General features: G+C 71.4%; 111 protein-coding genes (2 of these 111 only partly in view). 63 read left to right on the forward strand and 48 right to left on the reverse strand.

What is annotated here, in order from left to right; all coding sequences use genetic code 11:
- Nucleotides 1-464, reverse strand: partial view of a gluconokinase gene (locus ABZ780_RS25620; RefSeq protein WP_357487716.1) — the 5' end (the start) only. The gene continues 1090 nt to the left of window position 1, outside the view; the window shows 464 of its 1554 coding nt (coding positions 1-464); its start codon is at nt 462-464; its stop codon lies beyond the left edge, outside the window.
- A gap of 215 nt (nt 465-679) precedes the next feature.
- Between ABZ780_RS25620 and ABZ780_RS25625 the strand changes: the two genes are divergently transcribed.
- The 5 genes from ABZ780_RS25625 (at nt 680) to ABZ780_RS25645 (ending at nt 5639) form a co-directional block, all read left to right on the forward strand.
- On the forward strand, nt 680-1843 hold the full coding sequence (locus tag ABZ780_RS25625; RefSeq protein WP_357487717.1) for a hypothetical protein: 1164 nt from the start codon (nt 680-682) through the stop codon (nt 1841-1843).
- 45 nt (nt 1844-1888) lie between these two features.
- The gene (locus ABZ780_RS25630) at nt 1889-2422 is read left to right on the forward strand and encodes a hypothetical protein (RefSeq protein WP_357008612.1); all 534 of its coding nucleotides are present in this window, start codon (nt 1889-1891) and stop codon (nt 2420-2422) included.
- Nucleotides 2423-2471: 49 nt separating this feature from the next.
- Nucleotides 2472-3746, forward strand: a complete 1275-nt coding sequence (locus ABZ780_RS25635) for an RNA polymerase sigma factor (RefSeq protein WP_357487718.1) — start codon at nt 2472-2474, stop codon at nt 3744-3746.
- Nucleotides 3747-3861: 115 nt separating this feature from the next.
- A complete protein-coding gene (locus ABZ780_RS25640) occupies nt 3862-4245 on the forward strand; it encodes a YciI family protein (RefSeq protein WP_357487719.1) in 384 nt (127 codons plus the stop codon).
- Nucleotides 4246-4400: 155 nt separating this feature from the next.
- Nucleotides 4401-5639, forward strand: a complete 1239-nt coding sequence (locus tag ABZ780_RS25645; RefSeq protein WP_357487720.1) for a hypothetical protein — start codon at nt 4401-4403, stop codon at nt 5637-5639.
- 13 nt (nt 5640-5652) lie between these two features.
- Here the strand turns inward: ABZ780_RS25645 and ABZ780_RS25650 are convergent, their stop codons facing one another.
- Nucleotides 5653-6081: a VOC family protein gene (locus ABZ780_RS25650; RefSeq protein ID WP_357487721.1), complete on the reverse strand. Its 429-nt coding sequence runs from the start codon at nt 6079-6081 to the stop codon at nt 5653-5655.
- A gap of 192 nt (nt 6082-6273) precedes the next feature.
- On the opposite strand from ABZ780_RS25650, the gene ABZ780_RS25655 reads away from it, so the two are divergent.
- Both ABZ780_RS25655 and ABZ780_RS25660 read left to right on the forward strand, forming a co-directional pair.
- Entirely contained in the window at nt 6274-6627 is a 354-nt protein-coding gene (locus tag ABZ780_RS25655) for a type II toxin-antitoxin system RelE/ParE family toxin (RefSeq protein WP_357487722.1), read from the forward strand.
- Nucleotides 6624-6923 carry a helix-turn-helix transcriptional regulator gene (locus ABZ780_RS25660; RefSeq protein WP_357487723.1) on the forward strand — a complete coding sequence of 100 codons (300 nt, stop codon included), beginning with the start codon at nt 6624-6626 and terminating at the stop codon, nt 6921-6923. The genes ABZ780_RS25655 and ABZ780_RS25660 overlap by 4 nt, the downstream gene beginning before the upstream one ends.
- A 10-nt stretch (nt 6924-6933) precedes the next feature.
- Here the strand turns inward: ABZ780_RS25660 and ABZ780_RS25665 are convergent, their stop codons facing one another.
- A complete protein-coding gene (locus ABZ780_RS25665; RefSeq protein WP_357487724.1) occupies nt 6934-10020 on the reverse strand; it encodes a DUF3427 domain-containing protein in 3087 nt (1028 codons plus the stop codon).
- A 389-nt stretch (nt 10021-10409) separates the two neighbouring features.
- Here ABZ780_RS25665 and ABZ780_RS25670 point away from each other — a divergent pair, with 389 nt between their 5' ends.
- On the forward strand, nt 10410-12272 hold the full coding sequence (locus ABZ780_RS25670; RefSeq protein WP_357487725.1) for a DUF262 domain-containing protein: 1863 nt from the start codon (nt 10410-10412) through the stop codon (nt 12270-12272).
- Between the two features lie 34 nt (nt 12273-12306).
- Here ABZ780_RS25670 and ABZ780_RS25675 read toward each other — a convergent pair whose 3' ends face one another.
- The 3 genes from ABZ780_RS25675 to ABZ780_RS25685 form a co-directional block, all read right to left on the reverse strand.
- Nucleotides 12307-12504, reverse strand: a complete 198-nt coding sequence (locus tag ABZ780_RS25675; protein WP_357487726.1) for a hypothetical protein — start codon at nt 12502-12504, stop codon at nt 12307-12309.
- A gap of 288 nt (nt 12505-12792) precedes the next feature.
- The gene (locus tag ABZ780_RS25680; protein ID WP_357487727.1) at nt 12793-13332 is read right to left on the reverse strand and encodes an isochorismatase family cysteine hydrolase; all 540 of its coding nucleotides are present in this window, start codon (nt 13330-13332) and stop codon (nt 12793-12795) included.
- Nucleotides 13329-14489, reverse strand: a complete 1161-nt coding sequence (locus tag ABZ780_RS25685; RefSeq protein ID WP_357487728.1) for a helix-turn-helix transcriptional regulator — start codon at nt 14487-14489, stop codon at nt 13329-13331. The genes ABZ780_RS25680 and ABZ780_RS25685 overlap by 4 nt, the downstream gene beginning before the upstream one ends.
- A gap of 232 nt (nt 14490-14721) precedes the next feature.
- Here ABZ780_RS25685 and ABZ780_RS25690 point away from each other — a divergent pair, with 232 nt between their 5' ends.
- The 4 genes from ABZ780_RS25690 to ABZ780_RS25705 are packed head-to-tail and all read left to right on the forward strand — an operon-like array spanning nt 14722 to nt 16533.
- Nucleotides 14722-14949, forward strand: a complete 228-nt coding sequence (locus tag ABZ780_RS25690; RefSeq protein ID WP_357487729.1) for a hypothetical protein — start codon at nt 14722-14724, stop codon at nt 14947-14949.
- Nucleotides 14946-15236 carry a hypothetical protein gene (locus ABZ780_RS25695; RefSeq protein ID WP_357487730.1) on the forward strand — a complete coding sequence of 97 codons (291 nt, stop codon included), beginning with the start codon at nt 14946-14948 and terminating at the stop codon, nt 15234-15236. Before ABZ780_RS25690 ends, ABZ780_RS25695 begins: the two co-directional genes overlap by 4 nt.
- Nucleotides 15233-16288, forward strand: coding sequence for an FAD-binding oxidoreductase (locus ABZ780_RS25700; protein ID WP_357487731.1), 1056 nt, complete (start codon nt 15233-15235; stop codon nt 16286-16288). The genes ABZ780_RS25695 and ABZ780_RS25700 overlap by 4 nt, the downstream gene beginning before the upstream one ends.
- Nucleotides 16285-16533: a DivIVA domain-containing protein gene (locus ABZ780_RS25705; RefSeq protein ID WP_357487732.1), complete on the forward strand. Its 249-nt coding sequence runs from the start codon at nt 16285-16287 to the stop codon at nt 16531-16533. The genes ABZ780_RS25700 and ABZ780_RS25705 overlap by 4 nt, the downstream gene beginning before the upstream one ends.
- A gap of 164 nt (nt 16534-16697) precedes the next feature.
- Here the strand turns inward: ABZ780_RS25705 and ABZ780_RS25710 are convergent, their stop codons facing one another.
- Nucleotides 16698-17240, reverse strand: a complete 543-nt coding sequence (locus ABZ780_RS25710; protein ID WP_357487733.1) for a hypothetical protein — start codon at nt 17238-17240, stop codon at nt 16698-16700.
- Between the two features lie 47 nt (nt 17241-17287).
- Here ABZ780_RS25710 and ABZ780_RS25715 point away from each other — a divergent pair, with 47 nt between their 5' ends.
- Entirely contained in the window at nt 17288-17530 is a 243-nt protein-coding gene (locus ABZ780_RS25715) for a hypothetical protein (protein WP_357008580.1), read from the forward strand.
- Nucleotides 17531-17554: 24 nt separating this feature from the next.
- On the opposite strand, the gene ABZ780_RS25720 is transcribed toward ABZ780_RS25715, so the two are convergent.
- From ABZ780_RS25720 to ABZ780_RS25730, 3 genes are all read right to left on the reverse strand, one after another.
- A complete protein-coding gene (locus tag ABZ780_RS25720) occupies nt 17555-18436 on the reverse strand; it encodes a cellulose binding domain-containing protein (protein ID WP_357487734.1) in 882 nt (293 codons plus the stop codon).
- A gap of 103 nt (nt 18437-18539) precedes the next feature.
- Nucleotides 18540-19160, reverse strand: a complete 621-nt coding sequence (locus ABZ780_RS25725) for a hypothetical protein (RefSeq protein ID WP_357487735.1) — start codon at nt 19158-19160, stop codon at nt 18540-18542.
- A complete protein-coding gene (locus ABZ780_RS25730) occupies nt 19157-20245 on the reverse strand; it encodes a helix-turn-helix domain-containing protein (protein ID WP_357487736.1) in 1089 nt (362 codons plus the stop codon). Before ABZ780_RS25730 ends, ABZ780_RS25725 begins: the two co-directional genes overlap by 4 nt.
- Nucleotides 20246-20410: 165 nt before the next feature.
- Here ABZ780_RS25730 and ABZ780_RS25735 point away from each other — a divergent pair, with 165 nt between their 5' ends.
- The gene (locus tag ABZ780_RS25735; protein ID WP_357487737.1) at nt 20411-21046 is read left to right on the forward strand and encodes a hypothetical protein; all 636 of its coding nucleotides are present in this window, start codon (nt 20411-20413) and stop codon (nt 21044-21046) included.
- A gap of 23 nt (nt 21047-21069) precedes the next feature.
- Here ABZ780_RS25735 and ABZ780_RS25740 read toward each other — a convergent pair whose 3' ends face one another.
- From ABZ780_RS25740 to ABZ780_RS25755, 4 genes are all read right to left on the reverse strand, one after another.
- Complete coding sequence (locus ABZ780_RS25740; RefSeq protein ID WP_357008565.1) at nt 21070-21651, reverse strand: dihydrofolate reductase family protein; 582 nt, start codon at nt 21649-21651, stop codon at nt 21070-21072.
- Nucleotides 21652-21717: 66 nt separating this feature from the next.
- The gene (locus ABZ780_RS25745) at nt 21718-22557 is read right to left on the reverse strand and encodes a helix-turn-helix domain-containing protein (RefSeq protein WP_357487738.1); all 840 of its coding nucleotides are present in this window, start codon (nt 22555-22557) and stop codon (nt 21718-21720) included.
- A gap of 134 nt (nt 22558-22691) precedes the next feature.
- Nucleotides 22692-23060, reverse strand: a complete 369-nt coding sequence (locus ABZ780_RS25750; protein WP_355631636.1) for a DUF4180 domain-containing protein — start codon at nt 23058-23060, stop codon at nt 22692-22694.
- Complete coding sequence (locus ABZ780_RS25755) at nt 23053-23502, reverse strand: helix-turn-helix domain-containing protein (protein ID WP_357008559.1); 450 nt, start codon at nt 23500-23502, stop codon at nt 23053-23055. The genes ABZ780_RS25750 and ABZ780_RS25755 overlap by 8 nt, the downstream gene beginning before the upstream one ends.
- Nucleotides 23503-23682: 180 nt before the next feature.
- Here ABZ780_RS25755 and ABZ780_RS25760 point away from each other — a divergent pair, with 180 nt between their 5' ends.
- Nucleotides 23683-27027, forward strand: a complete 3345-nt coding sequence (locus ABZ780_RS25760) for an AAA family ATPase (RefSeq protein WP_357487739.1) — start codon at nt 23683-23685, stop codon at nt 27025-27027.
- Between the two features lie 27 nt (nt 27028-27054).
- Here ABZ780_RS25760 and ABZ780_RS25765 read toward each other — a convergent pair whose 3' ends face one another.
- Both ABZ780_RS25765 and ABZ780_RS25770 read right to left on the reverse strand, forming a co-directional pair.
- Complete coding sequence (locus ABZ780_RS25765) at nt 27055-28008, reverse strand: alpha/beta hydrolase (protein ID WP_357487740.1); 954 nt, start codon at nt 28006-28008, stop codon at nt 27055-27057.
- Nucleotides 28009-28058: 50 nt separating this feature from the next.
- Nucleotides 28059-28364: an antibiotic biosynthesis monooxygenase gene (locus ABZ780_RS25770; RefSeq protein ID WP_357487741.1), complete on the reverse strand. Its 306-nt coding sequence runs from the start codon at nt 28362-28364 to the stop codon at nt 28059-28061.
- 158 nt (nt 28365-28522) lie between these two features.
- Between ABZ780_RS25770 and ABZ780_RS25775 the strand changes: the two genes are divergently transcribed.
- A complete protein-coding gene (locus tag ABZ780_RS25775) occupies nt 28523-29428 on the forward strand; it encodes an AraC family transcriptional regulator (protein ID WP_357487742.1) in 906 nt (301 codons plus the stop codon).
- A gap of 69 nt (nt 29429-29497) precedes the next feature.
- On the opposite strand, the gene ABZ780_RS25780 is transcribed toward ABZ780_RS25775, so the two are convergent.
- From ABZ780_RS25780 to ABZ780_RS25790, 3 genes are read right to left on the reverse strand one after another with little or no spacing between them, the layout of a single operon-like run.
- Nucleotides 29498-30358, reverse strand: coding sequence for an ABC transporter permease (locus tag ABZ780_RS25780; protein ID WP_357487743.1), 861 nt, complete (start codon nt 30356-30358; stop codon nt 29498-29500).
- A complete protein-coding gene (locus ABZ780_RS25785; protein WP_357487744.1) occupies nt 30355-31368 on the reverse strand; it encodes an ATP-binding cassette domain-containing protein in 1014 nt (337 codons plus the stop codon). Before ABZ780_RS25785 ends, ABZ780_RS25780 begins: the two co-directional genes overlap by 4 nt.
- Nucleotides 31369-31393: 25 nt before the next feature.
- On the reverse strand, nt 31394-31948 hold the full coding sequence (locus ABZ780_RS25790) for an NAD(P)H-dependent oxidoreductase (protein ID WP_357008537.1): 555 nt from the start codon (nt 31946-31948) through the stop codon (nt 31394-31396).
- 132 nt (nt 31949-32080) lie between these two features.
- Between ABZ780_RS25790 and ABZ780_RS25795 the strand changes: the two genes are divergently transcribed.
- Complete coding sequence (locus ABZ780_RS25795; RefSeq protein WP_357008534.1) at nt 32081-32596, forward strand: GNAT family N-acetyltransferase; 516 nt, start codon at nt 32081-32083, stop codon at nt 32594-32596.
- 24 nt (nt 32597-32620) lie between these two features.
- Here the strand turns inward: ABZ780_RS25795 and ABZ780_RS25800 are convergent, their stop codons facing one another.
- Both ABZ780_RS25800 and ABZ780_RS25805 read right to left on the reverse strand, forming a co-directional pair.
- Nucleotides 32621-33472, reverse strand: a complete 852-nt coding sequence (locus tag ABZ780_RS25800; RefSeq protein WP_357008531.1) for an aldo/keto reductase — start codon at nt 33470-33472, stop codon at nt 32621-32623.
- 97 nt (nt 33473-33569) lie between these two features.
- Entirely contained in the window at nt 33570-34538 is a 969-nt protein-coding gene (locus ABZ780_RS25805; RefSeq protein ID WP_357487745.1) for a LysR family transcriptional regulator, read from the reverse strand.
- A 51-nt stretch (nt 34539-34589) separates the two neighbouring features.
- Here ABZ780_RS25805 and ABZ780_RS25810 point away from each other — a divergent pair, with 51 nt between their 5' ends.
- Nucleotides 34590-35504 carry a serine hydrolase gene (locus ABZ780_RS25810; RefSeq protein ID WP_357487746.1) on the forward strand — a complete coding sequence of 305 codons (915 nt, stop codon included), beginning with the start codon at nt 34590-34592 and terminating at the stop codon, nt 35502-35504.
- Nucleotides 35505-35658: 154 nt separating this feature from the next.
- Complete coding sequence (locus ABZ780_RS25815) at nt 35659-36636, forward strand: MBL fold metallo-hydrolase (RefSeq protein ID WP_357487747.1); 978 nt, start codon at nt 35659-35661, stop codon at nt 36634-36636.
- 35 nt (nt 36637-36671) lie between these two features.
- On the opposite strand, the gene ABZ780_RS25820 is transcribed toward ABZ780_RS25815, so the two are convergent.
- From ABZ780_RS25820 to ABZ780_RS25840, 5 genes are all read right to left on the reverse strand, one after another.
- Complete coding sequence (locus tag ABZ780_RS25820) at nt 36672-37211, reverse strand: DUF1697 domain-containing protein (RefSeq protein WP_357487748.1); 540 nt, start codon at nt 37209-37211, stop codon at nt 36672-36674.
- A 72-nt stretch (nt 37212-37283) separates the two neighbouring features.
- Nucleotides 37284-37847 carry a heme-binding protein gene (locus tag ABZ780_RS25825; RefSeq protein WP_357008515.1) on the reverse strand — a complete coding sequence of 188 codons (564 nt, stop codon included), beginning with the start codon at nt 37845-37847 and terminating at the stop codon, nt 37284-37286.
- A gap of 32 nt (nt 37848-37879) precedes the next feature.
- A complete protein-coding gene (locus ABZ780_RS25830) occupies nt 37880-38629 on the reverse strand; it encodes a hypothetical protein (RefSeq protein ID WP_357008512.1) in 750 nt (249 codons plus the stop codon).
- A 2-nt stretch (nt 38630-38631) separates the two neighbouring features.
- Nucleotides 38632-39426 (reverse strand): ABC transporter permease, encoded by a 795-nt coding sequence (locus tag ABZ780_RS25835; RefSeq protein WP_357008510.1) that lies wholly within the window; start codon nt 39424-39426, stop codon nt 38632-38634.
- Nucleotides 39423-40319 carry an ATP-binding cassette domain-containing protein gene (locus ABZ780_RS25840; RefSeq protein WP_357008507.1) on the reverse strand — a complete coding sequence of 299 codons (897 nt, stop codon included), beginning with the start codon at nt 40317-40319 and terminating at the stop codon, nt 39423-39425. Before ABZ780_RS25840 ends, ABZ780_RS25835 begins: the two co-directional genes overlap by 4 nt.
- Before the next feature lie 132 nt (nt 40320-40451).
- On the opposite strand from ABZ780_RS25840, the gene ABZ780_RS25845 reads away from it, so the two are divergent.
- From ABZ780_RS25845 to ABZ780_RS25860, 4 genes are all read left to right on the forward strand, one after another.
- On the forward strand, nt 40452-41699 hold the full coding sequence (locus tag ABZ780_RS25845; protein ID WP_357487749.1) for a histidine kinase: 1248 nt from the start codon (nt 40452-40454) through the stop codon (nt 41697-41699).
- Entirely contained in the window at nt 41678-42418 is a 741-nt protein-coding gene (locus tag ABZ780_RS25850) for a response regulator transcription factor (RefSeq protein WP_357487813.1), read from the forward strand. Before ABZ780_RS25845 ends, ABZ780_RS25850 begins: the two co-directional genes overlap by 22 nt.
- Before the next feature lie 76 nt (nt 42419-42494).
- The gene (locus tag ABZ780_RS25855; RefSeq protein WP_357487750.1) at nt 42495-43919 is read left to right on the forward strand and encodes a DUF234 domain-containing protein; all 1425 of its coding nucleotides are present in this window, start codon (nt 42495-42497) and stop codon (nt 43917-43919) included.
- Between the two features lie 145 nt (nt 43920-44064).
- Nucleotides 44065-44502, forward strand: coding sequence for a hypothetical protein (locus tag ABZ780_RS25860; RefSeq protein ID WP_357487751.1), 438 nt, complete (start codon nt 44065-44067; stop codon nt 44500-44502).
- Between the two features lie 99 nt (nt 44503-44601).
- Here ABZ780_RS25860 and ABZ780_RS25865 read toward each other — a convergent pair whose 3' ends face one another.
- Nucleotides 44602-45381: a D-Ala-D-Ala carboxypeptidase family metallohydrolase gene (locus tag ABZ780_RS25865; RefSeq protein ID WP_357487752.1), complete on the reverse strand. Its 780-nt coding sequence runs from the start codon at nt 45379-45381 to the stop codon at nt 44602-44604.
- A 304-nt stretch (nt 45382-45685) separates the two neighbouring features.
- On the opposite strand from ABZ780_RS25865, the gene ABZ780_RS25870 reads away from it, so the two are divergent.
- Together ABZ780_RS25870 and ABZ780_RS25875 are read left to right on the forward strand one after the other, a co-directional pair.
- Nucleotides 45686-46327: a hypothetical protein gene (locus ABZ780_RS25870; RefSeq protein WP_357008492.1), complete on the forward strand. Its 642-nt coding sequence runs from the start codon at nt 45686-45688 to the stop codon at nt 46325-46327.
- A gap of 44 nt (nt 46328-46371) precedes the next feature.
- On the forward strand, nt 46372-46836 hold the full coding sequence (locus ABZ780_RS25875; protein ID WP_357008489.1) for a PPOX class F420-dependent oxidoreductase: 465 nt from the start codon (nt 46372-46374) through the stop codon (nt 46834-46836).
- 12 nt (nt 46837-46848) lie between these two features.
- Here ABZ780_RS25875 and ABZ780_RS25880 read toward each other — a convergent pair whose 3' ends face one another.
- Nucleotides 46849-48081, reverse strand: coding sequence for a serine hydrolase domain-containing protein (locus tag ABZ780_RS25880; RefSeq protein ID WP_357487753.1), 1233 nt, complete (start codon nt 48079-48081; stop codon nt 46849-46851).
- 96 nt (nt 48082-48177) lie between these two features.
- Between ABZ780_RS25880 and ABZ780_RS25885 the strand changes: the two genes are divergently transcribed.
- The 3 genes from ABZ780_RS25885 to ABZ780_RS25895 all read left to right on the forward strand — a co-directional run bounded on the left by ABZ780_RS25885 (nt 48178) and on the right by ABZ780_RS25895 (nt 50382).
- The gene (locus tag ABZ780_RS25885; RefSeq protein ID WP_357008483.1) at nt 48178-48771 is read left to right on the forward strand and encodes a pentapeptide repeat-containing protein; all 594 of its coding nucleotides are present in this window, start codon (nt 48178-48180) and stop codon (nt 48769-48771) included.
- Between the two features lie 193 nt (nt 48772-48964).
- Nucleotides 48965-49936 (forward strand): hypothetical protein, encoded by a 972-nt coding sequence (locus ABZ780_RS25890; protein WP_357487754.1) that lies wholly within the window; start codon nt 48965-48967, stop codon nt 49934-49936.
- 116 nt (nt 49937-50052) lie between these two features.
- Entirely contained in the window at nt 50053-50382 is a 330-nt protein-coding gene (locus ABZ780_RS25895; RefSeq protein ID WP_357008476.1) for a hypothetical protein, read from the forward strand.
- Nucleotides 50383-50522: 140 nt separating this feature from the next.
- Here ABZ780_RS25895 and ABZ780_RS25900 read toward each other — a convergent pair whose 3' ends face one another.
- Complete coding sequence (locus ABZ780_RS25900; protein WP_357487755.1) at nt 50523-51254, reverse strand: aquaporin; 732 nt, start codon at nt 51252-51254, stop codon at nt 50523-50525.
- A 109-nt stretch (nt 51255-51363) separates the two neighbouring features.
- Between ABZ780_RS25900 and ABZ780_RS25905 the strand changes: the two genes are divergently transcribed.
- A complete protein-coding gene (locus ABZ780_RS25905) occupies nt 51364-52437 on the forward strand; it encodes an NAD(P)-binding domain-containing protein (RefSeq protein WP_357008470.1) in 1074 nt (357 codons plus the stop codon).
- Nucleotides 52438-52632: 195 nt separating this feature from the next.
- On the forward strand, nt 52633-52914 hold the full coding sequence (locus tag ABZ780_RS25910; RefSeq protein ID WP_357008467.1) for an adhesin: 282 nt from the start codon (nt 52633-52635) through the stop codon (nt 52912-52914).
- A 5-nt stretch (nt 52915-52919) separates the two neighbouring features.
- Here ABZ780_RS25910 and ABZ780_RS25915 read toward each other — a convergent pair whose 3' ends face one another.
- On the reverse strand, nt 52920-53990 hold the full coding sequence (locus ABZ780_RS25915; RefSeq protein WP_357487756.1) for a hypothetical protein: 1071 nt from the start codon (nt 53988-53990) through the stop codon (nt 52920-52922).
- A gap of 91 nt (nt 53991-54081) precedes the next feature.
- On the opposite strand from ABZ780_RS25915, the gene ABZ780_RS25920 reads away from it, so the two are divergent.
- The 4 genes from ABZ780_RS25920 to ABZ780_RS25935 all read left to right on the forward strand — a co-directional run bounded on the left by ABZ780_RS25920 (nt 54082) and on the right by ABZ780_RS25935 (nt 59116).
- Nucleotides 54082-54975: a sulfotransferase domain-containing protein gene (locus ABZ780_RS25920; protein WP_357008460.1), complete on the forward strand. Its 894-nt coding sequence runs from the start codon at nt 54082-54084 to the stop codon at nt 54973-54975.
- Between the two features lie 262 nt (nt 54976-55237).
- Nucleotides 55238-55630 (forward strand): cupin domain-containing protein, encoded by a 393-nt coding sequence (locus tag ABZ780_RS25925; protein WP_357008457.1) that lies wholly within the window; start codon nt 55238-55240, stop codon nt 55628-55630.
- A 42-nt stretch (nt 55631-55672) separates the two neighbouring features.
- Nucleotides 55673-57469 (forward strand): glycoside hydrolase family 15 protein, encoded by a 1797-nt coding sequence (locus ABZ780_RS25930; RefSeq protein WP_357487757.1) that lies wholly within the window; start codon nt 55673-55675, stop codon nt 57467-57469.
- Between the two features lie 270 nt (nt 57470-57739).
- The gene (locus ABZ780_RS25935; RefSeq protein ID WP_357487758.1) at nt 57740-59116 is read left to right on the forward strand and encodes a pectate lyase; all 1377 of its coding nucleotides are present in this window, start codon (nt 57740-57742) and stop codon (nt 59114-59116) included.
- Nucleotides 59117-59167: 51 nt separating this feature from the next.
- Here the strand turns inward: ABZ780_RS25935 and ABZ780_RS25940 are convergent, their stop codons facing one another.
- Together ABZ780_RS25940 and ABZ780_RS25945 are read right to left on the reverse strand one after the other, a co-directional pair.
- The gene (locus tag ABZ780_RS25940) at nt 59168-60358 is read right to left on the reverse strand and encodes a threonine synthase (RefSeq protein WP_357487759.1); all 1191 of its coding nucleotides are present in this window, start codon (nt 60356-60358) and stop codon (nt 59168-59170) included.
- Nucleotides 60359-60372: 14 nt separating this feature from the next.
- The gene (locus ABZ780_RS25945) at nt 60373-61422 is read right to left on the reverse strand and encodes a DNA polymerase ligase N-terminal domain-containing protein (protein WP_357487760.1); all 1050 of its coding nucleotides are present in this window, start codon (nt 61420-61422) and stop codon (nt 60373-60375) included.
- A gap of 95 nt (nt 61423-61517) precedes the next feature.
- Here ABZ780_RS25945 and ABZ780_RS25950 point away from each other — a divergent pair, with 95 nt between their 5' ends.
- The 4 genes from ABZ780_RS25950 to ABZ780_RS25965 all read left to right on the forward strand — a co-directional run bounded on the left by ABZ780_RS25950 (nt 61518) and on the right by ABZ780_RS25965 (nt 64228).
- Nucleotides 61518-62306, forward strand: coding sequence for an aldo/keto reductase (locus tag ABZ780_RS25950; protein WP_357487761.1), 789 nt, complete (start codon nt 61518-61520; stop codon nt 62304-62306).
- Nucleotides 62307-62431: 125 nt separating this feature from the next.
- Nucleotides 62432-62584 (forward strand): hypothetical protein, encoded by a 153-nt coding sequence (locus tag ABZ780_RS25955; RefSeq protein ID WP_357487762.1) that lies wholly within the window; start codon nt 62432-62434, stop codon nt 62582-62584.
- Complete coding sequence (locus ABZ780_RS25960) at nt 62584-63549, forward strand: N-acetylmuramoyl-L-alanine amidase (RefSeq protein WP_357008439.1); 966 nt, start codon at nt 62584-62586, stop codon at nt 63547-63549. Before ABZ780_RS25955 ends, ABZ780_RS25960 begins: the two co-directional genes overlap by 1 nt.
- Nucleotides 63550-63634: 85 nt before the next feature.
- Nucleotides 63635-64228, forward strand: coding sequence for a hypothetical protein (locus ABZ780_RS25965; RefSeq protein ID WP_357487763.1), 594 nt, complete (start codon nt 63635-63637; stop codon nt 64226-64228).
- A 42-nt stretch (nt 64229-64270) separates the two neighbouring features.
- Here ABZ780_RS25965 and ABZ780_RS25970 read toward each other — a convergent pair whose 3' ends face one another.
- Nucleotides 64271-65137 (reverse strand): aldo/keto reductase family oxidoreductase, encoded by an 867-nt coding sequence (locus tag ABZ780_RS25970; protein ID WP_357487764.1) that lies wholly within the window; start codon nt 65135-65137, stop codon nt 64271-64273.
- Nucleotides 65138-65273: 136 nt separating this feature from the next.
- Here ABZ780_RS25970 and ABZ780_RS25975 point away from each other — a divergent pair, with 136 nt between their 5' ends.
- The gene (locus ABZ780_RS25975; RefSeq protein WP_357487765.1) at nt 65274-65747 is read left to right on the forward strand and encodes a helix-turn-helix domain-containing protein; all 474 of its coding nucleotides are present in this window, start codon (nt 65274-65276) and stop codon (nt 65745-65747) included.
- A gap of 92 nt (nt 65748-65839) precedes the next feature.
- Here the strand turns inward: ABZ780_RS25975 and ABZ780_RS25980 are convergent, their stop codons facing one another.
- Complete coding sequence (locus ABZ780_RS25980) at nt 65840-66970, reverse strand: cellulose binding domain-containing protein (protein ID WP_357487766.1); 1131 nt, start codon at nt 66968-66970, stop codon at nt 65840-65842.
- Between the two features lie 300 nt (nt 66971-67270).
- Between ABZ780_RS25980 and ABZ780_RS25985 the strand changes: the two genes are divergently transcribed.
- Together ABZ780_RS25985 and ctaD are read left to right on the forward strand one after the other, a co-directional pair.
- Nucleotides 67271-68383 (forward strand): FAD-dependent monooxygenase, encoded by a 1113-nt coding sequence (locus ABZ780_RS25985; RefSeq protein WP_357008425.1) that lies wholly within the window; start codon nt 67271-67273, stop codon nt 68381-68383.
- 128 nt (nt 68384-68511) lie between these two features.
- Nucleotides 68512-70272 carry a cytochrome c oxidase subunit I gene (gene ctaD, locus ABZ780_RS25990; protein WP_357008422.1) on the forward strand — a complete coding sequence of 587 codons (1761 nt, stop codon included), beginning with the start codon at nt 68512-68514 and terminating at the stop codon, nt 70270-70272.
- 554 nt (nt 70273-70826) lie between these two features.
- Here the strand turns inward: ctaD and ABZ780_RS25995 are convergent.
- Genes ABZ780_RS25995 through ABZ780_RS26010 form a run of 4 tightly spaced genes read right to left on the reverse strand, consistent with a single transcriptional unit; the run spans nt 70827 to nt 76746 of the window.
- A complete protein-coding gene (locus tag ABZ780_RS25995; protein WP_357008419.1) occupies nt 70827-72092 on the reverse strand; it encodes an MFS transporter in 1266 nt (421 codons plus the stop codon).
- Between the two features lie 40 nt (nt 72093-72132).
- The gene (locus tag ABZ780_RS26000) at nt 72133-72714 is read right to left on the reverse strand and encodes an isochorismatase family protein (protein ID WP_357008416.1); all 582 of its coding nucleotides are present in this window, start codon (nt 72712-72714) and stop codon (nt 72133-72135) included.
- 50 nt (nt 72715-72764) lie between these two features.
- Entirely contained in the window at nt 72765-74051 is a 1287-nt protein-coding gene (locus ABZ780_RS26005; RefSeq protein ID WP_357008413.1) for a nicotinate phosphoribosyltransferase, read from the reverse strand.
- 16 nt (nt 74052-74067) lie between these two features.
- Complete coding sequence (locus ABZ780_RS26010; protein WP_357008410.1) at nt 74068-76746, reverse strand: LuxR C-terminal-related transcriptional regulator; 2679 nt, start codon at nt 76744-76746, stop codon at nt 74068-74070.
- 196 nt (nt 76747-76942) lie between these two features.
- Here ABZ780_RS26010 and ABZ780_RS26015 point away from each other — a divergent pair, with 196 nt between their 5' ends.
- The 9 genes from ABZ780_RS26015 (at nt 76943) to rdgB (ending at nt 83839) form a co-directional block, all read left to right on the forward strand.
- Nucleotides 76943-78490: a hypothetical protein gene (locus ABZ780_RS26015; RefSeq protein WP_357487767.1), complete on the forward strand. Its 1548-nt coding sequence runs from the start codon at nt 76943-76945 to the stop codon at nt 78488-78490.
- Nucleotides 78491-78638: 148 nt separating this feature from the next.
- Complete coding sequence (clpS, locus tag ABZ780_RS26020) at nt 78639-78929, forward strand: ATP-dependent Clp protease adapter ClpS (RefSeq protein WP_357487768.1); 291 nt, start codon at nt 78639-78641, stop codon at nt 78927-78929.
- A gap of 2 nt (nt 78930-78931) precedes the next feature.
- A complete protein-coding gene (locus tag ABZ780_RS26025; protein WP_357009528.1) occupies nt 78932-79426 on the forward strand; it encodes a DUF2017 domain-containing protein in 495 nt (164 codons plus the stop codon).
- 52 nt (nt 79427-79478) lie between these two features.
- Nucleotides 79479-79967, forward strand: a complete 489-nt coding sequence (locus ABZ780_RS26030) for a M67 family metallopeptidase (RefSeq protein ID WP_357487769.1) — start codon at nt 79479-79481, stop codon at nt 79965-79967.
- Nucleotides 79968-80035: 68 nt separating this feature from the next.
- A complete protein-coding gene (locus ABZ780_RS26035) occupies nt 80036-80419 on the forward strand; it encodes a MoaD/ThiS family protein (protein WP_357487770.1) in 384 nt (127 codons plus the stop codon).
- 11 nt (nt 80420-80430) lie between these two features.
- Entirely contained in the window at nt 80431-81396 is a 966-nt protein-coding gene (locus tag ABZ780_RS26040; protein ID WP_357487771.1) for a pyridoxal-phosphate dependent enzyme, read from the forward strand.
- Between the two features lie 226 nt (nt 81397-81622).
- Nucleotides 81623-82366, forward strand: coding sequence for an MBL fold metallo-hydrolase (locus ABZ780_RS26045; protein WP_357008393.1), 744 nt, complete (start codon nt 81623-81625; stop codon nt 82364-82366).
- Nucleotides 82367-82443: 77 nt separating this feature from the next.
- Nucleotides 82444-83169 (forward strand): ribonuclease PH, encoded by a 726-nt coding sequence (gene rph / locus ABZ780_RS26050; protein WP_357487772.1) that lies wholly within the window; start codon nt 82444-82446, stop codon nt 83167-83169.
- Between the two features lie 52 nt (nt 83170-83221).
- On the forward strand, nt 83222-83839 hold the full coding sequence (rdgB, locus tag ABZ780_RS26055) for an RdgB/HAM1 family non-canonical purine NTP pyrophosphatase (protein WP_357008387.1): 618 nt from the start codon (nt 83222-83224) through the stop codon (nt 83837-83839).
- Between the two features lie 30 nt (nt 83840-83869).
- Here the strand turns inward: rdgB and hutH are convergent, their stop codons facing one another.
- From hutH to ABZ780_RS26085, 6 genes are all read right to left on the reverse strand, one after another.
- Entirely contained in the window at nt 83870-85408 is a 1539-nt protein-coding gene (gene hutH, locus ABZ780_RS26060) for a histidine ammonia-lyase (protein WP_357487773.1), read from the reverse strand.
- Nucleotides 85405-86589 (reverse strand): imidazolonepropionase, encoded by a 1185-nt coding sequence (gene hutI / locus ABZ780_RS26065; RefSeq protein ID WP_357487774.1) that lies wholly within the window; start codon nt 86587-86589, stop codon nt 85405-85407. The genes hutH and hutI overlap by 4 nt, the downstream gene beginning before the upstream one ends.
- Complete coding sequence (locus tag ABZ780_RS26070; protein ID WP_357487775.1) at nt 86586-87947, reverse strand: formimidoylglutamate deiminase; 1362 nt, start codon at nt 87945-87947, stop codon at nt 86586-86588. The genes hutI and ABZ780_RS26070 overlap by 4 nt, the downstream gene beginning before the upstream one ends.
- A gap of 154 nt (nt 87948-88101) precedes the next feature.
- A complete protein-coding gene (locus ABZ780_RS26075) occupies nt 88102-89304 on the reverse strand; it encodes an allantoate amidohydrolase (protein ID WP_357487776.1) in 1203 nt (400 codons plus the stop codon).
- A gap of 53 nt (nt 89305-89357) precedes the next feature.
- Nucleotides 89358-91016 (reverse strand): urocanate hydratase, encoded by a 1659-nt coding sequence (gene hutU / locus ABZ780_RS26080; RefSeq protein ID WP_357008374.1) that lies wholly within the window; start codon nt 91014-91016, stop codon nt 89358-89360.
- Between the two features lie 16 nt (nt 91017-91032).
- On the reverse strand, nt 91033-91884 hold the full coding sequence (locus ABZ780_RS26085) for a MurR/RpiR family transcriptional regulator (RefSeq protein ID WP_357487777.1): 852 nt from the start codon (nt 91882-91884) through the stop codon (nt 91033-91035).
- A 145-nt stretch (nt 91885-92029) separates the two neighbouring features.
- On the opposite strand from ABZ780_RS26085, the gene ABZ780_RS26090 reads away from it, so the two are divergent.
- The 7 genes from ABZ780_RS26090 to ABZ780_RS26120 all read left to right on the forward strand — a co-directional run bounded on the left by ABZ780_RS26090 (nt 92030) and on the right by ABZ780_RS26120 (nt 100660).
- Entirely contained in the window at nt 92030-93400 is a 1371-nt protein-coding gene (locus tag ABZ780_RS26090) for a hypothetical protein (protein ID WP_357487778.1), read from the forward strand.
- A 14-nt stretch (nt 93401-93414) separates the two neighbouring features.
- Nucleotides 93415-94554, forward strand: coding sequence for a glycosyltransferase (locus tag ABZ780_RS26095; RefSeq protein WP_357487779.1), 1140 nt, complete (start codon nt 93415-93417; stop codon nt 94552-94554).
- Between the two features lie 15 nt (nt 94555-94569).
- Nucleotides 94570-95781 (forward strand): glycosyltransferase, encoded by a 1212-nt coding sequence (locus ABZ780_RS26100; RefSeq protein WP_357487780.1) that lies wholly within the window; start codon nt 94570-94572, stop codon nt 95779-95781.
- 66 nt (nt 95782-95847) lie between these two features.
- Nucleotides 95848-97002 (forward strand): glycosyltransferase, encoded by a 1155-nt coding sequence (locus ABZ780_RS26105; RefSeq protein ID WP_357487781.1) that lies wholly within the window; start codon nt 95848-95850, stop codon nt 97000-97002.
- Nucleotides 96999-98081 carry a glycosyltransferase gene (locus ABZ780_RS26110; RefSeq protein WP_357487782.1) on the forward strand — a complete coding sequence of 361 codons (1083 nt, stop codon included), beginning with the start codon at nt 96999-97001 and terminating at the stop codon, nt 98079-98081. Before ABZ780_RS26105 ends, ABZ780_RS26110 begins: the two co-directional genes overlap by 4 nt.
- Nucleotides 98082-98114: 33 nt before the next feature.
- On the forward strand, nt 98115-99167 hold the full coding sequence (locus ABZ780_RS26115) for a glycosyltransferase family 4 protein (protein WP_357008359.1): 1053 nt from the start codon (nt 98115-98117) through the stop codon (nt 99165-99167).
- On the forward strand, nt 99164-100660 hold the full coding sequence (locus tag ABZ780_RS26120) for a flippase (RefSeq protein WP_357487783.1): 1497 nt from the start codon (nt 99164-99166) through the stop codon (nt 100658-100660). The genes ABZ780_RS26115 and ABZ780_RS26120 overlap by 4 nt, the downstream gene beginning before the upstream one ends.
- 27 nt (nt 100661-100687) lie before the next feature.
- On the opposite strand, the gene ABZ780_RS26125 is transcribed toward ABZ780_RS26120, so the two are convergent.
- Entirely contained in the window at nt 100688-102394 is a 1707-nt protein-coding gene (locus ABZ780_RS26125; protein ID WP_357487784.1) for a hypothetical protein, read from the reverse strand.
- 427 nt (nt 102395-102821) lie between these two features.
- Between ABZ780_RS26125 and ABZ780_RS26130 the strand changes: the two genes are divergently transcribed.
- Both ABZ780_RS26130 and ABZ780_RS26135 read left to right on the forward strand, forming a co-directional pair.
- Nucleotides 102822-104651, forward strand: coding sequence for a hypothetical protein (locus ABZ780_RS26130; protein WP_357487785.1), 1830 nt, complete (start codon nt 102822-102824; stop codon nt 104649-104651).
- Between the two features lie 148 nt (nt 104652-104799).
- Nucleotides 104800-106116: a glycosyltransferase gene (locus tag ABZ780_RS26135; protein ID WP_357008350.1), complete on the forward strand. Its 1317-nt coding sequence runs from the start codon at nt 104800-104802 to the stop codon at nt 106114-106116.
- Nucleotides 106117-106148: 32 nt separating this feature from the next.
- Here the strand turns inward: ABZ780_RS26135 and ABZ780_RS26140 are convergent, their stop codons facing one another.
- Both ABZ780_RS26140 and ABZ780_RS26145 read right to left on the reverse strand, forming a co-directional pair.
- Nucleotides 106149-107666: a sugar transferase gene (locus tag ABZ780_RS26140; RefSeq protein ID WP_357008348.1), complete on the reverse strand. Its 1518-nt coding sequence runs from the start codon at nt 107664-107666 to the stop codon at nt 106149-106151.
- A gap of 125 nt (nt 107667-107791) precedes the next feature.
- A complete protein-coding gene (locus ABZ780_RS26145) occupies nt 107792-108883 on the reverse strand; it encodes an LCP family protein (protein WP_357487786.1) in 1092 nt (363 codons plus the stop codon).
- Nucleotides 108884-109012: 129 nt separating this feature from the next.
- Here ABZ780_RS26145 and ABZ780_RS26150 point away from each other — a divergent pair, with 129 nt between their 5' ends.
- The 4 genes from ABZ780_RS26150 (at nt 109013) to ABZ780_RS26165 (ending at nt 112137) form a co-directional block, all read left to right on the forward strand.
- Nucleotides 109013-109846 (forward strand): class I SAM-dependent methyltransferase, encoded by an 834-nt coding sequence (locus ABZ780_RS26150; RefSeq protein WP_357008342.1) that lies wholly within the window; start codon nt 109013-109015, stop codon nt 109844-109846.
- A 4-nt stretch (nt 109847-109850) separates the two neighbouring features.
- The gene (locus tag ABZ780_RS26155; RefSeq protein WP_357487787.1) at nt 109851-110669 is read left to right on the forward strand and encodes an MOSC N-terminal beta barrel domain-containing protein; all 819 of its coding nucleotides are present in this window, start codon (nt 109851-109853) and stop codon (nt 110667-110669) included.
- Nucleotides 110670-110731: 62 nt separating this feature from the next.
- Nucleotides 110732-111064: a hypothetical protein gene (locus tag ABZ780_RS26160; protein ID WP_357008337.1), complete on the forward strand. Its 333-nt coding sequence runs from the start codon at nt 110732-110734 to the stop codon at nt 111062-111064.
- A gap of 53 nt (nt 111065-111117) precedes the next feature.
- On the forward strand, nt 111118-112137 hold the full coding sequence (locus ABZ780_RS26165) for an expansin EXLX1 family cellulose-binding protein (protein ID WP_357487788.1): 1020 nt from the start codon (nt 111118-111120) through the stop codon (nt 112135-112137).
- A 4-nt stretch (nt 112138-112141) separates the two neighbouring features.
- Here ABZ780_RS26165 and ABZ780_RS26170 read toward each other — a convergent pair whose 3' ends face one another.
- On the reverse strand, nt 112142-112445 hold the 3' portion of the coding sequence (locus ABZ780_RS26170) for a GNAT family N-acetyltransferase (RefSeq protein ID WP_357008331.1). The gene runs 224 nt beyond the window's last position; only the last 304 of its 528 coding nucleotides appear in the window; its start codon lies off the right edge, out of view — the gene reads right to left on this strand; the stop codon is at nt 112142-112144.

The raw sequence follows: 112445 nt of genomic DNA on the forward strand, positions 1-112445 counted from the left end.
ACCCGCTCGAAGAGCTTCGGCTCCTGCTCGGCGTACCAGAGCAGCCTGGGCAGTGGCGACATCGGGTGCATCGGTGTCCCGGTGCGCCGGTGCAGAGCCAGCCCGGACGGCACCGCCCGCAACCGCTCGGCCTGCCGGGTGGCCCGCGCGTCGGCCCAGGTCACCGACGGGGTGAGGGGGTTGCCGTCCTGGTCCAGCCCGATGAGGCTGTGCATGGCGGAGCCGAAGGACAGCCCGGCTACCGGCGCGGCCAGTTCGGCCACCACCGCGCGGATCGACCCGACGACCGCGGCGAGGATCACCTCCGGGTTCTGCTCGGCGTACCCGGGCTGCGGGTCGTCCAGGGGATAGCCGGCCGTGTGGCTGGCGAGTAGCCGCCCGTCGGTGTCGTACGCGACGGCCTTGGTGCTGGTGGTGCCGAGGTCGACCCCGATCACTACTCCGGGCAGGGTGCCTGTCGGCATGACCTCACCCCTCCCGTCACGAACGCTGCGGTGGCGTGGTCGCCACCCGGCTGGCACACGCCGAACCGCATGAACCTCCGCAGCAGTATCGCCCTATCGTGTGGGTTACTCCGCCGATCGGATATTTCGCCCATTCTGGCGTGTCCGCTCCGCGCGGCGGGGCTGTTAACCCAGTGACACCCCAGATTGGTGGCCTGCGCGGCGAAGGAGTCGGCGTGGCAAAGACTGAATCGACGGGTTCCACGTGGCGGTACCGGTGGGCGCACCGGCAGAACGTGCGGCGGGTCAGCACGTTCCGTGGCGCCGAGGCGGCATGGCGGCGTCGCGACGACGAGTTACGGCGGCTCCGCGCCCTGGCCGCCGACTTCCACGGCTCTGCGGCGGCCGGTGCCGGCCTGCCACTGGAGTTGGCCGACGGCGAGGTGGTGCTGTGGGCCCTGCCCGCCGCGCAACTGGTCGAGGTGCGACACACGACCGTGCTGCCCGCGCCGGACCTCACGGTCGCCCCGCCGGCCGGGCCACTGCGCCAACGCCGCCCGGACGGCGTCCGCGTCGCCGACGCCGGCATGGCCGTGATCACGAGCCGTCGACTGGTGCTGCTCGGTGGGCGTGGCCGGCGCGACTGGGCGTACGGCCGGATGACCGGCCTGGCCCACGACCCGGCAGCGCCGGTCACCCTGATCCAGGTGTTGGACCGGCGGCGTACCTCCGGGTTGCTGCTGCCCGCCGACGCGGCGGCGGACTTCCGGTTCAAGCTCACGCTGGCCTTCGCCGACGCGATCGAGCAGCGTCCGGCGGTGCTCGCCCAACTCGACGAGCTGATCGCCGAGCACGACCAGCTCAAACCGTTCCGGCCAGCCGCGGCCACGCCCGCGCAGGCGCGGCTCCTGTCGTTCGTGCCCGGTGGTCGGCGCACGGTCGCGGTCGCGGCGGGCATCGCGTTGCTGGTGCCGGCGGCTCTGATCGACTCGAACCCGTCCGACCCGGCCGGCGGCGCGGAGGTCGCCGTCGCGGCCACCCCGGCGCCCAGCCCCAGCACGGTCCCCGCGCTGGTCCGCCCGGCGCTCCCGCCGCCCACCCAGAGCGCCAAGCCGAAGCCGTCGAAGTCGACGAAACCGACGTCGCCGCGCCCGTCGTCGACCGCGTCGCGCGATCCGCGCTGCGGTGCCCCGGAAAACCCGCTGGGGTACGACTTCTGCGGCGGCACCCGGATCCGCCGGCCGGCCGCCGAGGTGTGCGACTGGTTCGAGTGCGTGCCGCAGTTCTGGGCCGGTCGGGGTTATCTGGTGCAGTGCCGGGACGGCTCGGTCAGCCTGACCGGTGGTCGGTCGGATGCCTGCGCCGAGCATCGGGGCGTACGGCGGACCATCACCAAGTGACCGATTTAGGGGTTAAAGTCTGCTTCGGTCGGCCAGAATGATCGAGTGGAGATCCGGTCCGACGATGGCGCCCGGGTGCGGATCCGTCCGATCGGCTACCAGCCCGGCATCGACCCGCCCGACGACCCCGACCGGTCCGCGCCCGGTTGGCACGACTGGTTGCTCATCGAGGTGGATGCCCGCACCGCCGACGGTCAGATGTGGTCGCACCACTACCCGAGCCTGATGGCCGAGGAGGCCCGCGCGCTGGGCAGTTGGCTGCACGGCCAGGCGCGAGCCGCCGCCGAGCCGAACCCGCCACCGGCGACGGTCCGCTTCACCGAACCCAACCTGGCGCTGCGGACGCGGGTGCTCCGCCGCCGCCGGCTGGAGCTGATCGTGGAATTCTCCGCCGAGTCACTGCCCCCGTGGATGCGCCGCCCTACCACCGCGATCTACCCGCTGATCCTCACCGTCTCCGCCGACGCCCTCACTGTCGCCGCCGAACAGTGGGGCGGGCACTGCGAGGCGTACCCACCGCGTACCCGGTCGCGGTTTCCGGCCCGAGGCCCGCTGACCCACCCGCGCCGTGCCGACTGAACCGTGCGGTCCTTGTGGAGCCTGAGCCGCCCTGCTCTGATGTGCGGTCATGGAGGTTGAGCAGGTGCACCGCACGGTGGAGGCGGTGTGGCGAATCGAGGCCGGGCGGGTCGTCGCCGCCCTGGCCGGGCTGGTACGCGATGTCGGCTGGGCCGAGGAACTCGCCCAGGACGCCCTGGTCGCCGCGCTGGAGCAGTGGCCGCGGGACGGCGTACCGGCCAACCCGGGCGCGTGGCTCACCACGGTCGGCAAGCGGCGGGCGATCGACGCGCTACGCCGTCGCAAACTGCTGGAGCGCTCGGTAGCCGAACTCGGGCAGGATCTCGACGACGACGGGTTCACCCCGGACTTCGACGCGGCCTTCGAGGAGCGGATCGACGACGACCTGCTGCGGCTGGTCTTCACCGCCTGCCACCCCGTCCTCTCGCCGCAGGCGCGTGCGGCGCTGACCCTGCGCGTGCTGGGCGGGCTGAAGACCGAGGAGATCGCGCGGGCGTTCCTGGTGCCCGAGACCACCGTCGCGCAGCGGATCACCCGGGCCAAGAAGACCCTCGCCGAGGCGCGGGTGCCGTTCGAGGTGCCCGGCGTGGCGGCGCGTGCCGAACGGCTCGCCTCCGTGCTGGAAGTCATCTACCTGATCTTCAATGAGGGCTACTCCGCGACCGCCGGCGACGACTGGATGCGCCCGGCGCTCTGCGCGGACGCGCTGCGGCTGGCCCGCCTCCTCCAGGAGTTGATGCCCGAGGAGCCGGAGGTGCACGGGCTCGCCGCGTTGCTGGAGATCCAGGCGTCGCGTACCGCCGCCCGGGTCGACGCCGACGGCGAGCCCGTCCTGCTGCTGGAGCAGGACCGGGGGCGCTGGGACCGGCTGCTGATCCGCCGCGGCCTGGCCGCCCTGGACCGCGCGCGGGCGGCGAGTGGCCCGCCCGGCGCGTACACCCTCCAGGCGGAGATCGCCGCCTGCCACGCCCGCGCGGCTACCCCGCAGGACACCGACTGGGCGCGCATCGCCGCCGGCTACGCGGAACTGGCCCAGGTCGTACCGTCGCCGGTCGTGGAGCTGAACCGGGCCGTCGCGGTCTCCTTCGCGCACGGCCCGGCCGCCGGTCTGGAACTGGCCCGGGCGCTGGTCGAGGAGCCGGCGCTGGCCCACTATCACCTGCTGCCCAGCGTGCTCGGCGACCTGCTGGCCAAGCTGGGCCGCCACGACGAGGCGCGTGCCGAGTTCGAGCGGGCCGCCGAGCTGACCGGCAACGAACGCGAACGCGCGCTGCTGCGTGCCCGTGCCGCCGACTGCGCCCGGGGTGTCGCGCCGACCCGCTAAAAATTTCTTCGCCCGCCATGTCGTATCCCGGTCCGGCCGCTCGACGCGTCAGTGAAAGCCGGCCCGGCCGCGCTCTGCGGCCGACAGCGTTCGTCAACAACGAGAGGACCAACCGATGCGCTACATGATGATGCACAAGATCGATGAGAACCTGCCGGGGGCGTTCAACCCGAGCCCGGAGTTCATGGCCCGGATGGAGTCCTTCATGAAGGAGGCCGGGCAGTCCGGCATCCTGCTCGCCGCCGAGGGGCTCTGCAAGACCTCCAAGGCCGACGCCACCCGGATCACCGTGACCGGCGGCAAGACCACCGTCACCGACGGGCCGTTCACCGAGACCAAGGAACTGATCGCCGGGTTCGCGCTGGTGGACGTGCGCTCCCACGAGGAGGCCGTGGAGTGGGGGCGACGGTTCTCCGACGTCTTCGCCGAGACGATCGGTGAGGTGGAGGTGGACATCCGCCGGGTCTACGAGGGGCCTGAGCACGGCCAGTCGGCCTGACCAGGCCCGCGTCGCGCCGCCGTCCGGATCGCCTGGGCGGCGGCGCGAGCCGGAATATGCCGGCCCGTCAAATCTCTCCTTTCAGGACCAAAGGGAAGCATCGATCCTTGGTGCGTTCCCTGTCCCGCGCATGAGCGGTTGTACCGCGTGTGACCGTGACCTCACTGGCTCGTTCCCCCTGGCGAACCGCCTGGGTCGAGCGCGAGAACGAGCGGCGCCAGCACGCGTACCGCGCCGCGGTCGACACCTGGCGGCGACACGGCGAGCACCTGCGCCGGCTGCGAATCGAGGCAGCCGGCTTCCTCGGGTGTACGCAGCCGCGCACCGGCCTGCCGGTGGCCCTCGACGTCGACGAACTCGTCTTTCGGATCGTTCCCGCAGCCGAACTGGTCGAGGCCGAGGCGCGGCACATCCCCGGCCTACCCGCGCCCGGTCCACTCACCTGCGCCGCGCCGATCAGCGACACCCTGCCGGCGGGCCTGCGGGTCGTCGACGCCGGCATGGCCGTGGTGACCAGCCACCGGGTGGCCTTCGCCGGCAGCGAACGCCGGCGCGAATGGCGGTACGCCGACCTGGCCGACCCCGCGCACCATCCCGACGTCCCGGTCACGCTGCTGCCGGACCACGCTTCGCTGGGCGGGTTACGCGTACCGGCCAACGCCGCGGTGAACTTCCGCTTCTACCTGGCCCTCGCTGTCGCTGCCGCCGCCGGGGAACGCGCCACCGTCATCGCCCAACTCGACGCCCTGCTGGCCACCCACCGACGCGAACGGCCGACACCGCCACCGTCGGCTGAGCCGGACGAAGCGCCACTGCTCGCGGTACGCCCCGACCGCCGGGCGCTCGTCGCCGCAGCCGTCGCGACGGCGGTGGTCGCGACGCTCGGGCCCGCCGTCGAGCCACCGCAGGCCAGCCCGGAGCGGCGGGCGGCGTCCGCCGTCGTCACTGTCGGCCCCCCGCGTGCGGGCGGGCCGGTGGCATTTCAGACGGGTACGACCAGCCGGGAAACTCCGGCAACGCCGAGGCCGGGCACCGGTGCTGCCCCGGTCGGGCCGTCGAGTCCTTCTCAGCCCGTCCGGCCGGCGGTCCCGTCGCATGTCCCTGCTCCACCGGCCACCGCTGCTGATCCGGTTCTGTCAGCTGCTCCGGCCCCGACCGCTGTTCCGGAGCGGCCCACCGCTCCGGTCGCGTCCACCGCGCCGGCTCCGCCTACCGCTCCGGCCCCAACCGCCAGTTCGACGCCGACACCGGACCCGCCCACACCATCACCGTCGCCCACCGTGACGGGCGTGGCCACCACGCCGACGCCGGAGGACCCCACGCTGCTGACGGCCTGCCTGGGCCGGCTGTTGCCGCTGGTGGACCTGCTGCTCTGCCCGCCGGCCGAGTCGTGACCTGTTGCTCGCGTCAGCCCGTGGCGCCGAAGTCGGGGACGGTGAGGGTGCCGTCGGGGCCGAGCAGGAAGCCAGGGTTCCAGGCGATCTCCCAGATGTGGCCGTCCGGGTCGGCGAAGTAGCCGGCGTAGCCGCCGTAGAACGTCTCCCGCGCCGGCTTGGTCACCTTGCCACCGGCCTTGATCGCGGTGGCGATCACCTCTTCGACCTCCGCCCGGGAGCGGACATTCTGGGCCAGGGTCATCGCGCCGGTGCCCGGATTGGAGATGCCGGCGTCGGCGGCGAGCTTGTCGCGGCCCCACAGGACGAGGGCCAGGCCGCCGGCCTGGAAGAAGACCGTCTCCTCGACTTCCTGGCCACGCCAGCCGAGCTGCTCGTAGAAGGCCTTCGCGCGTGCCACGTCCGTGACTCCGAGAGTGACCAGACTGATCCGCTGTTCCATCGGTAGATCCAATCACTCAGAGGAGCGGCAGGTGGCCTGGACGCTGCCGCCGTGCTCGGGGACCGAGGTCACGCTAACGGTGGGGTGTGACGCGCGGCTTGCGTTCGTTCATCACCCGGTCCGACTCGACGTCATTGACGACACGCACTCAGGAAGCTCGCCGCCAGCCATCCAACCCATAGCATCGATGCTATGGGTTGGGGTAGCGTGGAGTTGGAACCGGAAGTCCGAGACTGGCTGGAGGAACTACCAACCGCCGACTTCGCCCGAGCGGCGTTCTACATCGATCTTCTGGCCAACCGAGGTGTGCTGCTCGGAGAGCCGCACAGCAGGCAACTCGACGGCAAATTGCGAGAGCTGCGGTTCTACCTAGAGCGCGACGCGGTACGAGTGACGTACTGGATAGCCTCCGACCGGAGGATCATCCTGCTCACGGTGTTCCGCAAAACGCGGATGCGGGAGGACCGGGAAGTCGAGCGGGCTCGCCGCGCATTCGAGCGGTGCGTGGCGGAGCGGCACATCGTGAACGAGGGGGCAGAGCGATGAGTGATCGCCTGGATTGGAATGACCTGCGCGAGCGCCGGATGGCAGAACCAGGAGCGGCCGAGACTTACGAGGCCACCCGGATCGCCTTCGAGCTTGGTCAGGAGGTGCGTCACCTGCGGGAGGGGCATGGTTGGAGTCAGAGCGAGCTCGCGCGGGCTGCCGGCATGACCCAGTCTGCGGTGGCCCGCTTCGAGGCCGGCGGCACCGTGCCGACCTTGCCGGTTCTGGAACGCCTCGCACGAGCCCTGGACCGGAGGCTGGACGTCAGGTTCGCACCAAACGCGGACGCCGCTTGACCGGGTGGGGCTATGCGGCGATCGTCCGGGCGGTGGCGTAGACGTCCGCGGGCAGGGCGTGGTGGAGCCGCCACAGGATGCGCATGGGCCGGTCGCCGGTGTGCGACTCGTACGTCATGGTGCCGGCGTAGAGGTACGGCGGCGCGCCCAGGTCGCGGTCGGCGATCCGGGTTTCCCGAACGAAGAGGTGCACGGCCGAGCCGCCCGAGGTATAGCGCTGCCCGGTCGCGGAGGCCGACGAGGTGGTGCTCTGCGACTCCCACTGAAACAGCGTGTCGGTGATGGCCCGGTCGGCGTACATGGTGGTGGGAGAGTAGTGCGCCTCGGACTTGACCAGGGTGACGAAGAACAGGTCGGCCTGCGCGTCGGGCAGCCACTTCACCCCCTCGCGGAGTGAGCCCGGGTTGGTCATGCCGAAGGCGGCGCACGCCTCGTTGCGGCTGTAGCGGGCGTGCGTCCGCAACGGCACTGCCCCAGGGGCGGCGGCCGGCGTGACCCGGTGGATGCGATCCCGCAGCACGTCGGCGACCTGCCGCAGCTCGGTGCAGCGCGCCGGTTCCTTCCACAGTCGCGCCAGCCGCTCGTCCCGTGCCGCCAGAGGCGCGTTCGGCCCCCAGAGGCTGAAGTGCAGCATGTCCAGCAGCCGGCCGTTGCCTGCGTACACCTGCTGACCTGGCGCGGGCGGTCCGGCCGCGACGTGGGTCAGCAGCTCCAGCCGGTCGGGGTCGTCGGTGTGCAGCATTCGGCCGATGGCCCGACCCAGCTCCTGGTCGTCAGGGCCGGGCGCGGACGTCTCGATGCCGGCGAGCCGACGCAGCCCGGTCCAGCCGCCGATGCTGGCCGACCGGTACACATCTTCGATCTCCAGGCCGGTCTCTCGCAGGAACGTCGCCAGGCTGACGTCGCCAAGTTGCCGCAGCTCAGCCACCAGGCCGGCCTTCGAGGTGGGCAGCGCCGACTTCAGGTTGGCGAGCACCACCTCCTTCGCCACCCGGTCCAGTTCGACGTGGCAGCCACTGGGCAAACTCGGGAAATCGTCGCGGACCGCTTCGGTGATGGCCCGCCGGGTCACCCCGGTCAGGGCACGCCAGCGCAGGTCGAAGCGGAAGTTGGCATTCTGCCCGCCGATGAAGTCGAGCACGGTCAGGCACGGCTTGTCGTCGTCGAGGCGCAGGCCACGGCCGAGCTGTTGCAGGAAGATCGTGGCGCTCTCGGTGGGCCGCAGCATCAGGATCGTGTCGACCATGGGTAGGTCGACACCCTCGTTGAACAGGTCCACGGTGAAGAGCACCCGCAGCTTGCCGGCCTTGAAGTCCCGCAACATCCCCGCCCGGCCGGCGCGGTCCGCCCGCGACGTCACCGCCGCCGCCGGTACGCCGTGCTGGTTGAACCAGTCGGCCATGAACTCCGCGTGCCCGATGCTCACGCAGAACCCGAGCGCCCGCATCCGCCCGACGTCCACCTTGTCGCGAACCGCCCGCAGCACCGACCGCGCCCGAGCGTGGTTGCCGGTGTAGAGGCCGTCCAGTTCCGTCGGGTCGTAGCCCTGCCCACGCTTCCAGGCGACCTGCGACAGGTCCACGTCGTCGTGCAGCCCGAAATACTGGAACGGCGCCAGCAACTGCCGCTCCAACGCGTCCCACAGATGCAGCTCAACGGCCGCCCGGCCGTCGAACCACCGGCGCACGTCGCCGCCGTCGGCCCGGTCGGGGGTCGCCGTCAGTCCCAGGAGTACGCGGGGACGCAGCCGCTCCAACAGCCGCGCGTACGTCGGCGCTTCCGCGTGGTGGAACTCGTCGACGATCACCATGTCGTACGCCTCGGGGTCGACCTCGCGGCGGTGTAGCGACTGGATGGAGGCGAAGACGTGCTTCCAGCCGTTCGGCTTCTCGCCCGCGACAAGCGTCTCGCCGAAACTGCCGTCCCCCATCACCTGCCGGAACGTCGACAGGCTCTGCCGCAGGATCTGCTCCTGATGGGCGACGAAGAGCAGCGAATCTGTTCGTCCTGCCTTGTGCAGCCGGCGGTAGTCGAGGGCAGCGACGACGGTCTTGCCGGTGCCGGTCGCCATCACCACGAGATTGCGCCAGCGCCCATGCACCAGCCGTTCGGCGTCCAGGTCGGCCAGGATCTCCGCCTGGTACGGGTAGGGGCGCACGTCCAGGTTCGAAATCTCGGTCGGCGCGCCGTCGCGGCGCTCCCCGCTCAAGGCGTGCCGCAGCCGCTCGGCGTCCCTGGCCGCGTCGTACGCCTCGAACGCCGGATCGTTCCAGTAGTCCTCGAACGTCGCCGTGAACGTGTCGATGACGTGCGGCTGCTCCATGTTCGAGATGCGGACGTTCCACTCCACGCCGTCCACCAGTGCGGTCTTCGACAGGTTCGACGAGCCGACGTACGCAGTGGTGGTGCCGTTGGACCGGCGGAACAGCCACGCCTTGGCGTGCAAACGAGTGGTCCTCGTTTCGTACGACACCTTGACCTCAGCGCCCAGCTCGGCGAGCCGATCGAGTGCCCGCTGATCGGTGGCACCGAGGTAGGTCGTGGTGATGACCCGGACTCGGCCGCCACGGGCGATCAGCTCGCGGAGGGCTGGCTCGACGATGCGCAGGCCGTACCACTTGATGAACGCGCACAGCAGGTCGACGCTCTCGGCGGAGGCCATCTCGTGGTTGACCTCGTGGCCGATGCGGGGCTGGTGACGGCCGTTGACCAGCAGTGCGCCGGTGGAGAGGGGAGTGGTGGGGCGCTGCGGAAAGGCTGGTAGCGCGGGAGGGGTTGGCGGGGCCGCGATGGCGTGGAGCAGGTGCTTGGCATCGGTGACCTGGTCCTGGTCCGTCGCCGCCTTTGGGCTCAGGGTGGCGATGGCATCGGCGATGCGATTCGCCATCTCGACCTGGTGGTAGAGCTTGTCGTCGCCGTTGGGGAGGGCTTGCAGGGCGCGGGCGGCCAGGACCGCGATGTGGCGGGCGAGGGCGTGGTGGGCGTCGGCGGGGTCGAGTTTGTGGTGCTGGATCAGGGCGGGGTCAACGTGTTGGAGGCGGGTGGCCAGGTCGCGGGTGATCAGGTGCTCGTAAACACCCCGCTCAAGATCCGTCATCCCAGGAATCTAGTCGATTAACGGCCCGGGCGGTCCGTATGAAGGGACGGCGGGCTCGGTCCGATGGGGCATCCATCCGAGGCGAACCAGAGACACCACACCGCCAAGGCTCATCGGGTGCGTGGCTTGCTCTCGGCAACTCCCCACAGGCATCTGGGCCGGTGTCACGACTTGGACCATTGACAGCGTAGAGCGGGTAGCGCGGACCGCCTAAAAGGGTGACATTCAGGGGGCCTGCCGATAGCCTACGACGCGTAAGGTTCCGATAGCTCCTCCGAAGACGCTCGTAGCTGTCGAGCCTACCTACCGCTAGCTGAGTCGGCCGTGGTATTGCGTGCGCATCCACTTGTCAGGACAGACCAACCAATCGTCGCGAAGGGCGCCCTGATATGCCATTCGAAAGTCCTGACTGGCCGCTCGCGGAGCTCTTGCGGGATATTCGTGTCGGGAAGGTGCAACTTCCGGACTTTCAGCGTGACTGGAAATGGGACGACGACCGTATCGTCAGCTTGCTGGCCACAATCACGCGCGGCTACCCGATAGGGGTCGTGATGACGTTGGAGGCGGGTGGTGACGGTACACGTTTCAAACCCAAGGCATTATCCGGTGTCCCTATTGCCGGGCTTCAGGATCCCGAACAGCTTTTGCTGGACGGCCAGCAGCGTCTGACCTCGCTGTTCCAGTCGCTCATGTCGGGCAAGGTGGTGGATACGACCGACGACCGCGGCAAGCGGCTGAAGCGCTGGTACTATATCAACATCGAGGCCGCGTTGCGTGACGAAGGTGACCGCGAGGAAGCGATCATTAGTGTCCCTGAGGACAGAACGGTCCGGGACAATTTTGGCCGGCGCGTCGTGGCCGATTACAGCACTATGGATAAAGAATGTGCCGCTGGCATGTTCCCCTTGCGCATTGCGCTCGACGGTGATGCCAAGCTCGACTGGTCTTTCGAGTTTATCGGCATGGATCTCGAGCGGCGTAAACAATGGAAACGGTTTCAGAGTTCGGTCCTGGACAACTTGACATCCTATCTCGTGCCGGTTATCAAGCTGACCAAGACGACGCCTAAGGAGGCGGTCTGCACCGTTTTCGAGAAGGTGAACACGGGTGGGGTTGCGCTAAACGTCTTCGAGTTGCTAACCGCCACCTACGCCGGGGATAAGGTGTACTTTGCCGAGCACGGTGCCGATTTTCGCCTCAACGACTACTGGCTGGACGTGCAGCGGCGTCTAGAGCGTCACCGGGTGCTCCGTTTCTTAGAGAACACCGATTTCTTGCAGGCGGTAACGCTGCTAGCCACTTGGGAGCGAAAGAGGGCGCACCAAGGTGACGCCTCCAAGGCCCCCGGAGTGGGCTGTAAGCGGCGCGACATGCTGAAGCTGAAATTGGCTGAGTTCCTCAATTGGGCTCCCAAAGTCACAGAGGCCCTTGAATGGGCGGCGGCGTTTCTCGCGGCAGAGCACATCTTCGATGCCCGCGACGTGCCTTATCGCACCCAACTCGTGCCTTTGGCCGCTATCCGGGCTGCTCTCGGCGAGGACGCTTCCTTGTGGGGGCATGACGCGAAACTGCGGCAGTGGTTCTGGTGTGGAGTGCTTGGTGAACTTTATGGCGGTGCCACTGAGACCCGTTTTGCTCGGGATTTGGAGCAAGTCATCTCATGGCTGACAGGTCGGGGTGAGCCCAGTACCGTCTCCGACGCCACTTTCCACGAGGATCGGCTTTATACTTTACGAACCCGTAACAGTGCCGCATATAAGGGAATTTATGCACTGTTGATGAGGCAAGGTGGACGTGACTGGCTCAAGGCCGAGGCGCTTGGGCAGGCGGCTTTTTACAACTATAAGGTCGACATACATCACATCTTCCCGAAAGTGTGGTGCGACAAGAATGGGATCGATCCCATTTGGCGAGAGAGTATCGTTAACAAGACGGCTCTTGCGCGGCACACCAACATTCGAATTGGCGGTCAGTCCCCCCGCGACTATCTGCCGAAGATTGAACGCGCAGCAGGGATTAAGCCGAAGGACCTTGACGTCATTCTAGAAACCCATGCCATCAATCCGAAATACCTTCGGCGGGCAGACTTTTACAAGTTCTTCGATGCTCGCGCAGAGGCGTTGCTGCAACTGGTAAGCGCGGCGATGGGGAAGCGAGCAGTGCGAAGCGGCGAGACCGAGGGCGACGAATCGCCGTCGGCATATGAGATGGAGCGTGAGGAGTCGGAGGATGACATGACGCTCGTCTCCTAGCCTTCATTCCATTGCCCCGGCCTGTGCTTTCCTGTTAGCGATGGCATGCCAGCGTCGCGTAGCACCGCTCGATGACCGGCGTGCGCTGGATGTGCGGCCAGCTCCGCTTGACATGCGGAACGGCAACGATCGGTAGGCCCGCGCCAAACGAATCGTTGCAAACGCCGAGCGCCAAAGTGTCGCTGATAGCCAGCGCGCACTTCGTCACCGTATTGAAGGTGAGCAGCGCCACCACCACCTCGGCCGGTGGGTCTGGGTCGCCGGGTATCCCGCCACTCCACGCGTACGAGATAGCCGGTCTTGCCTTCCAACGTCGCCTGGTCTAGCGACGGCGCGGCGGCCGAGCTGACGATCATGGACACACCCGCCGTTCGTCGGCGATCAGTTCCTGGATGCGGTCCGTCGGACCCGCCGGGCGGACGACCAGATACGGCACGGGGGTGTTCCGTTGTGAGCGCAGTCTGCCCGAGGCGGACGACGTGCAGTCGGGCGGATACGGATTGAGTCGCCGCCGCACTGCTCAGAATTTGATGCTCACGTCGCTGGCGTTGATGATCTGTCCGGCTCCAATAAACCGGCGCGCGACCAACAGGCCGGCCTCGTGCGCGGCTTGCCCTCCATGGCTGGCGGACGCGTCCGTTACGAGCCACGGCGTCAGGCCGCGTTCGAAAGCGTCAACTGCCGACTTGAGCACGCAACTCTCCGTCGCTATGCCACAAAACACCAGGTCGGTCCACCCCTCCTGTTCAGTCAAGGCAATCCCGGCAGAGGAGAAGTACGAGTAGATATTCTTGTTGATCACCGCTCGGGCCCGGCTGGCGTGTTGCGCCAGTTCCGGTACGATCTCTGTCTCCGGTGGGTGCTGCACCGACGACCAGTGGATCAACCGCTCGAACGGGCTGCCGGGGTAGTTGTGATAACGGGTGAACACCACCGGTCGCCCGGACGCCTCCCAGTTCTCCACAAGCTCGACGACTTTGGGGATGACGTCTCGGCTCTGATCGTTGATGAAGCCGTTTTGCATGTCGATCACGATCAGAGCGGCTCGTGTCTCACTCATAGGCTGACTCTGCCACTCAGTGCCGCAGTCTCACGAAGGGCGGTTTGGGCCTGTGTCAGACGTGCCGGGAGGCCACTCGTTGAGAGGGTAGCCTCGCGCATCATGCAGTGCTGCGCGGTCTCGCGTGCCCTGGCGGTCGTCAACCGGGAGTGTGCCGCACGGAGAAAGCGCCAGCCGAACTCAGCCGGCATGGCCGGATCTCGGCCGTCTTCGACCTGGGACTGGATGTGGCGGCAGTAGGCCCAGAGCATCTGCACGTCGACCTCGCAGGACACCAGGTCGTCGACCGTGAGCGCCCGCTCGGGGGCGAGAGCGTGGTACGCCACGCCGGCCCAACTGGCATAGCCCAGCGAGACTCCCTGGACGCCAAAGGGCTGAACTGAAGGTTGGTCGAACCCTTGGGTTAGCAACCGACGTTCGACGTGGTCGTCCACTGGTTTAGGACATGGCCGCGCGCGACGGTTCACCAGTACAGACGGCACGCTCATGAGGCGTAAGGCGTTCTCAAGCTCATCGCCGCTCCATGCCGACTCTTGCAGGACGTACATCGACAGGACGTATTCCGGCGCCACGTGATCGGTGGGTGGGGCAAACGAGAGAAGCCTCGTAACCTCGTCCGCTGCCCAGGGCACGTCCGCCTCATAGCTGGCGTATCGCCAAGCGGCCAGTGCGGCCAAAGTGCGAAAGTGAAGTTTTTCCTCGACGTGCAGCACCACGACGCCGCAGGCAAAGACATGGGCGGTGCATGTGCCTACCGGGTGCGGCACCTCCGTCACAGACACTTCCAGCCACTCGTGGGGCCGTCGATGGAAGGTGTCTTTGCCCGCTAGTTCTGCGGCTGCCCGCGCGTTCATGTAGGCCGGGATGAACTTGTGGGACTGGACCCGATAGCCACCCCCATCGGGGTTGTGCTGGAGGGAAGCCTCGCTGGTGGCAGCGACGAAACGGTCCGCCGCCTGACTGCTGGCCCTGCTCAGAACGGTGTCAAGCGCGGCCTGCATCTCCGGCCGAGGATGCACCGCGTCGCGGCCGGCCTCCCACTTGGAGACGGTGCGCTCACTCACCCCGAGGTTCTCGGCGAAGTCGCGAATGCTCATGCGGAGCGCGTGCCGCAGTGCACGGGTCTCGCGACCTGTCCACGCCTGGACCGTAGGCAAAGCTCTCGCCTCTCATCGCGTCGTAGCCGCTTCGGCCAGCTTAACGGCTCCGGATGCAGCTTAGGTACAGCGTAAATACAGGGTGTAGTCATATCGCGGTATCGATCGCTTGGCCAGTGTGGACGCATGGCCCGGGGCGGGTGCTGGCTCCGGGGTTGCGCCGACCCGAACGGCGCAGCTCCGCTCCCGCCCGCCCCGGCGCCGCTTCATCCGTCAACGTCTCGGAGCCGGCATGCCCACCCTGATCGACGACTTCCCGGTCCTCACGCCCGTCACCGACGAGGACCTGTGTACCGCGCTGCGGGCGGTCACCGTCCACGTCCCCGAGAGCTGGCCGCAGGGCGAGTTGTGCCGCAGTGAACGTGTCCCGTTCCCGTGCCGGCTCGCCCGCTGGGGCAGGGCGACCCTGGAAGCCGCCGGTCTCACCGAGGCGCAGCTCGGTCAGGGGCCGGCGGCATGACGTCGGGGGAGGCGGTCGGCCAGTGGCTGCGGCTGGTGGTGGCGGACGCGGAGCTGTCGCCGTACCTCATCGGGGTTGACCTGGGTCGACTCGCCGCGCACCTCACCGCGGGCCTGGCGAACGCGCTCGCCGGAGGAGCAACGCCGAGCGACGGCTGGCGCGGCCTGGGGTTGTCGGAGGCGCAGCATCGGAGGGTCGTCGACTACCTGGTGGGGGTGCTCTGGGCGGCCGATCTGCCGGATGACCAGATTGCCCAGGTACGGCGGACGTTCGAGGTGGACGCGTGAACCTCGCCGCAGCCTGGGCGTCGGTCGACGATCGGGCCGCCGGCGACTTCTGGTGCACCGTGGAGGACCGCCGACCCGGGTTGCTCCCCAACCGTGAGGCGCCGCTGCTCTTCCACGCGCTGGGTCAGCTCACGCTCGGCGGCGACGACCGGGCAGGCCGGGCAGCGCTGCTGACGGTGCTCGGCCGCGCGTACCGTCGCTATGACCTGCTCCCACACGCCCCCACCCTCGGTGACGCGCTGCTCGCGACGGTGGCCCGGCACGCGCATCCACCGTGGACGCCTTCGCTGACCCTCGCCGGTGAGCGCGCCATGGACCGCGCCACGCACGCCGTGCGTCGCGCCGCCGCCCGCGTCGGCGACGGCCCAGCCTGGTGGCCCGCCCAGGTGATCGGCCACGAACGGCCGTCGCCCAACATCGCCATCCTGACGGTACGTCCCTGGCGACGCCTACCCCACCAGCCTGGCCAGGCCGTCCCGGTCTGCACACCACGCCTGCCCGGACGTTGGCGTTGGCTCTGCCCGGCCAACGCCCCACGCGCCGACGGCACCGTCGAGCTGCACGTCCGCGCCGTACCCGCCGGCACTGTCTCCCACCACCTGACCCATGAGGTACGCCCCGGCGAGCTGATCTGGCTCGGCCCACCCGCCAACACCGGGCTGTGCCTGCGTGGCGGTGATCTGCTGCTCGTCGCCGGCGGCACCGGCCTGGCGCCGCTGCGCGCCCTGGTCGAACAGGTCGCCGCCGCACCCGACGGTCGGCGGGTGACTCTGGTCGTCGGGGCGCGCACCTTCACCGACCTGTACGACGCCATCACCCTCGACAAGCTGCAACACGCCCACGACTGGCTGACCGTCGTACCGGCGTTCTCGCACGACCCCAGCGCCGAGCCGCGCGAACAGGGCGACGCCCTCACCATCGCTCTCCAGCACCACACTGCCTCGCAGACCGTGTACGTCTGCGGGCCGCCGTTGATGCTCGCCGGTGCCCGGCTGCGCCTGCTCGCCGCCGGTGTGCCCGCCGACCGCATCCGCCTGCCCGTGATGCTGTGACGGTCTACCGCAGCCTCGGGGCGCTGGCCGGCCCTCTCACCCCGAGCTGCCTCCGCGACGTGACGCTTCCCCTTACCTGGTACGGGCAGCGGGGCTACCGGCCCGACGATGTGCACGCGCTCCTGGACCGGCTCGCCTTCGAGCTGGGAGAGCGGTCCCGTCAACTCGACCAGGCGCACGCCGAGAACGAGCGGATCAAAAATGCCCTACGCGCCTGGCAGACCGAGCGCGCCGCAGGCGGTTAGGCGGCCACCTGCCCCGAACGGATCAGCGACGGGCTCCCTCTCGATGGGCGCGTAGCTTCTCTTTGTCCGGCGAGTCAGTGTTCCCACAGCTCCGCCGGTAGCTCCCGGCCCTGCGAGGCGGCCGCCGGTTGGGCGGGTGGCACGTTGGGTGGCGGTGCTCAGTCTCAGTCTGCGGCCGGACGCGTGGTCGTCTTCCGCTCGGGCACGCGGATGACGTCCGTGTCGATACCCTCCCGCCGCAGGACGTAGAACCAGCCCTCCTCGGTGTCCGGGTCGTAGTGCAGGACAGCGTTCTCTCGGGCGAGGCGCCTGAGCCAAGCGTCTAGCTTTGCCTTCTCGTCATCGCGCAACTGCTTGCCAGAGCGACGGCGTGCCTCGGCACGAAGCATCTGGATCGGAAAGAGCCAGCGGTGCTCATCCTTGAGGAGCCACGGGATCAGCTCGTCGTTGCGGATGGTCCGCCGCTGAAGCCCTCGCCGTCGGCGGAAGTTTCCCCACAGCGACGGTACGGTTTCGACGCCGTACTTGCGGCGGTACTCCTCAACCATCCACTGGTAGGTCCGCCCCTCCTCGAACCACCGGATGGCCTCCTGCTCATTCTGGATCTTCTTTGCGGGCATCGGATCAGTTCGACCTTCCTCGCGGCTCGCGAGCCAGCCACTGCGACTCCCATGAGTGAACCTCCGGATGATCATCACGTCAACCACTGTCAGTAAGCTGCAACGCAGGGTCGGCGACGGGAACAGGAGCCGTTGTGAAGGTCAGCTTGACTGTGTGTGACGTGTGCCAGGACAGGCGGCGCGAAGCCAAGACGTACGGGGTTGTCTCGGAAGGGCGGACCGCGGAGACCGACCGCTGCGAGGAGCATGCGGCGCCGTTCGAGGCGCTGTTCGCGGTGAAAGAGCCGCGTCCCGCGCGCCGCCGGTATCAGGTCACGACGATGGAAGAAATCGAGGCGAGCAAGGCAAAGCAGGCCAATCCCCGCTCGCGGCCCTGATTGAGCGGCGCACTCACGGGCGCGTCAGGTGTTCAGGTCGCCGAATTCGCGTAGCCCGTCGACGTCGAGGGTGATCCGTCCGTTCTCGGTCCACTGCGCAGTGGCGGCGAGCCAGCTCGGGTCGTCGCGCTCGTTGATTTCGCTCCAACTGTGCCGGTGGTGGCGGAGCTGGATCGGCCCGGTCGACTCGCCCGGAGCGAGCGTCCCGCTGGCGAAGGTCAGCTCGACCCAGCCGATAGCTGGGGTGCCCGGGATCGGATACTGCGTCGGTGTCGGCGTAGCACCGGGCGACCCGCCCGGCGGTATGAAGACCTGCACCGTCTGCCGGATCCGGTCGCAGCCCAGCACGGCCCAGTCGCAGTTCGTCACAAGCGAGGTGTTGCCGCCCTCGAAGCGCAGGTGGTAGCGCACCCGCACGGCGGCGAGATCGAGCGGACCGCTGCCGGTATTGGTGACCTGGAGGCTGTATTGGATCTGGTTGTTCGTCGGAGCCCAGTCGAGGTTGAGATAGCTGAGCGTCGCGCGGCCGGTGGCGGTGCGGACGGCCGTGGGAGGCGAGCTGTCCGAGTAGCCGCCGAGTGCGCGGGCGGCGATCGCGATCCGGTACGTCGTGCTGGGCGCCAGGTCGGTCACCGTGATGGTGGTGTCGGTGGTGGTGCCCAGGAGGCGGTAGGTGTTGTGGGTCAGCGGCACCTGCACCTCGTAGCCGATCGGGCCGTCGCCGGCCGGCTCACCGACCCAGGCGGACGGCGTCCAGGTCAGGGTGAGCTGGTGTGGCTCGTTGGCCACCACGGTTGGGCTGCCGGGGGTGCTGATTGCCGGGCCGTCGGCACGGGCGGCGTGGACGGTGAGCAGGCTCGCCAACGCGGCGAGGGCGATGGTAGCGGTGACGCGGCGAGCACGCATGCTCCGAATGTTAGGGCCACCCCGCCGAATTCAATAGCTGACTGTCAATATCTGGGCTTGGCTTCGTGGAGCTGGTCCGCTACATGACGTAGCCGGCACGGTGCTAGTCATGAGCCTGGGCGGGCGTTCCAGTCGAGGGTCGAGTCGGGCTCGGTATCCGTGCAGGCGAGAGCTGGAGCAGCCCGGCCTTTCGTGCGTACGAGGGGAACTCGGCCCCGGTGCACGGCAGCCGATGCTGTGTCCCCCGCAGCGCGTCGATAATCGCACCCGCGTTGACCTCGGTGAGTCTGCCGGCCTGGCAGCTATCGGCGAGTAGCCAGATCGTGCCGTGAACCGCTAGGCCGTACTTACGGCCTACCTTCGTGGCTTTGCGGTCATCCGTGACTGCCGTACCTCCGTGAATCTCCGCCGCAGCGAAGACGCTCGCCTCGCCCAGGTCTCGTCTGCCGGCGCCGACGCGGCGGACCCAAGTCGAGAATCGATGGAGCTCGGCGATCGTGTCGAGTGCAATGACCTCGACCCACGCAAGGTTCAGCGCCGCGGTGAGCGCGGGCATCCCCTCGGCGCTGGTGCGAAGTTCGTCGAGCACGACGGCGGTGGTGGCCACCCGCCGCCCCGTAACCAGGTCGGCCAGCACGTCGAGCCGGTCGGCGAGCGCGAAATGGTGTAGCACGGTGGCGTCGAAGACGAGTAAGGGCTCGTGAGTCGAAGCTGCGACGGTCACGGTGCCAGATCTGTCTCGTCGCGCGCTGGTAGGTCGCCCAGGCTGATCTGGCCATGCAGGAGTTCGACGGCACGGGCATCCGTTATGAAGTCTCGGCGCCAGGCTTCCATGACGGCGTGCGAATAACCCGGTGGTACGCGAATCGCGTCGAGATCCGGCTGAGGGGCCCAGCCAACCGCGTCCATGATCTCCGCACGCGTGGGCGTGGTTCGGCTCCAGCGCGTCGATGATGCGTCCAGCCACCCGGCCTGTTCCGCCTGCCGTAGCGCCAACGACCACGACGTGCGGTAGTGCGCGGTGAGCCGGATCATCTCGTCGCGGGATGCTGTGCTGCGGCTGACGTCCCCAAACGCGGCGACCGGGAGGAGGAGTTCGGCCGCGAAGGCGTTGATCAGACTCTCCCGGCCAGAGCGCGACAGGTGCACCGCCAGGTCGCCGGAGTATTCGTCGCCCAGCACCAGATGGCCCAGTTCGTGGGCTGCGGTGGCTCGACGCCGACCCGGATCGCCCTCAATGCTCACCACCGACACCGCGACGTCTCCGTCCACCATCGACGCACCCTCGCCGGGCACGTCACTGACGAGGACGTACTGGCCGCTGCGTTCACAGAAGTCCATGAGGGTGGCGATGGGCTCTGTGCCGACACCATGAATGCTGCGCAGCCACCGGGCCGCCGCACGGGCGTCGTCTTCCGAGGCGAGATTGCCGTCGTACCGAACGGGGTTGACGAGAGTGAGTGCGCCGGCGTCGAGAAGCTGGCGGACGTCCCTGAGCCAGGAGGCGAGCGCGATCTCCAGTCGTTGAGATCGCCGCGCGACGTCCGTGTCGTTCTCGGCGAGGAGTTCCGAGCGGCGCGAGATCACCGTGGGTCTTGGTTCAAGCAAATGATCGATGGGTACGTCGAGCGCGGCCGCGAGCCGAATCAGCTCCAACGCGTCCACCCGTCGAACACCCGACTCGATCTTGGCGATCATGGTGCGATCGAGGCCGAGCTGAGCGCCCAGTTCAGCCTGGGAGAGGCCAGCCCCGAGGCGGGCCTGGCGTACCTGCTCGCCGACCGTCGTCCAGTCGCCGGTTTCGGTCATGGTGCGATAATCGCACGCCGTCGTGCCGAATGTCTCGACCAATGCCTATCAACCTGACTGGTGGCGCGTTCCCCTTCGATACCGCGATATGGCGTCAGCGGGCGATGGGTGGAAGCGCCTCGGCCGTAGCGTCCGGACAGAGGGAGCGATCTGAGGGGGCAAACCATGCAGGCAGTCGAGGATGGGGTGTTACCGGGTGAGCGGGCTCCGGTAACCGTCAACATCGACCGGTGGCGGGCGGGGCTACCGCGGGGCGCGTGGCCCGACAGCCTTCCGGCGAACGGCGAGATCTGGCGGCGTGACGTCTTCGCGGTGGCCGACGCGTACCGGGCCGGGTCCGCGGGTCCGCGGCAATTGCTGACCGCCGTGTTGGCCTGGGGTTACGGACCCATCGGGTACGGCCCGTGGCGCACCGCCAAGTCGCTCGCCGCCGACCCGGACGGCAAGCGCCTGGCGTACGCGCTGAAGGCGATGTCCGAGCCAGATCCGGACGAGGATGCGCTGCGCACGGCGTACCGCCGATTGTCCGACCCCGACCATGCACGCCTGCCGTGGTTGGGGCCGGGTTTGTTCACGAAGGTCCTCTACTTCGTCGGTTACCGGCGCGGCGTGGGCGGTGTGCAGCCGTTGATCCTCGACCGTGTCGTGGCCAGCCACCTTCCGGCCGAGGCCGGCGTCAGTCGCCACAACGGGTGGTCATCCGAGGAGTGGCTGGCCTATCTGCGGTGGGCAGGCGCGCAGGCCCAGGCAAGGGGGATCGAGCCGGAGGCGGTGACGATGGCGGTCGCGAACGACTGGTGAGGCGGTGGGGACGCTCAGATCGATCAGCGGCGCACCTGATAGCGCAGGTGAAGCACCCGGTTGCCCTGAATCACCACGTCAGGGTCCTCCAGCAGGTGCTGCGCGTCGACCGACCCGAAGTAGCGCTTGCCGGACCCGAACACGACGGGTACGACGTCCATGCGTACCTCGTCGATCAGGCCCGCGGCAAGCACCTGACCACCGACGTCGCCAGCGGCGACCTCGACTATGCGGTCACCCGCAAGCTCCTGCGCCTTGGCCACGGCTGCCTCGACGCCGTCGACGAAGTGAAACGGCGCCTTGGGGTCCCAGCCCTCGGGCTCGGGCCGGTGCGTCACGACGACCACGTGGTCGATCCCGCCTGGAGGCTTCCCGTCCCAGCCGTCCGTCATGTCGAAGACGTGGCGGCCGACGACTGTCACCCCGATCTGGTCCCAGTACGGGCGGGTGTAGTCGTAGGACGTCTGCGACACCTTCAGCGCGCCGCTCTCGTCCAACGGGACGTCACCGCTGGACAACCAGTCGAACAGCGGTCCGGGTTGGTCATTCTCGTCCGCGACGAAGCCGTCCGTCGACACCGAGCTGTACATGACCACCTTGCCCACGGGGCTCTCCTCTGCTCTGGGATGCCCCCAAATTAGCGTGCCGTGAGCTGCCGCTCTTGTAAGAAATCAATCCGCCGGCAGCGGCCAGCTGTCCAGCACGTGGCCGGGATGTTCGCGCAGGAACCGCCGCCGGACTTCGACGTACCGGGTCGGGGTGAGCCCGGTGAAGGCCCGGAACTCGTGGCCGAAGTGGGCCTGGTCGAAGTAGCCTGCGCCACCGGCGAGGTCGGCCCAGTCGATCGGTTCGGCGGGGTTGATCGCGAGCACGGTGGCGGTGAAGCGGTAGGTGCGGGCCAGGCGCTTCGGCGTGACGCCGATGAGTTCCTTGAATCGCTGTGCCAGATGAGTGCTGCTGACACCGGTCGCCACGCTCAGGTCGCCGATCGCCACCGCCCCGCTGGTCGCCGCGATGACCCTGCTCGTGTGGCGGACCAGCCCCAGGCCGGCGGTCTCGCACAGCCGTCGCATCAGCTCCTCCTCGAGCAGCGTCAGCATCTCGTGCGGTCCGTCCGCCGTGGCCAGCCGGTCTCGCAACTCAGCAACGGCGGGCCGGCCCCAAACCTGCTCTACCGTCACCGGCCGGTCACACAGCTCGGCCGCGGGCATCGGCAGGAACGGCGCCAGCCCCCACGGTTTGAAGTGCACGCCGACGGACCGCGTCGGGCGTGGGTAGCCGAACTCGAACGCGCGGGTGGGCGTGGTGACCACGCAGCCGTCGGCGTAGTCGGCCGTCTCGATGTCGGTGCCGGCGCGGATGCGGAACGGCGCCCCGAGATTGACGATGAGCAACGCCGCCGGACTTGCCGGCAGCGTCAGTCGGGCGTACGGCGGCGCACCCTCCAGGTAGTAGAGGTCGTCGATCAGCCCGTCCAGCGGCGGTCGCGACACTCTGGACACGTACTCCACGCTCACAGCATCGCCGATATCGCGCGCCGGGATGGTCCAGCCCGCGCTGCCGCCAGCATCGAGCCGGCACCGATCCCGGACGCCTCGCCATCCGCTCGCAGCCGCCGGGGGAATTACGTGAGCGCTGACAGCGGCTACGCCGCAGCGCGGAGACGGTCGTCGAGCGCGTCGAGGTCGGGGACGAACCAGACGTGCCCGCCCTGGTTCGACTCGTGCACCAGGGCACGCAGCGCCGAACTCTCCGCGAGCTGTGCGGAGATGTCGCCGACGACGACCAGTCGTAGCCGGTAGTTGACGAACTTCTGCATCACGTCACCGGCGAAGCGGGTGCCCAGCGAGAAGAAGCGCTCGTCGAGTCGGTTGGCGGGCACGGCGACCACCTGGGCGCCGACGAAGGCCGCTCCGATCAGGTCCAGCGCGTCCTGCTCGGTGGCGACCGGCGGGCCGGCCGGGTCGCAGACGAGCACCTGCACCCCGGCGCGTTCCTGGATCTGGTCAGGCATCGTGGACCTCCCGGTCGATCAGGCCGTTGTCGGCGTTGAGGACGGCGTCGAGCAGGTGCAGCAGCTCGGCGGTGGCGGCGGGGTCGCCCAGAATGATGATCTTCAAGCGGCGTCGCGCCTCGTCGTGCACGGTCTGCACCCGCAGTGGATTGGCCTGGTCATGGCCGGTGTTGGCGCTGGCGAGCACGAGCGTGCCGAGTCGGTCGGCGGAAGCCCGGTCGACGCCGTCGATCTGCACGATGCTCGACACCTCGGCCGGCCCGGGGGCCACAGCGGGCGGCGTCTGCCCGGTGAGCGCATCGAGGTCGGTGGCGGCGATCCGGTACTGCTTGCCGATCCGCACCGCCCTCAGCCGACCGGACCGGATGTAACCGCGCACTGTCCGCACGTGCAGCCCGAGTCGGTCGGCGACCTGCTCCACCGAGTACATGTCTTCCTTCATCACTCCCTAAACTACCTTAACCGAGGATGTTAGGGAGTGATGGGGTGCGGTGGCCACCGTGAATCGTTTACGACATCAGCTCCAAAGGGCCCGGGGACACCAGCGCCCCCAGCGGCGGTGTCACCCTGAGTAGATAAGTGGGCGACCGGTGTCGGACGGTTCCAGTACCGTCTGGAAACCATGGACGCGCGGCTCGGCGACGCCATCATCGGGCGGGATCATCCCGCGGCCCTTCTGCGCGCCGAGCTGGACCGGGCCGCCACCAGCCACGGCGGCCTCGCCCTCGTCACCGGCGAGCCGGGCATCGGCAAGACCACCCTGGTCACGGCGGCTGCCCGGGAGGCTCGGCAGCGCGGCGCGCTGGTGCTCGGCGCAGCCTGCTGGGATTCCGACAGCGCTCCCGGCTACTGGCCATGGGTGCAGGTGCTGCGCGGCCTGCGGCGCTCAGCCGACGACTGGGCGGCGGCGCGGCAGTCCGCCGAGCCAGCCCTCGCGGCTCTGCTCGGCGAGACCGGCGGCGAGGCCGACCAGGCCGGCCGCACCGCCAGTTGGGCCGGCGTCGACACGGGTGGCGACATCGCGGACCGTGAGGCGTTCGCCCTGTACGACGCGGTGACCGCCGCGCTGGTCGCCGTCTCCCAGCACCGGCCGGTCGTGGTCGTCCTCGACGATCTGCACTGGGCCGACCCTGCCTCGCTGCGGCTGCTGGAGTTCGCCGCCCAGCACACCTGGTTCGAACGGTTGTTGCTGATCGGCACCTACCGTGACGCCGAGGTCGAGTCGGGCGATCATCCGTTGCGCCCGCTGCTGATGCCGCTGGTCGCCAAGGCCACCACGATCACCCTCACCGGCCTGACCCGCGACGAGGTGGCCGCGCTGATCACACGCACCGCCGGGCGGGAGCCCGAAGCCGACCTGGTCGACGAGGTCCACCGGCGTACCGGCGGCAACCCGTTCTTCGTCGAGCAGACCGCGCGGCTGTGGCACGCCGACGGTGCGGCAGGCACCATCGCACCCGGGGTACGGGAAGCGGTCCGACGACGCCTGGCCCAGTTGCCCCCGGCCGTGGTCGAGGCGCTCACCGTCGCCGCCGTGCTGGGTCGCGAGTTCCACCGTCAGGTCCTCGCGGCCTGCGCGGCCGCCCCGGTGGCACAGGTCGACCGGCTCCTCGACCGGGCGGTCACCGCCCGGCTGGTGGTCGCCCGGGGCGGCGGCCGGTTCGCCTTCGCCCACGACCTGGTCCGGGAGACCCTCTACGACGGGCTGACCGACGACGACCGGCAGACACGGCACGGCGCGGTCGTGCGAGCGGTCGACGATCTTCGGGAGCTCACCGACCGGCTGATCCCGGCCGACCTCGCCCGGCACGCTTACCTCGCCGGCCCCGCGCTCGAACGGGCCCGGGTGGCCACGCTGCTGGTCGCCGCCGGGCGGGACGCGTTCGGCCGGCTGGCCGCCGACGAGGGGGCGGTGCACTTCCGCAGGGCGCTGGAGGTCGTCGACGACCGGGCGCAACGGGTGCGGATGCTCATCGAGTTCGGTGAGGCGCAATATCACCACGCAGGCCGGGACGAGGCCGCAACACTGCTCACCGAGGCCGGGGCGCTGGCCCGCACCCTCGACGACCCGGTGTTGCTGGCTCGCGTCGCCCTCATCGTCAACCGCTCCCGCCAGGTGGAGACCATCCACTCGGTCGAGGCGGCGGAGCTGGTGCGGGAGGCGTACCGACGGCTGATCGGCGAGCCGGACGCCACCGCGCCGGTCAGCGCGCTGGTCGCCGACCTGATCACCGCGACCGAGACGATCGCTCGTCGAGGGCAGGACGACGAGGCGCTCACCTTCAGCCTGTGGGCCCGCCATGACACCACCTGGGGTCTGGGCACGGCCGCGGCCCGGGCGGCGCTCACCGCCGAAATTCGGGACGTGGCACGCCGCTCGGGCGACCGGGAGACGGAGCTGTGGGCCACCTCGCTGCGCTGGGTGGCACTGCTGGAGTTGGGCAACCCCGGCTTCGTCGAGGAGTTCACCGCCTTCGTCAACGCGGACCGGCACGGCGACCTCACCCGGCACCAGATTTCGGCGATCGTCGACAGCGGGATCATCGCGGCTTTCCGGGGTGACTTCGCGGAGGCCGACGAGCGGTTCGTCTTTCTCGCCGACCTCTCCGACCCGGGCCACGCCCAGTTCGGATTCATGGGCCATCACCTGCGCTGGTCCCGGCTGGTGCTCCAGGGTCGGTTCGCCGAGGCCGAGACCCTGCTCGACGAGCTGGCACCGATCGACTACCCCTATCAGGAGTTGCTGCGGGCGATCACTGCCGCTGAGCGTGGCGACGGTGTGACGACGATCCGGCTGACCGCCGGCATCGAGGCCGCCAACATCCGGTACCCGCGTCCCGTGTCGCCGCTCTGGCTACGACTGCGTGCGCAGGCCGCCGCCGCGTCCCGCGACCCGCAGCGCTGCGACGACGTGCGGGCCGCGCTGACCCCCCATCGCGGAGAGTGGATGGTCGGGCTGTTCGGCTGCGACATCAGCGGTCCCGTCGACCACTGGCTCGCGGTGGTCGACGCCGCGCAGGAGCGCTGGGACGACGCCATCGACGGGTTCACGGCGGCCCGCGACTCCGCCGACCGACTGGGCTCCCGAACCTGGTCGCTCATCGCCCGCGCCGGGCTGGCGAACGCCCTGGCCGCCCGCGGCCACGCGAGCGACGCCGCGACCCTGGCCGAGCTACGCGCCACCACCACCCGCGACGCCACCGCCCTCGGCATGCTCCAGGTCCTGCACCGACTCGGCACCCCAGCGCCAGCCACCACCACCGCCCATCCCGCCAGCCCAAACCAGAGCGCCCTGCCGGGCCAGACCGCCGTGCCGGGCCAGACCGCCGTGCCGGGCCAGAGCGCCATGCCGGGCCAGACTGCCGTCTTAGGTCAGGTCGCCGTGCCGGGTCAGGCCGCGTCGGTCGTGGCGGCCGTTCAGGGGTACGAGTTTCGGCGCGACGGGCCCGTCTGGCAGCTCGCCTACGCGGGCGTCGTCGTCCAACTGCCCGACGCCAAGGGCCTGCACGACCTGCACCTGCTGCTGAGTCGGCCGGGCGGTGACGTGCCCGCCGTGGAGCTGCTCGACCCAGCCGCCGGGCCGGAACTGGTCGCGGCCCGTCGGATGGGCGGTGACCCGGTCCTGGACGACGAGGCTAAGGCCCGCTACCGACGGCATCTGGAGCGCCTCGACGAGGAGATCGACCGGGCCGCCGCACGCGACGACGACCGGAAGGTGGCCGCGCTGGACGCCGAGCGCGGCGCGCTGCTCGACGAGCTGCGCGCCGCGGCGGGGTTGGCTGGCCGGAGCCGCCGGCTGGGTGACGAGGCGGAACGGGCCCGCAAGACGGTGACCGCGCGGATCAGGGACACGTTGCGCAAACTCGACGAGCGGCATCCGGCGCTCGCCGGCCACCTGCGCGAAGCCGTCTCGACCGGCAACACCTGCCGCTACCTGCCGCCCGAGACGGTGCCCTGGCGGCTCTGAGCACCGCGACGCCGGCCGTCGGTCGGCTCAGTCCTTGAGCTCGGGGTTCAGGACTCGGGCGAGCCAGTCGGCCTGGGTACGCCGGGCTGCGGCTGAGACGCGGACCTGCGGGAACAGCGCCGAGAACCCGTGGAAGCCACCGGACCACAGATGCAGCTCCGCCTCTCCGCCAGCGGCCCAGATCCGGGTCGCGTAGCTGACGTCCTCGTCGCGGAACACCTCGGCCGTCCCGGCGTCGATGTAGGTCGTCGGCAGGCCGGACAGGTCGTCGGCCAGAGCGGGTGAGACGTACGCGGAGGGGGTCTGCTCGCCGAGGACGCTGCGCCAGCCGAACTCGTTCATCTCGCGGGTCCACACGCCGTCCGGGCCGCTGTACTGACGGCTGGACGTGGTGTCGTTGCGGTGGTCGAGCATGGGGCACGACAGCAACTGCGCGGCGATGAGCGGGGTGCCGCGGTCACGGGCCATGAGCGTCACCCCGGCGGCCAGGCCACCTCCGGCGCTGGCGCCAGCCACGACGATGCGGGTCGGGTCGATGCCCAGGTCCGCGGCGTTCTCGGCCACCCAGAGCAGGCCCTGGTAACAGTCGTCGACGAGGGTTTCGCCGGTTGCCTCCGGGGCCAGCCGGTAGTCCACGGTGATCACGACGGCACCGAACAGGTCGAGCCATTCCAGCGGAACGTCGATGTTGGAGAAGCGGTCACCCCACATCATTCCGCCGCCGTGGATCCAGTAGACGCAGGGCACCCCGGCGGCACGGTTGGTGGGGCTGAGGACGGACAGCGGGATCGGAGTTCCGTCAGAGGCGGGGACGGTGACCTCGCGCCGTTGCACCGAGCGACCCTCCAGGTGCGTCTCGATCGGCGGCTGGGGGAACTGGCGCAGCTGGTTGATCACCTCGGGACCGAGGGGCGGCAGGGACGGCAGGTCGGCCAGGGGCACGAGCAGTTCGGGGTCGATGGCCGGTCGAGGGATGTTCATCGGGGTCCTTCCGTTGGTGTCAGGTCGGGGTGCCGGGTGTGGTCGCCGGTTCAGAAGGTCGCCTTGCCGCCGACCGGCACCGCATCGGTGTACGCGGACTCGCCGGCCAGCAGCGGCTGAAGCTTCGCGACCAAGGCCTGCGCCTGCTCGCCGCCGAAGAACGCGCTGTGGGCCTCGGCGCTGGTCCAGCCCTCGATGACGTGCACGACGTCAGGGTTGGAGGCCGAGCGGGACACCAGGAAGACGAGGCAGTCGTCGTGGGGCAGCGACGGCGCGTCGAGCAGCAGCTCGATCAGCTCGTCGGCCTTTCCGGGCTGCGCGGTCATGGTGGCCTGGAAACCGTGGTGGACGGTCATCGGTGAGACTCCTCATCGTCGAGCTGTGCTGCGCTCTCGGGGAAACTGACACTCCAATGGAATCAGCTACACCAGCAGAAACGTTAGAAGAATGCTCGCTGGCACTTGCCTGATCCTCTCGTTGTGGCGAGGATCGGTCTCGTGCTTCAATCGAGGTCGTGAACCTTGACGAGCTGAGGGCGTTGCTGGCCCGCCACGCCCGGCCCGACATGAGCACCGCCATCGACGGGGTCCTGATCTCGAAGGTCGAGCAGCGGACCCCGCCCACCACGTCGATGTCGGGCACCGTGCTGGCGCTCATCGCCCAAGGCGCGAAGCAGATGGCGCTGGGCGACCGTGTGTACGAGTACCGCGCGGGGCAGTACCTTGTCGCGTCGGTCGATCTGCCGGTCACCGGCCGCTTCACCCAGGCCAGCGCGGACGCTCCGGCTCTGGGGTTCGGGCTGGTGCTACACCCGGCCATGGTGGCGGAGTTGCTGTTGCAGGCGGCACCGGGCGACCTACCGCCGCTGGCCGGGCCGTCGCCGTCGGGGATGGTGGTCAGTGACGCGCCCGACGAGCTCGGCGACGCGGTGATCCGACTGCTCCGGCTGCTGGACCGGCCCCGGGACGTCACGGTGCTCGCGCCCCTGATCAAGCGGGAGATTCTGTGGCTGTTGCTCACCGGTGAGCAGGGGGCGGCCGTGCGGCAACTCGGCTTGGCCGACAGCAGCCTCAGCCACGTCGCCCGGGCGGTCCGCTGGATCCGCGACCATTTCGCGCAGTCGTTCCGGGTGGAGGATCTGGCCCGGCTGTCCGGGATGAGCGTGTCGGCGTTCTACCGCAACTTCCAGGCCGTGACCGCGATGAGCCCGATCCAGTTCCAGAAGCAGATCCGGTTGCAGGAGGCGCGGCTCCTCCTCGCGACCCACCCCAACGACGTCACCGGGGTGAGCATCCGCGTCGGCTACGAGAGCCCGTCGCAGTTCAGCCGCGAATATCGTCGTCAGTTCGGCGCGCCGCCCAGCCAGGACGCCACCCGCCTGCGCGGCGTCAGTCGGGCCGAGGTGCCGGCGGTCGTCTGACCGTAGCCAGACAAGCGACGGGCGCCGCCACAGTCGTGGCGACGCCCGTCGGTCAGGGCCGAGGCAGGGTCAGCGGCGGTTGTACCTGTACATGGTCAGCGAGCCGAAGACCAGCACGAAGCCGGCGCTCCACACCAGCAGCCACATCGTGGCCGACGGGTCCGACTCGCCGCCCATCACTCCACGGATCGCGGCCACGAGCTGCGTCACCGGGTTGACCTTCACGAACGCCTGGAGCCAGCCGGGCATGGTGCTCGGCTCGACGAAGACGTTGCTCAGGAACGTCAGCGGGAACAGCACCATCATGCTGACCCCCATCACCGACTTCTCGCTGCGCAGGATCAGCCCGAAGAACGTCCACACCCAGGAGAACGCGAACGAGAAGATCACCAGCAGCCCGATCCCGGCGGCCACGCCGACCACCCCGCCAGCGGGCCGGAACCCGAGCACCAGCCCCAGGCTCAGGATCACCAGGGCGGCGAGGATGTAGCGCAGCACGTCGCCGAAGATCATGCCGACCAGGGCGGCTGGCCGCCAGACGGGCAGCGTCCGGAACCGGTCGAAGATGCCCTTCTCGATGTCGGTGTTCAGGCCGACACCGGTGTACATCGTGATCATCACGACGCTTGTCACCATGATGCCGGGCAGGAAGAACTGCAGATAGTCGCGCGGGCTGCCGGCGAGGGCGCCACCGAACAGGTACGTGAACATCAGCACCATGATGATCGGGAACGCTGTCACGTCGAAGAGCTGCTCCGGCACGTGCTTGATCTTCAGCAGGGCGCGCCAGCCGAAGGTGAGCGACGCCCCCAGCGCGGTGGGTCGGGGCGGTCGCGCCCCGGGCGCGAGGACGGTTGCCAGCGCGTCGGCGGACGGCACGTAGACCGTCGGCGCCCGTTCGGTCGTGGTGGTTGTGGTGGCGTCACTCATCGGGCTGCCTCCAGCTCGTCGTCGCGCTCGTCGGCGGGCACGGCGGGATGATCGGTCAGGGCCAGGAAGACCTCGTCCAGGCTGGGCTGGCCGAGGGAGAAGTTGTCGACGACGATGCCGGCGCGGGCCAGGTCGCTCAGCGCGCGGGCGGCCTGCGCGCTGGCGTCGAGGTCGGTGCCGGCCTCACCGACGCGGGCCGTCAACGCCACCGGGTCGGCGGCGAGCTGCACCGGCACGTTGAGCGCCTCCCGGAGCACCTTCTCCGCCTCGGGCCGCTGGGCGGGGTCGCGCAGTCGCAGGTGGACGGTGCCGGAGCCGATCGACGACTTCAGCTCGCCCGGGGTGCCCTCCGCGATCACCCGGCCGTGGTCGACGACCGCGATCCGCCCGGCGAGCTGGTCGGCCTCGTCCAGGTACTGCGTGGTCAGCAGCACCGTGGTGCCGTGCGACACCACCGCCCGCACGATCTCCCACACCTGGTTGCGGCTGCGCGGGTCGAGGCCGGTCGTCGGCTCGTCGAGGAAGAGCAGGTCCGGCGTGTTGAGGATGCTGGCGGCGATGTCGATGCGCCGCCGCATCCCGCCCGAGTACTTCTTCACCTGGCGGTCACTGGCCTCGGTGAGCCCGAACGCGGCCAGCAGGGCCGCCGCGCGCTCACGGGCTGCCGGCTTGCGCAGGCCGAGCAGCCGGGCGAGGAGCACCAGGTTCTCCGTACCGGTCAGGTCCTCGTCGACGGAGGCGTACTGGCCGGTCAGGCTGACCCGGCTGCGGACCGCGTCAGCCTCGGTGACCACGTCGTGCCCGAAGACCCGCGCTGAGCCGCCGTCGGGCCGCAGCAGTGTCGCGAGCACCCGGACCGCCGTGGTCTTGCCCGCCCCGTTGGGGCCGAGCAGGCCGTAGACGGTGCCGGCGGGCACCTGTAGGTCGATGCCGGCCAGCGCCTTGGTGTCCCCGAACGAGCGGGTGAGCCCTTCGGCCTCGATGGCCAGGCCGGTGGTGCGTCTACTCATGACGTAAACCTTTCGTCGAACGTGTTCAGGAGACGTAGGGCCGTGCCGCCCGGCCGTCACGCAGCGCCAGACCCCACCAGCGGAGCTGGTCGAGCAGAGCGCGGGTGTCGTGGCGCAGCTCGTCGGTGCAGAGCGGCGTCGGCTCACCGGCGAGCAGGTCGATCCCCACGACGTCGCGCACCGTCATGGCGTGCAACGCGGTGAAGACGGTGCGCAGTTGGTCGACGGCGTGCAGACCGGTGGACCGGCAGCCGTACGACACGAAGCCGACCGGCTTGGCCTGCCACTCGTCGTACGCATAGTCGATCGCCTGTTTCAGGGGGGCCGGGAAGCTGTGGTTGTACTCGGGGGTGACCACGACGAACGCGTCCGCCCGACCCACCTCGCGGACGAACGCCCGGATGGGGGCGGTCGGCTCCGCGGGGTAGCTGGCCGGAAAGTCGTACTCGTTGAGGTCAACGACCGTCACGGTGAGGTCGTCGTGCCGCGCGGTCTGATCGATGAACCAGCGGGCGACCCGGTCACCCGCCCGCCCTTCCCGGGTGCTGCCGATGATCACGGCGAGCGCTAACGGTGTCATTGTTACCCCCCTTCCATCCTCAAGGCGCGAGGCGACCACCGCGCGCCCGCTAGATCGGATCTAGCGGGCGGCGTTTCGGTGCGGGATGTCGGTGGGGTCGGCTTGACTGGGGCCGACGAACGGGGGAGTGCGATGGCACAGGTACGCATCCAGCCGTGGCAGGAGGACGACCTCGACCTGCTGCGGCAGCTCAACTCACCGGACACCCGCAGACACACCGGTGGCCCGGAGACCGACGAGCAGGTGCTCGCCCGGCACCACCGTTACGTGCACTTCGCCGAGGGCGGGCAGGGCTGCATGTTCACCCTGGTGCTGCCGGACGGCGCACGGGTGGGCAGTGTCGGTTACTGGGGTCGGGAGTGGCGCGACCAGCCGGTGTACGAGTTGGGCTGGGCGGTGCTGCCCGCGTACCGGGGGCAGGGGTTGGCGACCGTCGCGGTGCGCGCGGCGGTCGACGTGGTCCGCGCCCGGCGGGACCGGCGCCACGCGCACGCCTACCCCTCGGTCGACAACCCCGCCTCGAACGCGGTCTGCCGCAAGGCCGGCTTCACGCTGCTGGGCGAGACGGGCTTCGAATATCCGCCGGGGCGGATGATGCGCGCCAACGACTGGCGGCTCGACCTGACCACCCCGCCGACCGAGGGCTGAGGTCGGCGCGGCGGTCAGCTCGGCTCAGCGGGGGACGTAGGCGAAGGTGTCCGGGTTCGGGCCCTGCCGGCCGGCCTCGCCCTTGTCCAACTCGGTGATCCGCTCCATCGCCGCGTCATCAAGCTCGAAGTCGAAGATCCGGGTGTTCTCCTCGATCCGCTTCGGGGTGGTCGACTTCGGGAAGATGATGTCGCCGCGCTGCACGTGCCAGCGGAGCACCACCTGCGCCGGGGTCCGGCCGAACTGCTCGGCGATGTCGACGACCGTCGGATCGGCCAGCACCTTGCCCTGCGCGATCGGCGACCACGCCTCGGTGAGGATGTTGTGCTCGCGGTCGTACGCGCGGACCTCCTCGTTACCGAAGTACGGGTGCGCCTCGACCTGGTTGACCGCCGGCACCACGCTCGCCTCGGCGGCCAGTCGCTCCAGGTGCGGCACCTGGAAGTTCGACACCCCGACCGAGCGGGCCCGGCCGTCGTGCTGGAACTCCTCCAGCACCTTCCAGGTGGAGACGAAGTCGCCGTCGTAGAGCGTCGGCAGCGGCCAGTGGATCAGGAACAGGTCGACGTAGTCCATCTTCAGGGCGTCGAGCGTCGAGTCGAACGCCCTGCGGGCGTCGTCCGGGCGGTGGAACCCGTTGTTCAGCTTGCTGGTGACGTAGACCTCGGCGCGGTTCAGCCCGGACGTGCGCACCGCCTCGCCCACCTCGGCCTCGTTGCCGTACATCTCGGCGGTGTCGATGTGCCGGTAGCCCACCTCCAGCGCCTTGCTCACCGCCGCGGCGGTGTCCTTCGGCTCGATCTGGAACACCCCGAAGCCGAGCTGCGGAATGGTGTTGCCGTCGTTCAGGCTGATGTCGGGAATCGTGATGGCCACTGCGGCTCCTTCGCGTCTTCGTGTCGGTGCCCCCATACCCGGACGGGACGCCGATTCACCGTCCGGGGCGGGTGCGACGAGCGCAACGCCGATCCGATCACCCGGTCGTGTCGAACAACACCGGCCAGGGCCGCGCCGCCGGCACCGACGGCGGGTCGGCCGACGCGGGTGGTGCCGGCTCGGCGTCGGCCAGCACCTCGGCGGCGAGCTGCGCGAACATCGGCGCCGCCGGATGCGCGGACCGGTCCGGCCAGGCCGCCGAGGTGCGCTTCGCCAGCGGCGCGTCGGCGATCGGCCGCCAGGCGATCCGGGGCTCCCGCCGGGCCACCGTGGCCGGCTCCACGGCCACCCCGCCGCCGGCCAGCACCAACCCGAAGAGGAACTCCGGGTTGCGCGCCGGCCGGACCCGCGCCGGCCGCCAGCCGTACCGTCGGCACACCCCCAGCAGGTGGTCGTGCCAGCCGGGCGCGGTGGCCCGGGGTGCGGCCACCAGGTCCAGGTCGGCAAGCGACGCGAGCGGCACCTCCCGGCCGCGGGCCAGCGGCGAGGTCCGCGGCAGCAACACCCCCAGCGGTACGTCGACAGCGGCGCCGAAGCGCAACCCGTCCGCCTCGACCGGGTGGTGCACCAGCCCCACGTCGAGGTTGCGTTCGGTGAGCATCCGGGTCTGCTCGGCGGTGGTCAGTTCGTGCAGCTCCACGTCCAGGCCGGGTGCCCGGGTGGTGAGCCCGTCGAGCAGCGCGCGCAGGGTCACCGCGGGGGTTTCCGGCGGCACACCGGCCCGGAGTACGCCCAGCTCACCCGCGCGGACCTGCCCCATCAGGCTGCGCAGCCGGCCCTCACCCGCGAGCAGTTCCTCCGCCTCGCCGAGCAGCAGCTCACCGGCGGTGGTGAGGCGCACCTGACGGCGGGACCGGTCGAACAGCTCGACGGTCAGCTCCCGTTCCAGCCGCTGGATGGACTGGCTCAGCGGCGGCTGGGCCATCCCCAGCAGCTCGGCCGCCCGCCCGAAGTGCAGCTCGTGGGCGACCACCACGAAGTGCCGCAGGTGTCGGAGCAGGTCCACGGCCGGACCCTACGCCAGCGGCGGCGGGCCGCCGGTGGATACCGTGCGGGCGTGGACGTGGGGGAACGCATCGAGGCCATCTTCGCCGGCGCCGGGGTGACCGCCAGCCTGCACGCCGTCGACCTGGACGCCGTGGACCTGTCCCTCGACCGCGCGGCCGGCGCCGGGCCGGAGGTCGGGGTGCGGGCCGACGAGCAGGTGGTGATCGCCTCGATCTTCAAGATCCTGCTGGTGCTGGAGTTCGCCCGGCAGGTCGAGGCCGGTCAACTGGACCCGACCGAGCGGATCCTGGTCACCGCCGACGACCGGCTCGGCGGTTGGGGTGTGGCCGGCTGCACCGACGACGTCGAGGTGTCGCTGCGCGACCTCGCGTACTTCGCCATGTCGGTCAGCGACAACACGGCCGCCGACCTGCTGCTGCGGCGGGTCGGCCCGGACCTGCTGCCGATGCTCGCCGCCGAGCTGGGGCTGACCCGTACCCGCGTCCTCGGCGGTCCCCGGGAACTGGTCGAGGTGATGCTCGCCGACGTGGGCGCCCGGACCGAGGCGGAGTTCGCCCGGATCTTCCCCACCCTGCCGGACGACCGGGTCCGGGCCATGCGCGTCTTCGACCCGGCGCGAACGACCTCCAGCACGGCGCGGGAGATCACCCGGCTGCTCACGCTGATCTGGCGGGACGAGGCCGGGCCGGCGGCGGCCTGCGCGATGGTCCGCACCTGGATGGCCCGGCAGATCTTCTGGACCCGGCTGGCCGCCGGGTTCCCGCCCGGCGTCCGGGTGTCCGGCAAGACCGGCACCCTGCCCGGTCTGCACCTGGAGGCCGGTGTCGCCGAATACCCCGACGGCGGCCGGTACGCCATCGCCATCTTCGCCCGCGCCGACCAGCTGACCCCGCGCCGGATCGACGTGGACCTGGCGATGGGGGAGGCGGCCCGGACCGCCGTCGAGGCGCTGCGCGGCGGCTGACCTTCCGCCCCGTCCCAGCCGTGGAGCGCGGCCTCTGGCCAGGCCCGATATGCGGCGACGTATCGGAGCCGGCGGTGTTGGATCTTGGACCTGGGCCGGTGCGCGCTGGTTGGCTCGTGTCGACCAACCGCCCGACCACGGGGAGTAGATCCGTATGCCCAACCTCGACCGCCGCCGCTTCCTCCGCGATGCCGCAGCCACCACCGCCCTGGTCTCCGCCGGCGGCCTCGCCGCCACCTCCGCGACCCCGGCACAGGCCGCGCCCCCGGCCGCCGCCCCCGCGCCGACCACCCGCCGCAGCGGTGCGGTGAGCTTCCGCTGGTGGGGCACGGCCGGCTGGCGCGTCGACATCGGGAACCGGACCGTCCTGGTCGACCCGTACCTCAGCCGGATCGACACCGGCCTGTTCACCGGGCCGTTCAACCAGGCGGCCAAGCTGACCGTGCGCGCCGACGTGATCGACCCGCGCGTCGACCGGGCCACGACCGTGCTGGTCACCCACACGCACTGGGACCACTTCATGGACGTGCCGTACATCGCCGGTCGCACCGGCGCGCGGGTGTTCGGCACGCTTACCGCGTACCACCTGGGGTTGGCCTACGGGGTGCCCTCGGGGCAGCTCAACGCCGTCAGGGGCGGCGAGGTGCTGGACTTCGGCGACCACACCATCGAGGTGGTCGGCTCGCTGCACAGCCGCAACGCCTCGTACTCGGTGGCCTTCCCCGGGGTGCGGGTGAGCCCGCCGCCGCTGCCGGCGACCATCGCCGACCTGCCCGAGGGCGACACGCTGGGTTACCTGCTGCGTGTCGACGGTGGGCCGTCGGTCTACTTCACCGGGGCCAGTGACGTCGCCGAGCGCAACCTCACCGGCCTCGCGCCGGACGTCGCCATGGTGGCCATGCAGAGCGCCACCACCACCGGCGACTACCTGCCCCGGCTGCTCGCCGGCCTGGGCTACCCGAAGGTCGTGGTGCCGGTGCACTACGACAACTTCGAGACCCCGTTGCAGAACCCTCCGGTCGTCGCCCCCGCCGACCGGACCCGGTTGAACGAGATGATCGCGGCGATCCGCCGGATCTCGCCGCGCAGCCGGGTGCTGGTGCCCGAGTACGAGACCGCGTACCGCTTCTGACGGCTTCGGTGGGGGCCGGCGCGGCCCCCACCGGGTCAGCCAGCGGTCATCTCGGCCAGGGCGCGCACCGACTTCCAGTTGCGGGTGGTGGCCACCACGGCGAGCTTCTTCTCCAGGTACGCGTTGGTGAACTTCGACCGCCCGTAGCCGCCGTCGGGGAAGTGCAGGAAGATCTCCCGGCCGGTCACCGTGAACGCCACGTTCTCGCTGCCGGGCACGGTCAGCGCGTCCACGCTGGACTGCTTCGGCGCGGTCGCGAGGAAGGCCACCAGCAATCTCGTCGGGTCGTCCTCCCGCTCGGCGTACGGGTTGCCGCCGGCCACCGCCGCCAGTTCCCGGCCGCTGCGCACCAGCACCGGAACCGTCAACCCCAGCTCGTCGGCGAGCGCCCGCTCGATCCCGGCGGCCAGCTTCTCGGCGTCACGCACGCTGCTGCCGAAGGCCACGTTGCCGCTCTGCAGGTACGTCTGCGCGTCGTCATGCCCGAGGTCGGTGACGATCCGGCGCAGGTCAGCCATCGCGAGCCGGACGCCGCCGACGTTGACCCCGCGCAGCAGGGCGACGTACCGGGTCATGGGGTCCTCCTCGGGCTGCCGGGCAGACCCGCTCAGCCTAGGTCCACCGACGGGCCATCGACGACCGCCAGCTCACTCCACCACCGGCAGCACGACCTCGTTGCGGCGCAGGAACCACGGCTTCCACGGCGGGTCGAAGCGCGCGTACCGGATGGCTCCGGTGGGTTGCAGCCCGGCCGCGGTGACCGACCGGCCGAGCATGGTGGCCCGCTGGCTGAACGCCTTCTCCGTCCACCGCCCGGAGAAGCGCATCGCCGCAGCCAGCTGCGCCGGAACCTCGCGTATCTGCACCCGGGCATCCACCGGCTCGGGCAGGGTGGCAGTGGTGCAGGCGGCCGGCATGACGAACTGGATCAGGTACGCGCCCGGCCACTCGCCCTCCACCTGGACCACCGGCACGGTCATCGCGATCTTCTGCGAGCCGCCGTCCGTCGACGGCGCTGGCGTGGCCGCTCCGATCGGGTGCCGGGCACGGTTGGCGCCCCCGAGGTAGGCGGTCAGCGGCCGGAACGCCTCGATCGGCGCCCGGGTGAACGACGTCTGGACCCGCATCTCGGCCACCAGGTGGGCCGGGTACCGACGCAGCTCGAAGCCGGGATGCCGGGCCACCACCCGGTACCGCTGCCGCTCGGTCATCGCGCGCTCCCAGTGATCTCCTGGGAGAGACGCTACCGCCCATCCGGCCTGGGCTCGGCAGAAGTCGTCTCCTGCTGCCCAGGCGTGATCGCCCGCCCGGTCAGCCGCCAGTGCTGCCGCTTCTCCTCGTCGCGCAGCACCACCCCGAGCCGGCCCAACTCCCGGCGCAGCTCGCGGGCGTCGTCGCGGCGATCCTTGCGGACCGCCTGCTCGCGGGCCCGCAGCAGGGCGTCCGCCCCGGTGGGCAGGCCGGGCAGGTCGGGCACCCACAGCCGGTACGCCGAGCGGTGCGGGTCGCCGTCGGCCCAGCCCCAGCCGTGCGCGCGGAACGCAGCCGCCAGCCGGTCGGCCGGCAGGTCCGTCGACTCCCGGGCCAGCTCGGCGCCGTCGGAGTCGAGCAGCACCAGGTGCCCGTCGTCCACGAAGACCAGCCGGGTCTCGGCCCGACCGACGTGCCGGTCCTTGCCGTCGCGGCGGAGCTGGACCTGCGCCGCGTCGACGGTGACGATCAGCCGTTCGGCGGTGCCGATCCCGGCGATGACCAGACCGGCCAGCGCGCCCACCGCCGCGGCGCCGGCGAGGGCCTGCGCGTCGGGCAGCCGGTCCAGCAGCCCGAAGAGCCACTGCACGGGTGCCCACGGCAGCCCGGCGACCCAGCCCGCCGCCAGGGCGAGCAGGCCGCCGGCGCCCGCGCCGAGCAGCGGGAAGCCGCCCCACATGACAGCCAGCTCCAGCGGGCCACCGCTGACCACGGTGTGCGGACGGGTGCCGGCGACGTCCACGGTCAGGACACCTCCCGGCGGAGCGTTCGGAACAGGCCGACGGCCAGCGGGAGGAGCAGCCAGACCAGCAGCGACACCACGAAGCGCCCCCACTGCTCGCCTGTCACGTGGCTGGTGAACAACGGCTCCATGGTCCGGCTAGTGTCCAGCCACTCGGACGGACCGCGCAAGGGCCGGACCAGTTGGCCGAGCACGGTCCAGAGGGTCGGCAGCAGCAGGTAGCCGACGATGGCCAGCGGCGGGTTGAGCAGCACCAGACCGAAGACGGCACCCATCAGGACGCAGGCGACCTGAGCGATCGCCGCGTGCAGGATCAGCGACCCCTCGATCTGCCAGGTGCCCGCGCCGCCCGTGGCCGACGCCACGAGCGTCCCGACGGCGGCGACGGCCAGGGTGACCAGCACCGAGGCGAGCGCGGCCAGCACCACCGCGATCAGCTTCGCGGCCACCACCCGCTCCCGGCGGGGCACCAGCGCGTACGTGGTGAGGGCGGTGCGCTGGGACCACTCGCTGGTGATCGACAGAATGCCCAGCACCGGCAGGAGCGCGCTGACCGGCAGCAGCGACGGAACGAAGAAGGTGACGAGGGTCTGTTCGTCCTTCTCGCCGTAGATCAGCAGGAGGGTGACGATCGCGACGGTGACCAGGCCGATGGTGATCAGCAGCCACCGGCCGGCCCGGGTGTCGGCGAGCTTGCGCAGTTCGACGGTGGTGAGCCGGAGCAGCGACGGGCGGCGTACCGGGGCATGGTGCGAGGGTGCGACGGCTCTGGCGGGGGGCGCGGTGGTGGTGGTCATCGGACGGCCTCCTTGGTGGTTTCGCCGGCGGTCAGCGTGAGGAAGAGTTGTTCGAGGCCGCCGCCGTCGGCGGGGCGCAGCTCGGCGAGCGCGACGCCGGCATCGGCGGCGGCCTGGCCGACCGCCTCGGCGTCGGCCTGCACCAGCAGGCCGTCGGCGCTGTCGGCGGCGGTCAGGTCGGCAGCGGCAAGCGCCCGGCGCAGTGCCGCGCCGTCGCGGGCCCGGACCATCGTTCCGCCGCCAGCCAGCAGCTCGTTCTTGTCGCCCTGGGCCACGATCCGGCCGCCCCCGATAACTACCAGCCGGTCCGCGACCGCCTCCACCTCGCGCAGCAGGTGGGAGGAGAGCAGCACAGTGCCGCCCCGGTCGGCGAAGTCGCGCAGCAGGCCGCGCATCCAGAAGATCCCCTCCGGGTCCAGGCCGTTCGCCGGCTCGTCGAGGATCAGCACCCGGGGGTCACCGAGCAGCGCATGCGCCAGGCCGAGCCGCTGACGCATGCCCAACGAGTACGCCTTCACCCGCCGCTTGGCGGCCACCGCGTTCAACCCGACCAGGTCGAGCTTCGCGGCGACCTCCCGCCGGTCCAAACCCATGGTGTACGCGGACAGCGTCAACGCCTCGCGGCCGGTGCGCCCGGCGTGCTGGGCGGAGGCGTCCAGCAGGACCCCGACCTCCCGCCCCGGGTTGGGAAGCTCCCGGTAGGGCCGCCCGGAGACGGTGGCGCGGCCGGCCGTCGGTGCGGTGAGCCCGCAGATCATCCGCATGGTGGTGGACTTGCCGGCCCCGTTCGGTCCGAGGAAGCCGGTGACGGTGCCCGGCTCGCACTGGAACGACACGTCGTCCACGGCCGGATGCGGCCCGTATCGCTTGGTGAGGTTCTCCACACTGATCATGTCGTCGAGCCTGCCCGCGCCGCCCGGCTATCCGCTGCGGCCACCGGTCGGTGCCGCGTCGACCTTGGTCGACCTGCGGGTCTCGACTTTGGTAGCTGGTTGTCGGTGCCTGTTGCTGCCTAGCATGGGCGCGTGACCAGCATCGCCGTCCCGGAGCACCCCTGGCTGCTGCCAGGGGAGCTGGTGGTGCCGGCCGAGCCCGACCGTGCGCGTCCGCGCCGCACGACCCGCGACTGGGTGGTGGACAGCCTCGCGTTCCTGCTCGGGCTGGTCTGGGTGCTCTACGCCACCGGGGACGCGCTGTCGCCCGACCCGCAGACGGCGGTCGCGCTGCCGCACGACTGGATGGTCGGCGTGGACGCGCTGGTCGGGCTGGTCTGCTGCGGGCTGCTCTGGCTGCGTCGGCGGTGGCCGCTCGGGTTGGCGGTGGCGACCCTGCCGTTGAACCTGTTCTCGATGGCCGCCTCCATCCCGCTGTTGATCTTCTATTTCACCCTCGTGGTGCACCGGCGGACCGCCGTCGCGGTGGCGGTGACCGGGGTCGGTCTCCTCACCAACCTGGTGTTCAGTTGGTCTCGTCCGGATCCGAACATGTCGTACTGGGCCACCGTGAGCTGGGGCGTGGTGATCACCCTCGCCGTGCTGGCCTGGGGAATGTTCGTCCGCGCCCGGCGGCAGTTGATCGTGTCGCTGCGCGACCGGGCCGAGCGGGCCGAGGCCGAGCAGCAGCTCCGCGTCGCCCAGGCCCGCCACCTCGAACGCACCCGGATCGCCCGGGAGATGCACGACGTGCTGGCGCACCGGATCTCCCTGCTCAGCCTGCACGCCGGCGCGCTGGAGTTCCGCCCCGACGCGCCCCCGGACGAGGTGGCCCGGGCGGCCGGGGTGATCCGGGGCAGCGCGCACGCCGCCCTCCAGGACCTCCGCGAGGTCATCGGGGTGCTCCGCGCGGACAGCGGCAGCGACGCTCCGGAGCCGCCGCAGCCCACCCTCGCCGACCTGCCGGCCCTGATCGCCGAGTCGCGTTCGGCCGGGGTGCGGGTGAACGTCAGCGACAGCGTCGCCAACCCGGGGGAGGTGCCGGCGGCGCTCGGCCGGGCGGCGTACCGGATCGTGCAGGAGGGGCTGACCAACGCCCGCAAGCACGCGGCCGGCGCGTCGATCAACGTGGACGTGGCCGGCGGGCCGGGCACCGGGCTGACCGTGGTGATCTCCAACCGGTGGCCTGTGGGCGTGCCCATCGGGAGCGACTTGCCGGGCGCCGGCACCGGGCTGGTCGGCATCACCGAGCGGGTCACCCTGGCCGGCGGCCGAGTGGAGTACGGGCGGGACGAGACGGGCGACTTCCGTCTGGCCGCCTGGCTGCCGTGGCCGGCGTGACCGCGCCGTCGGGCGGGGTCGGGTCGTCGGGCGGGGCCGATTCGGCCGCCGCTGCGGTGCGGGTGCTGATCGTGGACGACGACGCGCTGGTCCGGGCCGGGCTCTCGATGATCCTCGGCGGTCTGCCGGACCTGATCGTGGTGGGCGAGGCGGCCGACGGCGGCGAGGTGCCGGCCGCGGTGGCCGCGTACGCCCCGGACGTGGTGCTGATGGACATCCGGATGCCACGGGTGGACGGGCTGACCGCCACCGAGCTGCTGCGCGCCCAGCCGCACCCGCCGGAGGTGCTGGTGCTGACCACCTTCGACGCCGACGAGCAGGTGCTCCGGGCGCTCCGCGCCGGGGCGGCCGGTTTCCTGCTCAAGGACACCCCGCCAGCGGAGATCGTGCACGCCGTACGCCGGGTGGCGGCCGGGGAGGCGACGCTCTCCCCGACGGTGACCCGGAGGCTGATCGACCACGTGACCGCCGCCGCCCCCGGCCCGGTCGGCCCGGACCCGCGCCGGGAGCGGGCGCTGCGGCTGCTCACCGGCCTCAGCGAACGGGAGCGGCAGGTCGCGGTCGCGCTGGGCCGGGGCCGGACCAACGCGGAGATCGCGGGGGAGTTGTTCATGAGCGTGGCGACGGTGAAGGCGTACGTCTCCCGCCTGCTGACCCGGCTCGACCTCAACAACCGGGTCCAGGTGGCCCTGCTGGTCCACGACGCCGGCCTGGTCTGAGCGTCCCCATCCGTGTTGCTCCGCTGATACGCTCATCCGTGAGTGTTCCAAACTTGGAAGTGTCAGAGGTGACCGCATGGGCGGCTTTGTCGGACGAGAACGCGAACTGGCCCTTCTCAACGACATGCTCGCCCGGGTCGAACGCGGCGGCCGGGCGGGACGGCCAGGCCGTGCCGTGCTGATGCGCGGTCGCCGCCGGGTGGGCAAATCGCGGCTGGTGGAGGAGTTCGTCGAACGAGCCGAGGTGCCGTACCTGTTCTTCACCGCCTCGGCGCAGCCAACTGTGGCCGCTGACCTCGCACTGTTCGTGGAAGCGGCGGCTGCCTCCACGCTGCCAGGCGCAGAACTGTTGTCCGAGCAGCAACCACGGACCTGGGACGCGGCGCTCACCCTGCTTGTCGCCGCGCTGCCGACCGACCGACCGAGTGTCGTCGTCCTGGACGAGATGCCGTACCTCATCGCGACCGACCCGGGCTTCGAGGGAACGCTGCAGAAGGTTTTCGACCGTGCGCTGTCCCGGCAGCCGGTCCTGCTGATCTGTGTCGGGTCGGACCTGGCGATGATGGAGGCCCTGAACGACTACGGCCGACCGTTCCACCAGCGGGCCACCGAGATGGTCATTCCGCCGTTGAGCCCGGCCGACGTCCGCGACATGCTTGACCTGTCCGCCGCCGACGCGTTCGACGCCTACCTGGTGTCCGGCGGCCTGCCATTGATCCTCGACGAGTGGCCGGTCGGTGCACCGGCGCACGAATATCTGGCCGACGCGGTCCGGGATCCAACCTCGGCCCTGCTGGTCAGTGGCGAGCGGGCTCTGGCCGCCGAGTTCCCGCCGCAGTCCCAGGCGGGTCTGGTGCTCCGGGCGATCGGCTCCGGTGAGCGGACCTTCTCGCTGATCTCCCGTGCTGCGGGGGATCTTCCGCAGGCGTCGCTGAGTCGCGCCTTGCGCCTGCTGATCCAGAAGCGGGCGGTGGAGGGCCTCCTTCCGCTGTCGACCAGGCCGTCGCGGGAAACTCGGTACGTGGTGGCCGATCCGTACCTGCGCTTCTGGCTGTCGTTCCTTGGCGCCCACCTTTCCGAGATTGAGCGAGGTCGAGGCGACCTGACCCTGGACCGGATCGTCACGTCGTGGGCGTCCTGGCGGGGTCGGGTCATCGAACCTGTCGTCCGGGAGGCGTTGCGCCGGCTTCCTGGGGACCATCTGCCTGCGGAAGCGGCGGTGATCGGCGGCTTCTGGACGCGGACCAACGACCCCGAGATCGACATAGTTGGCGCCGATCGGGAGCCCGTCGCTCGGCGCATCAGCTTCGTCGGGTCGATCAAGTGGCAGGAGAACCGGCCGTTCGATGCCCATGACCTGGGCCGACTGCTCCTGCATCGGTCCCAGTTGCCCGGCGCCGACGAATCGGTCCCCGTCCTTGCCGTGTCGCGCAGCGGCACCGCCACCGACGGGTTACGCGTGCTGTCGCCGGAGGATCTGCTTACCGCGTACCGGATTTGAACTTTCGTCCGGTGCCGGCCGTACCAATTCTCGAGGATGTCGGTGCGGTAGGTCCGCCGCACCGCTGCCGAACTGCGGGAGGCCTACCGTGCGAGTTGGTGAGCAGTCGACGGATCCCATCGATCAGGTACTGGGTGAGGTGCCGATGCCGGCGCCCCTGACCCCGGAGGATGTCCGGCTCGCGGTCCGGGCGGTGGTCGTGCACACCGCCGAGGAGTGGCCGACCGGGCCGCTGTGCCGCAACGACGGCGCCTCCTACCCCTGCCGGCTGCACCGCTGGGGGCGGCGGGTGCTGGAGGCTCATGGTCTCAACGAGCGGCAGATCGAGGCGCTCATCCAACACGGCAACCCGTTCGTGCACGTACCCTTCCCGTTCACCGCGACCGGGCCGTCGCCCGCGCGCCCCGCCGGCACCCGGCCGGCGACGGCGAGCACCGGGTACCCGGCCCCGACCGCCGGGCGCGCCGGCCTGCCGGCGCGACACCAGGCCGCGCGGGTCGTTCCCCCCGGGGTACGACCCACCGCCGCTGGCCGGCCGGTGACTCCCCCCGTCACCGCGCCGCGCTGGCCTCGGGCGAGCTGAGCGGCGCTACCCCCGCCCGCCCAGCCCGGGGCGACACGACGCCGGCCCGACGCGGAGGTTCCCCACCGCGCCGGGCCGGCGTCGCTCCGGCCGGTCTGCTCAGTTGTTCACTCCGCAGTCGGGGGCGGACCAGCTCGTGGTGTTCGAGCTGCGGTCGCTGTTGTTCTCCCGCCGCGAGTCGAGGTGCACGTGGTCGTCGTGGTCGGGGTAGCCCGGCCCGTAGATCCCGCTGAAGCCGTGGTTGCGGGCGTTGCGGGCGATCTGGCACAGCGACGACGTCCGCGAGGTGACGTCTGCGGCGTTGCCGTAGAGGTGCTGGCTGTCCGAGGCGCCGCCGACCCGGTCGTTGCAGGCCCGACTGCGGAACCCGCTGGACACGTAGAGCGGCTTGTCACCGAGGCTCTTGCGCAGCGCCTCCAGCTTCCACATCGTGCGCAGCGCGTTCTGCTTGGTCTGCGCCGCCGACACGGGGCCGCCGCTCCACCCGCTGCCACCGCAGCCGTTGTCCAGCTCGTTGTAGGTGAAGTGCGCGGGCGTGCAGTCGTTGTCCTGGAGTTGGTACAGCTTGGCGTAGGTCTGCGGGCCGGCGACGCCGTCGGCGCGCAGCCCGTACGCCTGCTGGAACCGCTTGACGGCGGCGGCGGTCTTCGGGCCGTAGCGGCCGTCGTTCTCCACGATGTCCCGGTTGCCAGCCCAGCCCGCGACCCGGATCTGCAACTGGCGGACGTCGTCGCCCGAGCGCCCCTGGTACAGGTTGCGGTTCCAGGTGTAGCAGGCGTCCGCGTGCGCCGCTGGCGCGGCGACCACCGTGGCGATCGCTGCCCCGGGCAGAGCCAGGGCGAAAGCGACAGCAGCTCGCTTCAAGGTGTTTACGCGCACAGAAGTCCTCCCGATAGGAGAGCGAATGGGGTGGCTCCCGGGACATCGACCGGGACGTCCCGTGATTTCCACCCTCGCACCGATCAGGGCGGTTGGCGGCAATTAACGAGAATTGTCCTCACGATTCGCGGTTCCTGGGTACCGCCTGGGAATTCGCCCATTTACGAAACAGCCATTCACCCCGGATCGCCCCGGGTGTACGTCAACCTCACCGAACGTCGCAATCAGTCACACCCGGGGCGATGTTCCGAGGTCGGTGGTGGCCGGTAACGTCAGCGCGAGCGGCGGACTGGCGGAGGTGCGAGTGGCACGCGGTGGTGGCGTCTTCTGTGTCGAGGGTCAGTGGCACCGCGACCTCAATGACCGGGGTTCCGTGCTGCCGACCCTCGAACTCCTCGAACGGCTGGGCAAGATCCGCTTCATCCACAAGGGCGCGGCCACCCGGGACGAGCTGTTCTACTTCCTGGACCGCTGGCTGCTCAAGCAGTACGCCGACCACCGCGTCGGCTTCTTCGCCATGCACGGCGAGCCGAGCCGGCTCTGCCTCACCGACCGGCAGTCGGTGGGGTTGAACGAGGTGGCCGAGCTGATGGCCGGTCGCTGCGAGGGCCGCCGACTCTATTTCGGCAGCTGCTCCGTCCTGCGCGCCTCCGACGCGGTGCTGCGCGAGTTCCTGGAAGTCACCGGTGCGGCTCTGATCTGCGGTTTTACCCGAGAAGTCGACTGGGTCGAATCGGCGGCCTTCGAAACCGTCCTGCTGGACATATTGGTCAATGGGCAGCGGCACAATGCCGCCGAACTGCGGATGGGCTCGGCGCACTGGGCGCCGCTCGCCTCGTACCTCGGCTTTCGGGTGATCTACGCCAACGGCCGGGCCTGGCGGCCGGCGGGCCGGCCCCGCGTGCCCACCCAGGCGGTGCCCCGCGCCGCCGCCCGCCCTCGCTGACCCGCCGCGACCGGCCCGCCCCGACCCTGGTAGGAACGAGAGTCATGGCACGCAGCATCGCGACGAACACCCGGGCCGACCGGGACACCCTGCTCGACTTCCTCCGCCCACGGCACCGCGTCGTGCTGATGACCACCCGGGCCGACGGTCGCCCGCAGTCGTCCCCGGTCTCCGCCGGCATCGACGGTCAGGGCCGACTGGTCATCTCCACCTACCCGGAGCGGGCCAAGGTGGCCAACATCCGCCGCGACCCCCGGGTGTCGGCCTGCGTGCTCTCCGACGACTGGAACGGGCCCTGGGTGCAGGTCGACGGCACCGCCGAGGTGCTGGACCTGCCCGAGGCGCTGGAACCGCTTGTCGAGTATTTCCGCAGCATCTCCGGCGAGCACCCGGACTGGGACGACTACCGGGCGGCGATGGTGCGCCAGGGCAAGTCGTTGATCCGGGTCACCATCGACGCCTGGGGGCCGATCGCCACCGGCGGATTCCCGGCCCGGCTCGCCGACTGACCGCCGGCCCGGTCAGTCGACCAGCGCGGCGTAGACCAGTTGGCGCAACTGGGAGCGCAGCGGGTACGTGCTCGACGGCATCAACTGGGTGAAGAGGAGCGCGGTGATCTCCTCGGCCGGGTCCACCCAGAACGCGGTGCTGGCCACTCCACCCCAGTAATATTCGCCGACGTTGCTCGGCACCCGGCTCGGGATCGGGTCGTCGACCACCGCGAAGCCGAGGCCGAACCCGATCCCGTCGAGGGTGGTCTCGGCGAAGCCGCCGGTGGACAGTGTGCCCAGGTCCTGCCCGCCGGGCAGGTGGTTGCGGGTCATGAAACGCACCGTGCGCGGCCCGAGCAGGCGTACGCCGTCCAACTCGCCGCCGCGCAGCAGGAACTGGGTGAACCGGTGGTAGTCGGCGGCGCTGGAGATCAGGCCCCCGCCACCGGAGTGCAGCACGGGCTTGTAGTGCGCGATCGAGCCGAGCCGGTCGTACCGGGCCGCCCGGCCGCTCCGCGGGTCCGGCGCGTAGAGGGTGGCCAGCCGGTCGGCCACGTCGGCGTCGACCCACCAGCGGGCGTCGGTCATGCCCAACGGGCCGAAGATCCGGTCGGCGAAGAACGCGTCGAGGCTCTGCCCGGAGACCACCTCGATCAGCCGGCCGAGCACGTCGGTGGCGACCGAGTAGCCCCAGGCGGTGCCGGGCTGAAAGAGCAGCGGCAGCTCGCCGAACGCCGCGCAGGCGCCGGCCAGGTCGACCTCCGTCGGCGGGTACAGGTCGTAGCCGGCCGCCCGGTAGAGCCCGTCGACCACGGAGGTCTGCATGAAGCCGTACGTCAGGCCGGAGGTGTGGGTGAGCAGGTGCCAGATCCGGATCGGCTCGGTCGCCGGCACGGTGTACGGCTTGAGCGTCGAGCCCTTCGAATAGACCCGCAGGTCGGCGAACTCGGGCAGCCAGCGGCTGATCTCGTCGGTCAGCTCGAAGCGGCCCTCCTCCCACAGCATCATGGCCGCGACCGAGGTGACCGGCTTGGTCATCGAATAGATCCGCCAGAGTGTGTCGGCCTCGACCGGGGCACCCGACTCCCGGTCCCGCAGCCCGTACGTCGAGGAGTGCGCCACCTCGCCGCGCCGGGTGACCACCACCTGCCAGCCGGCGAGCCGGCCGTCGTCGACGTACGCGCCGAAGTGCTCGTCGATCCGCGCGAGCCGCGCCGGGTCGAAGCCGATCTGGTCCGGGTCCGTGCTTCGCGCCACACTCACGCCGCCGAACCTACTTGGCGGTACCACGATGTCGGAAGGGGGTGTCCGGGGGCTGGTCGACGGGCTGCCGTCGGTGGGTGGCACTAGCCTGGTCGGATGCCGGAGTTGACCGAGGGTGTGACCTTCCGCCACGAAGACTGGTACGGCGAGGAGTTGACCGACCGGCACTTCGTCGGCTGTGAGTTCTTCGAGGTGGACCTGACCGAGGCGGTCACGCGCGGCGCGGTCTTCACCGGGTGCACGTTCGGCAACGTGTTGTTCAACGCGTCCCGGCACCTGGATTCGGCCTTCACCCGCTGCGTCTTCAAGCGGTGCAACTTCTTCGAGGCCGAGTTCACCGGCTGCAAGCTGGTCGGCAGCACCTTCGTCGAGTGTCAGCTTCGTCCGCTGCGGGTCGACGGTGGCGACTGGTCGTTCGTCGCGCTACCCGGCGCGGACCTGCGTGGCGCCTGGTTGAGTGACGTGCGGATGCGCGAGGCCGACCTGGGCGGCGCCAACCTGACCGGTGCCACGGTGGCCGGTGTCGACCTCTCCGGCGCGCAGTTGCAGAAGTGCCGTCTCGGGGGCGCTGACCTGCGGCGCAGCGACCTGACCGCGCTGGACCCGACGACCGTGGAACGGGCCGGCGCGATCGTGGACGTCGAGCAGGCGGTCGTCATCGCGCAGGCGCTCGGTTTCCGGATCGGCTGACGCGGGGCGCTCGCCCTCGACCGGCCGTTCACGCCCGGGTCCGCCTGTCCGATACCGTCCGGTTCCGGACTGGACACACCCACCCGTCCGGATCTAGCGTGTCGACCACGCCGGTGCAAACGTGAGACGGCCCACAGTGGACGGTGTGGTCCGCCGCAGCCGATTTCGGTCAGGCGGCGGAGTGGAGGGGTCGGTGGCGGACGAGGACCGCACGCGGGCGCAGTCACGGGCCGGGAGCGAGCCGACCAGCCGACCGGCGTCGCACCGGCCACACGCCGTCGACGCCGCGCAGACCCGCAGCGCGCTGCGCAGGCTCGCCCGCGCCCGCCGGCGGCGGCGCTGGGCGCTGGAGGGGATCGCCGCGCTCGTCTGCCTGATCGTCCTGGGTTCGTACCTCGGCACGCGTGCCGCCCCCGAGCCGGGGGACGACCCGGGCGGTGGACCGGGTGGCGTGCCCGCCGGAGCCGCCCGCCCCACCGGCCTTCCCGCTGCCGAAGGGCGTACCAACGAGGCGGGGCCGGCGACGCCGGGCCTGCGCCCCCGGGAACGCCCGCCCTCGCCCGAGCCTTCGTCGGCCAGCGCGCCCGCTCCGCCCGCCCCACCAGTCGGGTCGCCGGCCGCGGCGGCGCTCTCGGTGAGCCGGGCGGAGGCACCCGCCGAGATCGACCTCAGCGCCGTGGGCACGCGGGACTGGATGCACTGGGGGCTGCGCGGCGGCAACTCGACCGTCCGCAAGCGCTCCGGCTCGGGGGAGATCGTCGACGCGGGCGGCAAGGGCGACCGGGTCGGCTGGGACGGCAACCAGGAGGTCGTCCGCTGGTCCGACGGCGCGCCCGAGCGGTCCGCCGGCGGCAGCCCGGACGGCGTCTACACCTGCGGCGTCGGCAACGGTTTCAGCCTCGCGATCGCCGGCAGCGGTGAGCCGCGCACCGTCCAGCTCTACGCCGGGATCTGGATGGCGCGCGGTCGACTGGACGCCCGGCTGTCAACCGGGGGGCCGGTCAGTACGGTGCGGCTGGAGGACCCGTACACCAGCCAGAGCGCCCAGTTCACCATCCGGTTCGACCTGCCCAGGGGCGCCCGGCTGGTGTTGACGTGGACCGTCGAGAAGGTCTTCACCCCGCACTGCGGCAACGTCGGCCTCCAGGCCGTCGCGCTGCGCTGACGGTGCCGGTCGCGCGTCGCGTCCACGAGTCGGGACAGTTTGTCCGTCGCCCTCGGTCGATGCTGCCGTAACTTTCTGCTGTCCCCGTCCAGCCATCCACTGTGGAGGCAGCGCAGATGAGCAGCAGCACCGCCCACCGCGTCCGTCCCGCCGCTACCTCCGGCGCCGATGAGGTGCCCGGGGAGGTGCTCCGCGACATCCCCCTGCCGCCGTACGTGACGGGCGAGGACGCCCAGTTCGCGGTGCGAGCGGTGGTGGTCCACGCGCCTCGGCGGTGGTCCGGCGGGGTGATCTGTCGCAACGACGCCAACCCGCACCCGTGTCGGCTGCACCGCTGGGGCACCCAGGTGCTGGCGCTGCGCGGGCTGCGGGCCGCCGAGATCGCCGCGCTCATCGAGCGCGGCGACCCCGCGGCGGTGCCCCCCACACCGGACCGCCCGGCCTGAACGGTGGCGGGGGCACGTGCCCCCGCCACCGTTCAGCAGGTGATCGGCTTGACCCAGGAGCACTCCACGCCCTCCGGGGTGCGCGGCGTCTCCGGCACCGAGGGCGGTGCCACCCGGCCGATCTCCTTGGTGGGCGGAGGTTATTGCCGTTCGGGTTCCGGTGGCCCGCCGACCGACCTCTTGTGCCCGCCCCAGTAGTGCCGCTGCGCCCCCATGGCCAGCGGTGCTACCAGCGCGGCGAGTGCCCCGCCGAGCAGCGGGAAGACGATGAAAACCCAGAGTTGGCGCAAGGCCACGCCACCCTCGAAGACGGCCGGGCCGAAGGCGCGGGCCGGGTTGACCGCAGCTCCGGTCAGCGTCACGCCGACCAGTTGCGTGGCGGCCAGGGCCAGCCCGATGGCCACCCCGGCGGTGCCCGGAATCTCGCTGCGGCTGGTCACCACCAGGACGACCAGCACGAAGAGGAAGGTCAGCACGATCTCCAGGACGGCCGCGCCGCCCCGGTTGACGTGCGCGCCGTACCCGTTCGAGCCCAGCGCTCCGGTCTGGTCCGCCACGTCACCCCAGCGGGTCAGCGCCCAGAGGATGAAGGCGGCCACGGTCGCCCCGGCGAACTGCGCGATCCAGTAGGCCACCGCGCCGAGCAGCGAGATCTTTCCGGAGAGCAGCACGCCGAGCGTCACCGCAGGGTTGACGTGGCTGCCGGACAGCGGGCCGATCATGTAGACCAGGGCGAGCATGGCGAACCCGAAGGCCAGCGCGACCACCACCACGCCACCCTGGACCCTCGCGGCGACGGCGGCGCCCACACCGAAGAAGACCAGCAGTAGCGTGCCGAGGAACTCGGCTGCGGCGCGACGGGCATCGTCCATTCCCTGAGCCTAGGGACAATTTGGGTTTTTTGGTGCAGGAATCGGCGCTGTGACCGGCGCGACGGGCGGCTGCGGGCACAGCGGAGGCGGCCCTGACGTTGCACAACGCGTGGGCACCCATTCCGTCGACGTCGTGGTGATCGGGGCTGGTCAGGCCGGCCTGAGCGCCGCCTACCACCTGCGCCGCACCGGCTTCGCTCCCGGCAGCGGCTTCGTCGTCCTCGACGGCGACGACGGCCCGGGTGGAGCCTGGCAGCACCGCTGGCCGACGCTGCGCCTGGAGCGGGTGCACGGCTTTCACGACCTTCCCGGGATGCCCTTCCCGCCGGCCGACCCGCAACGCCCGGCCGCCGAGGCGGTCCGCGCCTACTTCGCCCGCTACGAACGGGCCTTCGACCTGCCGATCCGGCGACCGGTACGGGTGCGCGAGGTGCGCTCCCGCCCGGACGGGCGGCTGGACGTCCACAGCGACCACGACCGGTGGACGGCGCGGGCACTGATCAACGCGACCGGCACCTGGACCCGTCCGTTCTGGCCGCACTACCCGGGCCGTTCCTCGTTCCGGGGTCGGCAGCTGCACACGGCCGACTACCAGGGGCCGGCGGAGTTCGTCGGCCGTCGTGTCGTGGTAGTCGGCGGCGGCACCTCGGCCGTGCAACTGCTCGCCGAGATCTCTCCGGTGGCGGCCTCCACCACCTGGGTGACCCGCCGCCCGCCGCAGTTCACCGACGGCGAATTCGGCCCGGAGCGGGGTCGGGCCGCGGTGGCCCTGGTGGACGCCGCGGTACGCGCCGGACGCCCGCCGGGCAGCGTGGTGGGCGTGACCGGGCTGCCGGTCAACCCCGAGATCCGCCAGCTCCGGGAGCACGGCGTCCTCGACCGGCTACCCGTCTTCGATCGGATCACGCCCGACGGGGTGACCTGGGAAGACGGGCGGTTCGTCCCGGCCGACGTGATCCTCTGGTGCACCGGCTTCCGTGCCGCACTGGACCATCTCGCCCCGCTGGCTCTGCGTGCGCCGGGCGGTGGAATCGTCATGGACGGCACCCGAGTCGTCGCCGACGACCGGATCCATCTGATCGGTTACGGCCCCTCGGCGAGCACGATCGGCGCCAACCGGGCGGGCCGCGCGGCGGTCAACGAGATCCGCGCGTTGCTCGCCCCTGCCCCCGCTCTCGACTGACGCGGCTCTATTTGACGGATCGCCCGACAGCGGGCACCGTGGGCAGGGAAGGGGCCTGTCAGCTGCCCCGATTCGACGCGACGGCGATGCCCGTCCGCCTCTCCTGCCGCCTCCCACGTGTGTTCGTGCGGGGGGCCGACTGCCCGGTCTGCGCGAAAGCGACCGCGAGCCGAGAATCCACGAGGAGTTCCGCAAATGCTCACCATGACCGACAACGCCGTGCTCGTCATCCGCGACCTCGCCAACCAGCAGGACGTGGCCCAGGACGGTGGGGTGCGGATCGCCGCCGACGCCGATGCCGGGTCGCTCACCGTGGAGTTGGTGCCCGAGCCGGAGCAGGGCGACCACGTGGTCGACAACCAGGGCGCCCGGATCTTCCTCGACGCGGACGCCGTCGAGTTGCTCGGCGACGCCTCGGTGGACGCCACCGTCGACGACGAGGGCATCATCCAGTTCGGGTTCACCGAGCAGCAGTAGCACTCCTACCTCGGCGGTCGTCCCCGCTGCGGCGGGGCCGGCCTGGGGTGCCAGCCGGGCAGGGTGTCGTCGGGCGGGCGGGACAGCGTGGCGAGCACGTGCGCCAGGTGGTGCGACGTGCTCCACGCCGTCCAGTTGGCGGCCGATCCGGCTCCGGCGCCACGGCGTGCCCGGCGCAGCAGCTCATGGTCGCCCCAGGAGAACGCCGCGCCGGTGTTCGGCCAGTGCGGCGCCGACACCAGCGCGCGGCACAGGTCGGCGAACCGGTCGTCGCCCCGCCCACCCCGCCGGGACCAGCGGTAGACCCACCAGCTGCCCTCGGCGGTGTACCGCACGGTGGGCAGCCGGTCGCCGGGGTCACTGGAATCGGCCACGGCCGGCCCGACGCCGTAGTCGCCGTAGTCGACCCCGGTGTCGCTCAGCCGCTGCCAGAGCTGCCAGTCCCAGCGGTCCAACCGGACGGGCTCGTCGCTGGGCAGCCGGGACAGTGTCGGCGGCATCCCGCCGGCGGCCACCGTGACCGAGCGCCAGGCGTGGCGGCGGGCCCAGGCCAGCAGCCGCCGTACCCGCGGCTCGGCCACCCGCACGTCCGCCGGGCAGCACACGTCCCCGGCGTCCACCAGCAGGTCACACTCCTCCGGCGCCAGCGCCGTGAACCGCCAGATCCGTTCGACGGCGGTGGTGCTCGCGTCCGGCCCCGCCCGGTCCCGGGCGGCGCGCAGCCGGACCAGCGCCCGCCCGGCGTACGCCCGGGCCGCCGCGCCGTGCGCGGCCAGCCGCCGGTCACTCTCCGCGAGCCCGACGACGGGCATCAGGGGTACGCCCCAACGGGCCAGCTCCGGGTCGGCGGCGTCGGGCAGGGCCGTGACATCGACGGCCGGCAGCAGCCCGACCGGCAGGCGGCGGAGAGCATCCATCGTGGATCGGTCGACGGCGTCGATCTCCAGGATCGGGGCGAGCAGTGGGGTGACCGCGGGGTCGACATGGTGCAACGCCTCCAGCTCGCCGCGTCGGCGGCTGGCGAGGATGGGGCGGTAGACCGGTTCCGCCGCCCGGCCCCCGTGGGCGGGCACCATAATTCAATCTAGCCAGGCATTCGCATGCCTTCCCAGCCGCCGAGGCGAAAATCCGGTCCCTGACTGTCGGTTCGGCGACTACGCTCGCCCGATGCCCGCACCAGCGCGCCGCTACCGCAGCGAGGACGAGGACAGCGCACGCTGGGTCGGGTTCCCGTTCCGCGACGGTGACATCGTGATCAGCACGCGGTCCAAGAGCGGCACCACCTGGATGCAGATGATCTGCGCGCTGCTGGTGTTGGGCACTCCGGAGCTGCCAGCGCCGCTGATCGAGCTGTCACCCTGGCTGGACTGGCGGGTCGAGCCGCGGGACGCGGTGTACCGCCGGCTGGCCGCCCAGCCGCACCGGCGGTTCATCAAGACGCACACCCCGCTGGACGGAGTGCCGCTCGACCCCCGGGTGCACTACGTGGTGGTGGCCCGGCACCCGCTGGACATGGCGGTCTCCCTCTACCACCAGGCCGGCAACCTGGACAAGGTTCGTCTCCGCGAGCTGACCGGTGATCCTGCTCCGGCGGGACCGCCACGAGCGCGCCTGCCGCTGGAGCAGTGGTTGCCGAGCTGGGTCGACCGCGAGGTGGACCCGCGTGCCGAGTTGGACTCGCTGCCGGGGGTGCTGTGGCACCTGGGCGACGCCTGGGCTCGCCGGAACGCGCCGAACGTCGAGCTGGTGCACTACGACGACCTCCGGGCCGACCTGGGCGGGCAGATGCGCCGGCTGGCCGACCGGTGGGGCCTTTCGGTGCCCGCCGAGCGCTGGCCAGACCTGGTCGAGGCGGCCACCTTCGGCCGGATGCGGGAGCGCGCCGACCAGCTCGCTCCGGACGCGCTCGGTGTGCTGCGGGACCGCCGGGCGTTCTTCCGCCAGGGCCGCTCGGGTCAGGGCCGGGACCTGCTGGACGCGGCCGAGCTGGCCCGCTATCGCTCGCGTACGGCCGCTCTCGCGCCGCCCGACCTGCTCGCCTGGCTGCACCGCGACTCCTGACCGGTGGAGTCTCGCGAGCCGGCCGGACAGACGAGCGCACGGCGCCGTTCGACCCATGGTCGGAACGTCGCCGCGCTCTGGCCGTCTCCCACCGTCGCAGCCGTTCGGCGGTACGCCAGCGGGGACCTGGCTCGACCGGCCGTTCGCTCCGGTCAGAGTGCTCGATCCCCCTTGCGCGCGAATCCAAACCCGCCGACCGTGGGGAATTCCACCATTTGCCAGTCCCGGCGTGACGCGTCGCCGAACGGGGTATGAGCGGAGCATGGAGCATTTCACTATCGCAACCGTCGCCGAGAAGAGCCCGGACTTCCGGCGGGTGCTGTGGACCGGGGAGCACACCCAGCTGGTGATCATGACGATCCCCCCGGGTGGCGAGATCGGCGAGGAGGTGCACGAGGGCATCGACCAGATCCTGACTTTCGTCAGCGGCACCGGCGAGGCCCGGGTCGCCGGCGCGAAGCGGGAGGTCGTCGCGGGTGACCTCGTTGTCGTCCCGTCGGGCACGAAGCACAATTTCGTCAACACCGGCCCGAACCCGCTGGTGCTCTACACGGTCTACGGGCCGCCGGAGCACGCCGACCAGGCCGTGCACCACACCAAGGAGGAGGCCGACGAGGCCGAGGCCGCCGGCAAGGACGAGCCGCCGACGGCGTGAGCGCGGCGGCCTGATCCGGGCTCATCCGGGTACCCCGCGCGGGTGCAGCAGCCGCCGATCTCCGACTACGGATTCCTCTCGGATTCCCGCTCCGGTGCGCTCGTCGGCAGGGACGGTTCGGTCGACTGGTGGTGCCCGAGCCGGTTCGACGGCGCCTCGGTGTTCGGCCGGCTGCTCGACCCGAGCGCCGGGCACTTTCGGGTGGCCCCGGTCGGCGCGGGTGGCCCCGGCCACCGCGTGGAGCGGGCCTACCGGCCGGACACCCTGGTGCTGCGGACGGTGCACCACACGCCGCACGGCAGCGTGGCGGTCACCGACGCGCTGGCCGCCGAGATCGGCGCACGCGCCCACGAGTTGGGGATGCACTCTCCCGCCGTGCTGATCCGGGTGGTCGAGGGGCTGTCCGGGCGGGTACGGATGGCGTTGGACTTCGCGCCCCGCCCCGAGTACGGCCTGCTCACGCCGTACCTGCACGAGCAGCCGGACGGCGGGGTGCTGGCCGGCGCCGGCCCGGTGGTGCTGGTGCTGCACGTCGGTGGCCTGTCGCTGCGGGCCGACCGGGACCGGGTGACCCAGGAGTTCGAGGTCTCCGCCGGCCAGGTGGTCGGAATGGACGTGGCGTTCGGTGACACCTACGGCGACCCGCCGGCCCGGCTCGACCCGGTGGCCACGCTCGCCGAGACGACGCGGGCGTGGGAGGCGTACCGGGAGACGCACACGTACTCCGGCCGGTACCCCGACCTGGTGCGGCACAGCGCGACGGTGCTGACCGGCCTCACCTACGCCCGCAGCGGCGCGGTCGCCGCGGCGCTGACGACGTCCTTGCCGGAACGGATCGGCGGGGACCGCAACTACGACTACCGCTTCTCCTGGCTGCGGGACTTCTCGCTCACCATGCGTGCGCTCTGGGTGGCGGCCTGCCCGGACGAGACGTCGCGGCTGTTCGCGTGGGCCGCCCGGTCGATCGGGCGGATCGGCGACGAGCCGGTGCCGGTGCTCTTCGGGGTGGAGGGCGAACGTGACCTGTCCGAGCACAACTGCACCCACCTGCGCGGATACCACGGCAGCCAGCCGGTCCGGATCGGCAACGACGCGTGGCGGCAGCGGCAGCTCGACGTGCCGGGTGAGGTCGTCTCGGCGGTGTGGCGGCTGCGCGACTACCTCGGCACGACGTTCGAGGAGGAGTTGCGTGAGATGGTGCTCGGGCTGACCGAGCAGGTCGCCGGGACGTGGCACCTGCCGGACCGGGGCATGTGGGAGACCCGCGACGAGGAGCGGCACTACCTGTCGTCCAAAGTGCTCTGCTGGCTGACGATGGACCGGGCCGTGGGGCTCGCCGACCGGCTCGGTGAGCGGGCCGACCCGCGGCGCTGGGCCGCCGTCCGCGACGAGATCCGCGACGCGGTGCTGCGCGACGGGTGGAACGACCGGATCGGGGCGTTCACCGGCGCGTTCGGCTCGGCGGAGCTGGACGCCTCGGCTCTGATCCTGCCGGTGGCGCAATTCCTGCCGGCCACCGATCCGCGGATGCGGTCGACGATCGCGATGGTCGAACGGGAGTTGGGCACCGAGGACGGACTGATCCGCCGGTGGACGACCGATCCGGCGGGTTTTCTGCTCTGCTCGTTCTGGCTGGTGGAGTGCCTGGTGATGACGGGGGAGCCGACGCGGGCCGAGGAGTTGTTCGAGCGGGTGGTCGGGTACGCCAACGACGTGGGCCTGTTCAGCGAGCAGATCGACCTGGCCACCGGGGCGCAGCTCGGCAACACACCGCAGGCGCTGTCGCACGTCGGTCTGATCAACGCGGCCTGGCGGCTGACCGAGCCGGAAAGCCACTGACCGGCCCGCAGCGCCTGACCGGCCCGCGTGCGCTCGAATCCTGCAACAGACCTGCAAGCGCCAGGCATTGACGCTGATGGTTGAGCGGTCCTAGCCTCGAAGGGGCGGGAAAGCCCTTTCCCCACGGCTTTGATCCCGCTTTCACCCCGCTCCGGAGCAGGGCATCCGGCGGGGCACACCGATCCCAGGCCAGGGCAGTTCACCATGCCGGTACGTCCCCCGCACGCCACGGCCGTCGGATCGCCACCACACGCGTCAAGGAGGACACCTGTGCAGAAGAGACGACACCCCGGCCGACGACCACTGCTGCTGGCCGTCGGCGCGGGCGTGACCACCGCGGCCCTCGCCGCCGGAATGACCTCGGCTTTCGCGGCCACCGTCTTCAGCGACAACTTCAACGACGGCGACACCTCTGGCTGGTCCAAGTCCGGCGGCACCTGGGTCGTCGACGGCTCCGGCGTGCTCAACCAGACCAACGCCGGCAGCGAGCTGGCCCGGCAGTTCGCCGGCGACACCAGCTGGACCAACTACTCCGTGCAGGCGCGGGTCCGGCCGGCGAGCTTCGGCTCGTCCAGCGCCCTGGTCGGGTTGGCCGCCCGGTCGACAAGCAGCACGAAGATGTACCGGCTGGCCCTGCTCGGCTCCGGCCGCGCCGAGTTGCAGGCCGTCAACGGCAGCAGCATCACCGCGATCGGCTCCGCGTCGCTGGGCATCGGCACCGGCAGTTGGTACACCCTGCGCATCGAGGCCAGCGGCAGCACCATCCGCGGCTTCGTCAACGGCACCCAGATCGCCTCCGGCAGCAACAGCCTGGCCGGCGCGGGTCGGATCGGCCTGGTCACCGCGTACGCCAGCGGCGGCTTCGACGACGTGACGGTCGACTCGTCCGGCGGTGGCACCCCGACCACTCCGCCGGCCACCACCGCACCGCCGACCACGCCGCCCCCCACCACGCCGGGCCCGACCACCCCGCCGCTGGCGGGCTGGCCGACGCCCACCGGCAGCCAGAAGGTGAACGCCACCATCGGAGTCTCCGGCACCTTCGACGGCGGGCTGAAGCGCTACTACGGCATCGGCGACGGCGGGCAGAGCGAGAGCCAGGACCCGATGTTCGAGCTGGCCGCCGGTGCCACCCTGCGCAACGTGATCATCGGGGCGCCGGCCGGTGACGGCGTGCACTGCGAGGGCAACTGCACGCTGATCAACGTCTGGTGGGAGGACGTGGGCGAGGACGCCGCCACCTTCCGCGGCGGCACCACGTACACCGTCGACGGTGGCGGCGCCCGGTCCGCCAGCGACAAGGTCTTCCAGCACAACGGCTCAGGCACCGTCTACATCAAGAACTTCCGGGCCGAGAACGCCGGGAAGCTCTACCGGGCCTGCGGCAACTGCTCCACGTCGTACCAGCGGCACGTGGTGATCGACAACGTGGTCGTCCGGGACACCGACGCGATCGCCGGCATCAACACCAACTGGGGCGACACCGCCCGGTTCAGCCGGATCACGATCGTCGACGACTCGGGCCGTGACACGTCGATCTGCGTCAAGTACAAGGGTGTGCCGAAGGGCAGCGAACCGACCAAGATCGGTGAAGGTGCCGACGGCGTCAACTGCTTCTACTCATCGTCCGACATCACCTACCAGTAGGCAGGCACGGTGGCACCGGCGCGGCCCACACGGCCCGCCGGTGCTGCCGGCTCAGGTCAGCACGGGTACGCCGGAGACATCCACCGTCTCCGGATACTTCAGACCCGCGCCGGTGTTGAGCACGACCACCCGCTCCCCGGCCCGGATCCAGCCGCCGGCGCGCAGGTGCCGGGCCGCCGTCAGGCAGGCGGCACCCTCCGGGCAGAGCAGCAGCCCCTCGCGGGCGGCGAAATCGCGCAGGTCGGCCAGGATCTCGGCGTCGTCGACGGCGACCGCGGTGCCGGCGGACTCCCGCAGCGCGGCCAGGATCAGCTCGTCGCCCAGCGGCGCCGGCACGGTGATGCCGAACGCCACGGTGTGCGCGTCCTCCCACGGCCGAGCCCGATCCTCGCCAGCGGCGAACGCCCGCACGATCGGCGCGCAGCCGGTCGACTGCACCGCCACCAGCCGGGGCAGCTTGTCGCCCACCCAGCCCAGCTCCCGCATCTCGTGCAGCGCCTTGTGGATGCCGATCAGACCGACCCCGCCACCCGTCGGATAGATGATCACATCCGGTATCTGCCAGCCGAGCTGTTCGACGATCTCGTACCCCATCGTCTTCTTGCCCTCCAGGCGGTAGGGCTCGCGCAGCGTGCCGGCGTCGAAGATCGCCCCGCCCGACTCCGCGATCAGCTCGGCCACCCGCCGGCCCGCGTCGCTGATCAGCCCGTCAACCAGGCGCAGGTCGGCACCGGCAGCCACGCACTCGCGCCGGCAGATGCTCGGCGCCGCCAGCGGCATCACGATGGTGGCTCCCATCCCCGCCCGCGCCGCGTACGTCGCCCAGGCCGAGCCGGCGTTGCCGTTGGTGGGCATCGCGATCCGCTCGACGCCCAGCTCACGCGCCCGGCTCACACCCACCGCCGCGCCGCGCGCCTTGAACGAGCCGGTCGGGATCAACCCCTCGTCCTTGACCATCAGGTCCGCGATGCCGATCTCGGCGCCGTACGCGGGGGCGCGCAGCAGCGGCGTCCACCCCTCGCCCAGCGTGGTGACGTGCCGGGGGTCGGCGACCGGCAGCAGCTCCCGGTAGCGCCACAGGTCGGCCGGGCGCAGCGGAAAGCGCTCCGGGCTGACCGCCTTCGCCACCGCCGGCAGGTCGTAGCGCGCCAGCAGCGGAGAGCCGCACTCGCACAGATTCTGCAACTGGTCGGCGGCGTGCTCCCGGCCGCAGCGTGGGCAGTCCAGGTGGGTCAGGTACACGTCGCTCCTCGCCATCAGACGGCGTCGATGCTCTGCCAGCGTCGGCTGCGCCGGCCCGGCTCGTAGACCGAATCCAGCCGCTTGGCGACCACACCGGGCAGGCCCTGCTCGCGGCCGGTACGCAGCGCCTCGTCGCCGGCACCGGGAAACCACGGCGGAGTCTGCCAGTGCGTACCGGTCAACGCCAGCCCATCGAGCAGTTCCCGGCGTTGCGCGTACGGCACGTCGACGCTGCTCACGCCCTCCAGCCACAGCAGGTCCACGAGCAGGTACGCCGCACCGGCCGGGACCCGACTGCCGCCGGCTGGGCGGATCGGGCGCACCCGACCGGCGCTGTCGATGCGGACCAGCACGCCGTCGAGCACCGCCTCGGTCGGCGCCAGCGCCTCGGCCATCGCGCGCAGCCACGGGTACCCGCCGGTGATCTCCTCGTCGGTCTCGGAGAGCAGCCGCAGCCGCCCTCCGGAGACGTACGCCATCGCCCGGACGCCGTCCCAGCGCAGCTCGTACCCCCATTCGGCGCGGTCACGGGGCAGCCTGGCGGCCGGCGTGGCGTGCATCGGGCGGATCAGTTCGGGCATCGGCGTCCAGCCGGGCGGCGCCGGATCGGTGCGCCGGACCATCCAGTCCTTGCCGCCGGTGGCGAACAGCACGTAGCGGCCGGCGGTCCGTTCACCCGAGAGGGTCACGATCACCTCGTCGTCGCGCCACTTCTCGCGGCGGTAGGTGCCCCGGTCGTGGATGACCATCCGGCCGCCCCCGTACTCGCCGGCTGGGATCTCGCCGGAGAAGTCCAGGTATTCCATCGGGTGGTCCTCGGTGTGTACGGCGAGGTGGTTGCGACCGGGGTCGCGGGGCAGGCCGCGTGGCACCGCCCAGGACGCGAGCACGCCCTCGTGCTCCAGGCGCAGATCCCAGTGCAGGCTGCGGGCGTGGTGCTGCTGGATGACGAAGCGGCCCTCGCCGTCGGCGGGCTCGGCCGACGTCGGGCTGCGCGCCGGCACCGGCTCGGGCGTGCGGGTCGCGTCCCGCCGGCGCCGGTACTCATCCAGCCGGTCCGTCACACCCCGCATTCTCCGGCAAAGCGGACCGTCGCGCTGCCTGCCCGAGTGTCCGGTTCGCTCGGCGGCTGGGGTCGCGGCGGGGTAAAACGGTCCTCATGGACCACATCGACCAGCCCACCGCCCTGCTCCCCGGCGACGTGCGGATGCCCCTGCTCGGCTTCGGCACCTGGCAGGCCACCGGCCGGGCGGGCTTCGAAGCCGTGCTGGCCGCGCTCGACACCGGCTACCGGCACCTCGACACGGCCACCATGTACGGCAACGAGCGGGAGGTCGGCCGGGCGGTCCGGGAGAGTGGGCTGCGCCGGGAGGACATCTTCATCACCACCAAGCTCCCGCCGGACCGGGTGGGCCGGGAACGAGAAACGCTGGAGGCCAGCCTGGAGGCGCTCGGCGTCGACCAGGTGGACCTCTGGTTGATCCACTGGCCGCCGTCGTCGCCGGGGGACAGCATCCCGATGTGGCGGGAGTTGCTGGCAGCCCGGGACGAGAACCTCGCCCGTGCGGTCGGGGTGAGCAACTACAGCACCGCGCAGATCGACGAGCTGATCCAGTCGACCGAGGAGAATCCGGCGGTCAACCAGATCCGCTGGGGTCCGATGCTGTACGACCGGCAGCGGCACGCCGAGCACCGGGACCGGGGTGTGGTGCTGGAGGGGTACAGCCCGTTCAAGACCACCGACCTCAGCGACCCGGTGTTGACCCGGATCGCCGGCGCGCACGGCGTCTCGCCGGCCCAGGTGGTGCTGCGCTGGCACATCGACCACGAGATCGTGGTGATCCCGAAGTCGGTGACGCCCGAGCGGATCAGCGCCAACTTCGACGTCTCCCACTTCTCGCTGACGGCGGAGGAGATGCGCGACATCGACGCGCTCGGCGGCGCCTGATACGGCGGATTCCTTCAGTCGACGGATGGTGATTGAAGGGTATCGACATAGACGTTCGTGACGGTATAGCGTGCCGTCATCGCGTTCGTCGATGCGTACGAACCCGCCGTCGCTGGAGGATCGCCATGGCCCGATCACCATCCATCCGTCTGCGCCGCCGCGGGGTGCTCGGCATCCCCGCCCTGGTGGCCGCCGCTCTGACCGTCGTCGCCCGGCCCACCTCGGCGAGCGCCGCACCGAAGGCCGAGTGCCTGGCCGACCTGCTCGGTGAGTCCTGATGGCCACCGTGGGATGGCTCGTGGACGTGCTGCGCGCCGCCGGGGTCCAGGTCGTCGTCGAGGGAGACTGGCTCAACCGCATGCGGCCGGGCTCCTTCGACCCCATCGGGGTGCTCTGGCACCACACCGCCTCGACCTCCAGCGCCAGCAACCCGCACCCGGCGCTCGGCATCTGCATCAACGGCCGGTCCGACCTGCCCGGCCCGCTCTGCCAGGCGCTCGTCGACTACAACGGCGTCTTCCACGTCATCTCGGCCGGCAGGTGCAACCACGCCGGAGTCAGCGGCGGCAGCGGGCCGATCCCCGCCGGGGACGGCAACACCCTCATGATCGGCTGGGAGATCGACTACAACGGCGTCAGCCAGGAGATGACCGCCGCGCAGTACAACGCGTCGATCGCCGCCACCGCCGCCGTGCTCAAACGGCTGGGCCGGGACAGCAGCTACGCCCGGGGCCACCGGGAAACCAGCACCACCGGCAAGATCGACCCGTCCTTCATCGACCTCAACGTCATGCGCGCTGACGTGGCGGCGAAGATGGCCGGCGGCGGCACCGCCTGGTCGTCCATCGCCGACAACACCACCGCCGGCCGGTTCACCGCCAGCGCCAACTGGGGTGTGTCGACGTACTCCGGGCAGCGGTACGGCGCCGACTACCGGTACGCGGACCCCGTCGCGAGCAGCGACGTCGCGTGGTACCGGTTCAACGTCCCGGCCACCGCCAGTTACCGCGTCGAGGCGTGGTGGCCGGCGAACTCCGGCTACAACAGCGCCACCCCGTACATCGTCGCCACCAGCAGTGGCAACCGGACGGTCACCGTCGACCAGCGGGCCACCGGCGGCCAGTGGCGCGTCCTCGGCACGTTCACGCTGCCGGCTGGCGACGCCAACCGGGTCGGCGTGAGCCGGTGGAGCAGCGCCACCGGCCTGGTCATCGCCGACGCCGTCCGGCTCACCCGGGTCTGACCGCGTCCGCCGCCCGACCCAAACCGGGCAGCGGACGGCGGCGTAGACATTTAAGGTCATTGCTTCGTACGAACGAAGGAGCATTGTGATCCGCTTCCGCGACATCCTGGCCGTCGGCGTCATCACCGCCGCCACGGTCGCGCTGGCCGCCGCTCCGGCGCAGGCCGACAGCGTCAGCCGGTATGCCCATGCCCACTTCGACGGCGAAGGCGGCAGCATGTTCGTCGACGTGACGCGGCCAGCTGTCGGAGCCACCGTGGTGGACGTCGAGTGGCAGAGGAGTGTCTGTGGCACCACGGATGGCGTATACGCCTGTGACAGCGTCCACCGCGTGGCTTACGACGTGCCGGTCACCCGCTTCTCGTTCTCGTTGACCGGTGCCAAGCTCACCGCGACGGTGCCATACCAGGAGCGTCAGCGACACTGCGAGGTGATCAACGAGGACGAGGTCTGCGACGGGTGGCAGGAGAGCACGGGCAGCACCACCCTCAAGGTCACCTGGGCGGCACTCGACGAGCCGCTTCGGCGCGAGCGGTGGACGGGCGAGGACGGCACCGTCCACATCACCACGTCGGCGTGGACAACTGTCTCGGGCAGCGGTTTTGGCAGCTCGTACGACGATCCGGCCAGCAGCTTCGGCCAGTTGTCCCGGTCGCGGTCCATTCCGCCAGCCGCCTGAGCGAGCCTCGAACTGGGGGCGTGACCTGACGGTCACGCCCCCTCAGCTGCCGATCTTGTCCAGTTCGGCAAGATCCTCCTCGGAGAGCGTGAGCGCCGCGCCCGCGACGTTCTCACGCAGGTGCGCGGTCGACGACGTACCCGGGATGAGCAGGATGTTCGGCGAGCGTTGCAGCAGCCAGGCCAGGGCGACGGACATCGGCGTCGCGGCCAACCGGGTGGCCACGGACTCCAGCGCGGAGGACTGCAGTGGGCTGAAGCCGCCGAGGGGGAAGTAGGGCACGTAGGCGATGCCCTGCTCGGCGAGTACGTCGATCAGCTTGTCGTCGTTGCGGTGCGCGAGGTTGTACATGTTCTGCACGCAGACGATCGGCGCGATGGCCTGTGCCTCGGCGACCTGCTCCGCGGTCGCTGTGCTCACACCGAGGTGCCGGATCAGGCCCTGCTGTTGGAGTTCGACGAGCGTCTCGAACGGCTCGGCGAGCGAGCCGGGCTGGGGTCCCGCAGCGTTGCCGAGCCGGAGGTTGACCAGGTCGAGCACCTCGACTCCGAGGTGTTCCAGGTTTTCGTGCACGGCCCGGCGTAGGTCCTCGGGCTTGCGGGCCGGCGGCCAGCCGCCCTGTGGGTCGCGGGTCGCGCCAACCTTGGTCACGATGTGCAGCGAGTCGGGGTAGGGGTGCAGCGCCTCGCGGATCAGGTGGTTGGTGATGTGTGGGCCGTAGGCGTCGCTGGTGTCGATGTGGGTGATGCCGAGATCGACGACCTCCTTGAGCACGGCGAGTGCGCCGTCGTGGTCGGCGGGCGGCCCCATGACCCCGGGGCCGGCGAGCTGCATGGCACCGTAGCCGAACCGGGTGACGGTCAGGTCGCCCAGCGTCCAGGTGCCGCCGGGAAGGGAGGTGGAGAGCATTGCGTACCTCAGGTTTCGTCGTGGTCCAGGCGCCGCTCGCGCCTGGCGGTTCCTCCTCCACGATGGGGGTGTAACTTTCCGATGGGAAGTAGGCACCTGAAAGTGCGTAGCGCACCTACGGTCACAGGAGCGGTCGATGGCAACGATGACGGCGGCGCAGAAGAGGGCCCAGGCCAGAGCGGAATATGACGCCTTCCTGGCGGAATGCCCCAGTCGCCAGCTGCTGGACCGTCTCTCCGACAAGTGGGTCGCGTTGATCCTGGCCGCGCTGGGTAACGACGGCTCGCACCGGTTCGGCGCCGACTGCGCCGGCGAGCCCCGGGCGTTGCGCTACTCGGAACTGTCCCGCCTGCTGGCCGGCGTCAGTCAGAAGATGCTCACTCAGACGCTGCGCGCCCTGGAACGGGACGGTCTGATCACCCGCACTGCGATGCCGACCGTGCCCGTCACGGTCTCCTACGAGCTGACCGAGCTGGGCCGCTCACTGCACCAGACGATGCGCGGCCTCAAGATCTGGGCCCAGGCGCACATGGACGACGTGTTCGCCAACCGCGAGACGTACGACACCCGCGCCAGCGGAGAGCGCACGCCGAGCGCTGCGGGGGCGTGAGCGCCGGGTACGAATCGGCCCCGCCAAGCTGTGCCTGGCGGGGCCGACAGTTGAACAACTCTCTGGGCGTCACCGGTCACGCCCGGTCGTGCTCAGGTGCGCGAGCAGGTTGCCCCGTTGAGCGAGAAGCTGGTCGGGGACGAGTACGACCCGTTCAGGGTGCCCTGGTAGCCGAAGCTGGCCGTGCCGCCGGGTGCGATCGATCCGTTGTGGCCGACGTTGCGGGCAGTCACCGCGGAGCCGCTCTGGTTGACCGTGGCGTTCCAGGCGTTGGTGACGGTCTGGCCGCTGGGCAGCGTGTAGTTGAGCGTCCAGCCGTTGATCGCGCTGGACCCGGTGTTGGTGATCTGCACGTCGGCGGTGAAGCCGTTGTTCCACGAGTTCGGCGTGTACTTCACCGCGCAGCCCGAGCTACCGCCCGGCGGCGGCGTGGTCCCCGGGGGCGGGGTGGTGGGGTTGTTGCCGCCGCCGTTGACGTTCGCGGAGAACGAGGTCACCGCGAGGCCGGCGCCGCCCTGCCAGGGCTCGAAGCCGGCCTGGATGCTGGTCAGGTACCAGCTGTTGGTGATCGCGCCCCGGTTGCGGACGTCGTTGATGAACTCCAGCACGCTGAAGTTCAGGCTGGAGATCGCCGACGGCGCGACGTACGAGATGACGTTGTTCCCACCGTTGTTGCCCTGCCAGACCTCCCAGGTCCGGCCGGCGAGGGTGGTGTTGCCGACCCGGGAGCCGATGGGCTGGATCGAGCCCTGCCGGTTGAGCCAGATCATGATCTCCATCTGGTTCACGCCGTCGCGCTTGGGTGACGGGTCCAGCCAGATGTCGTACGACGCGTTGTAGATGGCGCCGCTGACGTACCGGTAGTTGATGCTGCTGGTGGCGCTGCTGATCTGGCTCACCTGGATCGGCAGGTTCGTGCCGGGGGAGCAGTTGGTGTAATGACAACCGAAGAACACCGAGGGGTACGCCGTGGGCGCGCCGTTGGTGGGGTTGCTGCCGTTCTGCGTGGTGATCTCGAAGCCGGTGCTGGTGACGTTGATGCACTGCTGGGCGGTGGTGCCCCAACGGTTGTTCTGCGCCACGTACCGGCCCTGGATGGTGGTGGAGCCGTACTGCTCGCAGATCTGCGTGTCGGCGGAGGCGGTGCCGCCGAGGGCCACGGCGACGAGCGAGCTCGTGAGTAGCAGCCCGGCGACGGCCAGGGCCCGAAGTTGACGTTTCATGACGCTCCTTGACTCGGCGCGTGCCGGGCGCCGGATGTGGTGGGGCGGTGCGGGAGCGCTCCCACGCTCAATGACACATTTACATGCCTGAAATTCTGGCGCAACCGCATGTACCAAACTGGTGAATTGTGAGGATTGCCACCCCGCGCCGGACGGCTGCCACGGGACGGCCAGCTAAGCGACTCGAGCCGCCGACGAGCGCCGCCGGGCCGGCCGATTGGGGCCTGGTGTGCACCGATAGCTCCGAGTAGCGTGTTGCCTCCAACGCGTGCCGTAACCCCTCCGGAGGCGTACACCACCATGGGTGGCTCCCCCCTGCGCATCCTCGTCGTCGGCGCGGGCATCGCCGGCCTGGCCGTGGCCCGGGCGCTACGCCTGGCGGGCTTCCGGCCCGACGTCACCGACAAGCTGCCGCCGGGTGAGTCCACCGTGACCGGGCTCTACCTGCCCGGCAACGCCGCCCGCGCGCTGCACCAGCTCGACCTGCACGACCCGGTCCGCCCACTCGGGCAGGTCATCCACCGGCAACGCTTCTTCGACGCGACAGGCGCGCCGCTGTGTGAGGTGGACCTCGACACCCTCTGGGCCGGCGTCGGCGAATGTCGGGCGCTGCCCCGGGCGGACCTGCACCAGGTGCTGCTTAGCGGCGCCGGCGGCGCCGTCCGCCACGGCGCCGAGGTCCGCACCCTGGACCTGCTCCCGCGCGCGGTCGGCGTCACCTTCACCGACGGCACCACCACCGAGTACGACCTGGTCATCGGCGCCGACGGGCCACGTTCCTCGGTCCGTTCGCTGGCCGCGCTCGGCGGACCGCCCCGCCCCGTCGGGCAGGTCGTCTACCGGGCCGTGCTGCGCGACGGCCCACCCGTGAGTGAGTGGACCGCACTGCTCGGGCAGCGCTCCGGTCTGCTGTTGGTGCCGATCGGCGAGGGCCGGCTGCACTGCTATGCCGACGAGGCCGGCACCGAGCCGCCCGTCGACCCGCTGGCCCGGCTCCGCGAACTCTTCGGCGACTACCGGGGCCCCGTGCCCGAGGTGCTGGAGATGCTGACGCCGGACCAGGTCCACGTAGGGCTCACCGACGAGGTGGAGTTGGGTCGCTGGTACCGGGGCCGGGTGCTGCTGGTCGGTGACGCCGCGCACGCCACCGCGCCGACCCTGTCGCAGGGTGCCGCCATGGCACTGGAGGACGCCGTGGTGCTGGCCGAATCGCTGCGCGCCGCCGGCAGTGTCGAGGCGGCGCTGGTGGCGTACGAGAGTCGTCGCCGACCACGTACCCGATGGGTGCGGGACCGGACCCGCGACCGCAACCGGACCAGGGACGTGCCGCCGGCGCTGCGCGACCCGCTGCTGCGCGGACGCGGCGGTCGGATCTTCGGGGAGCACTACCGGCTACTGGTCGGCCCGCTGTAGGCCCGTAGTAGATCGTGTCACGCCACCCCACGCGGCGCTGCGACCTGCCGGGGACTATCCTCCCTACGGATGACGGCCCGCAGATAACCAGCGTGTGCCGAGCGACAACCGAGAACCGGAGGCCACTCGTGACCACCGTCGCACCCAAGCCGGTCGTGACCCGGCCCTGGCCGGTCCGAGAGCCGGTCAAGGGGTCGGCCATCGCCCGGCTGCTGCGGACCACGGACGCGAAGCAAATCGGGATCATGTACATGGTCACCGCGTTCGTGTTCTTCATGATCGGTGGCCTGATGGCCCTGGTCATGCGGGCTGAGCTGGCTCGACCCGGGCTGCAGTTCCTGTCGCCCGAGCAGTACAACCAGCTCTTCACGATGCACGGCACGATCATGCTGCTGTTCTTCGCGACACCGATCGTGTTCGCCTTCGCGAACTACATCGTGCCGATCCAGATCGGCGCGCCCGACGTTTCCTTCCCCCGCCTGAACAGCTTCGCCTACTGGCTGTACCTGTTCGGCGGCACGATGGCGACCGCCGGCTTCATCACCCCGGGTGGCGCCGCCGACTTCGGCTGGTTCGCGTACGCGCCGCTGAGCAGCGTCGAGCACTCGCCCGGCGTCGGCGCCAACATGTGGGTCATGGGCCTGGCCATCTCCGGCCTGGGCACCATCCTCGGCGCGGTGAACATGATCACCACGATCCTTACCCTGCGTGCGCCCGGCATGACCATGTTCCGGATGCCGATCTTCACGTGGAACATCCTGGTCACCAGCCTTCTGGTGATCCTGGTCTTCCCGCTGCTGGCCGCCGCGCTCTTCGCGCTCGCCGCGGACCGCATCCTCGGCGCCCACGTGTACGACCCGGCGACCGGTGGGCCGATGCTCTGGCAGCATCTGTTCTGGTTCTTCGGCCACCCCGAGGTGTACATCGTCGCGCTGCCGTTCTTCGGCATCATCAGCGAGGTCATCCCGGTCTTCTCCCGCAAGCCGATCTTCGGCTACAAGGGTCTGGTCGCCGCGACCATCGCGATCGCCGCGCTCTCCATGAGCGTCTGGGCGCACCACATGTTCGCCACCGGTCAGGTGCTGCTGCCGTTCTTCAGCTTCCTGAGCTACCTGATCGCCGTGCCGACCGGTATGAAGTTCTTCAACTGGATCGGCACCATGTGGCGGGGCCAGATCAGCTTCGAGACGCCCATGCTCTGGGCGGTCGGCTTCCTGGTCACGTTCCTCTTCGGTGGTCTGACCGGTGTGCTGCTGGCCAGCCCGCCGCTGGACTTCCACGTGTCGGACTCGTACTTCGTGGTGGCCCACTTCCACTACGTGCTCTTCGGCACCATCGTGTTCGCGGTCTTCGCCGGCATCTACTTCTGGTTCCCGAAGATGTTCGGCCGGATGCTCGACGAGCGCCTGGGCAAGGTGCACTTCTGGCTCACCATGATCGGCTTCCACACCACCTTCCTGGTGCAGCACTGGCTCGGCAACGAGGGCATGCCCCGCCGGTACGCCGACTACCTGCCCAGCGACGGCTTCACCACGCTGAACATGATCTCGACGGTCGGCGCGTTCATCACCGGTATCTCCACGCTGCCGTTCATCTACAACTGCTGGAAGTCGTACAAGACCGGCCCGGTCGTCGAGGTGAACGACCCCTGGGGTCACGGCAACTCGCTGGAGTGGGCGACCAGCAGCCCGCCCCCGCTGCGCAACTTCGACCGGATGCCCCGGATCCGCTCCGAGCGGCCGGCGTTCGACGCGAAGTTCCCGGAGTTGGCCGCTGGCGGCCAGAGCCTGGCCGGCCCGCCGGAGGGTGGCTCCAAGCCGCTCACCAGCGAGTCGGACGGCGGTGCCAGCTACCGCGAGGACACCGCCAGCGACATCGACCGGCACTGACGCTCAACTGAGCCCTACGACGGGCGCCGCCCCCGGATCCACGGGAGCGGCGCCCGTCGCCATGTCCGGGCACCACCGCGCGCATACCGAACCGGCGACCCGCAGCGCCCCCGCACGTCGCGGCCTGCGCTGCCCTGTCCGTGCTGGTGTGCCCGCGCTTCTGTGGCCGTGCTGCTCGGGTCGTGCTGCTCGGGTCGTGCTGCTCGGGTCGTGCTGCTCCGGCCCGGCATCGGCGGGCCGTTCGCCGTCTCGACCGGGCGACAGCGGCGGGCCAGGTCGACGGCGGCGGGCCCGGGGGGCAAGTGCCAAACGAGCGTGATGTCTGTGAGACATCAAAATGTCTCACAGACATCACGCTCGTTGGCGGGCTTACCCCCTGGTGGCGCCTGGGCTCGCCCCGACGGTCACGGCGCAGAACGGGCGGTCAGCGGGTGGGCGGTTAGCGGGGGCGACCAGCGTGGGCGGTCGGCGTATTGGTGGTCGGTGTGGGCGGTCGGCGTGCGGTCCGTCAGCGTGGGCGGTCGTGCGTGCGGGCCTGTCGGCGCGGGCGGTGGTCAGCGGGTGGCGGGAGTGAGGTCTGGTTCGGGTTGCGGTAGGGGTACCGCGCTGGCGTCGGTGCTGGCGGCGGCGTTGCGGCGGCGGCGCAGCTCGATCGGGAGCACGACCAGGGTGACCAGCGCACCCAGCGCGCCGGTCACCACGAAGCCCCAGAGCGGCGAGCTGGCGTCGATCACCGCGCCGGCGAGCGGTGCGCCCATCGCGATGCCGACGGTGACGGCGGAGCCGTGCAGGCCCATGGCTTCGCCGCGTACCTCGGCCGGGGCCAGTCGGCTGACGGCGTCGGAGGAGGCCGCGATGGTCGGTGCGCAGAGCGCCCCGGCCGGGATCAGTGCCAGGCAGAGCAGCCACCAGTGCCCGCCGCCCAGCCCGACCGGGATGGTGCACAGGGCCAACGCCCCGGTCAACGCCAGCGGGGAGATCGAGCGGTGCACAGCCCCGTAGGTGAATCCGCCGGCCAGCGAGGCTACCGCCCAGACGGCCAGCACCGCGCCGGTCCAGCCGACCTCGTCGCTGGCACGCAGGACGGCGACCACTGCCACGTCCGTGCCGCCGAGCACCAGGGTCGCGGCGGCGCTGAGCGCCAGGACGGCGAGCAGTTGGGGCGTCAACCACTCCTGGTACGGCACCCGGCGGCGCGGGCCGACCGGCTCGGCCGCGCCGCGAATCGGCGGGTTGAGCAGCCATAGGGCGATCCCGGCGGCAACGATCCCACCGCCGACGAGGTACATGGTGGTCTGCGCCGAGATCGCGGTAACCAGGGCGACGGCCAGCGCTGGGCCGATCATGAAGGACAGCTCGACCGACATTGAGTCCAACGCGTACGCCGGTCGCCGTTGATCTTCCGGAACCAGCGCGGCGATCGACTGGCGGACCACCGAGAAGATGGGCAGGGCCAGCGAGCCGGCCACGAAGGCGGTAGGCAGCAACAGCGCGTACGGCAGCGACGGCGCGGTGCTCCAGAACGCGGCCTCGGCGATCGCCGTGAGCACCAGCACCGGGCGCAGACCGCGTCGGTCCACCAGCCGGCCGAGCAGCGGGCCGCCGATCGCCGCGCCGACGGTGATGGCCGCGCCCACCAGGCCCGCCGCCCCGTAGCCCCGGTCGAGGTCCAGAACCACGTGAAAGGTCAGGGTGACCCCGGTCGCGGTGAGCGGGATGCGGGCGAGGACGGCGATCAGCAACAGCGACCGCAGGCCGGGCAGGGCGAGCGCTGTCCGGTAAGGCTTCATGTTCACGTCGGTCCGTACCTCCGGCGACATCTTCGACCGGCGGCGGACCGATGGCCAGCCAATTACCGCGTCATGCGGCCCTGATCACAGGCGCGCCGTGCAGGGTCACTCCGGCGCCGTCCATCGCCCGCAGCGCCACGTCGGTGGTCGCCGGAGCGACCGCGGCGGTCAGCTCCAGCAGCACGGTGGTGGCGAAGCCCTCCCGGGCGGCGTCCAGCGCGGTGGCCCGGACGCAGTGGTCGGTGGCGATTCCGACCACGTCGACCCGGTCCACGTCGTGCCGGCGCAGCCAGTCGGCCAGGCACTCGCCGTCGTCGGCGTGCCCCTCGAAACCGGAGTACGCCGCCGCGTGCTCGCCCTTGTGGAAGATCGCCTCGACGCGCCCGGTCGCCAGGTCGGGGTGGAACTCCGACCCGCTGGTGCCGACCACACAGTGCCGGGGCCAGGACTCCACGAAATCCGGTGGGTCGCCGAAGTGCGCGCCCGGGTCGACGTGGTAGTCCTTCGTGGCGACCACGTGGTCCCACCGGTCCGGCTCGCTGGCGAGCAGCCGGGAGATGCCGGCGGCCACCCCGGCACCCCCCGCGACGGCCAGTGAGCCGCCCTCGCAGAAGTCGTTCTGTACGTCCACGATGATCAGCGCGTTGGCCATCGGGGTCCCTCTCCTCTTGCTCGGGTCAGCGGCAGCGGTCCTGGACGAACTCAGGCGGCGGGTAGGACGGTGACCGGCACGGCCGGGTCGCCGGCCGACAGCTTCAGCCCCTCCCACGGGATGGAGATGAGACATTCCCGCAGGTGCGCCCGCGACTCGTCGAGGGTGGGCAGGGTCACCGGCTCGCCGTCGACCACGTACGACCGCTGGAGCATCCGGTCGTTGGCCTGCCGATCCGGCACGCCCTGCGGGACGATGATCTCCTCGGTGGCGGTGCCGGTCGGCTTGTGTCGGCGGACCGCGACCTTCCGGCCGCCGATGGTCGCCTTGTGTTCGGAGCGCTTCACCACGGGCCGGCCCTCGACCTCGACGAGCTTGTAGACCAGCCCGGCGGTCGGTGCCCCGGAGCCGGTGACCACGGCGGTGCCCGCGCCGTACATGTCGACCGGCTCGGCGGCCAGCGCGGCGATGGCGTACTCGTCCAGGTCACCCGAAACGATGATCTTGGTTTCGGTCGCGCCCAACGAGTCGAGCAGTTCGCGGGACTGCTGGGCGATCACCGCCAGGTCACCCGAGTCGATCCGTACCGCCCGCAGGTCCGGCCCGGCCACCGCGATGGCGTTGCGGATGCCCTGGCTGATGTCGTACGTGTCGACAAGCAGCGTCGTGTCCTTGCCCAGCGTGGCCACCTGCGAGGCGAACGCCGCCCGCTCGTCGTCGTGCAGCAGGGTGAACGCGTGCGCCGCAGTGCCGGCCGTGGGGATGCCGTAGCGCGCACCGGCGGCGAGGTTGGAGGTGAACCGGAACCCGGCCAGGTACGCGGACCGCGCCGCGGCCACCGCCGCCTCCTCGTGTGCCCGACGCGACCCCATCTCGATCAGCGCCCGGCCCCGAGCCGCGGTCACCATCCGGGCCGCCGCTGCCGCCACCGCGCAGTCGTGGTTGAGCACCGAGAGCGCCAGCGTCTCCAGCACCACGCACTCGGCGAAGCCACCGGAGACGGTGAGAATCGGCGAGCCGGGGAAGAACAGCTCACCCTCGGCGTACCCGTCGATGTCGCCGGTGAAGCGGTAGTCGGTGAGCCAGGCCGCCGCCGCGTCGTCGACCACGCCCGTCCGGCGCAGGAAGTCGACCTCGGCCGGGTCGAACCGGAAGTCGCGGATCAGGTCGATCAGCCGGGCGGTGCCGGCGACCACGCCGTACCGACGGCCGGTCGGCAGCCGGCGGCTGAACACCTCGAAGACGCATCGGCGGTCAGCGGTGCCGTCCTTCAGCGCGGCGCTGACCATCGTCAGCTCGTAGTGGTCGGTCAACAGCGCGGGGCGGAGGTTGCTCACCGCCCCAGCCTAAGGTTCAGCCCGCGTCGCCGCCCTCGTGGCCCGGGATCGACCGTAGTGCGGCCCACAACTCGGCCCGGCCGGTCACGCCGAGCTTGGTGTAGATCCGCTGAAGGTGGTTCTCCACCGTGCGTGCGGAGAGGTAGAGGCGCTCGGCGATGGCCTTGCTGGCCGCGCCGTGCGCGGCGAGGCGGGCCACCTGCCACTCGCGTTCGGTCAGCACCGGCGCCCCGGCGCGCAACGCTGGCGTGCGGATCAGGTCACAGCGGCCGAGCAGCCCGGCCAGCCGCTCCCGGGCCTCGCCGGCCGCCACGGAGTGCTGCTGGCGCAGCAGGTGCAGGGCCTGAGCGGTGGCCTCGGCGGCGTACACGGTCAGCTCCAGCGCGGCGTAGTCGTCGGCGGCCGCGAGCAGACCCGTGGCGGAGTTGGTCACCGCGGCCCGGGCGTGCCGGGCCAGCAGTGGCGGTAGCACCCCGTCCACCCGCTCGGAGAGCTCCGCGAGGCGCTGCGCCACGGTGCGCCGGCTGCCGTCGGAGCAGGTGGGCCCGGTCGGTGCGCCGGCCTGGTCCAGCCGGACCAGGTCGTGCAGGACGTGCACCTCGTGCCCGGCGAAACCGTCCGCCCGCAGCCTCTCGGCCAGGTCGCTGAACTGCTTGACCGCGCCCGGCAGGTCACCCGACGCGGCGAGCATCGCGCCCCGGGCCTGCTCCAGCCACGGGTAGAGCACCGCCATGCCCGGTGCGTGGGTGCGGTCGGCCTCGGCCATCGCCTCGGCGGCCTGCGCCGCGTCACCGCGCAACGCCGCCGCCTGGGCCCGTTCGGCCTGGGCCAGACCGGCGTAGACCCGGCTGGTCGCGAGCACCGCGCAGGCGCCCAGCGAGGTGCGCATCGCCGCGTCGCTCTGCCCGCGCAGCCGCGCCGCGTACGCCTGGAGGATGGCCAGGTAGCCGGTGCCGAGCCGGAAGTCGCCGGCGCCCGCGAGGTCGGCGAACTCGTCGGCCACGATCGCGTCGATCCCGACCAGGTCGCCGGTGAGCATCAGCCGGGTGCCCCGGGCCAGCTCCAGGGCCAGTTGCAGGTACGGCATGTCGGTGCGCCAACTGGCCGCCGAGGAGTGCACCTGGGCGATCGCCGCGCCGCTGCGGGACAGCTCGCCCTGCGCGGCCTGGACGTGCGCGATGGTGCTGCGGGCCAGCTCGCGGGCGGCGACGCTGGCCGCCGGCCGGTCCAGCACGCGCTGGCTCAGCCGCACGGCGGTGGCCGTGTCCAGCCGGTGCAGGCGCATGATCGCCTCGAAGGCGTGCACGCGCGCCCGGTCGGCGGAGTCGCCGAGCTGCTCGACCCGGCTCGCGATCTCCTCCACCGTGGACTGCCGGCTCAGCCCCCAGTAGCTGACCATTCCGCGGACGGTCAGCCACCGGCAGAGCCGGCGCTCGTCGCCGGGTTCGAGGGTCACCGCGTCGAGGACGGTGATCGCCTCGTCCGGCCGGTCGGCGAACATCAGGATGGTGGCCAGCAGCTCCGCGGCGTCCGAGCCGCCGTCGGCGTCCAACGCGGCGCGGGCCAGCCGAGTCGCCAACGGCACGTCGTAGCGGGTGAACGCCTGCACCGCGGCGTCCACCAGCAGGGTGGCGTCCTGTGCGGTGCCCGAGTCGAGTCGCCACACCGCCACCCGCAGCAGGTCGTCGCGGCGACGCTTGCCGACCCGCTCCAGCAGCTCGGCGAGGTGCGCCTGTAGTCGGCGGGTGCGGCTGACCGGGCAGCGGCGGCGCATCACCTCGCCGTAGAGCGGATGGGCCAGCCGTACGTTGGTGCGCCGGTCGTGCTGCACGACGGTGATCAGACCGCGTTCCTCGGCGGTCTCCACATCGGACGGATTGGCGGCCTGGTTGAGCAGGTGCAGGCCGAGTGGTTCGCCGAAGGCGACCAGTTCGACGACGGTGCGGACGCCGTCGGTGAGCTGCCCGACGCGGGTGTCGATCAGCTCGGTCAGGCTGGGCGCCAGCTCCAGCCGGCCAGTCCACTTCCAGATGCCGTAGGTGCGCTTCAACTCCTCGCTGCCGTTGGCGGCGTGCACCAACTCGCGTAACAGCAGTGGGTTGCCGGCGGACAGGCGGCCGAGCCGGTCGGCGGAGCCGGCGTCGACCGGGCCGCCCAGGATCGCCGCCAGCAGGCCGGCGGTCTCCGACGGTGGCATCGGGGTCAGCTCGACATGCTCGACCAGGTCGTCCGTCCAGAGTGCGCGGATCGGCAGCGGGATCTGTTCGCCGTCGCGCAGGGTGCCGACGACTGTCGCGTTGTCGGTGCGGGCGACCAGGTGCACCAGCGCCGCCGAGGGCGGGTCGAGCAGGTGCGCGTCGTCGATCGCGAGCACGATCCGTCGGCCGGCGGCCTGCTGCTGCAGAACGCTGAGCGCCCAGCGCAGAATGCCGGCGGGGGAGAGGCCCTGGGGCTGCTCCGCGGGGAGGACCTGCACGAGCCCACCGAAGGGCAGCGCGGCCGTGGTGGCGCTTGCCGCGATGGACCAGATCGCATACCGGTCGGTGGGCAGCGCGTTGACACCCTCGCGCAGCAGCCGGCTCTTGCCGATGCCCGCGCTGCCGCTGAAGAAGAGCCCTCGGCCGGCCTCGCCGGTCACCGCCGCCAACAGGCGGTTGAGTTCATCGGTCCGGCCGACGAACTTCCATCGACTCATCCGCGCAGCATATCCATCGAATTCCGTCCGCGCTCGTACCGTCACGCACCGAAGTTGAGTAGTGGCACAATTACCCATGAGTATCCGAGTGTTCTGCCTGGTCGGCGGGCCGCCCGTAGTCTTCCGGCATCCGGGTACCGTCACCGGAGTTTCCACCCGACCGGCCCGACCGGTCGCCTGCCCCGGGAGGCACCTGATGCAGCAGGGCCCTCTCCCCTCGGTCGATTCGTCGGCCAACCTGGCCAGCCCAGCCAACCTGCCGACCTGCGGCCCGTTGCCCGACGAGGTCGGTGTGACAGGCCCCGGCTCCCAGGAGCCGCTCGGCGTTGTCGCTGTCGGTCCGGCCGGCGCCGACCGGCGCGCGGTCCTCGCCACCCTCGTCGGGCTCGACCCGGTGATGCTCACCGTGCCGGCGGGCAGCTGGCTGGTGGTGCGGCACGCCAAGGTGCCCACCCGGGCGGCGTTCGTGCCCGGCTACCGGCAGCCGCATTCGTACGGCGCGGACCGCGACGCCGCCGGCCCGGCCCTGGCCCGCCCGCCGCGACGGGTCGAGTTGAGCGTGCCCGAGCCGCTGCTGCGGCACTTCACCCTGATCGACACACCCGACACGGGAACGCTCGGTGTCGCCGGCGTGCGGGTGCTGCTCGACGCCGTCGGCCGGGCCGGCGCGCTGCTCTTCGTGATCGCGGCCGACCAGGCGTTCACCGCCCCGGAGCTGAACCTGCTCGCCGAGGTGGCCGCGTCCCCCGTGGAGGTCGTCTTCGCGGTGACTCCCGGCGCGGCGGGTTGGGCCCCGCCGACCGACAGCGCGGTGACGACCCAGGACGCGGGGTTGTCCGCCCCGCCGGCCGGCGGGCCCCCTGGCGAGGTGGACTCGATCGCGGTGACGGTGGCGGCGCACCGGGCGGCGCTGCTGGCCGCCGTGCCATCCCTGGCCGGCGCGCGGTGGTTCCCGATCGACGGCGTGGACTCCGCCGACCTGCGCCGGGCGCTGGTGGGTTGGTCGGCGGGCGAGGGGCTGCAGCGGGCCAGCACCGATCCGCCGGTGTTGCCGGGCCAGCACGACCGGGTGCCGGTGGTCGCCGACCCGGGGGACTGGTCCGGGCAGCTCGACCGGCGGAGCCGTTCCTGCGCCCAGCGGATCCGCCAGCACCTCGCCCTGGAGTTGGCGAACATCCACCTGCGGGCCGTCCAGGAGATCGTCTTCGGGGTCGGCTGCGCCGGCCTGCCGGATCTGCTGGACCGGGAGATGGCGGCCCTGTCGCTGCTGGCCACCGCGCAGTGCGATCAGGCGGTGCGGCGCATCCTGGACGACGCCGCCACCCAGGTGCTCGGCGCGCCGCCGGTCGAGGGCGTACGCCGCCGGATCGCCACGGCCGTGCAGTACGGCCTGGTGGACCACCGACCCGGCCGTGACCTGGACCGGGTCCTGCTGATCACCAGTACGGCCGGTGTGGCCAGGCTGACCGGCGCCGAGGCGATCGACGCGCTGGCCAGCTACCCGACGGCGTACCGCGACGAGGTGCTGCCGCCGGTCGCGGTGGCGCTCTCCGGTGGTTGCTGGCAGCAGTGGCGTGCCCCGGGCAACGACGACCACAGCGCCGCGCGGGCGTGGTCCCAGCGGGCGCTGCGGGAGGTCGAGTTGGAACTTTCCCGGGAGATCTCCCGACGGTTCGAGGTGATCCGCCTCTCTCTGGGCGTGGTGCTCTCCGATGCGGTCGACCACGGCCTTCTGCTCGCCTGATGCCGTGGTTGTCCGCTGTCGCGGGTGCCTACCATGCCTCGTTTCCGACGGTGGCCGGGGTGGTTCCGGGGCGGCCGGGACGGGCGATCCGCGACGAGCCGGCGTTCCGGTTCCTCGGTTCCGGGAAACCGGTGGCACGATGGGGGGCATGGCGGCTCCGCAGGTTGCACCGGTCGAGATGTCGGCCACCGACGAGGTGCCGGCGGCGGACCAGCAATGGGTGACGATCGTGTGGGACGACCCGGTCAACCTGATGACGTACGTGACCTGGGTGTTCCAGAAGCTGTTCGGCTACAGCCGGGAGAGAGCGGAGCAGCTCATGCTGGACGTGCATCACAAGGGCCGTGCCGTGGTCTCCACGGGCGCCCGGGAGCGGATGGAGCACGACGCGTCGCAGTTGCACGCGTACGGGCTGTGGGCGACGGTGGACAAGTCGTGAGCATGTTCCGCCGCCAGGCCGGCCGTTACGTCGCCACCTTCGCGGTCGACGAGGTGCGGGTGCTGCGCAAGGTCGCCTCCGAGGTGGTGGGTCTGCTCACCGACGGGTTCGACCACACCGACCCGGTCGTGGGCCGGCTCTTTCCGGCGGTCTACCCCCAAGACGCGCCCGGCACCGCCGAGTTCCGCCGCTACACCGAGGGCGACCTGAAGACCGCCAAGATCGACCAGGCGGGGGCCATCCTGGCCGCGCTGCCCGACGAGGCGGGCGGCGAGGTGCGGTTGGACGCCGAGGCGGCCGAGGCGTGGCTGCGGGCGTTGAACGACGCGCGGCTGGCGATGGGCGTCCGGCTGGAGATCAAGGACGGCACCGACCTGGGCGAGGAGTTGGACGACGCGGTGGCCGAGGACCCGGCGTCCAGCCGGGTGTTCCAACTGTCGGTCTACGCGTACCTCGGATATCTACAGGAGTCGCTGCTCAACGCCTTGATCGACTAGGCGTGACCGGCACCACTTCAGGCCCCGCCCAGCACGGGTTAGGCTGGTACACGTGCTGAGCATCGAGCGGTCGATCATCGACGCGATCGTCGCCCACGCGCGCCGGGACCACCCCGACGAGGCGTGCGGCGTCGTCGCCGGCGCCATCGGCAGCGACACCCCGACCCGGCACATCCCGATGGACAACGCGGCGCGGTCGATGACCTTCTACGAGTTCGACTCGATGGAGCAGCTGCGGGTGTGGCGGGAGATGGACGACCGGGACGAGGAGCCCGTGGTCATCTACCACTCGCACACCGCCACCGAGGCCTACCCGTCCCGCACGGACGTCTCCTTCGCCGGTGAGCCGGGGGCGCACTACCTGCTCGTCTCGACCCGTGAGCCCGACTCGGAGGAGATCCGGTCGTTCCGGATCGTCGACGGCGTGGTGACCGAGGAGCCGGTCCGGATCGTGGAGGCCGGGGTCGACCCGCACGCCGTGCAGTCCTACATGTTCGGGCAGAGCCCGGCGACGGTCGACTACGAGTGTTCCGACCGCTGACCCGTCAGCGTCCGCACCCGTCTCACGTCCCGTCACCGTTGGCACACCCGAATGAGGAGCACGACATCATGGCCATCGAGGTTCGCATCCCCACCATCCTGCGCAGCTACACCGGCGGCGCGAAGGTCGTCGAAGGGGCTGGCGACACCCTGGGCGACCTGCTCAGCGACCTGGACTCCCGGCACGCCGGGCTGCGCGGCCGGCTGATCACCGACGCCGGCGCGCTGCACCGCTTCGTGAACGTCTACATCAACGACGAGGACGTCCGCTTCCTCGGCGCGCTCGACGCCAAGCTCGCCGACGGCGACAGCGTCACCATCCTGCCGGCCGTGGCCGGCGGCGCGTTCGGCTTCGCCGCCGCTGCGGCGATCAGTCAGCACAGCGCCGCCGCTGCGGCGATCAGCCAGCACAGCGGCACGGCAGCGGCCCGCGCCGCCGTCGCCGCCCGCTGAGGTCGGTAGCCATGGCGCGGTACGACAGCCTGCTCGACGCCTGTGGGGGCACGCCGCTGGTCGGCCTGCCCCGGCTCTCCCCGACGGTTCCCGACGGCGCACCACCGGTGCGGCTCTGGGCCAAGTTGGAGGACCGGAACCCGACGGGCAGCATCAAGGACCGCGCGGCGCTGTTCATGGTTCGCGCGGCCGAGGAGGCGGGCCGGCTCCGCACAGGTGACACGATCCTAGAGCCGACCAGCGGCAACACCGGCATCTCGCTGGCGATGGTGGCCAAGCTGCGGGGATACCGGCTGGTCTGCGTGATGCCCGAGAACGTCTCCACCGAGCGGATCCAACTGCTCCGGATGTACGGGGCCGAGATCATCTTCTCGTCGGCGGCGGGCGGTTCCAACCAGGCTGTCGCGACCGCCAAGCAGATCTCCGCCGAGCATCCCGACTGGGTGATGCTCTACCAGTACGGCAACGAGGCGAACGCGCGGGCGCACTACGAGACGACCGGGCCGGAGCTGCTGCACGACCTGCCCACCATCACGCACTTCGTGGCCGGGCTGGGCACCACCGGCACCCTGATGGGCACCGGGCGTTACCTGCGGGAGAAGGTCGAGGGCATCCAGGTCGTGGCGGCCGAGCCGCGTTACGGCGAGCTGGTCTACGGGCTGCGCAACATCGACGAGGGGTACGTGCCGGAGCTCTACGACGCGTCGGTGTTGTCGCGGCGGTTCTCGGTCGGCACCCGGGACGCGGTGTTGCGCACCCGTCAGCTCGTCGACGTGGAGGGCATCTTCGCCGGCTTCTCCACGGGCGCCATCCTGCACGCCGCGCTCGCGGTGGCGCACGAGGCGGTCCGTGACGGTCGCCGCGCCGACGTGGCCTTCGTGGTGTGCGACGGCGGCTGGAAATACCTGTCCACCGGCGCGTACGGCGGCACGCTGGCCGATGCCGAGGACGCCCTGGAGGGTCAGCTCTGGGCCTGACCGCTGTGGTCTGCCCGTACGGGCCGTCGGCGTGCGCGTCGGCGGCCCGTCACGCTGCCCCGCCTTGCTGTGAGCAGGTGTCACGTTCGTGACAAGTTCGAGTGGATGATTCTGGTCGTCGGGCACCCCGGCGTAGGCTGCGCAGCGTGGCGCACGCGTCGGTAGAGATCATCACCGAGGGTGCCGCTGCCACAGTTACTACTGACAGTGACAGCGAGAATACCCGATGCGACTGACCGTCCTGGGATGCGCCGGCAGCTTTCCCGGCCCCGAGTCCCCGTGCTCGGCGTACCTCGTCGAGGCCGACGGATTCCGACTCCTGGTCGACTTCGGTTCCGGGTCGCTGTCCAGCCTCCAGCGGTACGCGGGGCTGCACGCCCCCGACGCGATCCTGCTGACCCACCTGCACTGCGACCACATCCTCGACGCCGTGACGTACGTGGTGGTCCGCCGCTACGCCCCGGAGGGCCCCTATCCGGCCCTGCCGGTGTACGCGCCCGCTGGTGCTCCGGACCGGCTCAGCGCCGCGTACCACGACGACGGCACAGTGGAGGACGTCTACCAGTTCTACGCGCTGGAGCCGGGCACCTTTCCGATCGGCCCGTTCACGGTCACCGTCGACCAGGTCAACCATCCGGTCGAGACGTACGGGGTGCGGCTGGAGCACGGCGGCCGCTCGCTGTGCTACTCGTCGGACACCGCGCCCTGTGACGCGCTGCTGCGGCTGGCGCAGAACGTCGACGTGTTCCTCTGCGAGGCGAGCTTCCTCGACGGGGTGGACAATCCGCCGGATCTGCACCTGACCGGCCGGGAGGCCGGCGAGACGGCCACCAAGGCCATGGTGGGTCGGCTGCTGCTCACCCACCTGGTGGCGGCGTGGGGCAGCGAGGCGCACACGTTGGAGTCGGCCGCCGCCGCGTACACCGGGCCGCTCGAGGTGGTCCGGGCCGGCGCCAGCTACGACGTCTGACCTCCCGGGTGTACGGCGCGCGGACCGGTCGGGACACCCCGGGGAAGGTGGATCTCCGCACCGCATAGGGTGCAGGGATGGCGCGACCTGACGGGCGAGGGCCCTCTCAACTTCGACCGGTGACTCTGACCCGGAGCTGGAGCACCCATCCGGAGGGTTCGGTGCTCGTCGAGTTCGGCGGCACCCGGGTGCTCTGCACGGCGAGCGTCACCGAGGGGGTGCCCCGCTGGCGCAAGGGTTCCGGGCTCGGCTGGGTGACCGCCGAGTACGCGATGCTGCCCCGGGCCACCAACACCCGCTCCGACCGGGAGAGCATCAAGGGCCGCGTCGGCGGCCGGACGCACGAGATCTCCCGGCTGATCGGCCGGAGCCTGCGGGCCAGCATCGACCTGAAGGCGCTGGGCGAGAACTCGGTCGTCCTCGACTGCGACGTGCTCCAGGCCGACGGTGGCACCCGGACCGCGGCGATCACCGGCGCGTACGTGGCGCTGCACGACGCCGTGGGCTGGTTGGCCGCCCGCAAGGCGCTGGCCGGCAAGCCGGAGAAGGTGATGCACCGCTCGGTCGCCGCCGTCAGCGTGGGGATCATCGCCGGTGAGGCGCGGCTGGACCTCTGCTACGAGGAGGACGTCGCCGCCGAGGTGGACATGAACGTGGTCTGCACCGGCGCGGGCGACTTCGTCGAGGTGCAGGGCACCGGCGAGGCGGGCGTGTTCGCCCGCGACCAGCTCGACAGCCTGCTCGACCTGGCCGTCGCGGGCTGCAACGAATTGGCCGAAGCCCAGCGGAAGGCGCTCGCGTGAGCGCGAGGAGTGAGCTTGCGAGCCCCGCAGTCGCGAATGAAGGTGACTCAGCATGAACAAGGTTCTGCTTGCCACGCGTAACCGGAAGAAGCTGGTGGAGCTTCAGCGGATCCTGGACGGGGCGCTGGGCGCACACCGGATCGCCCTGCTCGGGCTCGACGACGTACCGGAATATCCGGAGCTGCCGGAGACCGGCCTGACCTTCGGTGAGAACGCGCTGATCAAGGCGCGGGAGGGCTGCCGGCGGACCGAACTGCCGACGATCGCCGACGACTCGGGGCTCGCCGTGGACGCGTTGAACGGGATGCCGGGCGTGTTCAGCGCCCGCTGGTCCGGCCAGCACGGCGACGATCGGGCCAACCTCCAGTTGGTGCTGGACCAGATCGCCGATGTGCCGGACGAGCAGCGGGCCGCCTCCTTCGTCTGCACGGTGGCGCTGGTGCTGCCCGGTGGCAAGGAGCACCTGGTCGACGGCCGGCAGTCCGGGCGGGTGTTGCGTGCGCCGCGCGGCGACGGTGGGTTCGGCTACGACCCGATCTTCCTGGGCGACGGGCAGGACCGGACCAACGCCGAGCTGACCCCGCAGGAGAAGGACGCGGTCAGCCACCGTGGCAAGGCGCTGCGCGAGCTGGCGAAGCTGGTGGCGAAGGTGCTGCCGCCCGCCGCCTGACCCGCGGCGGACGACAGCGACCCGCGCGGGTCAGCCCAGCGGGCCGACCCGCCGTTCGATGGCGGCGCGTAGCTGCGGGCCGGCCAGCACCGCGCGGGCGGCCTCCAGCACCGGGGCGAGGAACACGTCCGGGCCGGGCTCGCCGGCCGCCTCGCCGAGTGCGGCGACGGCGGCCTGGCCGGCCGGCGACGGCACCAGCGGCGCGCGTAGTTGCAGCCCGCGTACGCCGGCCAGCAACTCGACGGCGAGCAGGCTGGTGAGGTTGTCCAGCACGGTGCGCAGCTTCTTGGCCGCTGCCCAACCCATCGAGACGTGGTCCTCCTGCATGCCGCTGGTGGGCAGCGAGTCCACCGACGCGGGAGCGGCCAGGCGCCGGTTCTCGGCGACGATGCCGGCCGCTGTGTACTGGGCGATCATCAGACCGGAGTTCACGCCGGCGTCGGGGGAGAGGAATGCGGGCAGTTCCCGGGAGCGGGTGACGTCCAGCAGCCGGTCCACCCGCCGCTCGGCGATCGCGCCCACCTCGGCGGCGGCGATGGCGAGGAAGTCCGCGGCGAAGCCGAGCGGAGCGCCGTGGAAGTTGCCGGTCGACTCGACCCGGCCGTCCGGCAGCACCACCGGGTTGTCCACCACGGACACCAGCTCCCGGCCCGCCACCGTGCGGACGAAGTCCAGGGTGTCGCGGGCCGCGCCGGCCACCTGCGGCGCGCAGCGCATCGAGTACGCGTCCTGCACGGCGTGCGCCAGGTCGTCGCGGTGCGAGTCCATCACCCGGGAGTCCTGGAGCAGCCGGTGGATGTTCGCCGCCGACGCCGCCTGGCCCGGGTGCGGCCGGATGGCGTGCAGCTCGGGCAGGAACGGCCGTTCCGATCCGAGCATCGCCTCGATGGCGAGCGCGGCCGTCACGTCCGCCATGGCGAACAGGTGTGCCGCGTCGTGGATGGCCAGCAGCAGCATGCCGAGCATGCCGTCGGTGCCGTTGATCAGCGCCAGCCCTTCCTTGGCGGCCAGCTCGATCGGCTTGAGCCCGGCGGCGGTCAGCGCGTCGGCCGCGTCCTGCCGTTCGCCGGCCGGGCCGAGCACCCAACCCTCACCGAGCAGCACGAGCGCGCAGTGCGCCAGCGGTGCCAGATCACCGGAGGCGCCCAGCGAGCCGTGCTCCGGCACCCACGGGGTGATGTCGCGGTTGAGCAGGTCGACCAGCGCCTCGGCGACCAGCGGGCGGACCCCGGAGCGGCCCAGGGCCAGCGAGCGTACCCGCAGCAGCATCATGGCCCGGACCACCTCGCGCGGCATCGGGGCACCCACCCCGGCGGCGTGCGAGCGGATCAGCGCGTGTTGCAGCTCGGCCCGCCGCTCGGGGGCGATGAAGGTGTTGGCCAGCGCGCCGAAGCCGGTGGAGACGCCGTAGACGGGGCGGCCGGACGACTCGATGCCGTCCACGATGGCCCGGCTGGTCGCCATCGCGTCGACGGTGGCCGGGTCGAGGACGACCGTGGCGGTGCCGCGGGCCACGGCGAGCACGTCGTCGGCGGAGATTCCGGTGGGGTGGATGGTCACGGTCGTCATTGCGGCACTCCGTTGAGCAGGACCTGGCGGATCAGTGGAACACCGGGCCGGTAGGCCAGGTGCAGGTAGGACGGCGCGTCCAGGACGACCAGGTCGGCCCGGGCGCCGGGGGTGAGCACACCGATGTCGTCGCGGCGCAGCGCCCGCGCCCCACCGGCGGTCGCGGCCCAGACGGCCTCCGCCGGGGTCATGCCCATCTCGCGGACCGCGAGGGCCACGCAGAACGGCATCGACGAGGTGTACGACGTACCGGGGTTGCAGTCGGTGGCCAGGGCGACGGTGACACCGGCGTCGAGCAACCGGCGGGCGTCCGGGTAGGGCGAGCGGGTGGAGAACTCCGCGCCGGGCAGCAGGGTCGCCACGGTGGTGGTCCCCGACCCGTCGTCGCGGGCGGTGCCGGCCAGCGCGGCCATGTCGGCGTCGCTCAGGTGGGTGCAGTGGTCGACGCTCGCCGCACCCAACTCCACGCCGAGCTGCACGCCCGGGCCGGGGCCGAGCTGGTTGGCGTGCACCCGCACGCCCAGCCCGGCGGCCTGCCCGCAGGCCAGGATGGCGCGGGCGTGGTCGACGTCGAAGGCGCCCCGCTCGCAGAACACGTCGATCCACTTCGCGTGCGGTGCGGCGGCGGCCAGCATCGGCCCGCAGACCAGCCCGACATAGTCGTCTGGACGGTCGGCGTACTCGGCGGGCACCACGTGGGCACCGAGGAACGTGGTCTCGGTGCTGGTCTCGGCGGCGATCCGCAGCGAGCGGGCCTCGTCGGCGACGGTCAGCCCGTACCCACTCTTGATCTCCATGGTGGTGGTGCCCTGGCGCAGCGCCTCCCCGCGCAGCCGGCGCACGGTGGCGCGCAACTCGTCGTCGCTGGCGGCCCGGGTCGCGCCGACCGTGGTCCGGATGCCGCCGCCGGTGTAGCGCTCGCCGGCCATCCGCGCGGCGAACTCGGCGGCCCGGTCACCGGCGAAGACCAGATGCGCGTGGCTGTCCACGAAGCCGGGCAGCACGGCGGCCCCACCGGCGTCGACCCGCCGGTCGGCGGCCGGCGCGTACGCGGCCGGCCCGACCCAGGCCACCCGACCCTCCTCGATCAGCACGGCCGCCTTACGGCGGATGCCCAGCGGGCCCTCACCGGTGCCGTTGGTGACCAGCTCCCCGATGGTGTCGACCAGCAGGCTGCTCACGCGGGGGTCACCGCCTCGATCGACGCCGCCAGCTCGGTCGGTACGTCCACGGTCAGGTGCCGGCCGTCGGCCACCACCACCCGGCCGTCCACGAGCACCTGGTCGACGTCCGCCGCCGACGCCGCGAAGAACGCGCCCACCGGCGGCACCCCGGCGGTGCGGGCGCTGTCGAGTCGTACCGTGACCAGGTCGGCGCGGGCGCCGACGGCGATCCGCCCGGCGTCGGCCCAGCCCAGCGCGGCGTGGCCGGTGGCGGTCGCCGCCGTCAGCAGCTCGGCCGGGGTGAAGTGGCCCCGACGGCGTGTGCGCAGCCGTTCGTCCAGCTCCACCGCGCGGGCCTCCTCGAACAGGTCGATCACCGCGTGACTGTCGCTGCCCAGGCTCAGCCGGATCCCCGCGTCGGCCATCCGCCGGGCCGGGCCGATCCCGTCGGCGAGGTCCCGCTCGGTGGTCGGGCAGAGGCACACCCCGGTCCGGCTGTCGGCGAGCAGCGTCAGGTCACCGCTGGTCGGGTGGGTGGTGTGCACGGCGGTGGTGTCCGGCCCGAGCACGCCGTGCTCGGCGAGCAGCGCGGTGGGCGTGCGCCCGTGCACGGCCCGGCACTCGTCGTTCTCGGCGGGCTGCTCGGAGAGGTGCACGTGCAGTGGCGCCTGCCGGCCCCGCGCCCAGTCGGCGACAGTGCGGAGCTGGTCGGCGGGGACCGCCCGCACCGAGTGCACGGCCGCGCCGAGGCGGGCGTGGGAGTCCGTCAGCGGGAACGCCGAGGTCCGTTCGGCCCACCGGGACGCGTCACCGTCGCCGAAGCGCCGCTGTGGCCCGGTGAGAGCCCTGCCGTCCACTCCGGCGGTCAGATAACAGGTGTCCAGCAGGGTGAGCCGGATTCCGGCGTGCGCGGCCGCCTCGACCAGTGCCGCGCCCATCGCGTTCGGGTCGTCGTAGGCGCCGCCGTCGGGCCGATGGTGCAGGTAGTGGAACTCGCCCACGCAGGTGACCCCGGCCAGGGCCATCTCTGCGTAGACCGCGCGGGCCAGCGCCAGGTAGGTGTCCGGGTCCAGCCGGTCAGCGATGGCGTACATCCGGTCGCGCCAGCTCCAGAAGTCGCCCCGGCCGCCGTGGGTGCGCCCGCGCAGCGCCCGGTGGAAGGCGTGCGAGTGCACATTGGACAGGCCGGGCAGGGTGAGCCCGGGCAGCTGGGTGGCGTCCCGCAGCACGTCGACCCCGGCGGCCGGACCCGCGGCCCCGACGAGCGGCGTGAGGGCGGTGATCCGGCCGTCCTCGATCTCGATCAGCACGTCGGGGGTGGGTTCGGCGTGCTCGGGCAGCCAGGCGTACTCGGCGAGCCAGCGGGTGGCGGTCATACTGCTCGCCTCCTTTGGAGCTGAATCGTTTGCGACATCAGCGGCTGGGCCGATGCCGGGGCCTGGGACGATCCGGCTGATTCGTTTGCGACATCAGCTCCAAAGGACGGCCGGAGATACCGAACCCCGCCCCGCCGCGGACCCTCCACGTCGTTCACCGGCATGTCAGCTCCTCCAGCACGCGGGCCAGCGCACGCACCCCGGCGGCGCAGTCGTCGTCGGTGGCCGCCTCGGCGGGGGAGTGCGACACCCCGGTCGGGTTGCGCACGAAGAGCATCGCGGTGGGCAGGTGCGCGGCGAGCACCCCGGCGTCGTGCCCCGCGCCGGTGGGCAGCACCGGCGCGTCGAGCAGCGTCGCCAGCCGGCCCGCCAACCCGCCGTCGAAGGAGACCAGCGGGGTAGCCGACTCCTCGGTGACGGTCGCCTCCGTACCGTCGCGGCGGGCTCGCTCGGCGAGCTTGCCCCGCACCGCCTCGACCAGGTCGGCGAGGGTCTGCGGGTCGGCGGCGCGGGCGTCCAGCCAGCCGGTCACCTTCGACGGGATGGCGTTTGTGGCGTTCGGTTCGACTGCCACCCGGCCGACCGTGGCGTGCGCGCCGCGCAGCCGGGCCTCCTTGTTGGCCGCCAGCACCGTGAACGCGTAGGTGAGCATCGGGTCGCGGCGGTCGGCCATCCGGGTCGTACCCGCGTGGTTGCCCTCGCCTGTCACCTCGAAACGCCAGCGGCCGTGCGGCCAGATCGCGCTGGCCACCGCGACCGGCGCGTCCGTCTCGACCAGCGCGCGGCCCTGCTCGACGTGCAGCTCCACGAACGCGCCGAACCGGCCCAGCAACTCCGGGCGGGCGCCCGCCGGCCGGTCGCCGAGCGCCTCGGCGAAGCTCACCCCGGCCGCGTCGCGCAGCCCGGCCGCGCGATCCGCCGGCAGCGCCCCGGTGAGCAGACGCGACCCCAGACACGGTACGCCGAAGCGCGCCCCCTCCTCCTCGACGAACGCGGCCAGCACCAGCGGCCGGACCGGGGTGACACCAGCGGCGCGCAGCTCGTCCACGGCGAGGAACGCGCTGACGATGCCGAGCGGCCCGTCGTACGCCCCGCCGTGCGGCACCGAGTCGAAGTGGCTGCCGGTGAGCACCGCGTCGCCGGCCTCCGGGTCACCCCAGTGCGCGAAGAGGTTGCCGTTGCCGTCCTCGGTGACCGGCATCGCGCGGCGCTGTGCCTGCGACCGGAACCAGACCCGCAGCTCGACCTCGGGTTCGGTAAGCGCGTAGCGCAGGTAGCCGCCGCTGTCGGCGTCCCGCCCGACCGGCGCGATCTCGTCCCACAGCGCCCGGAAGCGGGCGGACAGGTCGTCGCTCACGGCACCTCTTTTGTTCGCGACTGCGGGGCTCCGCTGCGCTGCACTCCTCGCGCTCACGCGGGGTCGCCCTCGGTCATGGGGACGCGGAGGCCGGTGCGGTCGGCGACGTCGTGGGCGATGTCGTAGCCGGCGTCGACGTGCCGGATGACGCCCATCGCCGGGTCGTTGGTGAGCACCCGTTCGATCTTCTGCCCGGCCAGGGCCGTACCGTCGGCGACGCAGACCTGACCGGCGTGGATCGACCGGCCGATGCCCACGCCGCCGCCGTGGTGGATGGACACCCAGGAAGCGCCGCTGGCCGTGTTGACCAGGGCGTTGAGCAGCGGCCAGTCGGCGATCGCGTCGGAGCCGTCGGCCATCGCCTCGGTCTCCCGGTACGGGCTGGCCACGCTGCCCGCGTCCAGGTGGTCCCGACCGATGACGAGCGGGGCGGAGAGTTCGCCGGAGGCGACCATCTCGTTGAACCGCACGCCCGCCTTGTCCCGTTCGCCGTAACCGAGCCAGCAGATTCGCGCGGGCAGGCCCTGGAAGGCGACCCGCTCGCCGGCCAGCCGGATCCACCGGGCCAGCGACTCGTTCTCCGGGAACAACTCCAGCATGGCCCGATCGGTGGCGGCGATGTCGGCCGGATCGCCGGAGAGCGCCGCCCACCGGAACGGGCCCTTGCCCTCGGAGAACAACGGCCGGATGTACGCCGGCACGAAGCCGGGGAAGTCGAAGGCACGCTGGTAGCCGGCGAGCTGCGCCTCGCCCCGGATCGAGTTGCCGTAGTCGAAGACCTCGGCGCCGGCGTCGAGGAAACCGACCATCGCCGCCACGTGCCGTGCCATCGACGCCCGCGCCCGGTCGGTGAACTCGGCCGGCTTCGCCGCCGCGTACTCCCGGGCGTCGGCCAACTCCACCCCCACCGGCAGGTACGACAGCGGGTCGTGGGCGCTGGTCTGGTCGGTCACGATGTCGATCTCGACGCCCCGCACCAGGAGTTCGGGGAAGACCACCGCCGCGTTGCCGACCACACCGACGCTCAGCGCGCGCCGGTCCCGCTTGGCGGCCAGCACCCGCCGTACGGCGTCGTCCAGGGAGTCGGCCACCTCGTCCAGGTAGCGGTCGTGCACGCGGCGGTCGAGCCGGGTGCGGTCCACGTCCACGATCAGGCACACGCCGCCGTTCATGGTGACCGCGAGCGGCTGCGCTCCGCCCATTCCGCCGCAGCCGGCAGTGAGCGTCAGGGTGCCCGCGAGGGTGTCGTTGAACCGTTTGGCGGCCACGGCGGCGAACGTCTCGTAGGTGCCCTGGAGGATGCCCTGGGTGCCGATGTAGATCCACGAGCCGGCGGTCATCTGCCCGTACATGGTGAGGCCGAGCTGTTCGAGTCGGCGGAACTCCGGCCAGGTCGCCCAGTCGCCGACCAGGTTGGAGTTGGCCAGCAGCACCCGGGGCGCCCACTCGTGGGTGCGCAGCACGCCGACCGGCCGGCCCGACTGGACCAGCATCGTCTCGTCCTCGCGCAGGTCGGTGAGCGTACGGACCAGCGCGTGGTAGGACGGCCAGTCCCGCGCCGCCTTGCCGGTGCCGCCGTACACCACCAGGTCGTCGGGGCGTTCGGCCACCTCGGGGTCGAGGTTGTTCATCAGCATCCGCAGGGCGGCCTCCTGCTGCCACCCACGGGCGGTCAGCTGGCTGCCCCGTGCGGCACGGATCGGCTGGGTCATCTCTGGTCTCCTCCGGTCATCCGAGGAACAACTGGCGGCGGGCCGCCGAGGCTTCGAACGCTTCGAGTCGGCGTTGCGTGTCGGCCGGCGCGGCGTCGCAGATCGCCTGCAACACCACCATGGCCAGGGTCATCGGTGCGGTGTGCAGGTCGAAGACGAGCTGGGCGCCGACGGCGGCGGGCAGCACCACGTCGGCGTGCTCGGTGGCCGGACTGACCGGCGAGTCGGTGATCGCGACGACGGTCAGACCGGCGGCGCGGGCGTCGCGCAGCGCGTCCAGGGTCTCGCGGGGGTAGCGGGGCAGCACGAACGCCAACATGGCCGACGCGCCGGCCTCGGCGGCCTGTTCGAGGCGGTCGGTCAGCAGGCTGCCGCCGTCGTCGAGCACCCGCACGTCCGGGTGCACCTTGGCGGCGAAGAAGGCGAAGTACGCGGCCAGCGGGGCGGCGGCGCGCAGGCCGAGCACCGGCAGTGGGCGGCTGGCCGCGAGCAGTCGGCCCGTCTCGGCGATCCGGTCCCGGTCGGCGAGTTGACCGGCCAGCCGGTCCAGGTTGCCCATCTCGGCGCGTACCGCCTGCTGGAGTTCGTTGCCCGCGTCCGCCGGACCACCGGGTGTGGCGGTGGTGAGGTCGCGCAACCGGCGGCGCAGCGCCGGGTAACCGTCGTGGCCGAGCGCGACGGCGAACCGGGTGACCGACGGCTGGCTGACCCCGGCCAGCTCGGCCACCTCGGCCGCCGACAGGTACGCCACGGTCGGGGCGTGCTGCACGAGACAGTGCGCGATCCGGCGCTGGGTCGGGGTGAGCCGCACCCCGTCGAACAGGTCCAGCACCTGCTTCACCGACGCCTCGGCAGTACCTTCATTCACGACACGACTCTATGCATGAAAACTTTCAGAGGGCAAGAGCGGGCCGGACCACCTGCTTCACCGAGCTGTCGCACCGCTGACCGGCGGGGCGCTGCGATGGCGGCACATCTGTAGGATCCGCACGGCGGTTGAGCGGAGGAGTGGCATGCAGCCGGAGAGCCCGTACAGGTACACCCACATGTTGGGCGCGTGCCAGGTCGGCAAGGCCTGGGCCGCAGTCGACGGGCAGGGCCAGTTCGCCACCGTGGCCGTGCTGGACGGGGTCGCCGCGTCCGACGAGCGCTGGCGGGTGGCCTTCGGCAACGCCGCCAACGCACTGGCGCAGGCCGCCGGCGGTCACCGCTACGCGCACGCCGACCTGACCGCCGCGCACCCGTGGGTGGCGTACCGGGCCGAGGAGGGGCACGCGCCGCAGCGCCTCTTCCAGAGCCTCGGCATGGACTACCAACCGGTGCCCGACCTGCCGGTCTCCGCCCCGCCCGTGTCGGCCCCACCCACGTCGGCTCCGCCCACCTCCGCGCCGCCCGCCTCGGCCTCGCCGGTGTCCGGTGTGCCGCGGCAGGCCAGCGGGCCGCCGGTCTCCGGTGCGCCCGAGTTGGTGGCGCACATGCCGCAACTCCCCTGGGCGGTGCACACCAACCCGGTCTCCGGTCAGCCGGTGTCCGCGTCCCCGCAGCCGGTCTCGGGCGCGCCGACGTCACCCTCCACTCCGGACCTGTTCACGGGCGTACCCACCGATGCCTCGGGGTCGCCGATCGCGCAGACCCGCCCGGTGGTGCCGCCGGCCGACCCGTTCGTCGCACCCGTGCGCCGCATCAAGCCCTCCGAGCCTCGCCCACGGCGTACCGGCCTCTGGGTGGGTGCCGGCGCGCTGGTCCTGGTGGTGCTCGCCGCGGCGGGTGGCCTGGTGATCTGGGGCGGATCGGACGACCCCGTGACACCGCAGACCGCGCCCACCACCAGCATCCTGTCGCCAGCGATCCCGACGACACCGCCGCAGTCGCCCGGCATCGAGCCGCCCAAGCCGGGAGCGTGGCCGACGCAGTGGCCACGGTTCACCGAGCGGGACACCGTACGCACGCTCACCGACCTCGACGGCCTGGGCTTCCCGGTGAAGATGCCCACGAACTGGCAGTGCACGCTCGCCGCCCGGGCGGAGGGGATCGTCAAGTACGAGTGCGGCATCACCGCCTCGGGCAACCAGGCGCTCGGCGGCGAGGTGATCGTGCGCGAGTGCCCCCAGCCGTGCACCGACCAGTGGCAGAACGCCATGCGCTCGGTCGAGGAGGCGTGGGGCGCGCAGTGGATCCGCAGCGGCCTGTACGCGAGCTACGCCGAGCAGATCATCGAGGTCGACGGTGCGCAGCGGCACGGCCTGGTCGTCGTCGCCTACTTCCGCAGTGGACAGGACGGCGCCGTCAACCGGCAGCTGGTGATCCGGATGACCTCGCCCGTGCCCGAGGCGTACCAGCTGCGGCGGTTCGCCAGCTACCTCCGCGACGTGGTCGTCTTTTGAGCGGGTTGAGCGGGTTGAGCGGTGAATCGACGGAGACGGCGTCGTCCACACCGGACGTCGACCTGCGGCCTCTCGCTGACCGCTCCGTCGCGCTGATCCACGAGTGGTTCGGTGCCACCGGTGGCTCCGAGCAGGTGTTCCTCAAGATGGCCGAGATCGTGCCGCACGCCGACCGTTTCGTCCTCTGGAAGGACCACGACGCGACGGTCGACCAGGAGATCTACGAATCCTGGCTGGCGAAGACCCCGCTGCGGCACAGCAAGGCCCTCGCGCTGCCGCTCATGCCACTCACCTGGCGAACGTTGACCCGCAAGAAGTACGACGTCGTTCTCTCGTCCAGCCACGCCTTCGCGCACACCGCGAAGATCGGCGATCCGGACCACACCCGCCACCTGAGCTACGTGCACTCGCCCGCGCGCTACGTCTGGAGCCCCGACCTGGACCAGCGGGGCGCCAGCGCCGCGCTCGCGCCGGTGCGTGCGGTCCTCCAGGCCGGCGACAAGCGGCTGAGCCGACATGTGCACGGCTACGCGGCGAACTCGCTGGAGGTGCGGGCCCGCATCCGCCGCTACTGGGGTCGTGACGCCAGGGTGATCAACCCGCCGGTGGAGGTGGACTACTTCGCCGCGGCCCCACCGGCGGTCCGCGACCAGGAACGCCGCTACCTGCTCGGCGTCGGCCGCTGGATTCCGTACAAGAACTTCGACCTGATGATCGAGATCGCCGCGGCGGCCCGGCTGCCGCTGGTGCTCGCCGGCAGCGGCCCGGAGGAGGAGAACCTGCGCCGGCTCGCCGCCCGCGTCGACGTGCCTGTCGAGTTCGAGGTCAGACCGACCACCGAGCGGCTCCGCGAGCTGTACTGGGGTGCGTCCGCGTTGCTGTACCCGGCGCTGGAGGACTTCGGCATGATCCCGGTGGAGGCACAGGCGTGTGGCACACCGGTGGTGGGCTGGGCACGTGGCGGGCTGCTCGAGACGGTGGTGACCGGCGAGACCGGCTTCCTCCTCGACTCCACCGACCCGAGCGCGTACGTGGACCCGATCCGTCGGGCGTCACAGCTGTCCGCGCAGGCGGCGGTGACCAACGCCCAACGGTTCACACCGCAGGCATTCCAGGCGAACATGGCTCGGTGGCTGGCCGAGCAGGGACGGTGAGCGAGGGATGACGTCATGGTGACGATGCCCGTGCCGGAGCACGCGCGAGCGGGCGGGGCATCCGTGGCCAACGTGCTGATGTTGGGCACCGCCGAGTGGGACTCTCCGATCGCGACGAACCAGCACTACGTGGCGCGGGAGCTCGCCCAGACGGCGAACGTGACGTTCGTCGAGTCGCTGGGTCTGCGCCGACCCACGCTCCGGCGCGACGACGTCGTCCGGATGGCGTCCCGGGTCCGTCGGGCCGTGGGTGACCGGCAGACCGCGGCGCAGCGGCCCCGGCCGGCGGGGGCGCGGATCGTGTCGCCGCTCGTGCTGCCGGTGCACCGTACGCCCACCTACCCGGTTAACCGTGCCCTGCTCCGGCGCGCCACCGGCGACTGGCTCAACAGCGCACGCCCACGGGTGCTCTGGACGTTCACACCCGTCACCTACGGCCTGGAACAATCCGCGGACCTCGTCATCTACCACTGCGTCGACCTGCTGGCGACCTTTCCCGGCGTGGACGCCGTCGCGGTGGGCCGCGGTGAACGGTCACTGTCGTCGCGCACCGCCGTCGCCATCGCCACCAGCACGGCGGTGCGGGACCACCTCGCCGCCACCGGCTTCCCCCGCGTCGAACTCCTGCCCAACGTCGCGGACGTGTCGGTCTTCACGGCGGCGAGCAGGCCGGCAGGGGAGCGCCGTCCCAACGTCCTCTTCTCCGGCAACCTCACCCCGCACAAACTCGACCTGCCGCTGCTCGAATCGATCGCCCGCGCCGTACGCGGCCGCGGCGAGTTGCTTCTGGCGGGTCCGCTCGCCGCCGGCGGGGGCAGTTTCGACGCGCAGTTGCGGCAGTTGGAGGACCTCGGCGCCCGCCACCTCGGCGTCCTCACCCCCGACCAACTCGCCGAGGCGGCCGGCACCTGCGCCGTGGGGGTCATCCCGTACGCGATAAACGACTACACCCGTGGGGTCAGCCCGCTCAAGTGCTTCGAGTACCTGTCGTCCGGGCTGGCCGTGCTGAGCAGCCCTCTGCCGGCGGTCGCCGAGCTCGCGCGCACCAACCCGCACGTGACCGTGGCGGAGGCGGACGACCTGCCCGCCCACCTGCCCGACCTGCTGCAACCGGTCGACGACGCGGTCGTACGCGCCCGGATGGCGAGCGCGGCGGAGCACGGCTGGGAGGGGCGCGGGGCGCTGCTGCGCGACCTGTTGGTGACCGAGTTGGCCGACGGGCGGTAACGGGGCCATGACAATCGCCGATCGTGAGCCACACCGGGGTTCCGCCTGCCGCCGGGCGGTCGCGGCGTGACACGCGTGCTGGTCGTCACCGTCGAACCGCCCTGGCCGGCGCAACACGGTGGCCGGATCCGGACCGCCCGGGTCGCCGAGGCGCTGGGGCGTGACGCCGAGGTGCTGGTCGCCTTCCCCGATCACGGCGATCGACAGCCGGATGCCCCGGTGGCGACCCGTGCGCTGCCCTGGTCGCCGCCGTCGGCCATGCGTACCAGGGCATCGGGCCGACCCCACCTGGGCGGGCATTACATGGTGCCGGTCGCCGACTCCCTCACGGCGCTGTGCGACGAGTTCCGGCCCGACGCCGTGTACTGGTCGCACTCCTACCTGGCCGCCTGGGCGCCCCCCATGTCACGACAGGTGCCGCAGGTCGTCGAGTTCGCCAACATCGAGAGCCGACGCCTCGCGACGTTGGTGACGTCGGCCCACGGGTGGCAGCGAATGGCCCGCCGCGCCGAGGCCGCCAAGGCCGCCCTCTGGGAACCCCGGGTGGCCGCCCGCGCGGCCCTCTGCGTCGCGCTCTCCGAGCCGGATCGGGACGTGCTGCGCGGATGGGCCAGCGACGTCGTCATCGCGCCGAACGGCGTGGACATCTGGCCGTACCAGCCCTCGCCATCCGACGGGTACGTTCTCGCGCTGGCGTCCTACGACTACGAACCCAACGTGGGGGCGCTGCGCGCGTTCGTGCGCGACACCTGGCCACTCGTGCGCGCGGACATTCCCTCGGCCCGCCTGACGGTGGCGGGCCGCCGGAGCGAGACCCTGGCACCGGAGTTCGCCGACGTACCCGGGGTGACGGTCCTCGGCACGCTCGACGACGTGGCCGCCGCCTACGCCGGTGCCGCGCTGACCGTCGCTCCCGCCACCACCGGTGGAGGCGCGCAGCTCAAGCTGACCGAGTCGATGTCGAGGGGGCGTTGCGTCGTCATGAGCTCGTTCGCGGCGCGGGGCCTCCCGGCCGCCGTACGCGACGCCGACGCCCACCGGGTGGCCGACGACCCGCGCTCCTTCGCCGCGGCGGTCGTCGACACTGTGCGGGGTCCGTCCGAGCGGCACGCGCGGGAGTTGGCAGGCTGGCAGCGGTGCGCGGCGCTCGGCTGGCCCGAGGCGGTCCGCGAGCTGGTCGACGCCACCTCGGCGCTCGCCGGCCGGACGGCGGCATCGTGATCCGCCGCGTCCACATGATCGAGTCCGGTGGTCGGGGTGGCGTCTTCAACCACGCCGTCGAGGTCGCCGCCGGCCTGCGGGAGCTCGGCGTCGACGTGGTCGTGCACACCGCCGACGACTGCGACGCCGCACCGCCCTCGGTGCGCCTCTGTCGATGCGTCACCTGGCACCGCGCCTCGACCAACCGCCGCGTCCGACAGGCCCGCACGTCGTCGCGCTACCTGCTTCGTACGCTGCCGCACCTGCACCGGGTGATCGGTCCACAGGACGTCGTGCACATCCAGGGCCTGTTCGCGCTCACGCCGGAACTCATCTCGATTGCCCGCCTGCGCCACGCGACAGTCGTCGCCAGCCCGCACAACACCTTCGTCCGGTCGAACGCCCCGGGTGGCGGCCGGGCGCTACGGAGCGCCCTTCGCGACGCCGACCGGGTGTTGGTCTACTCGGACGCCGACCGGCGCGACCTCCACGACCGGGGGGTGGCGAACGTCGACCGGGTGCCCCTGGCCCAGTGGGCCCCGCCCGCGCAACCGGAACTGGTCGAACGGTGGCGCACCGCGCTGAGTCCGGCCGGCGCCCGGCTCGCCCTGCTGCCGGGTCAGGTCCGGGCAGACAAGAATCCCGAGCTGTTCGTCCGCGCCGTCGCGCAGTTGCCCGGCTGGCGGGGCGCCGTGGTCGGTGAGGACCTCGGGCCGGGGCAGCAGGTAGACAGCCTGATCGAGCAGACTGGGGCGGCCGTGACGACCGCGTACCGCTACCTGGGCGTGGACGAGTTCACGGCACTGGTCGCGGCCGCCGATGTCGTCGTCGCGCCGTACGCCGTCGCCAGCCAGTCCGGCGTTCTCGCCGTCGCGGCCCGGCTGGGCGTGCCGACCGCGGTGGCGCCCTGCGGTGGTCTGGGTGAACTCGCCACCGTCGTCGCCCGGGACACCAGCGTCGAGGCTGTCCGGGACGCCATCGCGCTTGCGGGCGAACGCGGCGCGACGCCGGTCGACACGGCGGACGCGGCCGGGCAGTTCCTTGCCGCGTACACCACTGCCGCGCAGAGCCGGACCACCGGCCGGGCCGGCGTCCGCTGAGGAAGGACCGCATTGGCCTCCATGATCGTCACGATGGTCTCCGTCTCCGACACCGCGGGTGGTGCCGAGGCGCACACCGTCGCGCTCGGTCGAGGGCTGCGGGACCGCGGCCACGACGTCGCCCTGTACGGCCGGTGCCCGGGCTGGGAGGAGCACGGCCTCAGCCGCAGCGACATCGGCCTCGGCCCGAAGTGGTCCCGCAGGACGATGGCGGCCGGGCTGCTGAGGGTGCCCATCGAGCGGCACCGGATCCAGGCCGTCACCGACTCGTCGATCTACTACCTCCAGTTCAAGCGGGAACAGATCGCGCTGACCGCGCCACTGTCCCGCCGGGCACCGGTCGTGTGGACCGAACACGGCCGGTGGATGGGAGGCCCGGTCGGCCGCCTGCTTCTCGCCGGCTACGCCCGTGCCGCCGAGCACGTCTCGCGCGTGGTCTGCGTCAGCGAGGCGGTGGCCGACGACCTGGAACCCGTCGTCGGCCGGGACAAGCTGGTGGTGGTGCCCAACGCGATCGACACCCACCGCTACGTTGCGCCACCGGCCGCGACCCGGGCGGCCCTGCGCCAGGAGTTGCTCCCGAGCCGCTTCCGCGATCGCCGGGTCGCCGTGCTCGCGGCGCGGCTGCACGCCGCGAAGCGGCACGACCGGGCCATCGCGGCGGCGCTGGCCAGCGGCAGCGCCCTGGTCGTCGTCGGTGACGGCCCGGACCGCGAGCGGCTGGAGCGGCTCGGCGCCGGCACCGACGACGTGCACTTCACCGGCCACCGCGACGACGTGCCCGACCTGCTCGCGGCCAGCGACTTCTACATCTACTGCGGCGCGGAGACCGACGGCACGCCGACCTGCGTCCTGGAAGCCGCCGCCTGCGGACTGCCGATCGTGGCGTTCCACGACGATCCCGGCACCGAACTGGTTCCGCACTGCGGGGGCCTCGTCATCGACAGCCCGTCCGAGCTGACGGCCGAGGCGGTGTCGGCGATGCTGGAACGACGCGGCGTCGGCGTCGCCTACGTCGAGCAGCGGCACGGCCGGGAGAGCTGGCTCGACGCGTACGAACGCACCTTCGGGGAGTGCCTGCGATGACCTCACCGGGACCGACGGCGACCGAGCCCACCGACCGGGGTGCCGGCCCGGCGGACGCCGCGCCGGGCATCCCCGCCGACGCCACGCGATCGGTACGCGGGCTCAGCACCGCAACCGCCGTCTCCCTCGGCCTCCGCCTGCTGGGCATGGTCGTGGGCATGGCCACCACCTCCGTGCTCGCCCGGTACCTGAACCCCAGCGGCTACGGCGTTTTCGCCCTCGCACTCACCCTCGGCACGGCGGCGGCGCAGGTCGCCGACATGGGCACCACGATCACCGTGAGTTCCCGGATCGCTCGCGAGAGGGTGGCGGCCGGCCGCATCCTGACGACCGGCCTGCTCATCCGTACGTCGGTGGCGCTGCTGGCGACCGTGGGCCTGCTCCTCGCCGCCAGCGGCGGGCTCTTCGGAGACTCCAGCGCGGTCGTCAGTGTGGTCGCCATCGCGACACCGCTGTCCGCGGCGTCCATCCTCACCGCGGGAGCCACCGCCCGGTTCCGTCCCGAGGTGTCGGCCGTGCTCGCTCTCGTCCAGGGCGTGCTCTGGCTGGTGGCGGTCGTCTTCATCGCTCGGACCGGCGGCGACGTCGTCCTGCTGGCCTGGTTCTTCGTCGCCGTCGTGGCGGTGCAGACCTGCATCGGCGTCGCCATCAACCGGAGGTTGGTGCCACTGGGCCGGCCGTCCTGGGCCGAGGCGGGCCGGATCTTCGCGCTCAGTTGGCCGCTCGCCATCAGTTCGCTCGCGGTGATGGCCTACTACCGCCTGGGTTCGGTGATCCTGTTCCATCTCCAGGGCGCCGCCGAGCTGGGCTACTACTCGGCCGCCTACAAGTTCCTCGACGTCGCCCAGCTCGGGCCGGCCATGCTGGTGGCCCCGCTGCTGCCGATCGTGGCGACGAGCCTGACCATGAACGCACACCGTCGGAACCTCATCTTCAGTCTGGCGACCCGCACCGGCACCGTCATCGGTGTGGGTACGGCGGTGCTGTTGATCGCGCTGGCCCCGGCCCTCGTCGCGTACCTCTACGGCGACGACTTCGGCCCCGCGGTCACACCCCTGCTCCTGCTGGCGGTGGCTTTCGTCGGCGTCACCCTGGGGTACGTCGGCACGACGATCTGTTCCGCACTGGGCCTGGTGCGGCCGATCGCGGTGCTGACGGTCTCGGTGGCGGTGGTCAACCTCGGGGCGCAGTTCTGGGCCTGCGCCCGGTGGGGAGCCACGGGTGCGGCAGGCGTCGCGGCGGCGACGGAACTCGTCATCGGCGCCGCCACCTGCCTGCTGGCCGCCCGGGCGATGACCTCGCGTCTGCCCGTACGCGAGATGGCCAGCGTCCTCGCGGTCGGCGCCGTCGCCATTCTGGCGCTGTGGCTGGTCCGTCTTCCGTGGCAGGTCGAGGGAGCGCTGGCCGCCGGCCTGTTCGGGGTGGCCGTGCTGGCCACGCGGGCGATCACCGTGGCGGACCTCAGGCGGGTGCTGTCCCGCAAGGCCCTCTGAGCACACTGCCGGCCCGGCGGTCGCGCCTCAGTAGGTCGCGCCGGTCCGAAGGTGCTGCCAGGTCAGACCGGTGCACTCGACCGGTCCGATTCCGCAGGACAGTCGGGCGTTCGTGTTCGTCGCCCGGCTGCCGTCCGCCCGGACGAGCTCGCTGACGTCGGCGGCCAGTTCCAGCGCGTACGAGACCAGCGATCCTCCGGCGGACACCGCCACCCCTCGGGAGTCGCTTGCCGAGCGCAGCCCGTCGCCACGGACCACCGCCGCACCCGACCGGCGCACCCGTGCCACGCCGCCGGTCGTGTCGTCGATTGTCACGTCCGACACCACGAGCTCGGTCCTGGTGTTGAGGTCGACCAGCCAGGCCGTCCCCACTGTCCGGGTCTGGCTGACGGCCAGCCGGGGCAGGACGTGCGTGGCCGCCGGGGCGGTGACCAGGGCGCCGCCCTTGCCAGCGACCCGCACGTCGGAGAGGTTCGCCCGCCGTATCGCTGCGTGCGTCGCCCACGCGGGCAACTCGACCAGGTAACTGTCGCCGCTCGTGGCCAGGCTGACCGACCGAACGGTCAGGTCGTCCACCACCCCCGCGATCTGGGTGACGGCGGTGCCCGCGGACGTGCCCGCGACGGTGACCCCGTCGACCAGCAGGCGGCCGATCGTCACCGTCCGGGCCACGGCGAGCAGAGGCGCGGCATCGAGTTGCTCGACGTCGACATCCTCCACGGTGAGAGCGTCGAGGACCGCCGCCCGAAGGGGTGTCACCCGCACCAACGGCTCGTTCCCGCGAGGCCCCCGAGCCCGCAACTCGCGAAGGTGCACGTGCCCCACGAAGGAGCCGTTGATGTGCACCATGCCGCCCCGGCTGGGCAGGGTGGTGGCGGAGACCTGCTCCACGACCAACTCGTCGACCCGGCCGCCGGTGGTGCGCCAGTCGGCGGTGTCGTCACCGATCCAGACGACGTTGTTGCCGGCGATGCCCGTGACGCCCCGGACGGTCGTGCGCAACGCGGCGGTCTCCGGCGACCCACCGAGCACCTTGACCAGGGCCGCGAGGGAGGCCGCGTTGACGTTCTCGATGACGGTGTCGGTCACCGGCCCGAACACGTCGTCGTACGCCTGCCAGTCGCGGGGGGTGATGGCGACGGTGTCGTCACCCGTCGAACCGTGGATCCCGGAGATCCGGGTCCGCGTCGCCGGCCCCTGAAGGTGTACGCCGTCGGAGTGCACCGCGAACCTGATCTCGGTGACCGAGGTGTCGACGACGTCGCCCAGGGAGATGGCGTACTTGTCGCTCGCGGTCCGAACCGTCAGCCCCTTGAGGGTCAGGCCGTCGACCCGTCGCCAGCGCAGGGTGTGCAGGTCGGGGCCGATGCCACCGACCCCACCCGCGCGCACCCAGGTGCCGCCGATGACGGTGATGTCCCGGTCCCGGCCACCTCCGGCGACCGCCGTGTTGGTGAGCAGGTTGCAGGCGCTGCCGGTCGCCAGAGTGACCGTGCACCCCGACATGATCAGCGTCGTGCCGCTGGACACCACGAGAGGGGCGCTGACCTGGTAGTGCGCGCCGGGGGAACCGCGTACGACGCCCCCGGACCCTCGGCCGAGGGCGGCATTGAGCGCGCCGGTGTCGTCGCCCCCGGACGGGGGCGGCAGCAGCACGGTGCCCTCCTGGGGTGGGGCGTCACCGGCGAGGACCATGCCGCTGGCGGCGGCGAGAAGGGTGCGGCGGGTGATCATCTGCGGCTCCGGGGGTGATCCCGGGCGACCATACCGGGTGGCGGCCATCGATTACGCGTACGCCAAGTCAACAGTTCGACCGAAAACGATAAGCATCCTACTGATGTCCGGGCAATTGCTCGACCATCGATCTGGGGCCACCCCCGGTCGGGGTTGTCGGGCGCACTTCCGGCGGCACTCGTCATCATCCTTACTGATACTGTGTGCCGCGGCGGCCGTGGGGCCGTGATGCTCGACCCACCACATTGCACGGCCGCGCTGGTCACCGGGCTGCCTGGGCTGTGGTCGTCCCCCGATTATCACGGCAGCCGGCTCGGCGTTGTTGTCAGCAGGGTTCTGTGTCAGCGAAGGCCGGCCGGAGCCCGATCACGGGGCAAAGGCAGCGATGGGTTCCAGAGGAACTGCGACTGATTCCGGCACAGACGACGTGGGCATCGGTCCAGTCGAACAGCTCACCGATCGAGGCGCCGACGGTGACACGCCTCCCGGGTCTCCGCTGACCCGCGTCCTCGACCGGGTGCTCGATCCCCGTCCGCCCGCCGCTGCCGGCGCACGGCGGATCTGGTGGGCGTCCTGGGCGTTCGCCGCGTTGTCGGCGCTGTATGTCGCCTGGACCGTGCCGTCCTTCGTCGGCATCGTCCTGGCCATCGCGCTGCCGTTGCTCGTGCATCGGCTTCCCGTGACCGGGATCGTGCTCGTGGCGGTGCTCGCCCAGGAGATCAAACCGAATGGTCGCTTCGGTGAGCTGACCACGCTCGGCTACCAGGCCTTCATCAGCACCGGCAAGGCCCCGATCATCCTGCCCCTCGCGGTGACGGCGGTGCTCGCGGCCGCCGCGCGGTGGTGGCCGCGGGAGCGCCCCCACCTGCGTTCGGTCGGCGCGGCGCTGCTCGGCCCGGCCGTCGGCCTCGTCGTGCTGGCCGTCGTCAGCGGCCTGATCCACGGGCAGTCGCTCTTCTCCGCGGTCAACCAGAACGCGCGGCCCTTCGTCCTGCTGGTGCTGGGCCTCGTCATCGGCATGAGCCTGCGGTGGCTCCGCGACGACCAGCGATCGGTCCGGATGACGGTCTGGGCCGCGCTGACCGGCCTGCTGGTCGCGGCGGCCATCGCCATTCCGCTCGGTGAGACCGCCGACGACCGGCTCAGCGCGTACTTCATCTACTACGACTCGGCGCTGCCAGCGATCGCGGCAGCGGTGTTCATCGGCGTGCTCGGGGACAACCGGTGGCGCTGGGACTGGCGGTACATGACCCTGGCAGCCGCCACGCCACTGCTGATCCTGATCAGTTTCCGCCGCAGCGTGTGGGTCGCGGCGGTGGCCGCACTCGTCGCCGTCGTCGTCTTCACCTGGCAGCGGTGGCGACCGATGATCCGGCAGTTCGGGTTCGCGGTCCTGGTGGCGGCGGTGGTGGTGCTGGCCGCGCCGGGCTTCGCCGGGGATCTCGGCCTTCGCAGCGTGGGCAGCTTCGACCTTGCCCACGGCCAGCCGAGCGCGAGCAGCCAGCCGAGCGCGAACAGCCGGCCGAGCGCGACCGGTCAGCCGAGCGCGACCGGTCAGCCGAGCGCGGCGGGGACACCGAGCCCGACGGCCACCTCGGGCAGCACTGCCCGGCCGAGCGCGACCAACGGGCCGAGCGGCGCGCAGGGCGCCCCGGGCGGAACCAGCAAGCCCACCGCGACCAGCAAGCCGAGCGTGACCCCGCGCCCGGCCGGCGGTGCGAGCGCGAGTGCCAGCCCCAGTGCCAGCCCGAGTCGGTCCACCAGCGCGTCGGTGGCGCCCAGCCGACCGGTGCAGACCCCGCCGGCGCAGGAGAGCGCGATGCACCAGGCGGCGTCCACCAGCGGGCACCTCAACGACCTCCGCCTCGGCTGGGAGTACGTGCGCGCCAACTTCTGGACCGGAATCGGCCCGCTCGCCCCCCAACTCGTCGGGTTGGCTGCCAACAACTCCGAGCGGGTCTACGTCCACAACGAGCTGCTGCAGGACTGGCTGCGGTACGGCCCACTGGCGCCGCTGCTCGTCATCCTCTTCCTCGCCGCCGCCGCGCTGGCCGCGCTGAAGGCCATCCGCGACCCCGAAAGCGACGGAATCGTCCGGTCCGCGGCCGCGTTCTGCCTGATCGCGCCGCTGTGTCTGATGACCGCGCCGTTCCTGTCCGAGACGAGTCGATGGCCGCTGCTGCTGGGCATCGCAGCGGGAATCGTGGTCCCGTTCTTCCTCGGTCGAGGCCAGCACGAGAGGCAGCCGAATGAGTGACCAGTCGTCACGGGCGCTACGACTCGCCCTGTGGGCCCAGCGCCAGGCCCACGTCGTGCCGGCACCGCTGCGCCGACTGGGCGGACGTACCCTCCGACGGTTAGCGAACCCGGGTGAGCGGACGTCGGGCCCCAGCGAGGACTGGTCGGTGCCCCTCGTACCCGGCAGGGGTGTGGGCGACCTGGAGGCACTCCGGCCGGTGGTGGCCGACCCGCGTCCGTCGACCCCACCCGCTGCCGTCGACGTCACCGGATCCCGGCCGGTGCGGTGCGCCATCGCCACGGGGGTGCTCGATGTCGGCGGTGCCGAGGAGGTCGCCGCGTTCCTCGCCAGGCGGCTCCCGGCCCACCGTTTCGAGACCGCGGTCATCCACACCGGTACGCGCCTGCCCGGCCAGGAGGGTGCCGGTGGCCGGCTCGCCCGCGCGCTCGCCGACGAGGGGGTCCCGACCCACCTCGTGACACCGGACGACGCCGTCGCCTGGCTGCGCTCCTGGCGGCCCGATGTGATCAGCGGGCACAACGCTGACGACTGGTTGCTCGACGCGGCCACCGAGGTCGGCGTCCCGTGGGTGGAGACGCTGCACGACATGCACCGCTTCTACCACCCCGACTCCTGGGTGCCAGAGGGCCGGCGGGCGCAGGGGATCGCCGCGCAGGTCGCGGTGAGTGACCTCGTCCGGCAGCAGTATCTCGTGCGCAACCCCGGCTATCCCGGCGATCGGCTGGTCACCGTGCCGAACGGCGTCGACGCTTCGCGCGTCCGGCGCGTGGACCGCGCGAGTGCCCGCGCCGCGCTGGGGCTGACCGACGAGTTCCTCTTCGTCTCGCTCGCGCGGTACTGCCTGCAGAAGAACACGTTCGGCCTGGTGACGGCCTTTTCCGACGTGGCCGCCGCGCACCCGGACGCCCACCTGCTGGTGGCGGGTCGAGCCAACGACGACCTGCTCTACTACGAGCAGACCCGGCAGGCGGCCGCATCGCTGCCCGGCGCCGACCGCATCCACCTTCGGGGGCACTGCGCCAACCCGTTGGCCCTGCTGGCGGCGGCGGACGCGTTCGTCCTCGACTCCTTCTTCGAAGGGTGGTCGTTGGCGTCGATGGAAGCGCTGGCGGCCGGCGTGCCGGTCGTGCTCACCGACGTCGGTGGTGCCCGTGAGCAGTTGGCGAACGGCCGGCGAGGTCACCTGGTCAGCAACCCGGCCGGCGACGCCGAGTTGGTCGACTGGCAGGTGATCAACGACCTTCGGTACCGCCCACAGGGCAATCGTTCCGACCTGGTCGAGGCGATGTCGTCGATGGTCCGCGAACGCGCGGCGTGGGCGGCCAGCCGCGAGCGCCTCCGCGAAGAGGCGCTCGGGCTGTTCTCCCCGGACGGGTCACTGGCCGGGCACGCACGGGTGCTACGTGCCGTGGCGCTCGGAAACCCCCTGCTCGCCGACGGCCGGCGCGGCACCGACGGCTGAACCCACCGACGTCCTGCACCGGACGGTGATGGTCACCGACCACCACCGCGCAGAACCTCCGCGATCGTACGCAGCACGACCTTGATGTCGAGCCAGAGCGACCAGTTCTCGATGTAGTAGTTGTCGAACCTCGCCCGGTCCGAGATCGGGGTGTCGCCGCGCAGGCCACTGACCTGAGCGAGCCCGGTGAGCCCGACGGGAACCCGGTGCCGCATCGCGTAGGTGGGGTACTCGACCGAGAACTTCTCCACGAAGTGCGGGCGTTCCGGACGAGGGCCGACCACACTCATCTCGCCGCGCAGGATGTTCCAGAGCTGCGGCAGTTCGTCCAGTGACGTCCGGCGCATGAAACGGCCGACCGGGCCCACTCGCTTGTCGTGGGCGATGGACCAGTTCGTCTCCGACTCACGCTCGTCGGCGGGCCCCATCGAACGGAACTTGATGACCTTGAATGGCTTGCCGTGCCGGCCGATCCGCTCCTGGTAGAAGAAGATGCCCCGCCCGCCGTCCAGGAACGTCGCCAGGGCGCAGAGCAGAAGCAGCGGGCTCAGCACGATCAACGCCACCGCGGCGAAGAGCACGTCCGAAGCCCGCTTGATGGCCCAGCGCGGGCCGGAAAGCCTGGTGTCACCGATCTTGACGATCGGTATCGCTCCGATGTGGTCGGGGTATCCGCCCAGTGACCGGGAACCCCACAGGCGCGGCACCGCCCACAGGTCCGAACGCGAATTGACGGACTGCAGCAGGATCTCCATCAGGGCGGACTCTGAACAATCCGGGTCGGCGATGATCAGGACGTCGCATTCCAGCATGTCGGTGAGCTTTTCGAGGTCGGCGAGAGTGCCGATCAACGGAACCCCACCGACACCCTCGTCGCGCGAGATGTCGACGCAACCGACAAAGCGCAGGCCGTACTGTGGGTAGCGGCGCAACAGCCGGGCGAGTTCCAGGCCGACCGGGCCGCTGCCGATGATGATCGTGTTGTGCTCCACCCACCGGCGCTTGCGGGCGGTGATGGTGAGCGCCCTGCTGAACGCCCGGCCGACGATCACCAGGCCGGCGGAGAGCGCGACACCTCGCATGAACCCGCCCACGTAGTGCACCGAGTCGTGGCGTTCCGCCGCGATGATGGCGACCACCGCGGCGGACGCCAGCAACCGCCCGCAGATGCTGGGCAGTTCGTCGAGGATGCCGACGTGCCGGCGGGCACGGTAGAGCCCTCCGTTCGCGAAGATGGCCACCGTGAGCGCCGCGTTGGCCAGCGTCCCACGCCAGTAGTTCTGGCTGACCAACAGAGGCACGAGCAGCCCGACGACGTCGATGGGCGCCGTGAGCATCCAGGCGCGGAGCTGACGCGTACGCTTCGAGGCCCGAGAGCCGGCGTACGGCAGAACGGTGGTCGTGTCCAGGCCGGCGCGGGCTGTCGTCGCAGCCCTCCTCGGCTCGGGGATCGCCGCAGTTGCCCTCTCGTCGCCGTCCGCGTCGTGCTGTGCCATCGCCGACGGCGCTGCCGCGCCGACCTCCGTCCGTTTCGTATCCGGATAACTCATGACCGGTTGGCTCGACATGGTGGTCCTCCCCCGTGAGCCCTCCGGCGGAATTGACAGCCAGGGGGCGATCGCAGGTTACGGCCGCGTCAGTTGTGCCACCAGAGCCGGCACGGCAATCCTGTCTCCTACTTTGCGGCGGACGCGATGTCGGCAACCGAATCGCGACGGACCGCGTCGAATACGCGCTGTGCCTTGGGCTTGTCCACGAGCACGACGCTTTCCGTGCCGATTCGGCCCGTTCCCTTGGTGGGGCAGGTGTAGAACCCGAGGTTGCCGCCCCGGAGATGACGAAGCTCCATCGCGAGGTCCACCAGGGACAGCGAGCGGTCGACCGCGACCGAATTGGCCGTGGCCTTCACGAACGAGTTCAGCTTGCCGGGATTGCTGAGGGTGCCGCCGGACGCCGCCTTGTCCAGAATGGCCTTGATCACTTGCTGTTGGTGCTGGATGCGGGTGAAGTCGCCGTTGGCGAAGGCGTAACGCTCGCGGGCGTAGTCCAGAGCGGCCGCCCCGTCCATCGTCTGCCGCCCCTTGGGGAACTCCCGGCGACCGCCGGGGTTGAGCGAGTGGGTCGAGGTGAAGCCCTGCGCGACGTCGATCTCCACCCCGCCCAGCGCGTCGACGATCTCCTTGAAGCCGGCGAAGTCGACCATCGTCACGTGATCGATGCGGACGTTGGTGAACTCCTCCACCGTCTGGACCATCAGGGGGATGCCACCCCACGCGTACGCGGCGTTGATTTTGGCGTCGGTGCCGCCGCGGCCCTCCTTGGACCGGGGCACGTGCACCCAGGAGTCCCGGGGAATGGAGATCAGCTGAGCGCTCGCCCGATCCTTCGGGAGGTGGGCCAGGATGATGGTGTCCGACCGGGAGCCCGAGGTGTTCTCGGTGTCGCGGGAGTCGCTGCCCAGGATCATGATGTTCATGGCGCCGGCCGCCACGGGCTGGGGGCGCGTGTCCTCGGGAACGCCCTCGAAGGCGTCGACCCGTTCGATGTCGGACGTGATGGAACGGACGTACAGGCCGCTCGCGACCAGGCCGCCGCCAGCGAGCACCGCCAGGACCACGAAGGTGATCAGGGCGATTCGCTTCCACCGGCGCCGGGGCCGGTGCGACCGGGAAGGGGTCTGCTCGCCGCCGTCTGATTGCCCACGGCCGTCGGCCGGCTCCGAGTTCGTCGAGAGGTTGAGTTCTGCGGTCTGATCTGCGCGCGGCATAGCGGCGATGCTACTGATTCAGCTTTCGGCCCGCGTACCCTCGTCCGGCCAGGAACGTACGATGATCGTCGAAGATCTATCGGTGACATTCCCCGCCATCGTTCGCCTGGACCTGGTATGAACGCAGCCGTGGACGCAACAAAGCTCCGACGGGCCATCGCCCGCACGCCCCTCGCCCCGGTCGCCGCATTCCCCAAGCGGCTCGCCCGGGTCGCCCGTCACGACGCCAAGGTGCTGCGCGTCTCGGCCCGGTGGCTGGTCACCTCCCGTGAACATCACAACTACACGTACGAGCTGACCAAGCTCAGCCGCAACCACCTCGCATGGTTCGTCAGCAACGTCTGCGACGTCCCGGTCAAGCAGGTCCGCGGCTACTTCGCCGAAATCGAGTCCGACGACCTGCTGCGGCGCCATATCGAGCAGGCCACCGCCGGGGCCGCCCGCCGTGGCCTCGCCGACAAGCAGGTCCGCTACGCCCGCCGGATCGGCTGGTACGCGATCGTCCGCGCCACCCGCCCCGCGCACGTGGTCGAGACGGGTGTCGACAAGGGACTCGGCACCTGCGTGCTGGCCGCCGCCCTGCTGCGCAACGCGCAGGAGGGCCACCCGGGTCGGGTCACCTCGCTGGACATCAACCCCGAGGCCGGCTACCTGGCCCGCAGCGAGCCCTGGTCCGAGGTCGTCGACCTGGTCATCGGCGACTCGATCGCGTCGATCGGCGCGCTGGCCAGCCCGGTCGACCTGTTCCTGCACGACAGCGACCACAGCCGCGCCCACGAGAAGCGCGAGTTCGACGCGATCGAACCGAAACTCGCCCCCGGCGCGATCCTGCTCACCGACAACGTCACAAGCACCAACGTGCTCGCCGACCACGCCGAGCGCACCGGTCGACGGTTCCTCGCCTACCGGGAGAGCCCCGCCAACCACTGGTACCCCGGCGACGGAATCGGCGTGGCATGGTAGCCGGGTGCGGCTGATCTCGATCCACACGTACCCCGTCAAGGGCTGTCACCGCCTCGACCACGACGGCGCGTTCGTGCAGCCGTGGGGCCTGGCCGGCGACCGGCGTTGGATGGTGGTGGACGCCGACGGCGTCGGCGTCACCCAGCGGGAGATGACCCGCCTGGTCGGTCTGCGCGCCACCGTGCGCCCGGGCGGCCTGACTCTGCGCGCCGACGGGCAGCCCGACCTCGACGTGCCCGAGCCGGCCGGCGGCGACCCGGTCCCGGTGCGTACCTTCCGCAGCCGGAAGGTCCCGGTGTCCGCGCTAACCGCCGGGCCGGCGGCCGACGCCTGGCTCGGCGCGCTGCTCGGCCGGCCGGTCCGGCTCGTCTGGCTGGCCCGGCCGGCCCGGCACCTGGCCGCCGACGAGCGCGACCACGACACCGGCGACCAGGTCAGCTTCGCCGACGCCTACCCGCTGCTGCTGGCGAACGCCGCCTCCCTCGACGCCCTCAACGGGTGGCTCGCCGAGGCCGGCGAGCCAGCCGTGCCGATGGCCCGGTTCCGGCCCAACCTGGTGGTCGACGGGGCGCCGGCCTGGGCCGAGGACGACTGGGCCGGCCGGTCGCTGCGCATCGGCGACCTGCGGTTGCGCGCCGCCGGGCCGTGCGACCGCTGCGTGGTCACCACCACCGACCAGGAGACCGGGGTACGCACGAAGGAGCCGCTGCGCACACTCGGCCGCCACCGCAACATCCGGCAGAAGCTCCTCTTCGGACTGCACCTGGTGCCAATCGGCAGCGGCCCCCTGCACGTCGGCGATCCCATCGTCATCGAACCCTGACCGGCCAGGCCTTGCCGTGGTCGCGACGCCGATCGATGATGGTCGAATCTGGAGGTGACGCCATGGTGGCCCTGCATCAGCCCCGGGTGGCATGGGACGCGGCCCGGGTGCTCGTCGGCGCGACGCGCGACGACGACCTGTTCGACTGGCTCAGCGTTCAGGTGGGCGACCTGCTCGGGCCGACCTGTCAGGAGTCGCTGGACCGCACCCGGGAGCAGCTCCGGCACGACCCCGACAGCGCCCGCGCGTCGGTCGAGACAGGGCTGTGGCGGGCCCGTCTGGAGGACATGCTGCGAGCCCGACCAGGGCTGGCGGGCGAGCTGCAGAGCCTGACCACACTGACCGCCGGTCTGCTGCGGGAACGCGCCGGTCACCGTCCGTCGACGCTGTCTTAGCTTTGCCTTAGCGGGCTTGTCCGGCCGTCCACGGTTCCGGCAGCATCGCCGACGTGACGGACGGAAGCGCTCCCGGCGGTGTCGACATCACCGACGTCGACATCGAACTCGACCTGGACCGTGCCCCGGACAACCGGCCCGCGTCCCCGTCCGGCCCGCTGCCCTGGCTGGTCGCCACCGGCGTCACCGTGCTCGCGGCGGCGCTCGGGCTCACCCTGGCCCTGCGCTCCGGCTCCACCCCGGCCTGCGCGGCCGGCCGGACCCTCGCCGCCGCACCGCCCACCGGCACCGCCACGCACAGCGGCAAGGCGACCTTCTACGACTCCAAGGGCGCCGGCGGCAACTGCTCGAACCCGGCCGCCCCGGCCAACCGGCTCTACGTCGCGCTCGGCCCGACCGAGTACGCCGCCGGCGCCGCCTGCGGTGGCTTCCTCGACGTCACCGGGCCCAAGGGCACCGTCCGCGTCCTGATCATGGATCAGTGCCCGGAGTGCGAGCCCGGCCACCTCGACCTGTCCCGGGAGGCCTTCACCCGGATCGCCGACCCCGTCCAGGGTCTCGTCCCGGTCACCTACCGCGCCGTGGTCAACCCGCCGCTGCCCGGCCCGCTCACCTTCCGCATCAAGGAGGGCGCGTCGCAGTGGTGGTTCGCCGTCCGGGTCGGCAACCACGGCAACCCGCTGCGCACCGTCGAGGTGCGGCAGGGCACGAGCGGTCCGTGGCGCGCGACCGCCCGGCAGGACTACAACTACTGGCTGTTGGCGTCCGGCGCCGGTCCCGGCCCGTACAGCGTGCGCGTGAGCGACGTGTACGGGCACCAGGTCACCGTCTCCGGCATCCGGATGACACCCGGCCAGGTGCAGACCAGCGTCGTGCGGATGTACGAGCCCGGCACCGCGCGCGCGACCCCGCGTCCGCCGACGTCGCCCCGCCCGGCCGCCACCCGCCCCGCCGGTACGCCGACACCCGCCGGTCGCCCGGCCGAGGTGGCGCAGGCGAACGCGTCGGCCACGCCGCCCGCCGAGACGCCGTCCACCCGCCCGACGAGGGCCACCGCCCGCTGGTGTGGCTGACCGGTCAGTCGGCCGACGTCAGGTCGAGCCACATGAGGATCTCGTCCCGGTCGTCACCGGCCGCCACCCGCAGCGCGCCCGGCAACCGGCCGACTTCCCGGTAGCCCAGGCGGCGGTAGAACCCGTCCAACCCCAGCCCGTCCCGCACCGTCAGGTGCAGCGCCTCGTGACCCAACTCCCGACCCAGTCGGGCGGCCTCGCGCATCAGCGCCGATCCGTAGCCCGCGCCCTGGGTGTCCGGGTGGACCATCACCCGCTTCAGCACACACCAGTGCGCCTTCAGCGGGAACCGGTTGTCGCAGAAGACC

The sequence above is a fragment of the Micromonospora sp. NPDC047467 genome (assembly GCF_040643095.1).
Taxonomy (GTDB): Bacteria; Actinomycetota; Actinomycetes; order Mycobacteriales; family Micromonosporaceae; genus Micromonospora.

Coding starts and splice junctions, on each gene's coding strand:
- ABZ780_RS25635 (WP_357487718.1), top strand. CDS start 2,472: ATGGAGGTTGAGCAGGTGCACCGCACGGTGGAGGCGGTGTGGCGAATC.
- ABZ780_RS25640 (WP_357487719.1), top strand. CDS start 3,862: ATGCGCTACATGATGATGCACAAGATCGATGAGAACCTGCCGGGGGCG.
- ABZ780_RS25650 (WP_357487721.1), bottom strand. CDS start 6,081: ATGGAACAGCGGATCAGTCTGGTCACTCTCGGAGTCACGGACGTGGCA.
- ABZ780_RS25655 (WP_357487722.1), top strand. CDS start 6,274: ATGGGTTGGGGTAGCGTGGAGTTGGAACCGGAAGTCCGAGACTGGCTG.
- ABZ780_RS25660 (WP_357487723.1), top strand. CDS start 6,624: ATGAGTGATCGCCTGGATTGGAATGACCTGCGCGAGCGCCGGATGGCA.
- ABZ780_RS25665 (WP_357487724.1), bottom strand. CDS start 10,020: ATGACGGATCTTGAGCGGGGTGTTTACGAGCACCTGATCACCCGCGAC.
- ABZ780_RS25670 (WP_357487725.1), top strand. CDS start 10,410: ATGCCATTCGAAAGTCCTGACTGGCCGCTCGCGGAGCTCTTGCGGGAT.
- ABZ780_RS25680 (WP_357487727.1), bottom strand. CDS start 13,332: ATGAGTGAGACACGAGCCGCTCTGATCGTGATCGACATGCAAAACGGC.
- ABZ780_RS25690 (WP_357487729.1), top strand. CDS start 14,722: ATGCCCACCCTGATCGACGACTTCCCGGTCCTCACGCCCGTCACCGAC.
- ABZ780_RS25695 (WP_357487730.1), top strand. CDS start 14,946: ATGACGTCGGGGGAGGCGGTCGGCCAGTGGCTGCGGCTGGTGGTGGCG.
- ABZ780_RS25720 (WP_357487734.1), bottom strand. CDS start 18,436: ATGCGTGCTCGCCGCGTCACCGCTACCATCGCCCTCGCCGCGTTGGCG.
- ABZ780_RS25730 (WP_357487736.1), bottom strand. CDS start 20,245: ATGACCGAAACCGGCGACTGGACGACGGTCGGCGAGCAGGTACGCCAG.
- ABZ780_RS25735 (WP_357487737.1), top strand. CDS start 20,411: ATGCAGGCAGTCGAGGATGGGGTGTTACCGGGTGAGCGGGCTCCGGTA.
- ABZ780_RS25750 (WP_355631636.1), bottom strand. CDS start 23,060: ATGCCTGACCAGATCCAGGAACGCGCCGGGGTGCAGGTGCTCGTCTGC.
- ABZ780_RS25755 (WP_357008559.1), bottom strand. CDS start 23,502: ATGAAGGAAGACATGTACTCGGTGGAGCAGGTCGCCGACCGACTCGGG.
- ABZ780_RS25760 (WP_357487739.1), top strand. CDS start 23,683: ATGGACGCGCGGCTCGGCGACGCCATCATCGGGCGGGATCATCCCGCG.
- ABZ780_RS25765 (WP_357487740.1), bottom strand. CDS start 28,008: ATGAACATCCCTCGACCGGCCATCGACCCCGAACTGCTCGTGCCCCTG.
- ABZ780_RS25770 (WP_357487741.1), bottom strand. CDS start 28,364: ATGACCGTCCACCACGGTTTCCAGGCCACCATGACCGCGCAGCCCGGA.
- ABZ780_RS25780 (WP_357487743.1), bottom strand. CDS start 30,358: ATGAGTGACGCCACCACAACCACCACGACCGAACGGGCGCCGACGGTC.
- ABZ780_RS25785 (WP_357487744.1), bottom strand. CDS start 31,368: ATGAGTAGACGCACCACCGGCCTGGCCATCGAGGCCGAAGGGCTCACC.
- ABZ780_RS25790 (WP_357008537.1), bottom strand. CDS start 31,948: ATGACACCGTTAGCGCTCGCCGTGATCATCGGCAGCACCCGGGAAGGG.
- ABZ780_RS25795 (WP_357008534.1), top strand. CDS start 32,081: ATGGCACAGGTACGCATCCAGCCGTGGCAGGAGGACGACCTCGACCTG.
- ABZ780_RS25815 (WP_357487747.1), top strand. CDS start 35,659: ATGCCCAACCTCGACCGCCGCCGCTTCCTCCGCGATGCCGCAGCCACC.
- ABZ780_RS25820 (WP_357487748.1), bottom strand. CDS start 37,211: ATGACCCGGTACGTCGCCCTGCTGCGCGGGGTCAACGTCGGCGGCGTC.
- ABZ780_RS25825 (WP_357008515.1), bottom strand. CDS start 37,847: ATGACCGAGCGGCAGCGGTACCGGGTGGTGGCCCGGCATCCCGGCTTC.
- ABZ780_RS25835 (WP_357008510.1), bottom strand. CDS start 39,426: ATGACCACCACCACCGCGCCCCCCGCCAGAGCCGTCGCACCCTCGCAC.
- ABZ780_RS25840 (WP_357008507.1), bottom strand. CDS start 40,319: ATGATCAGTGTGGAGAACCTCACCAAGCGATACGGGCCGCATCCGGCC.
- ABZ780_RS25855 (WP_357487750.1), top strand. CDS start 42,495: ATGGGCGGCTTTGTCGGACGAGAACGCGAACTGGCCCTTCTCAACGAC.
- ABZ780_RS25860 (WP_357487751.1), top strand. CDS start 44,065: ATGCCGGCGCCCCTGACCCCGGAGGATGTCCGGCTCGCGGTCCGGGCG.
- ABZ780_RS25875 (WP_357008489.1), top strand. CDS start 46,372: ATGGCACGCAGCATCGCGACGAACACCCGGGCCGACCGGGACACCCTG.
- ABZ780_RS25885 (WP_357008483.1), top strand. CDS start 48,178: ATGCCGGAGTTGACCGAGGGTGTGACCTTCCGCCACGAAGACTGGTAC.
- ABZ780_RS25895 (WP_357008476.1), top strand. CDS start 50,053: ATGAGCAGCAGCACCGCCCACCGCGTCCGTCCCGCCGCTACCTCCGGC.
- ABZ780_RS25900 (WP_357487755.1), bottom strand. CDS start 51,254: ATGGACGATGCCCGTCGCGCCGCAGCCGAGTTCCTCGGCACGCTACTG.
- ABZ780_RS25910 (WP_357008467.1), top strand. CDS start 52,633: ATGCTCACCATGACCGACAACGCCGTGCTCGTCATCCGCGACCTCGCC.
- ABZ780_RS25915 (WP_357487756.1), bottom strand. CDS start 53,990: ATGGTGCCCGCCCACGGGGGCCGGGCGGCGGAACCGGTCTACCGCCCC.
- ABZ780_RS25920 (WP_357008460.1), top strand. CDS start 54,082: ATGCCCGCACCAGCGCGCCGCTACCGCAGCGAGGACGAGGACAGCGCA.
- ABZ780_RS25925 (WP_357008457.1), top strand. CDS start 55,238: ATGGAGCATTTCACTATCGCAACCGTCGCCGAGAAGAGCCCGGACTTC.
- ABZ780_RS25950 (WP_357487761.1), top strand. CDS start 61,518: ATGGACCACATCGACCAGCCCACCGCCCTGCTCCCCGGCGACGTGCGG.
- ABZ780_RS25955 (WP_357487762.1), top strand. CDS start 62,432: ATGGCCCGATCACCATCCATCCGTCTGCGCCGCCGCGGGGTGCTCGGC.
- ABZ780_RS25960 (WP_357008439.1), top strand. CDS start 62,584: ATGGCCACCGTGGGATGGCTCGTGGACGTGCTGCGCGCCGCCGGGGTC.
- ABZ780_RS25970 (WP_357487764.1), bottom strand. CDS start 65,137: ATGCTCTCCACCTCCCTTCCCGGCGGCACCTGGACGCTGGGCGACCTG.
- ABZ780_RS25975 (WP_357487765.1), top strand. CDS start 65,274: ATGGCAACGATGACGGCGGCGCAGAAGAGGGCCCAGGCCAGAGCGGAA.
- ABZ780_RS25980 (WP_357487766.1), bottom strand. CDS start 66,970: ATGAAACGTCAACTTCGGGCCCTGGCCGTCGCCGGGCTGCTACTCACG.
- ABZ780_RS25985 (WP_357008425.1), top strand. CDS start 67,271: ATGGGTGGCTCCCCCCTGCGCATCCTCGTCGTCGGCGCGGGCATCGCC.
- ABZ780_RS25995 (WP_357008419.1), bottom strand. CDS start 72,092: ATGTCGCCGGAGGTACGGACCGACGTGAACATGAAGCCTTACCGGACA.
- ABZ780_RS26000 (WP_357008416.1), bottom strand. CDS start 72,714: ATGGCCAACGCGCTGATCATCGTGGACGTACAGAACGACTTCTGCGAG.
- ABZ780_RS26010 (WP_357008410.1), bottom strand. CDS start 76,746: ATGAGTCGATGGAAGTTCGTCGGCCGGACCGATGAACTCAACCGCCTG.
- ABZ780_RS26015 (WP_357487767.1), top strand. CDS start 76,943: ATGCAGCAGGGCCCTCTCCCCTCGGTCGATTCGTCGGCCAACCTGGCC.
- clpS (WP_357487768.1), top strand. CDS start 78,639: ATGGCGGCTCCGCAGGTTGCACCGGTCGAGATGTCGGCCACCGACGAG.
- ABZ780_RS26025 (WP_357009528.1), top strand. CDS start 78,932: ATGTTCCGCCGCCAGGCCGGCCGTTACGTCGCCACCTTCGCGGTCGAC.
- ABZ780_RS26035 (WP_357487770.1), top strand. CDS start 80,036: ATGGCCATCGAGGTTCGCATCCCCACCATCCTGCGCAGCTACACCGGC.
- ABZ780_RS26040 (WP_357487771.1), top strand. CDS start 80,431: ATGGCGCGGTACGACAGCCTGCTCGACGCCTGTGGGGGCACGCCGCTG.
- ABZ780_RS26045 (WP_357008393.1), top strand. CDS start 81,623: ATGCGACTGACCGTCCTGGGATGCGCCGGCAGCTTTCCCGGCCCCGAG.
- rph (WP_357487772.1), top strand. CDS start 82,444: ATGGCGCGACCTGACGGGCGAGGGCCCTCTCAACTTCGACCGGTGACT.
- rdgB (WP_357008387.1), top strand. CDS start 83,222: ATGAACAAGGTTCTGCTTGCCACGCGTAACCGGAAGAAGCTGGTGGAG.
- hutH (WP_357487773.1), bottom strand. CDS start 85,408: ATGACGACCGTGACCATCCACCCCACCGGAATCTCCGCCGACGACGTG.
- ABZ780_RS26070 (WP_357487775.1), bottom strand. CDS start 87,947: ATGACCGCCACCCGCTGGCTCGCCGAGTACGCCTGGCTGCCCGAGCAC.
- hutU (WP_357008374.1), bottom strand. CDS start 91,016: ATGACCCAGCCGATCCGTGCCGCACGGGGCAGCCAGCTGACCGCCCGT.
- ABZ780_RS26090 (WP_357487778.1), top strand. CDS start 92,030: ATGCAGCCGGAGAGCCCGTACAGGTACACCCACATGTTGGGCGCGTGC.
- ABZ780_RS26100 (WP_357487780.1), top strand. CDS start 94,570: ATGGTGACGATGCCCGTGCCGGAGCACGCGCGAGCGGGCGGGGCATCC.
- ABZ780_RS26115 (WP_357008359.1), top strand. CDS start 98,115: ATGGTCTCCGTCTCCGACACCGCGGGTGGTGCCGAGGCGCACACCGTC.
- ABZ780_RS26120 (WP_357487783.1), top strand. CDS start 99,164: ATGACCTCACCGGGACCGACGGCGACCGAGCCCACCGACCGGGGTGCC.
- ABZ780_RS26125 (WP_357487784.1), bottom strand. CDS start 102,394: ATGATCACCCGCCGCACCCTTCTCGCCGCCGCCAGCGGCATGGTCCTC.
- ABZ780_RS26140 (WP_357008348.1), bottom strand. CDS start 107,666: ATGAGTTATCCGGATACGAAACGGACGGAGGTCGGCGCGGCAGCGCCG.
- ABZ780_RS26145 (WP_357487786.1), bottom strand. CDS start 108,883: ATGCCGCGCGCAGATCAGACCGCAGAACTCAACCTCTCGACGAACTCG.
- ABZ780_RS26160 (WP_357008337.1), top strand. CDS start 110,732: ATGGTGGCCCTGCATCAGCCCCGGGTGGCATGGGACGCGGCCCGGGTG.